This window comes from Streptomyces violens (assembly GCF_000717745.1).
Taxonomy (GTDB): Bacteria; Actinomycetota; Actinomycetes; order Streptomycetales; family Streptomycetaceae; genus Streptomyces; species Streptomyces violens.
Window position 1 is genome coordinate 56,188 of record NZ_JOBH01000003.1, and the last position, 115,059, is coordinate 171,246.

Sequence of the window (115,059 nt, forward strand, 5' to 3'; positions counted from 1 at the left end):
CGGCGGTTCCGTACGGTCACCTGGCCCGCGCTGCGCCCGGTGGCGCTGGCGATCAGCGCGCTCAACTTCATCTGGAACTTCAACTCCTTCGCGCTGGTCTTCGTGCTGACGGACGGCGGCCCCGGAGGGCGCACCCGGCTGCCGATGCTCTTCGCGTACGAGGAGGCGTTCCGGTACGGGCAGTTCGGCTACGCGGCGGCGATGGGGCTGGCCATGGTCGCGGTCGTCGCGATCCTGCTGGCCGTGTACCTGGCCGGCCGCCTGCGGACCGGGGAGGACGACCGATGACCGCCCGCCGCAGGCGTACCGCCGCCACCCGGACCGCCCAGTACCTGGCCCTCCTCTGCTACCTGCTCTTCCTCCTGGTGCCGTTCCTGTGGCTGGTGTCCACCGCCTTCAAACCCCCGCGCGAGCTGGGCAGCATCGACCCGACCTGGGTGCCGCACGACCCGACGCTCGCCAACTTCCGGGCCGCGTTCGACGAGCAGCCGCTGCTGGGCGCGGCCGCCAACAGCCTGCTCGCGGCGGCCGGGGCGGCGCTGCTGGCCGTCGTGGTGGCCACCCCGATGGCATACGTGCTCGCGCGCTTCCGTACGCGGCTGGCGCGGGCGGCGACCGGGTGGGTGGTGGTCAGCCAGGCGTTCCCCCTGGTGCTGGTGATCATCCCGCTGTTCCTGCTGCTGAAGGCCCTGCACCTGGTGGACTCGCTGGGCGGGCTCACCCTCGTGTACGTCGTCTGGTCGCTGCCGTTCGCGCTGTGGATGCTCACGGGGTACGTACGGGCCGTGCCGGCCGAGCTGGAGGAGGCGGCGGCCGTGGACGGCGCGGGACGGGTCCGCACGCTGGTCTCCGTGACCGCGCCGCTGCTCGTGCCCGGGATCGTCGCCACCGGGCTGTTCGCCTTCATCACCGCCTGGAACGAGTTCTTCTTCGCGCTCGTCCTGCTCAAGTCGCCGGAGAAACAGACGATGCCGGTCGTCCTCACGCACTTCCTCGGTGCGGAGGGGGCCGCCGACCTCGGCCCGCTCGCCGCCGCCGCGCTGCTCGCCACCGTGCCGAGCCTGCTCCTCTTCGCCGTCATCCAGCGCCGCATCACGGGCGGCATGCTGGCCGGGGCGGTGAAGAGCTGATGCCCGAGCCTGCCCGCACCGCGATGCCCGAGCCCGCCCGCACCGCGATCCCCGCGCCCGCCCGCGCGCCAATGCGCCGCCGTGCGTTCCTGGGCGCCGCGGCCGTCCCCGTACTCGCCGCCGTCCCTGTACTCGCCGGCTGCTCCGGCGGCTCCAGGGCGTCCGGCCCCCGCCGCCCCCTGCGCTTCCAGTCCCTGGCCTGGCAGGCGGAGTCCGTACGGGCCAACAAGGCGCTGGTCGCCGAGTGGAACCGGCAGCACCCCCGCAGCCCCGTCGAGTACGTACAGGGCGCCTGGCCCACCGTCCACGACCAGCTCGTGACCGCCTTCGAAGGCGGCGAGGCGCCGGACATCATCCACGACGCCTCCGACGACCTCGCGGACTTCGCGTACGGCGGCTACCTCGCCGATCTCACCGGTCTGCTGCCGGACCGGCTCGCCGCCGACATCCCGCGGCACAGCCTGGGGACCGGCACCTTCCAAGGGCGCCTCTACGGGGTGCCGTTCCTCCAGGAGCCGCGCGTACTGATCGCCAACCGGAAGCTGCTGCGCGCTGCCTCTGGAGTGCGCGTGCCCACACCGGAGCGCCCCTGGAGCTGGGCCGAGTTCCGGGCGGCTGCCAAGGCGCTGACCCGAGAGGCGCCGAGCGGCGACGGGCGCCAGTACGGCGTCGCCTGGCCCCTGAAGGAGCCGGTCTCCGCGACCCTGAACCTCGCGCTGTCCACCGGCGGCCGGCTCTTCCACCGCCGCGCCGACGGGCGTGCCGAGGTCCGCTTCGAGGCGGCCGACCAGGTCGTGCCGCGGACGGTCCACGACCAGGTGCACGCCGACGGCAGCGCGGCCCGCGCCACGCTCGGTATGGGCGGTTCGGACACGCTCCCCGGGTTCTTCGCCGGGCGGTACGCGATGGTGCCGCTCGGGTTCTCCTACCGGCAGCAGATCGTTCAACAAGCCCCCAAGGGCTTCGAGTGGACGGTGCTGCCGGCGCCCATGGGGAGCGCGCACGCCCAGGGCGTGAGCCCGCAGACGCTCTCGATCGCCGCCGACTGCCCGCGCAAAAAGGAGGCGATGGCGTTCCTCGCCTTCTTGCTGCGCCCGGAGAACATGGTGCGGCTGGCGCTCGGCGACTGGATGCTGCCCACGGGCACCACCGCGCTCCGCGATCACCGGCTCCAGCAACGCAAGTACGGCTGGGCCACGGGTACGGCGCTGGCCGGCACGCTGCGGGCCGCACCCGCGCAGACCGTACGCGGCTATCCGGAGTGGAAGGACAAGATCGCCACACCGGGGCTGCAGGAGTACTACAGCGGTGCGATCGGTCTCGAAGAGCTGCGCGGCCGGCTGGTCGACGACGGCAATCTCGTCCTCGCCCGCTATCAGCGCTGAGCGCCACCCGCCACCAGGCGCCCGCTACCAGCCTCGCCCGGCAACCGTGCGGAAAGGGCGTTTGTTGCCCCAGGTTGCCGGATTGTAACGGGAGTTGAGGCAACCGGAGTCAACTCAGGTGCTCAATTTGACCGGGTGTGACGGGATTTGCATTTTTGCAAGGTTGTTGCCTAGGTCACACCCGTGGGGGAGCCTTGAATTGGACGCGTCAATCAGTCAGGGTTTCGAGCCAGCCCGGCGCAGATTTTCTTGTGCGACCGGACTACAACGCAACGCTTTCCCCCCACACCACCAAACGAGGAGAACCCTCGCTATGGCTCACAAGCGTTCCAGCAAGAAGCGGCTGATCACCGGCATAACCGCCGTCGTCGCCGCGACCGGCATCGCGGCCGTCACCGCGGTCACCGCCGATGCCAGCCCCGCCGAGGGCAGGATCTACGGCGCGAGCGCCAAGTCCGCCGTCAGCGGCAGCTACATCGTCATGCTCAAGGACCAGGCCCGCGCGGCCGAGAACAAGGACCTCGCCGCGGAGTACGGCGGCAAGGTCAAGCGCTCCTACAGCGCGGCCATCGAAGGCTTCTCCGCCACCGGGCTGAGCGAGACCGAGGCCAAGCGGCTCGCCGCCGACCCGGCCGTCGACAAGGTCGTCCAGAACAAGAAGTTCTCCATCGACGCCACCCAGGACAACCCCCCGTCGTGGGGCCTGGACCGCATCGACCAGGAGGACACCGCGGGCGACAGCAAGTACAACTACCCGGACGCCGCCGGCGAGGGCGTCACCGCGTACGTCATCGACACCGGAGTCCGCGTCTCGCACAAGGACTTCGAGGGCCGCGCGACCTCCGGCTTCGACGCGGTCGACGGTGACGACAACGCCGACGACGGCAACGGCCACGGCACGCACGTCGCGGGCACCATCGCCGGTGCCGCGCACGGCGTCGCCAAGAAGGCCAAGATCGTGGCCGTCCGCGTGCTGGACGACCAGGGCTCCGGCACCACCGAGCAGGTCGTGGCCGGCATCGACTGGGTCACCAAGAACCACCAGGGCCCCTCGGTCGCCAACATGTCCCTCGGCGGCGGCGCGGACGAGGCGCTCGACGCGGCCGTGCAGAAGGCCATCGACGCCGGTGTCACCTTCGGCGTCGCGGCGGGCAACGAGTCCACCGACGCGGGCCAGGGCTCGCCGTCCCGCGTCAAGGACGCCATCACGGTGGCCGCCAGCGACAAGGACGACAAGCAGGCGGACTACTCCAACTTCGGGAGTGTCGTCGACATCTACGCCCCCGGTTCCGACATCACCTCGGACTGGAACGAGGGTGACGACGCCACCAACACGATCTCGGGCACCTCGATGGCCACCCCGCACGTCGTGGGCGCCGCCGCGGTCTACCTGGGCGGCCACCAGGACGCCAAGCCCGCGGACGTCGCCACGGCGCTGACCGAGGGCGCCACCCCGGACAAGATCTCCAACCCGGGTGAGGGCACGCCGAACAAGCTCCTGAAGGTCGTCGAGTAACAGCCCTCGACATCCGCCCGGTACCGGAACACCGGGCGCAGCTGCCGGCCGTCGCGCTCGCCCCCACGGGGCGCGGCGGCCGGCGGCGTCGAGCGGGAAAGGCGGAGTGCGTAGCATGGCGGGTGTGGCGCACACGGTGGGTATCAAGGATGTCGCACGCCAGGCCGGCGTCTCCATCGGCACGGTCTCCAATGTGATCAACCGTCCCGACATGGTCGCGAAGGAGACCCGCGAGCGGGTGCAGGCGGCCATCACCGCGCTGGGCTACGTCCGCAGCGAGTCGGCGCGCCAGCTGCGCGCGGGCCGCAGCCGGATCATCGCGCTGCTCGTGCTGGACATGGGCAACCCCTTCTTCGTGGACGTCGCGGCGGGCGCGGAGCGTGCCGCGCGCAAGGAAGGGCTGGGCGTGATGCTCTGCAACAGCGCGCAGAGCCCGGCCGAGGAGGCCGAGTACCTCTCCCTCTTCGCCGAACAGCAGGTGCGCGGCGTGCTCATCACGCCGGCCGACCTGACCGGCGGCACGCTCGCGCGCTTCCGGCCGCGCAACATCCCGCTCGTCTTCGTCGACCGCGTCCTCGGCAGCGCCGAGGGCTGCTCGGTCTCGGTGGACGACGTGGCCGGCGGCGCGCTGGCCGCCCGGCATCTCGTCGAGCAGGGCCACGAGGGGCTGGTCTACGTCAGCGGGCCGATGTTCCTGACCCAGTGCCAGGACCGGCGTACGGGGGCGCTCCAGGCGCTGCGTGAGAGCGGCCTGCCGGAGTCGGCACTGCGGCACATCGAGGCGGAGCGGATGGACGTCGCGGCGGGCCGGGACGCGGGCGCCCGGCTGCTGGGCATGTCGCCCCGGCCGACCGCGGTCTTCTGCGCCAACGACCTGCTCGCGCTCGGCGTCTTCCAGGCGCTCTACGGCGCCGGGCTGGCGGTCCCCGACGACATCGCCCTGGTCGGGTACGACGACATCGAGTTCGCCGCGGCCGCCGCCGTGCCGCTCACCTCCGTACGGCAGCCCGCCCGGCTCATGGGGCGGACGGCGGCCGAGATGCTGATCGAGGAGACCGGCGACCGGGCGGCGGACCACGAACACCGGCAGGTCGTGCTCGCGCCGGAGCTGGTGGTCCGCGCCTCCACGCTGGCCGCCCGCGGCTGACCGAGGAGGCGGGATGAGCACCGAAGCGTGGATCGTCGTGGTGGTCGCGGGGGTGCTCGTCCTGGCGACGGTCGTCCTCGCCGTCCGCCTCCTGGTGCGGCTGGTCCGTGCCCGTAGGCTCTTGCGCGACGCCGGCGTCCCCGTGCAGAACAAGGCGGTGTTCTGGGGCGCGATCCTCTACCTCGTCTCCCCGGTCGACCTGCTGCCGGACCCCGTGTACCTCGACGACATCGGCATCCTGCTGCTGGCGCTCCGCTCCCTGCACACCGCGGCGGCCTCCGCCGGGCTGCGTGCCCGCCGCGACTGACGCCCGGTCCGCACCCGGCCGCGGCAGCCCCGCCCGGCTGCCGCGGCCGGACCGCTCAGCGCACCGTGTCCGCGACCGGCACGCCGAAGTCCGGTGTGCCGTCCGCGTGCCAGCCCAGGCGCTGGATGCGGGTGTGCCGGTTGGGGTCGTTCAGCGGGTCGCCGGCGATGTCCTTGTACTGCCGCGCGTGGTAGACGAGGACGTCGGTACGGCCGTCCTCGGCGACCGTGAAGGAGTTGTGCCCCGGGCCGTACTGGCGGGTGGTCTCGTTGCTGGTGAAGACCGGTACGGGGGACTTGCTCCAGGAGGCCGGGTCCAGCAGGTCGGCGCGCGCGTCCGCGGTGAGCAGCCCCATGCAGTAGTTGCTGTCGGTGGCGCTGGCGGAGTACGTCATGAAGACCCGGCCGTTGCGGATGAGGACCGACGGCCCCTCGTTCACCTTGAAGCCGCGGGTCTCCCAGTCCAGCGTGGGTGAGGAGAGCCGCACCGGCGGGCCGCCGAGCGTCCAGGGGTTGGCCAGCGGGGCGATGTAGACGTTGGAGTTGTTGACGATGCCCGGCTCCTGCTGGGCCCAGATCAGGTACCGCCGGCCGCGGTGGGTGAAGGTGGAGGCGTCCAGCGAGAAGGTGTCCCAGGGGGTGGCGATCCGCCCCTTCTCTGTCCACGTCCCCTTGAAGGGGTCGGGGTGGGAGTTCTCCAGGACGTACATCCGGATCTTCCAGATGTCGTCGGAGTGGCCGGCCGCGAAGTAGAGGTACCAGCGGCCGTCGATGTGGTGGATCTCCGGCGCCCAGATATGGGCGGCCATCTCTCCGGTGGAGTGCTTGCGCCACAGCACGGCCTCGTGCACGTCGGTGAGGCCACGCAGCGTACGGGACCGGCGCAGCACGATGCGGTCGTACTCCGGGACGGTCGCGGTGAAGTAGTAGAAGCCGTCGGTGTGGCGGTGGATGTGCGGGTCGGCGTGCTGCCTGACCAGCGGGTTCGGGTACGTCGCCGCGGGGCGGTGGCGGCCGGCGGGCGCGGCGTGGGCCGCGGTGGCGGGCAGCCCGGCGGCCGCGGTCACGGCCAGCGTGCCCAGCAGCACGCCTCTGCGGCTCGGTTCGGTACGGGACATCGGTGCTCCTTCGTGGCGGGTGGGCGGGTCAGCCGGTCTTCTTGATCCGCAGGAACGTGACCGAGTGGGCCGGGAAGGTGTGCGTGAACTGGCGGCCGACGCCGCGCAGAGTCGACTGCCGGGGCGCGATCGGCTGCGCGTCGGCGGTGTTCTCCGCGTCCGGGGCGCCCTGGAGCGTGGTCAGCCGGGCGGTCGACGCGACCTTGGCGCCGAGGTCGATCCGGGTCCGGGCGGCCGCGTCCTGCGCGTTGACGACCTTCACGATCAGCTCGCCGGTCTTCTTGTCCTCGGTCACGACCTGGCGGAACGGCTCGGCCTTGGCGTCGTCGGTGAAGCCGCCCCACTTCTTGCCGTCGAGGTACAGCGTCACCTGCCGCCCGCGGACCTGGACCTTCAGGTCGTAGCTCCGGCCGGTCTCGATCTTCGTGCCGTCCTCGGTCCCGGCCATCGTCTGCTTGGCGCCGCCGGTGGTCTTCTCCACGGCCGAGCGGGTGTTGCCCCAGCCGCCGAGGTTCCACCAGTAGTGGTTCCCGGTGTCCTTGACACCGAAGGCGACCATGAAGCCCTCCTTGCCGGACTTCTTGGTGGCCTTCACGTGCAGGTCGTAGTTCTGCCAGCCGGGGTCGCCCGCGGTGACCAGGGTGTTCTCGGCCGCGGCGTCGGACTGCACGTACGCGCCGTCCTCGACCTGCCACGTGCCGCGCCCGGCGGCCTCGGTCCACTTGCCTTCGCCGCCGGAAAAGTCGTCGCTGAAGAGCGTCTTCCCGTCCGCGCCGGTGACCTTCACGTCGTCGTACGCGGCCGTGGTCGCCCAGGTGGAGAGGCCGACGGCGCCGGTGATGGGTGCGGTGGTGGCCGGGGTGCCGGAGGCGGTGCTCGGGACGACCCGGTCGCCGGCGTTGTTCATGAAGAGCTTCTGGACCTCGTAGCTCGTCGAGCCCCAGGACCGCTGCTCGTCGAACCAGATCATGTCGGGGCGCCACTGCACGGAGTCGGTGCGCGCGAGCAGCGGGGCGTACGAGGCGAGCTTGACCACGTCGGCGTTGCGTTCCAGGCCGGTCATGAACGCGGCTTCGGACAGTGCGTTGCGGAAGCGGTTGTCCTGGGAGGCGTACTCGCCGAGGAAGACCTTGGGGCCGTTGCGGTCGTAGGAGTCGTAGCGCGCGTTGTTCTCCAGGAACCACTGCGGGCTGTTGTAGTAGTGCTCGTCGACCATGTCGACCTTGGCGTCGCGGTTGAGCTGCCAGGCCCGGTCGAAGATGGTGCCGCTGTCATCGGGCCCGGAGTTGCTGATGACCGTGATGTCCGGGTACTTGGCCTCAATGGCGGCGCGGAACTCCTTGAAGCGGGCGAAGAACGCGTCGGGGAGGTTCTCCTCATTACCGACCGCGAGGTGGGTGAGGCCGAAGGGCTTCGGGTGGCCCATCTCGGCGCGTTTCTTGCCCCACTCGGACGTCACCGGGCCGTTGGCGAACTCGATCAGGTCCAGGGTGTCCTGGACGTGCCGCTTCAGCAGCGCGGGGTCGTCCGTCACCTTGTTCTCGCCGCACCCGGTGACCAGTGCGGGGACCACCGGCAGCGGCATCGCGCCGATGTCCTCGGCGAACTGGAAGTACTCGTAGTAGCCGAGGCCGTAGGACTGGTTGTAGCCCCAGAAGTTGGCGTTGGTGGCGCGCTGCTCGACGGGACCGATGGTGTCCTTCCACTGGTACGAGCGCCTGCGCTGGTAGCCGGACGCCTCGTCGTACCCCTCGTGGCTGCCGGTGTTGACCAGACAGCCGCCGGGGAACCGCACGAAGCCCGGGTCGAGCGCCGCGATCTTCTCGGCGAGATCCTTGCGCAGCCCGTTCTCGCGGCCCTTGTAGGTGTCGCGGGGGAAGAGGGAGATCATGTCGAGCGCGACGGGGGCGCCGGACGCGACGGTGAGCCGGCCGGTGGCGGAGGTGCGGGTGGCGGTGAAGGACGCCGTGTACTTCGTCCAGCCGCCCCGCGCGGTGACGCGGCGGGCCGCGGCGAGCTCGCCCGCGGAGTCCCGCAGGGTGAGGGTCAGGGGCGCGCCCGCCGCCTCGCCGGTGCGGGCCCAGACGGACAAGTCGTACCGCTCGCCCTTGCGTACCGCAATGCCGGTGCCGTAGCCGGAATTGGTGACGGAGGAACTGCCGCCCAGGGAGAGGTAGTTGCGGTTGCGTGCGTTCAGCCGGCCGTCATCGTTCACCACCTTCGCGGAGCCGGTCGTGTTCCACGAGGTCAGCGGCGTGTAGGAGGCGTTGTCGGCGCGGTCGTACTCGAAGGAGCGGTTCTGGACCTGCTCGGCGTACAGGCCGCCGTCCGCCGCGCGGTTGATGTCCTCGAAGAAGACGCCGTACATGGTGTCGTCGATGGCCGGGCCCTGGCGGGCGGGGTCGACGGTGAGGGTGTAGTCGGTGGGTTCCGCGGCCGCCGGGGGAGCGGCGAGGGCGGGTACCGCGAGGGCGAGGGTCAGCGCCCCGGTGAGGAGGGTGAGCCGACCGCGTCTTCGCGGCCGGGGCCGTGGCGCTGCGGGTGCGGACGAGGGTGCCGTGGTGGGCATGGTGCGCTCCTTGACGGGCTGTGCGAAGGAACGGACTGTTCGAGATATCGGACGTTGCTCGGGATATCGCCCAGTGAGGATTGCGTCAGAGCTGTCACTCCGTCAACACCCATGAGTGCGACCGGGAAATCCGTGCGGGGACCGTTGACACCGCTCCCTTCGTGGCATTACCTATCTCGCAGCATTTCGAACGTGTGACGAAATATCGAACGTGGCGAAGGGGCAGCTCCCGTGCGCATCACCGGAATCAGCACTCATGTCGTCGGGACGCCCTGGCGCAACCTGACCTACGTCCAGGTCCACACCGACGAGGGACTCACCGGCGTCGGCGAGACCCGCATGCTCGGCCACACCGACGCGCTCCTCGGCTACCTCCGCGAGGCGGAGGCCAACCACATCGTGGGCTCCGACCCGTTCGCCGTCGAGGACCTGGTGCGCCGCATGAAGTACGGCGACTACGGGCGGGCCGGCGAGATCGTGATGTCCGGCATCGCGTGCGTGGAGATGGCCTGCTGGGACATCAAGGGCAAGGCGCTGGGGGTGCCCGTCTGGCAGCTGCTGGGCGGCAAGGTCACCGACAAGGTCAAGGCGTACGCCAACGGCTGGTACACCACCGAGCGCACCCCGGAGGCGTACCACAAGGCCGCACAGGCGGTCGTCGAGCGCGGCTACCGGGCGCTGAAGATCGACCCGTTCGGCACCGGACACTTCGAGCTCGACCACGAGGAGACCGTGTACGCGGTCTCGCTGATCGAGGCGGTACGGGACGCGATCGGTCCCGAGCGGGAGCTGATGCTGGAGATGCACGGCCGGTTCAGCCCGGCCACCGCGGTCCGGCTCGCGCACGAGATGGCGCCCTTCAAGCCCGCGTGGCTGGAGGAGCCGGTACCGCCGGAGAACCTCAAGGCGCTCAGCAAGGTCGCCGCCAAGGTGGACATGCCCATCGCCACCGGCGAGCGCATCCACGACCGCATCGAGTTCCGCGAGCTGTTCGAGTCGCAGGCGGTGGACATCATCCAGCCCGACGTCGGCCACCTCGGCGGCATCCTGGAGACCCGCAAGCTCGCCGCCACCGCCGAGACCCACTACATGCTGGTCGCGCCGCACAACGTCGGCGGCTCGGTGCTCACCGCCGCCTCCCTCCAGGTCGCCGGCTGCACCCCCAACTTCAAGATCCTGGAGCACTTCAACGACTTCGCCGACGCGGAGATCAAGAAGGTCGTGAAGGGCGCCCCGCAGGTCGTCGACGGCTACTTCCAGCTCTCCGACGCGCCGGGCCTGGGCGTCGAGCTGGACACCGACGCGGCGGCCGAATTCCCGCAGCAGCAGGCCCGGTTCGACCTCTGGGCCGAGGGCTGGGAGCAGCGCAACCCCGCCGGGACGGGCCGGTGACCGGCCGCGCGCTCGTCCTGGACGCGCCGGGCTCGTACCACTTCGAAGAGGTCGGGCCCGGCGCGCCGGGCCCCGGCGAGGTCCGCGTACGGGTGCACGCGTCCGGTGTCTGCGGCAGCGACCGCGAGCTGTACCAGGGCACGCGCCCGGCCGGGTACGTGCGGTACCCGGTGATCCCCGGGCACGAGTGGTCCGGCACGGTCGAGGCGGTCGGCGACGGCGTACCGGCGGCCCTCGTCGGCCGGAAGACCGTCGGCGAGGGGTTCCGCAACTGCCAGGTGTGCGCCCGCTGCCACGCGGGCGAGACGACGCTCTGCACGGCCGGGTACGAGGAGACCGGGTTCACGCAGCCGGGCGCGATGGCCGACACGCTGGTGCTGCCCGCCCGGCTGCTGCACCCGCTCGCCGACGGCGCCGACCTCACGGCCGCCGCGCTCCTGGAGCCCGCCGCCTGCGTCGCGGCCGCCGCGCTGAAGGCGGAGGCGCGGCCGGGGGAGCGGGTGGCGGTGGTCGGCACGGGCACGCTCGGCATGATCGCCGTACAGTTCCTGGCCGCCGGATCGCCCGCCGAGCTGCTGGTGGTCGGCCTCGGCCGGGACCGGGAGAAGCTCGCGCACGACTTCGGGGCGTCCTCCTTCCGTACGGCGGACGAGCCGCTGCCGGACGACTTCGACGTCGTGATCGAGGCCGCGGGGTCGGCCGACGCGGCCCGCACCGCGGCCGGACTGCTCCGCCGCGGCGGCCGGCTGGTCCTCACCGGCCTCCCGGCCCCTGGCGCGGCGGGTCTGGACCCCACCGACCTGGTCGTCCGCCAGACCGAAGTACGGACCGTCTTCGGCGCCCCGCCCGCCGCCTGGGCGCACGCCGTACGCGCCTTCGACGCCGGGCTGCTGGACCTGCTGCCGCTGGTCACCCACCGCCTGCCGCTGGAGGGCTTCGCGGAGGCGATGGCGCCGGGCGCCGGGAAGGTACTGCTGCACCCGTAGACACCCCCGCTCCGCCCGGCCGCCGCGTGCTCCGCCCCACCATCCGAAGGGAACCCCACCCATGCCCACCCGCAGACGAGCCGCCGCACTGGCCGCCGTCCTCCTCATCGGCTCGCTCACCGCCTGCGGTCAGGAGGCCCGCGGCGGCAGCCGCTACAAGCCCGACACGGGCAAGGGCGGCACCATCGGCCTGGCGATGCCCACCAAGTCCTCCGAGCGGTGGATAGCCGACGGCAAGAACATGGCCGAGCAGTTCAGGAAGGCCGGGTACAAGACCGACCTCCAGTACGGCGACGACAAGGTCGAGAACCAGGTCGCGCAGATCGAGAACATGATCACCAAGGGCCACCGGCTGCTGGTGGTCGCGGCGATCAACGGCTCCGCGCTCACCGAGGTCCTCCAGCGCGCGAACGATGCCGGCATCCCCGTGATCTCGTACGACCGGCTCATCCTGGGCACGCCGCACGTCGACTACTACGCGTCCTTCGACAACGAGAAGGTCGGCCGCCTCCAAGGCCAGTACATACTCGACCAGTTGAAGCTCAAGAAGCCCGACAAGAACGCGGGTGAGTCCTACAGCATCGAACTGTTCGCGGGCTCGCCCAACGACAACAACACGAAGTACTTCTGGGGCGGGGCCATGAAGGTCCTCAAGCCCTACTTCGACTCCGGACAGCTCGTCGTGCGCAGCAAGCAGACGAAGATGAACCAGGCCACCACGCAGGACTGGAACGGCGGCATCGCGCAGAAGCGCATGGACGACCTCATCAGCAAGAGCTACGGCGACCAGAAGGTCGACGCGGTCCTCTCGCCGTACGACGGAATGTCCCTCGGCATCATCTCCGCGCTGAAGAGCGCCGGTTACCGGGGAAAGGACCTGCCGGTGGTCACCGGGCAGGACGCCGAGCTGGCCTCGGTGAAGTCCATCATCCGCGGCGAGCAGACCCAGACGGTGTTCAAGGACACCCGCAAGCTCGCCCAGCAGGCCGTCCAGATGGGCGACGCACTGCTCACCGGCAAGAAGCCGGAGGTCAACAACACCACCGACTACGACAACGGCAAGCGGGTCGTCCCGGCCTACCTCCTGAACCCCGTCTCCGTCGACAAGTCCAACACCGAGCTCCTCGTGGACGAGGGCTACTTCACGGCGGGACAGCTCAAGTGACGGGCCGCGACGACGCCCGCCCCGTGCTGGAGATGCGCGGCATCACCAAGACCTTCCCCGGGGTCAAAGCCCTCTCCGACGTGACCCTGACCGTGCGGGCCGGCGAGATCCACGCCATCTGCGGGGAGAACGGCGCGGGCAAGTCGACGCTGATGAAGGTACTCAGCGGGGTGCATCCGCACGGCAGCTACGAGGGCGAGATCCGCTTCGCGGGCGAGCCGGTGGCCTTCAAGGACATCAACGCCAGCGAGCGGCGCGGCATCGTCATCATCCACCAGGAGCTGGCGCTCATCCCCTTCCTGTCCATCGCGGAGAACATCTTCCTCGGCAACGAGCAGGGCCGGCGCGGCTTCATCGACTGGCCCACCACCCTCAGCGGCGCCGCGAAGCTGCTCAAGCGGGTCGGACTGCACGAGAACCCGCAGACCCCCGTCGCCGACATCGGCGTCGGCAAGCAGCAGCTCGTCGAGATCGCCAAGGCGCTGTCGAAGGAAGTGCGGCTGCTCATCCTCGACGAGCCGACCGCGGCCCTCAACGACGAGGACAGCGCCACCCTGCTGGCCCTCATCCGCGAGCTGCGCGACCAGGGCATCGCCTGCATCATCATCTCCCACAAGCTCAACGAGATCCGGGAGATCGCCGACGCGGTGACGATCCTGCGCGACGGCCGCACCATCGAGACGCTGACCGTACGGGAGCGCCCCGAAGACGCGGCGGAGCTGTCCGAGGACCGCATCATCCGCGGCATGGTCGGCCGCGACCTGGACCACCGCTTCCCCGACCGCACCGCGTACGAGGGCGCGGACGCCGGTGAGACCGCGCTGACCGTACGCGACTGGAGCGTGCGGCACCCGGTCGACCGGACCCGCAAGGTCGTCGACGGCGCGTCGCTGACCGTACGGCGCGGCGAGATCGTCGGCATCGCGGGCCTGATGGGCGCGGGCCGGACAGAACTCGCGATGTCCGTCTTCGGCCGCTCGTACGGGATCCACGACGGCGGGACGGTGGCGGTCGGCGGCCGCGAGGTGAACACCGCGACCGTGCCCGCCGCCATCGCCGCCGGGATCGCGTACGTCACCGAGGACCGCAAGCAGTACGGCCTGAACCTCATCGACACCATCCACCGCAACATCTCGCTGGCCTCGCTGCGCGGCATGACGCGCCGGGGCGCCGTGGACGAACACCACGAGCGGTCCGTCGCCGAGCGCTACCGCACCTCGATGAACATCAAGGCGCCCACGGTCTTCGAGCAGGTGGGCCGGCTCTCCGGCGGCAACCAGCAGAAGGTCGTGCTCAGCAAGTGGATCCACGCCGACCCCGAGGTGCTGATCCTCGACGAGCCGACCCGCGGCATCGACGTCGGCGCCAAGTACGAGATCTACACCGTCATCGACCGGCTCGCGGCACAGGGCAAGGCGGTGCTCTTCATCTCCTCCGAACTGCCCGAACTGCTCGGCATGTGCGACCGGATCTACACGATGGCCGAGGGCCGGCTGACCGGTGAGGTCGCCCGCGCTGACGCCACGCAGGAAGTCCTGATGCGCCAGATGACCATGAACAGAAGCTGAGGCCCGCGATGACGACCACGACCACCCCACCCAAGGACTCCGACGCCGCGGCGCCGTCCGCCGTCCGCTCGGCCGGCGCGCTGCTGGTGCAGAGCGTGCGGAACAACATGCGCCAGTACGGCATGCTCACCGCGCTGGCCTTCATCGTCGTGCTGTTCCAGATATGGACCGACGGCACGCTGCTGCTGCCGAACAACGTCTCCAACCTGATCCAGCAGAACAGCTACATCCTGATCCTGGCCATCGGCATGATGATCGTCATCATCGCGGGCCACATCGACCTCTCCGTCGGCTCACTGGTCGCCTTCGTCGGCGCCATGTCCGCGGTGATGATGGTCAAACAGGACGTGCCCTGGGTGCTGGCGCTGGTGCTTTCACTGCTGATCGGCGCGGTCGCGGGCGCCTGGCAGGGCTTCTTCATCGCCTACGTCGGCATCCCGTCCTTCATCGTCACCCTGGCCGGCATGCTGCTCTTCCGCGGCCTGACGCAGATCGTGCTCGCGGGCCAGTCCATCGCCCCGTTCCCCGAGGGCTTCCAGAACCTCGCCAAGGGCTTCATCCCGGAGATGGGCCCGTACACCCAGTACCACAACCCCACCCTGCTCCTCGGGCTCGCCGCCGTCGTCTTCCTGCTGCTGCGCGAGTGGCGCGACCGGCGCCGCCAGCTCGCCCTGGAGCTGGACGTGCTGCCCACCGGGCTGTGGGTCACCAAGTGCGTCGCGCTCACCGCGGCCGTCGTCGCCTTCACCCTGACCCTGGCGAGCTTCCACGGCGTACCGGTCGTGATGCTGGTGATGTGCGCGCTGCTGCTCGCCCTCGGATACGTCATGCGCAACGCCGTGATCGGCCGCCATGTGTACGCGCTGGGCGGCAACAAGGCCGCGGCGAAGCTGTCCGGCGTGAAGGACAAGCGCGTCACCTTCCTGGTGTTCGTGAACATGGGCGTCCTCGCGGCGCTCGCGGGCTGTGTGTACGCGGCGCGACTGAACGCGGGTACCACGCAGGCCGGCCTGAACTTCGAACTGGAGGCGATCGCCGCCTCGTTCATCGGCGGCGCCTCGATGAGCGGTGGCGTCGGCACGGTGATGGGCGCCGTGATCGGCGGCCTCGTCCTCGGCGTCCTCAACAACGGCATGTCGCTCGTCGGCATCGGTACCGACTACCAGCAGGTCATCAAGGGGCTGGTGCTGCTCGCGGCGGTCGGCTTCGACATCTACAACAAGCGCAAGGCCGGTTCCTGACCCGTGCGCTTCCGGACTTCCCGAGGAGAGAGCGATGACGACCAGCAGACGTACCGTGATCGGCGCGGCGGCCGCCGGGCTCGCGGCGACCGCCGTGGGCACCGGACAGGCCTTCGCCGCGGCGCCCGCCGCAGGCGGCGGCCGCCCGCACAAGGAACACTTCGGCACCCTCCCCGACGGCACCCGCGTCGACCGCTGGACGGTGGAGAGCGGCGGTACCCGGCTCGGTGTGCTGTCCTACGGCGGCATCGTCCAGACCCTGGAGATCCCCGACCGCCACGGCCGCCGGGCCAATGTGTCGCTCGGTTTCGGCGAACTCGCCCCGTACCTCACCGCGGGCACGTACTTCGGCGCCCTCATCGGCCGTTACGGCAACCGCATCGCGCGCGGCACCTTCACCCTCGACGGGCGGACGTACCGCCTGCCCGTCAACGACGGCCCGAACAGCCTGCACGGCGGCGACCAGGGCTTCGACAAGCGGGTGTGGGACGTCGAGCCGTACACCGGCGGCGACGGCAGCGGTCTCACCCTGCGGCGCGTCAGTCCGGACGGTGAGATGGGCTATCCCGGCACCCTGACCGTCCGCGTCGACTACGTCCTCGACCGCCGCGGCGACCTGCGCATCGCGTACGAGGCGACGACGGACAAGGCGACGGTCGTCAATCTCACCAACCACACCTACTTCAATCTGGCGGGCGAGGGGAACGGTGACGTCCTCGGCCACACCCTGCGGATCGCCGCGTCCCGCTACACCCCCGTCGACGACACCCTCATCCCGACCGGCGAACTGCCGAAGGTGGCCGGCACGCCCTTCGACTTCCGGCGGGCCAAGCCGATCGGCCAGGACATCCGCCAGGGCCATCAGCAGCTCGTCTTCGGCGGCGGCTACGACCACAACTTCGCACTGGACAAGGGCGTCACGGCCACCCCCGAGCACGCGGTGACCCTCGCCCACCCGGCGTCGGGCCGCGTCATGGACATCACCACCACCGAGCCGGGCGTGCAGTTCTACAGCGGCAACGGGCTGGACGGCACGCTGCGCGGCACCTCGGGCGCGCTCTACCGCCAGGCCGACGGACTCTGCCTGGAGACCCAGCACTTCCCCGACTCGCCCAACCGGCCCTCCTTCCCCGCCACGGTGCTGCGCCCGGGGCAGACCTACCGGACGACGACCGTGCACCACTTCGGGGTGCGCTGAGGGGTGCGCTGAGGGGGGCGCTGAGGGGGCCGGCCGTGGGGGAGAATGGGAGTTCGACCCGCGGCAGGAGAATGAACCCGATGCCCTCAGCCGACCTCCAGGCGGACTGCGCACAGTGCTTCGGCCTGTGCTGCGTGGCGCTGCCCTTCGCCGCGTCGAACGACTTCGCGGTGAACAAGGACGCCGGTACGCCCTGCACCAACCTCCAGGCGGATTTCCGCTGCGGCATCCACGCACAGCTCCGGGACAAGGGCTTCCGCGGCTGCACGGTCTTCGACTGCTTCGGCGCGGGGCAGAGGGTCTCGCAGGTGACGTTCGGGGGACGGGACTGGCGGCAACACCCGGACAGCGCGCGGCAGATGTTCGCGGTCTTCCCCGTGATGCGGCAGCTGCACGAGATGCTCGCGTACGTGACGGAGGCGCTGGACCGGCCCGAGTGCCGGCCGGCGCACGCCGGGCTCCGCCGCGCGTCCCAGGACCTGGAAAGCCTCACGCTCAGCCCCGCCGAAGTGCTGGCGGAGCTGGACACCGAGGCGGTACGGCAGGAGGTCAACGCGCTGCTCCAGCGCGCCGGAGAGCTCGTACGGAACGCCGTCCCCGGCAAGAAGAAGAATCACCGCGGCGCCGACCTCTTCGGCGCCCGGCTGAACAAAGCGAAGCTCCGGGGCGCATCCCTCCGGGGCGCGTGCCTGATCGCGGCCGACCTGTCGGGCGCCGACCTCCGCTCCGCCGACCTGATAGGCGCCGACCTCCGGGACGCGGACCTGAGCGGCGCCGACCTGACCGGCGCCGTCTTCCTCACCCAGGCGCAGCTCAACGCGGCCAGGGGCGACGCGCGGACCAGGCTGCCCGCGCCCCTCGTACACCCCGCCCACTGGCAGGCGTAGTCACCCAGGTCAGGCCGTCAGCGCCGGCGCCGGCCGCCGCAGCGTCTCCGCGTACCGCAGCGCCAGCAGCTGCGCCAGCTCCGGCGCCGGGCCCAGTACATCGGCGAGCAGATCGGCGCCCGCCTCCCGGGCCCCGGCCACGATGCGGTCCGGCAGCCGGCCCGGCGCGATGACGTACGGCGCGACGGCGATCCGCGCCACGCCTTCCGCCCGCAGTTCCCGTACGGCGTCCTCCGTACGGGGAAGGGATGCGGAGGCGAACGCAGGCCGCACGGCATACCAACCAGTGGTACGCCGCCACTCCCGCGCGATTTCAGCGATCACTGCGATCGCCTCCGGGTCTGAAGAGCCCGCCGAGGCCAGTACGACCCCGGTCGAGGCACGGTCGGCGGGGGAGAGCCCCGCCTCGGTGAGCCGCCGCTCCAGCGCGCCCACCAGCAGCGGCGCCGGACCGAGGACCTCCGCCTGCTGGACGTTCAGGCGGGGCAGCCGCGCGCAGGTCTCGCGCAGCACCGAAGGGATGTCGGTCTTGGCGTGGAAGGCACGGGTGAGCAGCAGCGGCTGCGCCACCACCTCCCGTACGCCGTCCGCGTGCAGCCGCTCCAGCACCTGCGGCACGCTCGGCGCGTTGAAGTCCAGGTAACCGACCTCGACGCGCAGTTCCGGGTGGAGCGCCCGGACCCGCTCGCACAGCGCGCCGACGGTCGCCGCGTGCCGCGGGTCCCGGCTGCCGTGCGCGACGACCAGCAGTGCCGGCCGCTCGCGCAGCCCGCACCGCCCGGCGGCCGAGGCGGTGCCGGTGGTGGGGGCGAGCAGATGGGGTCGCATGGCGGTTCCGTTCGGGAAGGTGTCAGCGGGCGTTGGGGAGCAGTCCGCGGCTGCGCAGCACGCGGCGCTCGATGGGGGCGAAGATCAGCAGCTCGATGCCGATGCCGACGATCAGGATGAGCAGGATCGCGGCGAGTACGAGGGACATGTCCGAGCCCACCCGGCCCTGGTCCAGCAGCTGGCCCAGGCCCGCGCCCAGGTCGGGCGAGGTGGCGATCAGCTCGGCGGCCATCAGCGAGCGCCAGGAGAACGCCCAGCCCTGCTTCAGGCCGGAGATGTAGCCGGGCAGCGCGGCGGGCAGCAGGACGTGCCGTACGCCCTTCATGCCGGTCGCGCCGATCGTGCGGCCCGCGCGCAGGAAGAGCGGCGGAATCTGGTCCACGCCCGAGATCAGGCCGTTGGCGATGGACGGCACCGCGCCCAGCAGCACGACCGCGTAGATCGTGGCGTCGGTGATACCGAACCAGATGATCGCGGCGGGCACCCAGGCCACCGACGGCAGCGACTGCAGACCGGAGAGGATCGGGCCGATCGCCGCGCGCACCGGGCGGACCCGGGCCACCAGCAGGCCCAGCGGCGTGCCGATGACGAGCGAGGCGGCGAAGCCGAGCGCGCCGCGCGAGACCGACTCCCACACGTAGCTGAGGAGCGTGCCCTCCAGCCACTTCTCCCGCAGCGAGCCCCAGACGTCCAGCGGGCTGGGCAGCTGGTAGTGCGCCTTGAGCTCGAAGTGGTAGGCGAGCTGCCACAGGGCCAGCACGATCAGGACGGCGACGACGGGCGGCACGACCTTGGAGAGCAGCGTGCGCAGCACGGGCGGGCGGCTGACGGCCTGCGTCTCCAGCGCGTCGAGCCCGGCCTCCAGCCCCGCGGTCTCGGCCCCGCGCGCGCCCGCCGCCTTGGCGTCGGCCGCGTTGCGGGTCTCGGTGGTGGTCTCAGTGCTGGCCATGGCGGCGGATCTCCCCACGGAGCTGTTCGGTGATCTCTACGGAGAGCTCGGCGACGGCGGCGTCCTCGATGCGGCGCGGCTGCGGAATGTCGACCTCCCACGTCCGGGCGATGCGCCCGGGCCGGGAGGACAGCAGGATGACGCGCTCCGCCAGCCGGACCGCCTCGCGGACGTTGTGCGTGACGAAGAGGACCGAGAGGTTGGTCGCTTCCCAGATGCGGGTCAGCTCGTCGTGCAGCACGTCACGGGTGATGGCGTCCAGCGCGGCGAACGGCTCGTCCATCAGCAGCAGTCCGCTGTCCTGGGCGAGCGCGCGGGCCATCGCGACCCGCTGCCGCATACCGCCGGACAGCTCGTGCACGCGCTTGCCGTACGCGCCCTTCAGCCGTACCAGCTCCAGCAGCCGTTCGGCCTCGTCGCGGCGGTCGGCGCGCGGCGTACCGCGCAGCTTCAGGGCCAGTTCGATGTTCTTGCCGGCGGTGAGCCAGGGGAAGAGCGCGTGCTCCTGGAACATCAGCGCCGGGCGGCTGCCGGGCACGTCGATGGTCCCCGCGGTCGGCTTGTCGAGCCCCGCGACGAGGTTGAGCAGCGTGGACTTGCCGCAGCCCGACGCGCCCAGGAGGCAGACGAATTCGCCCGGCGCGACATCGACCGTGATGTCGTCCAGTACGTGCTGCTGCGCGCCGGGGCGGCCGAAGGACTTCGAGACGTGGTCGATACGCGCCGCGTAGGGCGCCGGCTCGTCAATGCCGGCCGTGGCGGCCTGCTGGGTGAGGGTAGGGGTCGTCATCGGTGTCACCTCCTGGGGACCGTACGGATCGATCGGTTACTGCGCGCCGAGTCCGGCGGCGCCGACCGGGGGCCTGCCCTCGGCCTTGAGGACCTTGTTGAGCAGCCGGAGGTCGTAGATGCCGTGCAGGTCGGGCTTCTTGAGCAGCCCGGACGTGACCGCGTGCTGCGCCTCGTCCTTGAGGGTGGCGGCCAGCGGGTCGTCGGTGACCTCGACGTTGCGGAAGGCGGAGTTGAGCACCTTGTCGGGCAGCCGGGTGCCGGAGACCTTGGGATCGGCGAGCGAGGCGTTGACCGCCTGGGCGGCCTCGCCCGGGTGGCCCTTGATCCAGTCGTTGGTCTTCAGCGAGCCGCGCAGCACCGCCTCGACGGCCTTGGGGTGCTCCTTGAGGAACTGCTTGCGGACGATGATGTTCGTGATGACGAACTTCCCGTCCTTCCAGAGCTGCTTCTCGTCCAGCAGCGTGCGGCCGCCCTCGGCGACCAGCTTGGACGCGGTCGGCTCGGGCACCCACGCGCCGTCCACGCCGCCCTGCCGGAAGGTGTTCGGGATCTCCTTGTTGTCCTGCCGGAGGACCCCGACCTCGCCCTTACCGGTGTCCGGGTCGACCTCGTAACCCTTCTCGTGCAGGTAGTTCAGGAGCGCGACGTCCTGGGTGTTGCCGAGCTGCGGGGTGGCGATCCGCTTGCCCTTCAGGTCCTTGAGGGACTTGATCTTCTTGGGGTTCACGACCAGGGAGACACCGCCGGAGGCCGAGCCGCCGATGATCTTCAGGTTGTTGCCGTGCGACTGCACGTACCCGTTGATCGCGGGCGAAGGCCCGATCCAGCCGATGTCGATCGTCCCGGCGTTCAGCGCCTCGATCTCCGCGGGGCCCGCGTTGAAGATGTACGGCTTGACCTGCGTGCCGCCCAGCTCCTTCTGGATGAAGCCCTTCTGCCGGTCCACCATCGGCGTCGCGTGCGTGACGTTGCCGAAGTACCCGATCCGTACCGAGCCCAGGCCGTCCGTCTTCGGGCCCTTCGCGGCCACCGGCTTGGTGCTCTTCGGCGCCTTGGACCCGTAACCGCAGGCCCCCAGCGCCCCGATCAGCAGCGGGACGGTGGCGGCCGCCGCCAGCAGGCGGCGGGCGGTGGAGCGGGGGCGAGCGGCAGGCAGCACGGGAGGGGTTCCTCTCGGTGGGCCGGGGCGGTACGCGCCCCTTGGCTAGGGCGCGCCCGGCAGGTCAGGTGGTCTTCGGAAGGGCCTTGCGGGCAGGGCGGAGCGGAGCGGGGTCAGCGCACACATCGGCCGACTCCGCCCTGCCCGCTGCCGAGGGCTCCGCTGCCGATCCGGCCGCCCTCCTTCGCGAACGTCGAGAACGCCTCGCCCGCCATGACTAGAAGTCCCAGCCCTCGTCGTCGGCCTCGGTCTTCACCGGCTCCGGCGCGGCGAAGGACTCGCCGACCATGCCCGCGGTGAGCGTGGTGCCGTCGTTCGGGTCGATCAGGATGAACGAGCCGGTGCGCCGCGAGTCGGCGTAGGCGTCGACCGGCAGCGGCTCGGCGGTACGGATCTTGACGCGGCCGATGTCGTTGGCGACCAGCTGACCCGGGTGCGGGTGCAGCGACAGGTCGTCGAGGGTCAGCCGGGACGGGATGTCCTTGACGATCGCCTTGACCGTACGGGTGCCGTGCTTGAGCAGGACCCGGTGGCCGACGGTGAGCGCCTGGTCGGCGACGTGGCACACGGTCGCTTCGATGTCCTGGGTGGCCGTGGGCGCGTCGGGGGTCGGCACGATCAGGTCGCCGCGCGAGATGTCGATGTCGTCCTCCAGCAGGAGGGTGACCGACTGCGGGGTCCAGGCGACGTCGACCGGCTTGCCGAGCAGGTCGATCCCGGAGATCTTCGAGGTCTTGCCGGAGGGCAGGACGGTCACCGGGTCGCCGACGCGGAACGTGCCGGCCGCGATCTGGCCCGCGTAACCGCGGTAGTCGGGGAGCTCGGCGGTCTGCGGGCGGATCACGACCTGCACGGGCAGCCGGGCGTGGCAGTGCGCCAGGTCGTGGCTGACCGCGACGGTCTCCAGGTGCTCCAGGACCGTCGGGCCGCCGTACCAGTCCATGTTCGCGGACGCATCCACGACGTTGTCACCGGCGAGCGCGGAGATCGGGATCGCGGTGATCTCGGGGACGCCCAGCTCGCCGGCGTACGCGGTGAACTCCTCGGCGATCTTCGCGAAGACCGTCTCCTCGTAGTCGACGAGGTCCATCTTGTTGACGGCGAGGACGACATGCGGGACGCGCAGCAGCGCGGCGACCGCGGCGTGCCGACGGGTCTGCTCGACGACACCGTTACGGGCGTCGACCAGCACCACCGCCAGCTCGGCGGTCGAGGCGCCGGTGACCATGTTGCGGGTGTACTGCACATGGCCCGGGGTGTCGGCGAGGATGAACCGCCGCCGGGGCGTGGCGAAGTAGCGGTAGGCGACATCGATGGTGATGCCCTGCTCGCGCTCGGCGCGCAGCCCGTCGGTGAGCAGCGCCAGGTCGGGCGCTTCCTGACCGCGGTTGCGGGAGGCGTGCTCGACGGCCTCCAGCTGGTCGGTGAGGACCGACTTGGAGTCGTGCAGCAGCCGCCCCACCAGGGTCGACTTTCCGTCGTCGACGGAGCCGGCGGTGGCGAACCGCAGCAGGGTGGTGGCCGCGAGATCCTCGGTGGTGATCGTGCTCATGGTTAGAAGTACCCCTCGCGCTTGCGGTCTTCCATCGCGGCCTCGGACATCTTGTCGTCGGCCCGGGTCGCGCCCCGCTCGGTGAGTCGGGAGGCGGCGATCTCGGTGATCACGGCGTCCAGCGTCGTCGCGTCGGAGTCGACGGCGCCGGTGCAGGACATGTCGCCGACGGTGCGGTAGCGGACCTGGCGGGTCTCGACGGTCTCGTCGTCCTTGGGACCGCCCCACTCGCCGGCCGTCAGCCACATGCCGCTGCGCCGGAAGACCTCACGCTTGTGGGCGAAGTAGATCTGGGGCAGTTCGATGCCCTCGCGGGCGATGTACTGCCATACGTCCAACTCGGTCCAGTTGGACAGCGGGAACACGCGGACGTGCTCGCCGGGAGCGTGCCGGCCGTTGTAGAGCTGCCACAGCTCGGGGCGCTGACGGCGCGGGTCCCACTGCGAGAACTCGTCGCGCAGCGAGAACACCCGCTCCTTGGCCCGGGCCTTCTCCTCGTCGCGCCGCCCGCCGCCGAACACGGCGTCGAAGCGGTGCTGCTGGATGGCCTCGGTCAGCGGCACGGTCTGCAGCGGGTTACGGGTGCCGTCCGGGCGCTCCTTGAGGGCGCCGCGGTCGATGTACTCCTGTACGGACGCGACGTGCAGCCGCAGCCCGTGCTTCTCGACCGTACGGTCCCGGTACTCCAGGACCTCCGGGAAGTTGTGCCCCGTGTCCACGTGCAGCAGGGAGAACGGCACCGGCGCGGGCGCGAACGCCTTGAGCGCCAGGTGCAGCATGACGATGGAGTCCTTGCCGCCGGAGAAGAGGATCACCGGCCGCTCGAACTCGCCCGCCACCTCGCGGAAGATGTGCACCGCCTCCGACTCCAGCGCGTCCAGGTGGGACAGCGCGTACGGAGAGTCGTCGCCCTCCGGGGTCGGGCCGGTACCGGTGATGGCCGTTGCCGTCGTCATGCCAGTCCCCTTTCGGTGAGCAGCGCGTGCAGCGCCGCCGCGGACTCCTGCACGGTCTGGGTGTGCGACTCGATCCGCAGATCGGGCGACTCGGGGGCCTCGTACGGATCGTCGACGCCGGTCAGCCCGGAGATCTCGCCCGCCGCCTGCTTGGCGTACAGGCCCTTCACATCGCGCTCGGAGCACACCTCGACGGGCGTCGCCACGTGCACCTCCAGATACGCGGTGCCCTCGGTCTGGTGGCGCTTGCGCACCGCCTCCCGGCTGTCCGCGTACGGCGCGATCACCGGCACCAGCGCCTTGACGCCGTTGCTGGCCAGCAGCTCGGCGACGAAGCCGATGCGCTGGACGTTGGTGTGCCGGTCCTCCCGGCTGAAGCCGAGGCCCGCGGAGAGGAATTCCCGGATCTCGTCGCCGTCGAGCACCTCGACGCGGTGGCCCTCGCCGCGCAGCTTCCCGGCCAGTTCGTGCGCGATGGTCGTCTTGCCCGCGCTCGGCAGACCGGTCAGCCAGATCGTGGCGCCCGTCATGGATATCTCCTGAGTGTCCGTCATCGTGCTTGTCACTGCCGGTTATCCGTGCAGTCCGCACTCGGTCTTGTTGCTGCCGGCCCAGCGGCCGGCCCTGACGTCCTCGCCCTCCAGCACGCGCCGCGTGCAGGGGGCGCAGCCGACCGAGGCGTAGCCGTCCTGGAGCAGCGGGTTGGTGAGCACGCCGTGCTCGTTCACGTAGGCGTCCACGTCGGCCTGCGTCCACTTGGCGATCGGCGAGACCTTCACCTTCTGCCGCTTGGCGTCCCAGCCGACGACCGGGGTGTTCGCCCGGGTGGGCGACTCGTCCCGGCGCAGTCCGGTGGCCCACGCGTCGTACGAAGTCAGGCCCTCCTCAAGGGGCTTGACCTTGCGCAGTGCGCAGCACAGGTCGGGGTTGCGGTCGTGCAGCTTCGGTCCGTGCTCGGCGTCCTGCTCGGCGACTGTCTGACGCGGCGTCAGGGTGATGACGTTGACGTCCATCACCTCGGCGACCGCGTCCCGGGTACCGAGGGTCTCCGGGAAGTGGTAGCCGGTGTCCAGGAAGACCACGTCCACGCCGGGGAAGGCACGCGAGGCCAGGTGCGCGACGACCGCGTCCTCCATCGAGGAGGTGACGCAGAAGCGCGGACCGAAGGTCTCGGCGGCCCACTTGAGGATCTCCAGCGCCGAGGCGTCCTCCAGGTCGCGGCCCGCCTGCTCGGCGAGCGCCTGAAGGTCTTCGGCGCGTGCGGTCTGCTGGGCGTCGGTTGCGGTGGTCACTGCGTACCTCCGTCGTTGGCGGGGGAGTTGGCGGCGGTCCCCGGGGCCAGCAGGCCCAGGAACTTCAGCCGGAACCCACGGCTGCAGGACCGGCATTCCCAGGCTCCATGGCCCTCCTCGGAGGGCCGCAGGTCCTCGTCCCCGCAGTAGGGGCAGAAGAACGGCGCTGCTCGCTCACTCACCGTGCCTCCCGCTCAGCCTCGACGCGCTCTGTGGCGCTGGCTTCCTTCGTCACTGCTCGTTCCTTCGTCACTGCGCGGCTCCTCAGTCCAGCCAGCGCCGCGCGCCGAGGCTCGCTCACTTGAGAGCACCCTCTTCCGCACGGGCCGCCCACTGGGCGAACCGCTCGCCGTCGGTGCGCTCCGCCTCGAAGTTGCGCAGCACCCGCTCGACGTAGTCGGGGAGTTCATCGGCGGTGACCTTCAGGCCGCGGACCTTGCGGCCGAAGCCGGCCTCCAGGGCCAGCGCGCCGCCCAGGTGCACCTGGTAGCCCTCGACCTGGTTGCCGTCGTCGTCCAGGACCAGCTGGCCCTTGAGACCGATGTCCGCGACCTGGATACGGGCGCAGGCGTTCGGGCAGCCGTTGAGGTTGATGGTGACCGGCTCCTGGAAGTCCGGCATCCGGCGCTCCAGCTCGTCGATGAGGGACGCGCCGCGGCCCTTGGTCTCGACGATGGCCAGCTTGCAGAACTCGATGCCGGTGCAGGCCATCGTGCCGCGCCGGAAGGGCGACGCCTTGACCTGGAAGTCCAGCGCCTCCAGCCCGGCGACCAGCGAGTCGACCTGGTCCTCGGTCACGTCGAGGATGATCATCTTCTGCTCGACGGTGGTGTTCAGCCGGTCCGAGCCGTGCTCGGCGGCCAGCTCGGCGAGCTTGGTGAGGGTCTTGCCGTCGACGCGGCCGACGCGCGGCGCGAAGCCCACGTAGAAGCGGCCGTCCTGCTGCTGGTGGACGCCGATGTGGTCGCGCCACTTGGAGGAGGGCTCCTCGGGCGCGGGCCCGTCGACCAGCTTCCGCTTCAGGTACTCGTCCTCCAGCACCTGCCGGAACTTCTCGACGCCCCAGTCGGCGACCAGGAACTTCAGGCGGGCGCGGTTGCGCAGCCGGCGGTAGCCGTAGTCACGGAAGATGCCGACGACCCCGGCCCACACGTCCGCGACCTCGTCCAGCGGGACCCAGGTGCCCAGTCGCTGGGCGAGCTTCGGGTTGGTGGACAGACCGCCGCCGACCCAGAGGTCGAAGCCGGGGCCGTGCTCGGGGTGGTTGACGCCCACGAAGGCCACGTCGTTGATCTCGTGGACCACATCCTGGACAGGGGATCCCGAGATCGCGGTCTTGAACTTGCGCGGCAGGTTGGAGAACTCCTTGCTGCCGATGTAGCGCTCGTGGATCTCGTGCACGGCCGGGGTGCCGTCGATGATCTCGTCGGCGGCGATGCCGGCCACCGGGGAGCCGATGATCACACGCGGGCAGTCGCCGCACGCCTCGGTCGTGGACAGCCCGACGCTCTCGAGCTTCTCCCAGATGGCGGGGACGTCCTCGATGCGGATCCAGTGCAGCTGGATGTTCTGCCGGTCGGTGATGTCCGCGGTGCCGCGGGCGTACTGCTCGGAGACCTCGCCGATCGCGCGCAGCTGGGCGACGGTCAGCCGGCCGCCGTCCACGCGGACGCGCAGCATGAAGTACTTGTCGTCCAGCTCCTCCGGCTCCAGGACCGCGGTCTTGCCGCCGTCGATGCCGGGTTTGCGCTGGGTGTAGAGGCCCCACCAGCGCATCCGTCCGCGCAGGTCCTGGGGGTCGATCGAGTCGAAGCCGCGCTTGGAGTAGATCGTCTCAATGCGTGTCCGCACATTGAGACCGTCGTCGTCCTTCTTGAACTGCTCGTTGCCGTTGAGCGGAGTGAAGTGACCAACGGCCCACTGTCCCTCGCCGCGGTGGCGTCCGGCCTTGCGGCGGGTCGTGGCGGGGCGTTCCGGAGTGGCGGCCATGGTGATACGTCCTTCTCGGCGGCTGCAGTGAAATGTGGGCTGATGCGGTTTCAGGCCGGGTGCACCCACTGTGACCTGCGAAGACATGCCGGATCGCGACGCGTGGAAGCGCGCCTTGGCATGACTTGCCGGATCAGGGGTGGTCGCACGTCCGCGACGATGGGGACGGCGGGAAAGTCGGTGGAGCTGGGTGCTGTCAGGGGTTACCGGTCAGAGTCGCCGACCCCTGTGGGTACAGCGTCAGCGCGCCTGACAGATGGCGCTGGACACGCGCGCAAGGTCGACGTGGCGCCGACTCACCAAGGCAATTCCAGCTCGAGACATGACGGAAGCGTGTCACGACGGTCTTGGACCAGTCCACCATCGTCCAAAATGCGGACGAGTATGTCTTGAAGGGTGAGACATTGTGGCGCCGGTCACGTTCCGCTTGGTGTGACCGGCGCCCGTGGTGCGACTCAGGCGCCAGGCCAGGGGCCCGGCGCCGCCGCCTCGGGTTCCTCCGTCACGGTCGTGTCGTACACCCGGAACCCGCGGCGCTGGTAGTTGGCCATCGCATACTCGCCGTCCTTGCTGCAGGTGTGCACCCACACCCGCTTCGTCCGCTCGCACTCCGGCCGGCGATCGGCCAGGTCCCAGGCGCGCGCGATGCCGTACGAGAGCAGGTGGCCGCCGATCCGCCGGCCGCGGAACGCCGGTATCAGGCCGAAGTAGACGATCTCCACCGACGCGTCCGGCCGGGCCTGCAGCTCGATGAATCCAGCTGGCGTCCCCCGCTCGTACGCCACCCAGGTCTCCGTGCCGGGCTGCCCCAGGTGCTCCGCCCACTCCGCGTAGGTCCACGGCAGCCGGTCCGTCCAGGTCACGTCCCCGCCCACCGCCGTATAGAGGAACCGGCTGAACTCGGGCAGCGGCGTCCCGGACAGTACGACCCGGACCTCCTGCTCGGCGGGCGGCTCGGCGGCGGGCACGAGGTCCGCGGGGGAGGTCTGTTCCAGATACCAGGTGGTGACAGTCTCGGTCATGGCCGTCACCCAATCATGTGGAGTGCGCATCCGGCCCTCCGGTACCGGCTCGTGCCGCCACCACCGAAGGCGCCGTGGAGTGGGGGAGGAGGTCCGGCGCGCGGGGCGGGCGGCGGAGGTCGACGTGGACCTCGTCGGCGAAGCGGTACGGGCGGTGCGAGAGGACGCAGCCGAGTGTGCGGCGCAGCCGGGAGAGCTCCGCACGGACCGTCGCCGTGCGGCGGGCGTCGCCGAACAGATCGCGGGCCAGCTGCGCCGAGGTACGGCCCTCGGGGTGCACGGCCAGGGTGAACAGCAGCTCGGCGTGGCGCGGGCTCAGCTCGTGCGTCCAGCTGCCGGCCGGGCCGCCGACCGTCACCGTCCAGCCGGCCCGGCCGCTGAGGTCCAGCACCACCCGGCTCGGTGCGGGCCCCGGCGGCCCGTCCTCCCCGATCCGTACCAGCCAGCCGCCCGGCAGCGGCTCCAGCACGCAGGCGCCGTACCGCGGCAGCCACACCGGGCCGGCCTGCGGCGACCGGGGCAGCGCGAGCCGGGCGGGCGGCGCCGTGCCGGTGGCCGCGGCGGTCCAGCCGTCCCGGTCCACGGCCAGCGCCCGCCCGCCGAGCCGGGCGAGCAGCGGCGCGGCGCTCGTCCGCAGCCGGTCCAGCGCGGCCAGGTGCCGGGTGCGCTCCTCGCACTCGGCGAGCCGGGCGACCGCCGTGACCAGTGAGAGCGTGGTGGGGTGGAAGGAGTGCGCGGGGCCGCTGAGGTCCACCACGCCCAGCAGCCGCCCGTCGCGCGGGTCGTGCAGCGGCGCCCCGGCGCAGGTCCACTGGTGGTGGGTGCGGACGTAGTGCTCGGCGGAGTGCACCAGGACCGGGGCGCGGGTGACCAGCGCGGTACCGATGCCGTTCGTGCCGACCACGTCCTCGGTCCAGTCGGCGCCCGGTTCAAACCCGTGCCGGTCGGCCATCCGGCGCACCGGCGCCGCGCCGTCGCGCCACAGCACCCGGCCCTCGGGGTCGGTCACCACCAGGATCTGCTGCGCGGCGTCCGCGGCGGGCAGGAGGTGGGAGTGCAGTACGGGCAGCAGCCGCAGCAGCTGCGAGCGGGCTCGGCGCTCCTCGAGCTCGGCCAGGGACAGCGGCCGCGCGCGGCGGTCCCGGTCCGGGTCGAGGCCGGTGCCGATGACCCGCCGCCAGGATTCGCCGATCACGCTGCGGGGGCCGTCGGGCGGTTCGTCCCCCGCGAGGGTGGCCTCCCGTACGGAAGCCAGCCGACGGGCCGCTTCCCGGGAGTCCAGCGCCGCTGCCAGGACGGGGGTCTGGGTCCTGTCGTGGTGCCGTGTGCTCAACATCGCTCCGCTTGTGCTGTTTTGGGGTAACGCCGCGGCCCATCGTGCCGGGGCCGGGGCCCGGCGGAGTGCGGAATCGGCAGATCCATTGCAACGTCGTGCAACGGTTGCCGCTCCCGGTACGAGCGGAAAGGCTGAGCGCGAGCCGTTTCCGTACGCCGGGGACCGGGCCGTCGTACCGGCCCGTCCTCGCCAGGGCCGGCCACCCCCGTCGGAAGCGGTGCCGAGTCGGCGCGGCACCGCTTCCGCGCGGCGCCGGCTGCCGGCCCGGCCCCCTTGCGCGGCGCAACGTCATGGGCCGTCGCCGCCCCGCCGGATACGGTGGCGAGGTGCAGCCAGCGAACGAACCAGCCGAGCACCCCACGGGCCGTCTGCACAGGGCTCGCGTCCTGTACCGCCATGTATCGAAACGCCGCCTCGGGTGGCTGCTGCTCAAGGACACCGTGCACTCCTGCGTGGAGTACCGCGTCACCGGCCTCGCCGCCGAAGCCGCCTTCTTCTGCCTGCTCTCGCTGCCCCCGCTGTTCCTCGGACTCCTCGGGCTGCTGGGCTATCTGGAGCCGTGGATCGGCCACGACACCATCGACACCATCCGGGCGAACACCCTCACCGCGGCCGCGACCGTGCTGTCCGACAAGGGCGTCGACGAGATCGCCCGGCCGCTGCTGGACGACATCTTCCGCGGCGGCCGCCCCGACGTCATCTCGATCGGCTTCGCCATCGCCCTGTGGTCGGGCTCGCGCGCGCTGAACGTCTTCGTCGACACCATCACGATCATGTACGGCCTGGAGGGCAAGCGCGGCATCGTCGCCACCCGCCTGCTGGCGTTCTTCCTCTACCTCGTCGCCCTCGTGCTCGGCGCGGTCGCGCTGCCCCTGATGGTCGCGGGCCCGGACACGGTGGTGTATCTCCTGCCCGCCAGCGAGGACGCCGTCCGGGCGCTGTACTGGCCGGTCGTCCTGCTGGTCTCGGTCGCCTTCCTGACCACGCTGTACCACGTGTCCGTACCGGTCCGGTCGCCCTGGCGGGAGGACATCCCCGGCGCGGTGGTCGCGCTCGCGATGTGGCTGCTGGGCAGCCTGTTGCTGCGCGTCTACCTCGCCTCGACGGTCGAGGGCCCGACGATCTACGGCTCACTCGCCGCCCCCGTCGCGGTCCTCCTGTGGATCGGCGTCTCGGCCTTCGCGGTACTGGTCGGCGCGGCGGTCAACGCGGCCCTGGACCGCGTCTGGCCCTCCCTCGCCACGGCGGCCGGCCGCGCGGAACGCGAGAAACGCCGCCGCGCGGAGGCGGAACCGCTGCGCGAGGCGCGGGAGGAGGCGGAGGACGCGGACGAGCTGGACGACGGGCCGGGGCCGGAGAAGGAGTGACGGTGCGTCATGGCTGGTCGCGCAGTTCCCCGCGCCCCTGAAGGGGCGCGGGGCTGCGTTCAGATCAGATCCATCGCCGCCACCTCGTCCGGGCGGCCGTAGCTGACCGGACCCTGGAAGCGGTGCCGGGCGGTGGCGAACCACCACACCGTGGCGATGACCAGCACCACCGCGAGCGCGATCGGCGCGTAGTTGAACGAGCCGGGCGTGATGGGGGACGCCTGCGGCAGCATGAACAGCACGTTGCTGAACACGATCCAGACCACCGCGACCGCCGCGACGGGCTTGCCCCAGCGGCCCAGGTTCCACGGCCCCGGCTCGAAGGTGTCCAGCCGCAGCCGCAGGAAGATCGGCACGCCGTACGCGAGGAAGAGGCCGACGACATTGACGCTGACGATGGCGGTGAAGGCGGTGTGCGACCACCAGCCGGGGATCACCAGCACCAGTGAGCAGGCCGCGGCGAGCCAGACCGCCTTGACGGGCGTACGGGTGCGCGCGGAGACCGAGTGCCACCAGCGTGAGCCGGGCATCGCGCCGTCCCGCGAAAAGGCAAAGATCTGGCGGGTGTTGCTGGTCATATTGGCCAGCCCGCAGAAGAGCATCGCGCCGATCACGATCAGCAGCAGGAACTTGGCGGTGCCGGTGCCGAGCGCGTCGATGAGAATCTGTACGGGCGGTGCGTCAGCGCTCGCTTCCGCTGAGTAATCACGTATCGCGTAGACCAGCGCGAGCATCAGGATCAGACCGGCGACGGCGGAGTAGCCGATCGCCCGCATGATTCCCTTCGGCGCGTTGACGGTCGCGCCCACCGTTTCCTCCGACATATGGAAGCTGCCGTCGAATCCGGTGAAGGTCCAGCTGGTGACCAACAGGCCCAGCAGCGCGCCGTAAAGCCCGTTGGTGAAGCCGGTGTTGTTGGCGAAATGCGTCACGAACGAGGCCGGCTGGTGGTGTTCGGGCAGCACGGTCAGCGCCGTCACGATGACCACCATGCCGATCAGCAGCCACCACACCGAGATGCGGTTCAGGATCGCGACGAGGTGCACGGTGTAGGTGTTGGCCAGCGCCTGGACCAGCAGGATCGCCGCCGTGATGAGGACCGTGCGCTGCTCGGAGACCTGGTAGGACGGCCACTGCATCGCGAGGAACGCCTGGATGAAGGTGGCCGCCGCATAGCCGGTGGCGGCCGTACCGCCGACCTGGCCCACGAAATTCAGCCAGCCGGTGTACCAGGACCAGGCACCCTTGTGCCGCTTGGCGAGCTTGCCCGCGGAGAAATACAGCGCGCCGCTGGTGGGATAGGCGGAGGTGATTTCCGCCATCGAGGCGCCGATGAACAGTACGAGGATCGAAACGCCTATCCAGCCGAACACGAGAATGAGCGGCCCACCGGCATTCATCCCGAAGCCGAAGGACGAAAAGATGCCGGATATGATGTTGATGATCGTGAAGGATATCGCGAAATTGTCGAAGGCCCGGAAACGGCGGGTGAGTTTCCGGGGATATCCCATGGCGTGCAGGGTCGCGTCATCGTCCAGCGTGGGGGGCTGCTCCTCCCGCCGACGGGCGCGCACCCGGGCGAGAAATGCGGAATCGGACACGGACGAACCTTTCCGGGGACGGTCAGTGAGGTGTCGGTGTGATGTGGGGGGGGACCGCACTCACCCGGTGTCGGGGGAGTGCGGGACCGGGAGCCCGCAGCGCCTGCGGGCCCGGCTGAGCTGCTCGGCCGGGTCGCCGAAGCGGCTCCACGGCATGCGCGAGGCGTACGGGCCCATGGCCGCGAAGACCGCCCGTGCCTCGAACTCGTGGCGCGCCATGCACAGCGCGTGCGCCAGATACGCCAGGTCCAGCACGGGCGTGAAGCGGTAGCCGGCCACCTCCGGCAGCCAGTACTGGTAGATCCGCAGCGCGACCTGCCGCCACTGCGGCTGCTCCCACGTGCGGTCGGCGAGCGGCGCGCCCGGGTCGTACTCCTCGACCACGGCCACCAGCGGCAGCAGCCGCAGCGCCGAGGAGGCCGGGGCGCGTTGCGCGAGGAAGGCGGCGACGTCCCAGGCGGCGCCCGCCGACCCGCCGTGCCGCGCGAAGAAGCACGCCAGGAAGCGGTGGTGGGCCTCGCGGTGCCAGGGGTCCAGCCGCAGGATGTGCGAGAACAGCGACCAGGGGCCGGGCGGCGCGGTGATGAGGCCCTCCGGCGCCGGGTCGAGATGGCGCTGGAAACGGGCCAGCGAGAGCTTCGCGGCCCATGGCGTCGGGTCCCGCGGCGCGAGCTCCGCCGCCCGGTCGCAGGCGGCCAGCGCGATCCGGCCCAGCGTGGTGGCGTGCCGGTCGTCCGCGTCGGCGGCGCGGGCGGCGCGCAGCGCCGCGACCCGCGCCCACAGCAGCGCGGCCTCGGTGCCCGGCTCCTCGGCGAGCCAGCGCTCGGTCAGATCCGAATCGGCCGCCTCGGAGGCCAGTACCAGAGAACGGTGCGCCCGTACCCCGAAATTGTCGCGGCTCTCCTTCAGCACCTCCCGGGCGCTGAAGTAACGTCCCGCCCGCACATCCATGCAGGCGCTCGCCAGCCGCCGGTCATCGGCCGCCGGATGCCATACGTACTGCCCTTCGAACAGGCCAGCGGCCATGCTGCGTGCCGTTCCTTCCCCCGTAATCGACGCTGGCGCCACACCTTACTCAGGTGTCCCAGGGGTCGAAAATAGGCACTCAAGCAACTAATTTTCGGTGGCCGGTTATCGATGGTTGTCGACGGTTGTTGTCGACAGGTTTTCAGTAAGAGGATCCGGAAAATCGTTCGCGGCTCTGTGCGCGGCCGTTCTAGGCTCTGCACGTACGAGATCGCCGACGAGCGATCCGGCAACGACCGACGAACGAGGAGGTGTGGACCGATGGCTGTCACTGCGCTGGGCGCTGCCCGCATCCGGAAGAACATCCATCCCACCTCCGTGGTTCCCGGCTGACCTCAACTCTCCTTCGGCGCGCCCGAGTTGCGTGCCCACCGCCGGGACCACCCGCTTCGAAGGGTCATCCCGTTGTCCGACCTCACGTCCGACATCAACTCCGGCATCACCGCTGCGCACCCCCTCGCCCCCTACGGCTGGGACGCGGACCACGCGCAGGAGTTCACCCCGTACGCCGAGCAAGGTCTGCTGCCCGGCCGCCTGGTCCGCATCGACCGCGGCCGGGTGGACGCCGTCGTGCCCGGCGACGACGGCGTCCGTACCGTGCTCGCGAGCACCGCGCTCGTGGCGACCGGCGACCCGCTCAAGGTGCCGTGCACCGGCGACTGGGCCGCGATCGATCCCGGCAGCGGGCCGGACGCCGTCGTCCGCGCGCTGCTCCCGCGCCGCACCGCACTGGTGCGGTCCGCCTCCTCCAAGCGCTCCGAAGGCCAGATCCTGGCCGCCAACGTCGACCACGCGATCGTCGCCGTCTCCCTCGCCGAGCCGCTCGACCTCGGACGCGTCGAACGCTTCGTGTCCCTGGCGTGGGAGAGCGGCGCCACTCCCGTCGTGGCGCTGACCAAGGCGGACCTGGTGCCGGACGCGGCGGGCCTCGCCCACCTCGTCGCCGACACCGAGACCGTCGCGCCCGGTGTGCCGGTACTGGCGGTGAGCGCGGCGACCGGCGCCGGCCTGGACGTCCTCGCGGCGGTACTGGCCGGCGGCACCTCCGTCCTGCTCGGCCGGTCCGGCGCGGGCAAGTCCACCCTGGCCAACGCGGTGATCGGCGCCGACGTCCAGGACGTGCACGCCGTACGCGACCGGGACGGCAAGGGGCGGCACACCACGACCACCCGCGACCTGCTGGTGCTGCCCGGCGGCGGGGTGCTGATCGACACCCCCGGGCTGCGCGGCGTCGGCATGTGGGACGCCGAGGAGGGCCTCGCGCGGACCTTCACCGACGTCGAGGAGCTGGCCGCGCGGTGCCGGTTCCACGACTGCGCGCACACCGCCGAGCCGGGGTGTGCGGTACTGGCGGCCGTGGACGCGGGCGATCTGCCGCAGCGCCGCCTGGACAGCTACCGCAAGCTGCTCCGCGAGAACGAGCGCATCGTCGCCAAGACCGACGCCCGGCTCCGCGCCGAGCTGCGCCGGGACTGGAAACAGAAGCAGGCGCTCGGGCGGCACATGGGGGAGCGGCAGCGGGGGCAGCGGCGGTAGCACCGAGGGTTCGGGCCGTTCGTGTGCGGGCGGCCCGAACGCCATGTCCGATTTCCGCCGGAAGCGGCTGCCGCGATCCCGCACACTGGACGGTGTGAAGGACGAAAGCAGCAGGTACGAGGCGGTGGCGAGCCGGGACGCGCGCTTCGACGGAGAATTCTTCTTCGCCGTGGTGACGACCGGCATCTACTGCCGCCCGAGCTGCCCCGCTGTCACCCCGAAGCGGGCCAACGTGCGGTTCTTCCCGTCCGCTGCCGCCGCCCAGGGCGCCGGCTTCCGGGCCTGCCGCCGCTGCCGCCCGGACGCCGTCCCCGGCTCGGCCGACTGGAACGTCCGCGCCGACCTGGTGGGCCGCGCGATGCGCTTCATCGGCGACGGCGTCGTCGACCGCGAGGGCGTCGCGGGGCTCGCCGCGCGGCTCGGCTACAGCGCCCGCCAGGTGCAGCGCCAGCTCACCGCCGAGCTGGGCGCCGGGCCGGTCGCGCTGGCCCGCGCCCGCCGCGCGCACACCGCGCGCATCCTGCTCCGGACCACCGGCCTGCCGGTCACGGAGCTGGCATTCGCCGCGGGATTTGCCAGTGTGCGGCAGTTCAACGCGACGATGCGGGAGATCTACGGGAGCACCCCCAGCGAGCTGCGCGCCGCGGCACGCGGACGCACCGCGCGCGGGGAGCACGGCAGCCCCGGCGGTATCCCGCTGCGGCTCGCCTTCCGGGGCCCGTACGCCGCCCGGGAGATCTTCGACGACCTTCAGGCGGCGGCGGTGCCGGGCATCGAGGAGGTCATCGGTGTCCCCGGGGCGCGTACGTACCGCCGCACCCTGCGCCTCACCTACGGCACCGCCGTCGCCGAGGTCGGCGAACGGCCCGGCGGGCCCGGCGGACCGGCCCGCTCCGGCTGGCTCGACTGCCGGCTGCACCTCACCGACCTGCGCGACCTGCCCACCGCGAGCCAGCGACTGCGCCGCCTGTTCGACCTGGACGCCGATCCGTACGCGGTCGCCGCCCGGCTCTCGGCCGACCCGCTGCTCCGGCCGCTGGTCACGGCCCGCCCCGGGCTGCGCTCGCCGGGCGCGGCCGATCCGGCGGAACAGGCGGTACGGACCGTGCTCGGCGGGCCACCGGAGCGCGCCGCCGCCCTTGTACGGGCGTACGGCAAGCCGCTGGACACCCCGGACGGCACGCTCACCCACCTCTTCCCGACGCCGGAGGAGCTGGCCGGGGCGGATGTCGGGGAGAGCGTACGGGCGCTGTGCGCGGCGCTCGCCAACGGCACGGTGGACCTCGCGGCGGGCGCGGACCGGGACGCCGCCGAACGCGCCCTCGCCGCGCTCCCGGGCGTCGACCCCGCCGCGGCGGCGGTCATCAGAAGGCGCGCGCTGGGCGACCCCGATGTGGGCCCGCCCGACGCCGCCCCGGAGGCGGAGCGCCGGCGCCCGTGGCGTTCGTACGCCTACCACCACCTCCGGCACGCGGGCCTCCACGCCGGTCCCGCGCACGAACCCGAAGACCACGACCCGAAGGACAGCATCGACCATGCCGCTCTACACGCTGCTTGACAGCCCGCTCGGCCGGCTGACCCTGGTGGGCGAGCCGTCGGCCGACGCCCCCGGCGGCACGGTACTGACCGCGCTCTCCCTGCCCGACCAGAAGGGCGGCGTCGTACCGGAGGCCGGCTGGACCCGTGAACCGGCCGCCTTCGCCGAGGCGGAGCGGCAGTTGAAGGAGTACTTCGCGGGCGAGCGCCGCGACTTCGCGCTGACCCTGGCCACCCGCGGCACCGCCTTCCGCGAGCGCGTCTGGACGGCGCTGGACGCCATCCCGTACGGCGAGACCGCCAGTTACGGGGAGATCGCCCGCCGCATCGGAGCCACACGGCCCGCCGTACGGGCCGTCGGCACCGCGATCGGCGCGAATCCGCTGCTGATTCTGCGCCCCTGCCACCGCGTCATCGGAGCCGACGGTTCGCTCACCGGATACGCCGGTGGCCTGGACCGCAAGCGCACCCTGCTGTCCCTGGAGGGCGTCGACGCGGCCCGGTGACGCGTCGCGGAGCACTCTTTTGTGCACTGTCTCGCGGCCACGCAGCCATGGACAATACGGTCCATGAGTCAGCAGGGGGACACACGCGGACACGAGGACCACTGGTGGCGCGAGCTGTACGAAGCGGGCGACGGCAAGCCGGGCGACGCGGGGCCCTCGACCGCGCCGGACTCGCTGGACGACCGCGTCGACTCGGTCCTGCGCACGCTGGACGCGGCGGAGGCGGCTGACGCCCCTGAGGCGGTCGGCGCGCCTGAAGAGCCCATAGAGCCCGAAGAGCCCAAGGCGGCCGACGCGTTCGAAGCGGCCGACGCGGCAGGCACGGCCGGCGAGGCCGAGCCGCCCGTCCCCGTAGTGGAGTTCGTCGGGGACCGGCCGCCCACGTACGCGGCCGAGCCGGTCGCGCTGCCCGCCGCCGACCCGGCCGACCTCGCCGGGCTCGTCCCGGACACCGAGCTGGACGGCGCGCAGTACGGCACGCTCACGCTGCGCGCCGCCTCCGTACGGGGCGACTCCGCCCGGTACCGCGGCGACCCGCGCCGCGACGCCCTGCTCACCGCCCGCTTCGGGGCCGGGCGGCAGACCCTGATCCTGATCGCCGTCGCCTCCGGTGCGTACGCCTCGCCCGAGGGGCACCGCGCGGCGCGGGACGCCTGCCAGTGGATCGGCGCCGCCGTCGGCCGCTCCGCCGCGCGGCTGGCCGACGACATCCGTACCGGCCGCCGCGAAGCCCTCAGGTCCGGGCTGCAGCGGCTCACCGACCGCGGTTACGGCCGGCTGCGGGCCCGCGCCGCCGAGCTGGGGCTGGACCCGCGCGAGTACACCGCCTCGCTGCGCTGCCTGCTGCTGCCCGCCGACCCGGCGTGCCGCACCCGTGTCTTCTTCGGCCTCGGCGGGGGCGGCCTCTTCCGGCTCCGGGACGGCGTCTGGCAGGAGCTGGAGCCGCCGCGGCACCTCGGCGTCACCGGGCCACCGGGGGACGCCCGCGATGCCGCTTCCGATGCCGCTTCCGAAGCTGCTCCCGAACCCGTAGGCGAACCGTTCCGCTTCCGCGCCTCCGTGGCCCGCTCCGGCGACACCCTGCTGCTGTGCAGTACGGGGCTGGCCGAGCCGCTGCGCGAGGCGCCCGATTTCGCCGCGCGGCTGGCCGGTCGGTGGGCCGAGACCGACCCGCCGGGCCTGGCCGCCTTCCTGGCCGACGCCCAGCTCCGCGTCAAGGGCCACGCGAAGGACCGCACGGCCGCGGCCGTGTGGGACAGCTGAGCGCCGGGCCCGCAGCACGCCGTACGCCTTCCGGGGCCGCCCCGGGAATGAGTGGTAGAACCGAACCGATGCCGCAAAGGCGGGCAAATCATCTCCCCGCGAGCGGCGCGAGCCACTGATCCCCACCCGAAGGGCGTGCGCGCGATGGCGAAGCAGACCGTGGCCGAGCAGTTCGTCGACATCCTGGCGCGCGCCGGGGTCAAGCGGCTGTACGGAGTCGTCGGCGACAGCCTGAACCCCGTCGTCGACGCCATCCGCCGCACCTCGGCGGTCGACTGGGTCCAGGTCCGGCACGAGGAGGTCGCGGCGTTCGCGGCCGGCGCCGAGGCCCAGATCACCGGCCGGCTCGCCGCCTGCGCCGGCTCCTGCGGCCCGGGCAACCTCCACCTCATCAACGGCCTGTTCGACGCCCACCGTTCGATGGCCCCCGTACTGGCCCTCGCCTCGCACATCCCCTCCAGCGAGATCGGCACGAGCTTCTTCCAGGAGACCCACCCCGACCAGCTCTTCCAGGAGTGCAGCCATTACTGCGAGCTGATCTCCAACACCCGGCAGATGCCGCGCGTCCTGCAGACCGCGATCCAGCACGCGGTGGGCCGCAGCGGCGTCTCCGTCGTCGCGCTGCCCGGCGACATCGCGGGCGAGGACGCGCCCGAACGCGCCGAGGAACACGCGTTGGTCACCTCGCGGCCGTCCGTACGCCCCGGCGACGCCGAGATCGCGCAGCTCGCCCGCATGATCGACCAGGCCGGCAAGGTCACGCTCTTCTGCGGCAGCGGTACGGCGGGCGCCCACGCCGAGGTCATGGAGCTGGCCGAAAAGATCAAGTCGCCCGTCGGCCACGCGCTGCGCGGCAAGGAGTGGATCCAGTACGACAATAAGTTCGATGTTGGGATGAGCGGTCTGCTCGGGTACGGCGCTGCCTATGAGGCCACGCACGAGTGCGATCTGCTGATCCTGCTCGGCACGGACTTCCCGTACAACGCGTTCCTCCCGAAGGACGTGCCGATCGTGCAGGTCGACGTGCGCGCCGAGCACCTCGGTCGCCGCTCCACGCTGGACCTGGCCGTCTGGGGCGACGTACGGGAGACGCTGCGCTGCCTGACCCCGCTGGTCCAGGAGAAGAAGAACCGCCGCTTCCTGGACCGGATGCTGAAGAAGCACGCCGACGCGCTGGAGGGCGTGGTCAAGGCGTACACCCGCAAGGTGGACCGGCACGTGCCGGTCCACCCCGAGTACGTGGCCTCCGTGCTGGACGAGGAGGCATCGGACGACGCGGTCTTCACCGTGGACACCGGGATGTGCAACGTCTGGGCGGCGCGTTACCTCACGCCCAACGGGCGCCGCCGCGTCATCGGTTCGTTCACCCACGGGTCGATGGCCAACGCGCTGCCGCAGGCCATCGGCGCGCAGCTGACCGACCGCCGGCGGCAGGTCGTCTCGATGTCCGGCGACGGCGGCTTCTCCATGCTGATGGGCGACTTCCTCACCCTGGTCCAGCACAACCTGCCGGTGAAGGTCGTGTTGTTCAACAATTCCTCACTCGGGATGGTCGAGCTGGAGATGCTGGTGGCGGGCCTGCCCTCGTACGGCACCGGCAATCAGAACCCCGACTTCGCGGCCATCGCCCGGGCGGCGGGCGCGTACGGCGTCCGCGTGGAGAAGCCCAAGCACCTGCGGGGCGCGCTGCGGGACGCCTTCAAGCACAACGGTCCCGCGCTCGTCGACGTCGTCACCGACCCGAACGCGCTGTCCATCCCACCGAAGATCAGCGCTGACATGGTGACCGGCTTCGCGCTCTCGGCGGGCAAGATCGTGCTGGACGGCGGCGTGGGCCGGATGGTGCAGATGGCCCGGTCCAACCTCCGCAACATCCCACGCTTCTGAGCCGTTACCGTCCAGACGGGCACATGCCCCGCACCTGTGCCTGTCCGCGGCAGGAGGAGTCAGGAGCTTCCGAGCTGCGCCGCTGTGCCGCGGCGGCACGGACGCGGGCGTAGCCGCACCGGGCCACTCGGCGGACCCCGCGCCGCGATCTCTTCCGGGACGCGGTGCACCGGGTGCGGCAGCGGGCCGGTCGACAGCGAGGGCGAATTCGTCCTACGGACGGCCGTGCCGCGCTCCCGTTTCCGCCCTTGTCATGACAGCCGGACAGGACCTTGGTCGGGACCAGCCGGGCATCTCGTGGCATATGCGGAAGCAGGGGGCGAAGCTTGGGCCGTATCCCGATGGGCATGCATCGATCTGAGGTCGTTCGACAGATCGGGGATGAAGATCGGGGACACCGGAGCGCTCGGGGCGGGGAGGATGAAGCATCAGCCTGTACGGGGCGAGCAACTGCACGGACGGACCGACGGGCCGGTCACCGGCCCCCTCGGCAGCCGTGGCGGAACATGGAGGGAAGGGCAGCGGCCGAGGGCCGTCCGGCACCGGCTGCGCCGCGCCGACCTCACGGCGGTGGCGAGGGTCCGCAGGGACCTGCGCCGGCAGCTGGCCCACTGGGGGGATACCGGCAGGTCGGACATCGCGGAGCTGCTCATCAGCGAGCTGGTCACCAACGCACTGGTGCACACCGACCGGGGCGCCGTGGTGACCGTGACGGTGACCGACCGCCTGCGGGTGGAAGTACGGGACTTCGTGTCCCGGCGGCCGCAGCCCCGCAGACCGACCACCGAAGGCACTTCGGGGAGAGGACTGATGCTGGTGCGCTCACTCGCGGACGCCTGGGGCATACGGATGCACGGCGTCGGCAAGTGCGTGTGGTTCGAACTGGGCGGCACGGCGGCGTGAGTCCCGGTGCTCCGCTCGGCGAACGTGCGGCGGGCCGCCCTTCAAGGGGCGGCCCGCCGCTCTGTTGTCACGTTCCGCTCGGCGCGTTGAGCTCGCTCAGCCGAACTGCCGCTCGATCTCGGCGAGTTTCTCCTCCAGGGAGTCCAGCCGCGGGATCGTCTGCGTGTCGTCCTCGGCGGTGAGGTCCACGGTCCGCGTGCCCTGCCCATCGGCGCGGCCGGTCACGGCCTTCAGCGTCGGGCGCGACCGCCGCCGGTCGCCCGGAGCGGGCTCCGCCTCGATACCCGGGCTCCCGGCCGGAGGCGGCGCCTCGACCGCCTGGGCCTCGATCGCCGGCGTTTCGGCCTGCTGTGCCACCGGCCGTCCGGCTGTCACGGCCGGCAGCTGACGGGCGTGGCGCCCCCACCGGTGCTGCCGGTTCAGCGCCTTCACCCGGGCCCGGTCGAGCTTGCCCTGCTCGCGCCGGCGCCGCCGCGCCTCCTCCTTCTCGCGGCGGTCCTCGCGTACCTCGTCGACCGCTTCGTCCAGGCTCCGTACGCCCTCCAGCAGCATCAGTGACCAGGCGGCGAACGTCTCGCGCGGGGCACGCAGCCAGCGCACCATCCGGATCTGCGGCAGCGGCCGCGGTACCAGGCCCTGTTCGCGCAGCGCCGCCCGGCGGGTCTGCTTCAGCGCCCGGTCGAAGAGGACCGCGGCGGAGAGCGACATGCCCGCGAAGAACTGCGGCGCGCCCGCGTGGTCCAGGCCGCGCGGCGCGTGCACCCAGTTGAACCACGCGGCCGCGCCCGCGAACGTCCACACCAGCATCCGGGAGCCGAGCGCCGCGTCACCGTGGCTGGCCTCGCGCACGGCCAGTACGGAGCAGAACATCGCGGCGCCGTCCAGGCCGAACGGCACCAGGTACTCCCAGCCCCCGGAGAGGTTGAGGTTCTGCCGGCCGAAGCCGACCAGGCCGTGGAAGGAGAGCGCGGCCGCCACCGCGGCGCAGCAGAAGAGCAGCAGGTAGGACGCCGAGCCGTAGATGGCCTCCTTGCGGCGGCGGCGTTCCTCGCTGCGCTCCCAGGAGTCGTCGGCCGCCTTGTCCGCGCTCTGCTTGCCGCGCAGGACCACCGCCACGGCTGCCGTCACGCCGATGAGCAGCAGGGCTCCCGGGACGAGCCAGTCCAGCGATATGTCCGTCATTCTCATCTGGGACCCCTTGCATCGCGGTACGCGTTTCGCGCGACATCCTGGCGGAGTCGGCCGGTACGGCAGGGGTTTTCGGGGCAAGAGGACGCCAAGGAGGCGCCCCGGGCCGCCGAGAGGGCCGAACTGTTCGTACAGCCTTAGGGGCGGCGGCAGTTGAGTTCGATTGTCGCCACTCGATCGGGTGGCTGGGGAGTAGTCCGCTGTGGCGGGGGAGCGGAGCGCTCGGGTCAGGCGCTCGCGGTCAGCCGCGCGACCCGGTCCGCGTCGCAGGTGCGCGGGCAGGTGACGCAGGTGTCCTCCGGGCGCACCGTGTAGAACATGCAGCAGCTCGCGCGGTCCCGCGTCGGGAGCTGCTCGCCGGCCGGGCCGGTCAGCTCGCGGAAGCCCGCGCCGCCGACGTACGGCGCCGTCGAGCCCGGCAGCAGCCGCGCCACCTCGGCCACGGCGCGCGGCTCCTCGCCGAGCAGATGGCCGAGGTACCACAGCCCCTCGACGATCTCGTCCGTCGCCATGCCCCACAGGGCGCGCGGGCCGCGCCGCACGCGGGGCCGGAAGCCGTCCAGTACCGGCCCGAGGTGCTCGGCGACCGCGGCCCGCACCTCGGCGCGCAGCGCCTCCTCGTCGGCCACGACCACGGCGCCCGGCAGCCCGGCCGCCGGGTCGTCGGGCAGGCACGCGAAGGAGGTGATGCGTACGGCCGCGTGGCCCAGCTCGCGCGGGAAGAAGACGGCGCCGGCGGGCAGCCGGGGCACCCGGCGGTGCAGGAACCACGGCATGGTGATCAGCAGGCAGGCCGGCCAGGCGTACCGGTGCAGGCCGAAGCTCGCGACCACGTCCGGGCGGGCGCGCTTCCCGTAGTTCTTGATCACCTGCGCGTCGTCCCAGGCCAGGAAGGCGTCCAGGGCCTCGCCGCCGGCCGCCAGCTCCGCCGCGCTCGTCCACTCCTCGCCCGTCGGGGCCGCGTCCTGCGGCCCGAGCTCGGTCACCCGCAGGCCCGGGAACACCTCGGTGAGCCGGGCATAGGCGCCGGTCACGGGGGAAGGGGACGGCGGGGCGGCGAGGACGGAAGCATTCATGCGGGGACCACCGAATCGCGTCGTTGGCAGGTAAGGCTTACCTTAGCGGAACTCTCCGAGGTTTGAACTGCGGCAGGGGCCGCCTATGGTGCACAAGGACATCAGGAGGTACCCCATGGAGCAGCGCGCAGCGGAAGAGCCGCCGCGGATACGCGCCCGCGTGCCCGCGCAGGGGCGCCCCGAGGCGGTACGCGGACGGCACCCGGCCGACGGCGACGGTGCCGTCACCCACGCCGTCGCGGCCCCGCCCGCAGCGTCCCCCGCCGCCTCCGCCGCGCCCTCCGTACGCAAGCCGCAGCGGCACTCCGTACGCGCGCAGGTCCTGGCCGCGCTCCGCGACGCGCTGCTCTCCGGCGAGCTGGCCCCCGGCGCCGTCTACTCGGCGCCCGCACTCGCCGACAGCTTCGGCGTGTCGCCGACGCCGGTCCGCGAGGCGATGCAGCAGCTCGCCGTCGAGGGCGCGATCGAGGTGGTCCCCAACCGCGGCTTCCGGGTCGCCGAGCGCACCCCCCGCGACCTCGCCGAGCTGGCCGAGGTACGGGCCATGCTGGAGGTACCGGCCGTCCTGCGGCTGGCCCGCACGCTGCCCCCCGAACGCTGGGAGGAGCTGCGCCCACTGGCCGCCGCGACCGTCACGGCCGCCGGCCACGGCGACTGCGTGGCGTACGCCGAGGCGGACCGCGCCTTCCACCGCGCGCTCCTCGCCCTGACCGGCAACCGCCAGCTGACCCTCGTCGCCGAGGACGTACAGCGCCGCACGTCCTGGCCGTGCGCCGCCACCCGAGTCGGCGTCGCCGACCTCCTGGCCGACGCCTCGGACCACATGGCCCTCCTCGACGCCCTCCAGACCCAGGACCTCCCCCTCACAGAACGCATAGCCCGCGACCACCTCACGGGGAACCGCTTCCTGCACTGAGGAACCCATCACCGGGCATCACCCGACTGGCGGCCCCTGTATTGCCGTGCTCTGCTGGGAGGAGCACCATTCCTCCCGGCTCAGGCGGCCGCTATGAACAACTCCTCACCACCGGACCCGCACGTGTGGCGGCGTCAGCAGGCACCGCCGCCCAGGCCCCGCCGCCGAGGAAGGGCGCGGCTGCTCTCCGTACTCGCCGCTCCGGCCGCGTTCGTCGTGTTCGCCGGCATCAGCGGCTGCGGCGAGAGCGGTGGCCGGATGGATGCCGACCAGGATCCGGCGGCGACCGAGCCCGGGCCGGCGGTCTCCGAACCGCCGGCGGAGGACTCCGAGGAACCCACCGACGCGCCCGCTTCCTCCGAGCAGCGGCGGAGCACCGCGCACGCCTCCGTGGCGCGCATCATCGACGGCGACACGCTGGAGGTCTTCGGAGGGGGCGGCCTCCTCCCGGACGGCGCCCAGGCCACCGTCCGCCTGCTGGAGATCGACGCCCCCGAGGTCGGCACCTGCCACGCCGGCGAAGCGACCGACCGCCTCTCGGACCTGCTGCCGCTGGGCTCCGACGTACGCATCGAACGCGACGAGGAGCTGAAGGACCGCTACGGCCGTTATCTGCTGTACGTGTGGAACGACGGAGGGCAGTTCGTCAACGAGACGATGGTCTCCGGCGGGGACGCCAAGGCGACCCTCTTCCCGCCCAACGACAAGCACTGGCCGACGATCTCCCGGGCGGCCGACGAGGCCGAGCAGCTGGAGGCGGGGCTGTGGGCCGGTTGTGACGACACGTCACCTGCTCCGGATCCCGCGGACACGCCGACGGACGAACCCACCGACGTGCCCACCGATGTGCCCACAGACGTACCCACCGACGCCCCCGAAACCGAGCCGTCGCAGGACGCCCCGTCCGAAGACACTCCGTCTCCGGAAGCGCCGGCAGGTGGGGCCGATGTCGACTGTTCCGATCTGTCGGGGCCCACCTCCGTGGGGCCGGATGATCCTTATCGGCTGGACCGGGACGGTGACGGCATCGGGTGTGACGTCGAGTGAGGCTCCGTTACGCCGCCGTCGGCAGGTGGTCCGCCAGCCACGTAGGTACGCCGTCCATGAGGCGGAAGAGGCGGGCGGCCTCGGCGCGGAGGCGGGCCGCGTCCTCCTCCGGGGCGGCGTCGGCGAGGGCGGCGAGGGCCGGGGCCGTGCCGATGAGGTAGCCCAGTTCCTCGCGGAGGCGGAGGGATTCGGCGAAGCCGTGCCGGGCCTCGGCCAACTCGCCGTCGCGCAGGGCGAGTCCGGCGAGGTGGCGCCAGGTGAAGGAGAGCAGGAGCGGGTCGTCGTGGGCGGTCGCGGCGGCGTGTGCGCGACGGTAGGCGGCCCGCGCGGACTGCGGGCTGTCGGCGATGTGCTCGGCCATCAGGCCGCGCCGGAAGTCCAGCAGCGCGCGCCCCTCGGCGGCCGGCGGCAGCAGCGCCGCGGCGCGGCCGAGCGCCGCCCGGGCCTCGTCGGCGCGGTCGCGTACGCCCAGCACCGTGGCGGCGTAGGCGAGATGACCGCGCTCGCAGGCCGCCTCGCCGCGCTCGTCGTCGGTGGTCGCGCGGGCCTCGGCGTACCGCAGCGCGTCCTCCGCCTCGGCCCAGCCCGCGCAGGTGAACATGGAGCGCTCCACGAGGAGCGCCGCGCGGCGGAGCGCGGCGGCGGGGTGGGCCGCGGCGTGTGGTTCGAGCAGTGCGGCCGCGTCCTCCCAGCAGCCGCGGGACCGGAGCCGCCAGACCGCCCGGTCCAGTGGGCCGTCCCCGTCCTTGTCCCCGTCCGCGGCCGGACCGGCGGTCCTGGCCGCCGGCAGTCCCGTCACCGGTGCTCCCGGCACCGGCAGTCGTTCGACAGATCCTTCGGACCCATCGGTTTCGGCAGATTCCGGCATGGCGGTGTCCGCCACATTGCCCTCCCCGAGCGCACCTTTGAGCTGGACTGGAAGCAGTGGGCGAATCTCAGCACGAATTTCGGCGTGGGGCCAAGGGGCTGGGTGAATGATTTCACAATCTCCGGCGGGCCGTGTACGGCGCGGAGTTGAGCCGCTAGGGAAGCGGATCACGGCTGTCCGGCGGGGTGCGCGCACGGGGTGATCGGCCGTCGACGGCCCTGACCTGGCGCTTCGATCGCCGTTGCGGCGGCGCGCGAAAGCCGCTCGAACGAGTGATCCGGAGTCACGCGGTCGGCCCCGCGCCGTGCGCCCTTCGCCGCCCGCCCCATGATCCCGTCGCCCGGTCCCGGTGCAGGAGGCGGTGGTGGACGCGTGGCGGAGTGCGGACCACCGGAACGAGGGGGTACGGAGAGCGCGCCGGCGGGGCGGAGATCATCCCTGGCGCCGACCGGGCGGCCTCATTCCCAGGGGATGTTCCGCCACGGGCTGGCCGGATCGGTGGTGAGGATGCGGTGCGCGGTGGCCATGTCCTCGTACCAGTGGCCGAACTCCTCCTCGTCGAACTGGAGGCAGCGGCCGAGGATGAAGCCGGCGGAGAAGTCCTCCCAGGAGCGGTACGCGCTCCGGCTCGCCGCGCCGGCGCGCAGTACGGCCTGCTCCGCCTCCGCCAGGGTGCAGTAGCGCGCGCCGAGCCCCCAGCGGGCCATGCCCGAGGCGCGCCCGTAGTCCCATGCCTCGACGGACCGGACGAACTTGCCCTCGGGCAGTACGCCGTCCGCGCGGAACCGCGCCTCGTACCGCGCGATCCGCCCGATGAGCCGCTGCACGCCCGCGACCTGCGACGCGACCTCCGCCTCGCCGGGCGGTTCGGTCTTCGTCACGCCGTCCGGGGTGAGCTTGACCTCGGCGCCCTTCTCGGCGTTGTGCCGCAGTACCCGCTCGGCCACCCCGCGCCAGTGGTCCACGCTCACGGCGCCCGCGAAGTCCAGCGCGAGCGAGCGCCGCACGGCGAGCGCGAACTCCCATACCTCGCTGACCATGTCGGCGGCGGTCAGCCGCTCCTGGGCCTGCTGCCACGTCGCGCGGTCGGTGACGTTCCAGAACTCGGCGAGCTGCTTCTTCTCGGGGTAGTAGCCCCGGCCGTGGTGGGCCATGGCGTTCCACGGCTGCCCGTTCTTGACGAACAGCAGCGCCCCGCAGGCGAGTCCGTGCGCCACCGGGCCGTGCAGCGGCCCGCCCACATGCAGGGCGCGCAGCCTGATCCCCTCCTCCGACGAGGAGGCGGCGGCCGCGGCCGCGGCGTGCCGCTGCCACACCGCCCGGTGCCCGGGGGAGGTCGGGAAGTACGCCTCGCAGGGACTGCCGGGGTTGACGGCCAGCCACGGCGGGTCGTGCGGTTCCCAGTTGCGTGCGTACCAGTCCAGCGAGCCGGACCAGAAGACCGGGTCCTCGACGGGCGCGGGCAGCATGCCGATCGTGAAGGCGGCCAGGCAGGGCGTCCCGGTCCGCTGGTCCCAGTACGGCTGGAAGCGCACCGTGCCCGGGTGTGCGTCGGCCGCCGCCCGGGAGTCGGCGATGTAGAGCTCGGTGCGGGCCAGTACGTCGAAGTACGCGGGCCAGTCGCCGCGGGTCTTCGCGTCGTACAGCTGCTGCTCGACCTCGCTCGGCGCCTGCCAGGCCGGGGCCGCCGGGGCTGCCGGAGTCGCCGGTTCCGCAGGGTCCGCCGGGTCCGGCTCGGCGGCCGCCTCCGGCCCGTTCGTCATCGCCATGGGAAAACCTTATCGAGCGGTGATCACGGGCCGCGCGGGGCCCGGCGAGCGCGGCTCACGTCATCCGCAGGGCCTCACGTCATCCGCAGCGCCAGGAAGAAGTCCAGCTTGTCCTCCAGGCGGGACAGGTCGCGGCCGGTGAGCTGCTCGATGCGGCCGACGCGGTACCGGAGGGTGTTGACGTGCAGGTGCAGCCGGCCGGCGCAGCGGGTCCAGGAGCCGTCGCTGTCGAGGAACGCCTCCAGGGTGGGGATCAGCTCGGCGCGGTGCCGGCGGTCGTAGTCCCGGAGCGGGTCCAGCAGCCGGGCCGTGAAGGCGCGGCGCACGTCGTCCGGTACGAAGGGGAGCAGCAGGACGTGCGAGGCCAGCTCCTCGTGGCCGGCGGCGCACACCGGGCCGGGCCGGGCCGCCGCGACCCGGCGGGCGTGCCGGGCCTCCTCCAGCGCGCCGCGCAGCCCCTCTGCCGAATGGACGGCGGCGCTGACGCCGATGGTGAGCCGGCCGTCGTCGGACAGCCCGCGGGCCAGCGGCTCCTGGACCGACCGGAGCAGCGACTCCGCGTGCAGGCCCTCGGCCTTGGTGTCCGCGTCGTCCTCGTGCAGCGCGGGCAGTGGTACGAGCGCGACCGCCTCGTCCCCCGTGTGCGCCACGGCGATGCGGTCCGCCGGGTCGGGGCCCGCGCTGCCGGGGTCGACCAGGATCTCTTCGAGGAGGGTCTGCGCGACCGGGCCGCCGGGCAGGTCCCCGCCCTCCCACTCGACGCGCGCGACCACGACCTGCCAGTGCGGCGCCGTGCCCAGGCCCGGCAGCAGCACGGGCGCGGCGACCCGCAGCCGGGCGGCGATCTCGGCGGGCGGGGCGCCGGTCTGGACGAGCTCCAGCACCTCCTGGGCGAGCCGGCGGCGCACCGTACGGGCCGCGTCGCGCCGGTCCCGCTCCACGGCGATCAGCTGTGTGACGCCCTGCAGCAGGTCCAGCCGCTCCGCCGGCCAGTCCCCGGCGTCCGCCTCGACGGCCAGCAGCCAGTCCGAGAGCACGGTCTCGCGCAGGTCGCGGCCGCCGCTGCGGATGGGGAAGAGGGAGTACGTGCTGTTGCCGAGCAGGACGCGGTGCGGGCTGCGCCGCCCGCTGCGCGCCGCCGCCAGGTGCTCGCCCGCCAGCCGGGCACCGACCGCCGTGTCCCCGGCCGGCGTGGCGTCGCCGCCCGGCGCGGCGCCCGCGATCCGCCGTCCGGTGGGGGAGAGGACCCAGGCGTTCAGGTCGAGGTCGGAGCCGAGGAGGTCCAGTACGACCTCGGGGCCGCCGCCCGCCGGGCCCGACGTCATCAGCCGGCGGTGCCGGTCGACGACGGCGGCCAGGTCGCCGGCCCGCTCGCCGGAGACCTGCCGTACGACGTACTCGGTGATCGAGGCGAAGGAGACCGACTCGGTGACGGAGAAGAGCGGCAGGCGGTGGTGCGCGCAGGCCGCGATCAGGTCGTCGGGGACGGGGCCCAGCTCCGCCGTGCCGGCCGCGAGACCGGCCACCCCGGCCTGGGCCAGGATGCGTACGAAGGACTCGGAGTCCGCCGGCTCGCGCCGCCAGGCGAGCCCGGAGAGCACGAGCTCGCCCCCCGAGAGATAGCGGCTGGGGTCGCGGAGGTCGGTGGTCATCACGCCCCGGACCGTCCGGTCCAGCTCGTCCTCGCCCCCGAGCAGCCGCAGGCCCAGGGAGTCGGTGTCCAGGAGTGCGCGGAGCCGCATGACGTCGTCGCCCGCCGATCTTTCTGTCTGGTGTTGCCGGTGGAATACCGCGAGGTTGCCGTGCCCCGCTTTTCGTTCGAATCTACAAGACGGCCGGCCTGGCCAGCCAACCGCTTCATGGTTTCGGTGACTGCACCGGGTGCGCGCCTGGCACGTGTACTGGGTCACATCGCGTAACTGAAACATGAACGACCGATGAACGACTTCGGAGAAGAGAGCCACGCATGGACTTCCTTCGCCCCGCCAGCTGGGAGGAGGCGCTCGCCGCGAAGGCCGAGCACCCCACCGCTGTGCCGATTGCGGGCGGCACGGACGTGATGGTCGAGATCAACTTCGACCACCGCCGCCCCGAGTACCTGATGGATCTGAACCGCATCGGTGATCTGCGGGAGTGGGAGACCGGAGCGGACACGGTACGGCTCGGCGCCTCCGTCCCGTACACCCAGATCATGGAGAACCTGCGCGCCGAGCTGCCGGGCCTGGCGCTCGCCTCGCACACCGTCGCCTCCCCGCAGATCCGCAACCGCGGCGGCGTCGGCGGCAACCTCGGCACGGCGTCCCCCGCCGGCGACGCGCACCCCGCGCTGCTCGCCTCCGGTGGCGAGGTCGAGGTCGAGTCGGCGGCCCGCGGCGTTCGCATGATCCCCATTGACGAGTTCTACCTCGGCGTGAAGCGCAACGCCATGGAGCAGGACGAGCTGATCCGCGCCGTCCACCTGCCGAAGGCCACCGGGCCGCAGCAGTTCTCCAAGGTCGGCACGCGCAACGCCATGGTGATCGCGGTGTGCGCGTTCGGCATCGCGCTGCACCCGGAGACGAAGACCGTACGGACCGGCATCGGCTCGGCCGCGCCCACCCCGGTACGCGCCAAGGAGGCGGAGGCCTTCCTCGCCGCGGCGCTGGAGGAGGGCGGTCACTGGGAGTCCGGCGCGCCGGTCGCGCCGTCCGTGGCGAAGCAGTTCGCCCAGCTGGCGAGCGGCGCCTGCAACCCGATCGACGATGTGCGCGGCAGCGCGAAGTACCGCCGGCACGCGGTCGGCATCATGGCCCGCCGCACGCTCGGCTGGGTCTGGGAGTCCTACCGCGGCGACGGCCGCACAGCACAAGGAGGCGCACAGTGCGCGTGAAGTTCACCGTCAACGGCCGCGAACAGACGGCCGACGACGTCTGGGAAGGCGAGAGCCTGCTGTACGTGCTGCGCGAGCGGATGGGCCTGCCGGGTTCGAAGAACGCCTGCGAGCAGGGCGAGTGCGGCTCCTGCACGGTCCGGCTGGACGGGGTGCCGGTGTGCTCCTGTCTGGTCGCGGCCGGCCAGGTCGAGGGCCGCGAGGTCGTCACCGTCGAGGGGCTGGCCGACTTCGCCCGGCAGCGTGCGGAGCACGGCGGCTGCGGCGCGGGGGTCTGCGGCGGCAAGGGCACGACGCTGGACGAGGCGAAGGGCTGGGCCGCCAAGCCCACCGGTACGGGCGACAGCCAGGCCGGTGAGCAGGGCACCTCCCCGCATACCGCTCTCTCGCCCATCCAGCAGGCGTTCATCGACGCGGGCGCCGTCCAGTGCGGCTTCTGCACGCCCGGCCTGCTGGTCGCCGCGGACGAGCTGCTGGAGCGCAACAACCAGCCCTCCGACGCCGACATCCGCGAGGCCCTGTCGGGCAACCTGTGCCGCTGCACGGGCTACGAGAAGATCCTCGACGCGGTCCGCCTCGCGGCTGCCCGCGGCGAGTCCGAAACCGCAGGAACGGGGGCCTGACAATGGCCGGAGTCACCCGGACACCCACCAACCTCACCCAGGGCAGCAAGACCCCGGCCGGCATCGGCGCCTCCACGCTGCGGCCCGACGGCACGCTCAAGGTGACCGGCGAGTTCGCGTACTCGTCGGACATGTGGCACGAGGACATGCTGTGGGGCTTCACGCTGCGCAGCACCGTCGCGCACGCCGAGATCCGCTCCATCGACACCTCCGAGGCGCTCGCCCAGGCCGGTGTCTACGCGGTCCTCACCTACGACGACCTGCCGACCGCGGTGAAGAACTACGGCCTGGAGATCCAGGACACCCCGGTACTGGCCAACGGCCGGGTGCGGCACCACGGCGAGCCGGTGGCGCTGGTCGCCGCCGACCACCCGGAGACCGCCCGCCGGGCCGCCGCCAAGATCAAGATCGACTACGCGGAGCTGCCGGTCGTCACCGACGAGGCCAGCGCCACCGCCGAGGACGCGCCGCTGCTCCACCCGGGGCGCAAGGACCACCACGCGGGCCACGTACCGCACCCGAACATCGTCCACCGCCAGCCGATCATCCGCGGCAACGCCGACGAGGCCGCCAAGCGCGCGGACGTGATCGTCACCGGCGAGTACGACTTCGGCATGCAGGACCAGGCGTTCCTCGGCCCGGAGTCCGGCCTCGCGGTGCCGGCCGAGGACGGCGGCGTCGACCTGTACGTCGCGACCCAGTGGCTCCACTCGGACCTGCGGCAGATCGCGCCGGTGCTGGGCCTGCCGCCGGAGAAGGTCCGGATGACGCTCTCCGGCGTCGGCGGCGCCTTCGGCGGCCGCGAGGACCTGTCGATGCAGATCCACGGCTGCCTGCTGGCGCTCCGCACCGGCAAGCCCGTCAAGATCGTCTACAACCGGTTCGAGTCCTTCTTCGGCCACGTCCACCGGCACTCGGCCAAGCTCTGGTACGAGCACGGCGCCACCAAGGACGGCAAGCTCACCCACCTGAAGTGCCGCATCGTGCTGGACGGCGGCGCGTACGCCTCCGCCTCCCCGGCCGTGGTCGGCAACGCCTCCTCGCTCGCCGTCGGCCCGTACGTCGTCGACGACGTGGACATCGAGGCCATCGCGCTCTACACGAACAACCCGCCCTGCGGCGCGATGCGCGGCTTCGGCGCGGTCCAGGCGTGCTTCGCGTACGAGGCGCAGATGGACAAGCTGGCCAAGGCGCTCGACATGGACCCCGTCGAGCTGCGCCAGCGCAACGCCATGGAGCAGGGCACGCTGCTGCCGACCGGGCAGGTCGTCGACTCGCCCGCGCCGGTCGCCGAGCTGCTGCGCCGCGTAAAGGCCATGCCGCTGCCGCCGGAGAACCAGTGGGAGACCACCGAGGGCGCCGACGTCCGCGCGCTGCCCGGCGGTCTGTCCAACACCACCCACGGTGAGGGCGTCGTCCGTGGCATCGGCTACGCCGTCGGCATCAAGAACGTCGGCTTCTCCGAGGGCTTCGACGACTACTCCACCGCGCGCGTCCGCATGGAGGTCATCAACGGCGAGCCGGTCGCGACCGTGCACACCGCGATGGCCGAGGTCGGCCAGGGCGGCGTCACCGTCCACGCGCAGATCGCCCGTACCGAGCTGGGCGTCCAGCAGGTCACCATCCAGCCGGCGGACACCCAGGTCGGCTCGGCAGGCTCCACCTCCGCCTCCCGGCAGACCTATGTCACCGGCGGCGCGGTGAAGAACAGCTGCGAGGCGGTGCGCGAGCAGGTCCTGCAGAAGGGCCGGCTCAAGTTCGGTACGTACCACCCGGCGTGGGCCACGGCCGAGCTGCTCCTGGAGGGCGGCAAGGTCGTCACCGACGGCGGCGAGGTGCTCGCCGACATCGTGGACGTGCTCGGCGAGGAGTCGGTCGAGGTCGAGCTGGAGTGGCGGCACCGCCCCACCGAGGCGTTCGACCTGGAGACCGGCCAGGGCAACGGCCACGTGCAGTACTCCTTCGCGGCGCACCGCGCGGTCGTCGAGGTCGACACCGAGCTCGGCCTGGTCAAGGTCATCGAGCTGGCCTGCGCGCAGGACGTCGGCAAGGCGCTCAACCCGCTGTCCGTCGTCGGCCAGATCCAGGGTGGCACCACCCAGGGCCTGGGCGTGGCGGTCATGGAGGAGATCGTCGTCGACCCCAAGACCGCGAAGGTACGCAACCCCTCCTTCACCGACTACCTGATCCCCACGATTCTCGACACGCCGACCATCCCGGTCGATGTGCTCGAACTCGCCGATGAGCACGCGCCTTACGGGCTGCGTGGCATCGGTGAGGCGCCGACCCTGTCGTCGACCCCGGCAGTCCTCTCCGCAATCCGGGCGGCGACAGGTCTGGCACTCACGAAGACGCCGGTGCGACCGGAACACCTCACCGGCACGTGAGAACCCTCCGGGCGGTGCGGACTTTTGGGGTGTCCTGTCCGTCCTCCTGCGGTTCGTACCGCCCGGAGTTTCCCCCACGTCAGCCCGGGCTCCTAGGATCCGTCCTCGGCGCCGCATCTGGCTGAAAAACGTTCGTCTCGGGCCGTCCCCCGGGTCGTGCGGCCCGCTCCATCCCAAATCTCACATTTCCCCCCTCTTGTGAGTGCCCCTATGAACCTTGGGAGATAGGCACCATGACCCAGCCCACCATTGAGCCCACGACCACGGCGGAGGACGCCGGCGCGGGTACGCGCCAGCCCGCCGGCCGGTCGTGGCTCGACCGGTACTTCCACATATCCGAACGCGGCTCGACCCTCGGCCGGGAGCTGCGCGGCGGCATCACCACCTTCATGGCGATGGCGTACATCCTTCTGCTCAACCCCGTCCTGCTCAGCGGCAAGGACGCGGTGGGCGGCACGCTCGCACCGGGTGCCGTCATCACGGCGACCGCCTTCGCGGCGGCGCTGGCCACGCTGCTCATGGGCATCGTCGGCAAGGTACCGCTGGCCCTCGCCGCCGGACTGAGCGTCTCCGGTGTGCTCGGCACCCAGGTGATCAGCGACATGTCCTGGCCGCAGGCCATGGGCATGTGTGTGATCTACGGCGTGGTGATCATGCTGCTGGTGATCAGCGGCCTCCGCGAGAAGATCATGAACGCGATCCCGCTCGGCCTCAAGCACGCCATCACCATCGGCATCGGGCTCTTCGTCACCATGATCGGCCTGGTCAAGGCCGGATTCGTCGGCATCGGCAACGCCTCGGCGCCGGTCACCCTCGGCGTCCACGGCCACCTCTCCGGCTGGCCCGTCCTGGCCTTCTGCATCACCCTCGTGGTCATCTTCATGCTGCTGGCCCGCAACATCCCCGGCGCGATCCTGATCGGCATCGCCGTCGGCACCGTCTTCTCGCTGATCGTCACCGCGATCTTCGGGCTGGGCGACAAGCAGTGGGGCCTGGCCACGCCCGCGCTCCCGGACACCCTGGTCTCCAGCCCGGACTTCAGCCTGTTCGGCAAGATCGAGTTCGGCGGCTTCGCGGAGCTCGGCGCCACCACCGTGGCGATGGTCGTCTTCACCCTGGTCCTGGCCGGCTTCTTCGACGCCATGGCCACGATCATCGCCGTCGGCCAGGAGGCCAAGCTCGCCGACCACCTCGGCCGGATGCCGGGCCTGAACAAGGCGCTGCTCATCGACGGCGCGGGCGGCGCGATCGGCGGCGTCTCCGGCGCCTCCGGCCAGACCGTCTTCATCGAGTCCGCCAGCGGCGTCGGCGAGGGTGCCCGTACGGGCCTGTCGGCCACCGTCACCGGCCTGCTCTTCGGCCTGGCGCTGCTCTTCACCCCACTGGCCGAGATCGTGCCCGCCCAGGTCGCGTCCGCCGCGCTGGTCGTCATCGGCTCGATGATGATGCAGAACGCACGGCACGTGGACTGGAAGGACCGTTCCGTGGCCATCCCGGTCTTCCTGACCGTGGTGATCATGCCGTTCACCTACTCGATCGTGAACGGCGTGGCCGTGGGCGTCATCTCGTACTGCGCGATCAAGCTCGCGCAGGGCAAGTGGCGCGAGCCGGGTCCGCTGATGTGGATTCTCGCGCTGGTGTTCATCGCCAACTTCGCCTTCAACGACATCGGGTAGGCGAGACCCGCCCGCGCCGGGCACCGTGCCCGGGCGGAGGCTCGCATCGGCCCTCCGCGCAATCGCAGACAAGGAGCTGGACATGCTGGACATCGCCGAAGAGCTGAACCGGTGGGTCGAGCAGGGACGCGACTTCGCCGTGGCCACCGTGGTGGGCGTCGGCGGCAGCGCGCCCCGGCAACCGGGCGCCGCCCTCGCCGTCGACCGCGACGGCACGGCGATCGGGTCCGTCTCCGGCGGTTGCGTGGAGGGCGCGGTCTACGAGCTGTGCCAACAGGCTCTGGAGACCGGCGAGCCGGTCCTGGAGCAGTTCGGATACAGCGACGAGGACGCCTTCGCCGTCGGCCTGACCTGCGGCGGCATCATCGACATCCTCGTCACCCCGGTACGCACGAGTGCCCCGGAGCCATCGGAGGGGCCGGACGACCCCCCGGCCCCGGTGGACAGCACCTCCGGGACGCTCGTCGCGGCGGTGGCCGCCGCCGTCACCCCTGAGGCGGCGGCCCTCGCGCGCATCGTCTCCGGCCCGGCCGAACTCCTCGGCCGCGCCCTCCTCGTCCGCGCCGACGGCAGCCACACCGGCAGCCTCGGCGGCCACCCCGCACTCGACCGCACCGCGGTCGAGGAGGCCCGCGCGCTGCTGGACGCGGGCCGCACCACCACCGTCGAGATCGGCGCGGACGGCAGCCAGTGCGGCGTCCCGCTGACCCTCCTCGTCGAATCGTCCGTACCGCCCCCGCGGATGCTCGTCTTCGGCGCCATCGACTTCGCCGCGGCCCTGGTCAGGGCCGGTAAGTTCCTCGGCTACCACGTCACCGTCTGCGACGCCCGCCCCGTCTTCGCGACCAGGGCCCGCTTCTCCGACGCCGACGAGATCGTCATCGACTGGCCCCACCGCTACCTGGACTCCCAGGAGCTGGATCCCCGCACGGTCCTCTGCGTCCTCACCCACGACGCCAAGTTCGACGTGCCCCTCCTCGAACGCGCCCTCAAGCTCCCCGTCGCGTACGTGGGCGCCATGGGCTCCCGCCGTACCCACCTGGACCGCCTGCGCCGCCTCCGCGAGGCAGGCCTGACCGACCTCGAACTCAACCGTCTCCGCTCCCCGATCGGCCTCGACCTCGGCGCCCGCACCCCCGAGGAGACGGCCCTCTCCATCGCCGCCGAGATCGTCGCCACCCGCCGCGGCGGCACCGGCGTCCCCCTCACCGGCGCCCATACCCCGATCCATCACGACACATCGGTCACGACACGCCGTATCGGATCGGTTGCCTGAGGGCAGCAATACCGCTCCCGTAAGGCGAAGGCTAAGATCGGCTGCCGGCCGTCCGCGCCATACGTGGGCGGCTGTCGCCATGTCCGAGAACGAAGGAACACCGCACGATGAACTCGCCGGACAGACCGCTCACCCCGATCTACGACCAGCTCATCAACGAGCACGGTGACGTCGCCACCGAGGCGCGCGAGTACGCCAAGAAGACCGAGCGGGAGGCCACCGAAGTCCTCGACTTCCGCATGCCGGCCCCGCCGGCGCAGCAGTCGGCGCAGTAGTTCCTCAAGGCGTCCCCGGCACCCGCAACGCCAGGAGCGCCACGTCGTCCTCGTTGGCCGCGTACAGGGCGCGGCTGATGAGCTGGTCGCAGAATTCGTCCAGGGAGCGGTCGGCGAGGGCGGCGGCGAAGCTGGCGAGTTGGTCGAGGCCCTCGCTCAGCGGCAGGCCGCGGGCCTCGATCAGGCCGTCGGTGTAGAGGACGACCGTGCTGCGCGGCGGGAGGGCCTGCCGGAAGTCGGTGCGTGCGGGGGAGAGCTCGGTACCGAGTACCAGGTCGGCGGCGCCCTGCTCCAGGAAGCACACCCGGCCGTCGTCGTGCACCAGCAGTGGCGGCGGGTGTCCGGCGTTGGTCCAGCGGAGCTGCCAGTCGCCGGCCTGTGCCCGTTCGACCTGGGCCAGGATCATGGTGGCGAGCTGCACGTCGCTGATGTGGACGAGGGCCCGGTCCAGCCGGTCGACGGTGACGGACGGGGCCTCGGTGTGCTCCCAGGCGAAGGCCCGCAGCATGTTGCGTACCTGCGCCATGCAGGCCGCCGCCTGCAGGTCGTGGCCGACCACGTCCCCGATGACCAGCGCCGTCGTGCGGTCCGGCAGCCGGAAGGCGTCGTACCAGTCGCCACCGACCCGGGAGGCGTGCGGCGCCGGGTGGTAACGCACCGTCATCTCCAGGCCCTCGATACGGGGGAGTGGCGGCAGCAGATGGCGCTGCATCGTCTCGGCGACCCGCCGCTGCCGCTCGTACAGCTGCGCGTTGTCCACGGCGAGCCCGGCCCGGCGGGCGATGTCGTCGACCAGCGCCAGTTCCGCCGCGTCGAAGGGCGTCTCCTGTTCCGTACGGACCAGGGTCAGCGCGCCCAGCACCTTGCCGGGCCCGCGGAGCGGCGCGATCACCGCGGACCGCATGCCGATCGCCTGGAACATCTCGCGCTGCTGGACGGCGACGCCGGAGTCCGGCGGTCCCGCGTAGTCGTCCGGCGAGACGATCCGCGGCGCCGCCCCGCGCAGCACGCTGGACAGCGGCATCCGCGACGTCTCCAGCACCGGCGGCATCGGGCCGGCCAGCTCGTCCACCCGTACGTGCTGCCCGTTCACGTGGTGCACGACGGCCACCCGCCGCAGCGAGTTCTGCTCCTCCAGCAGATCGACCACCGCCCAGTCCGCCAACCGGGGGACCACCAGCCGTACGAGCCGCTTCAGCGACTCGTCGAGGTCGAGTGTGGAGGTGAGCACGGCGGTGGTCTCGGCGACCATCGTCAGCCGGTCGGCGAGGTCGGTCAGCGCCTCCAGGTTCGCCGGCGGCGTCGGCGTGTACACCTCCTCCGGCGGCCGCTCGAAGAAGACCACGACCGCACCGTCCGGCACGCCGTCCACCTCGTACGGCACGGACAGCCCGCCCACGCAGATCAGCTCGCCGTCCCCGCGCGCGAACCACTGACAGCCGTCCAGGGACACGGTCCGACCGGACAGGAACGCCTGGAGGAGCACGCAGTTCGGCCGCGGCAGCCGTGATCCGTCGGGATTGCGGTGCAGCAGCTCGTGCGGGTCGGCGCCGAGCATGTCGCGGGCCGGGCGCCCCAGCAGCTCCTCGGCCTTGTCGTTGACGTGCGAGATCCGCCCGTAGCCGTCCTGGATGTACACCCCGGCCGCCAGCCCGGCCGGCAGGACCGGCTCCGGCTCGCTTCCGGTCGCGGGAACCGCCACGCCCGGCCCTCCTCACTGACGCCACCTGCACCGACGACCTCCTCCAGCGTCTCGCAGGATCGCGGGCGCGGCTCGCCGGAAGCGGGGGCGGAAGAAGGCGTGGCTACGGCAGCAGGCCCGCCCGGCGCGCCGCGACCACGGCCTGCAGCCGGGTGTGGACGCCCAGCTTGCGCATGGCGGAGCGCAGGTAGCCCTTGACCGTCTCCGGGCGCAGCCCCAGCCGCTCGGCGACCGCCACGTTCGTCGCGCCCGAGGCCACGCAGGAGAGCACGTCCACCTCGCGCGGCGAGAGTGCGACGGCGGGGTCCCGGCGGGCCCCGCCCGAGGCGGCCGCGAGCCGCCCGCAGGCCGCCAGCATCTCCTGCCGCAGCAGCGGATCGCCGACCCGCTGCGCCAGGGTGCGCAGCGCGCTGTGCGCCTCCCTGACCTCCTCCCACATCACCGGATCGGCGGCGGTCGGCTGCCGGGCGACCGACAGCAGCCGCTCCGCCTCGTCCTGCACCACCAGCGCCTGCTCCAGCTCCCTGGCCGCCTCCAGCGCGGCGGACAGCGGCCGGTCGCCGAGCTGCAGCGGCTGCCGCAGCGCCCCGTACAGCACGCCGCGCACCCGCCGCCGCACCACGACGGGTACCGCCAGTACGGACTTCAGCCCCTCGGCGGCCACCGCCGCGTCGTACTCGTGGCTGATCACCGCGGAGGAGTGGTAATCGGTCACCGCGAAGGGCCGGGAGCGGGCCGCCGTCTTGCCGCCCAGACCATTGCCCGAGTGGACGGACAGCCCGCGCAGCGCGGTGGTGGCCGCGCCGGTCAGCTCGGTGATGCGGAAGCGGCCCGTACTGGAGAGCAGCCCGCCGAACGCCACGGGCAGCCCGCTCGCCCTGCGCAGCCGCAGCAGCGCCGCCCTGACGTCCGCCGACCCGCTCAGCTCTGGCTCGTTCAGCACGCGCTAACCTCCGCTTCCCCCCATTCGGGGGTGGTGAGACCTGCGTCACTGATTACACGATGGCCGGAAGCCGCGGGGCAATGAGGAGGAGGGCGACGGGGTTGACCGACGGCGAGTCGGTCGAGGATACGGAAGCGGCACTGTCCGGACCGCCCACCAGAGCCGCACCGGCCGAATGCTGTGAAATGTTGCGAATACAGGAGAGAGTGCAATGCGGACACCGATGACCGTCGCGGACTTCCTCGACCGGGCAGAGCTCGGCTTCGCCGCAAGCCCCGGCGTGATCGACGAGCCGAACCAGCCCGCCCCGCCGGTGCCCGAGTCCACGTACGGCCGGCTCGCCGAGCGCGTACGCGCCTGGCAGGCGGGCTTCGACGCACTGGGCATCGGTGAGGGCGAACGCGTGGCGGTCGCCAGTCACAACTCCGCCCGCCTCCTTGAACTCCTCTTCGCCGTCCCGATGAGCGGCCGCATCTGCGTGCCGATCAACTTCCGCCTCAAGCCGGAAGAGGTCGACTACCTGGTGCAGCAGAGCGGCGCCTCGGTCCTCCTCCTCGACCCGGAACTGGAAGAGACCCTCTCCGGCATCAAGGCCCGCCACCGCTTCATCCTCGGCGACCAGACCGAGAACGAACTCATGCGCTTCGGCGTCGAGCCGCGCCCGTGGTCGAACCCGGACGAGGACGCCACCGCCACCATCAACTACACCTCCGGCACCACCGCCCGCCCCAAGGGCGTCCAGCTCACCCACCGCAACATCTGGGTCAACGGCCTGACCTTCGGCCTCCACACCCGCGCCTGGGAACGCGACGTCTACATGCACACGCTCCCGATGTTCCACTGCAACGGCTGGGGCATGCCGTATGTCATGGCCGGCCTGGGCGTCAAGCAGGTGGTGCTCCGCAAGGTGGACGGCACCGAAATCCTGCGCCGCGTCGACGAACACGGCGTCACCCTCATGTGCGGCGCCCCCGCCGTCTGGAACGCGGTACTCGACGCGGCCGCCACCTGGGAGGGCGAAATCCCCGGCCGTGACCGCGTCCGCGTCGTCTGCGCCGGCGCCCCGCCTCCCAGCAAGACCATCCAGCGCATGAGCGACGAACTGGGCTGGGAGTTCACCCAGATCTACGGCCTGACGGAGACCTCCCCCCTCCTCACCTTCAACCGCCTCCAGCCCGCCGACGACGCCCTCCCCGCCGAGGAACGCGCCCGCAAACTCTCCCGCGCCGGCATCCCCGCACTCGGCGTCAAACTCGGCATCTCCCACTCCGGCGAGGTCCTGGCCCGCTCCAACACCGTCCTCGACGGCTACTGGGAAAAGCCCGAGGAGACCGAAGCGGCCCTGGGCGACGGCTGGTTCCACACCGGCGACGGCGGCACCATCGACGAGACCGACGGCCACCTCACCATCTCCGACCGCAAGAAGGACGTCATCATCACCGGCGGCGAGAACGTCTCCTCGATCGAGGTCGAGGACACCATCTTCAGCCACCCGGCCGTCGCCGAGGTGGCCGTCATCGGCGTCCCCCACGAGAAGTGGGGCGAGACCATCAAGGCCCTCGTCGTCCTCACCGAAGGCGCCACGGCCACGGAAGCCGACATCATCACCCACTGCAAGCAGCACATGGCCGGCTACAAGGCCCCCACCACGGTCGAATTCCGCGACGCCATCCCCCGCACGGCCACCGGCAAGATCCAGAAGTTCAAGCTCAGGGAGCCTTACTGGTCGGGGCGGGACCGGCAGGTCAACTGACTTCGGCCGCTGCAGCGTCAGTCGTTGGGGAGCAGGGTTCCGAGGGGGCCGAGGTCGAGATTGAGGTCCTCGGGCCGGATCCCGTGCTGCTCGCAGAGCTCGGTCATCCGCTGGTCGAGCATCATGAGGGTGGTGCCGATCTCTTCGATCTGCCCGTCGTGCAGGTCGCCCTGCTCGACGCGGCGGATCGCCTGACGCTCCATGAGCTGCCGCAGCAGCTCCACCACCGTCAGGACGAGGGTGACCAGGTCCTTCCCCAGCCGGTCGCGGTCCACGTCGAGTCGTGCGCTGGTCATAGGGGCCCTCCGTCCGGCCACGGGGCAGGTACGCGTTCGCTGACCGAGGAAAGGAGCGCGTGCAGCGAGACCCGTACCAACGGCACGTCCGCAATGGCGATGACCAGGTCACCGCTCACCACAACACCGGTGGCCAGGACGCGGTCCAGCAGGTCGACGAGCGGAACGCCGATCGGTCCGGACAGCGGCCCGGGGGTGTCCCAGGGCACCGGTTCTCTCGTCATCGTTCACACCTCGCTGACGAACGAATAGGGGACCCACGGGCCGGAGATCTCGATGGACGCTCCGGTCCGGCCGCGCAACGCCCGGGTCAGCTCGGCGAATTCGTGCGAGCGTTGTTCGGCCACGAGGTAGGTGGCGTTGAGCACCTGGCTGCCTTGCGTGTCCGACGGCCGGTGGCTGTGGGGGCGCAGCCTGCGCGCGGCGGTGGCGAGTTTCGCCAGCGCGGCATCCACCTCCTCCGCGATCCGCAGACCCTGCTCGTGGTGCTGCTCGCGCCGCAGCTGGAGGCCGCGCTTGCGCTCCAGGTAGGCGAGGCCGGCGCCCGGTGCCGGCCGACCGCGGTCCGCGGCCGCAGCGGGCCGGTGCGCACCGGCGGGCGGCGAGGCCGGGGGGCTGTAGACCTTCACGCCCCACTCGGCATGGTGCGCGATGCGCTTCAGTACGGCGTGGAAGCGGTCCGCCTCGGCCTCCAGCGCCTGTCGGGCTCTTGCGTCGCTGAGGTACAGGGTGGCCAGGGGAAGGGGGACGGCGGGGCCGTGCGCCGCGGACGCGGACACGACCTCGTTGTGGGAACGGGCGCACCGTTCGAGGTCCTGCGGGTCCGAGAGGCGCTGCTGCCAGGCATCGTCGGTGAAGTCGTGCGCAGGGACGCTCTGCACGACACCGACCAGTGAGCCGAGCGGCAGGAGGCGCACGGGCTCCCCGGCGGTCATCCCGTCCAGATCCGCGACGACGGCCGGGTCCAGGGTGCGGGCGACGGCGAAGACGTAGGTGGCCCGGTCCGCCGGACCAGAGGCGCGTTGCGTCATGTGCGTGATGTCTCCTCGGTCTGTTCCGTCCCTTCCTCCAGAGACGCCAGCCGGTCGCGAAGCTCGCGGTTCTCGTCCTGGAGGGCGTTGCGGGCTGCCCGGGAGCTGAGCGCGGGGTCGGTCTCCCACCAGTCGATACCGGCCTTCTTCGCGGTGTCGACCGAGGCGACGAACAGCCGCAGCCGGATGGTCAGGAGCTCGATGTCGAGGAGATCGATCTTGATGTCTCCGGCGATGACGATCCCCTTGTCGAGCACCCGCTCGAGGATGTCGGCGAGTGTGGCGTTCGGCGGCCCCGGGACGGGGGCGGAGCCGGTACGGAAATCGACGTCACTCACTTGGGCGCCTCACCCCTTCGACGCGTCGGCGGCTCGTCCTCGTCCTCCCACTCCTCCTCGTCGCCTTCCTCGTCGCCCTCTTCCTCTTCCTCGTCCTCGTACTCGTCCTCGGCGTCCTCGCCGTCGCCCTCCCTGCCTTCGTCCTCGTCCGCCGCCTCCTCGTGGTCGTCGTGGCCCTCCTCGTCCTGCGACTCGGCTTCTTCCTCCGCCACCGCGTCTTCGTGCGACACGACGACTTCGCCGTCGCGGATCTCGCCGCGCCATGCTTCTTCGGGCTCTTCGTCGGTGAGGGTGACGTACCGCTGGAAGTGCTTGAAGTCCAGTCGCACACGACGGCCCTGCGCCCGCCAGAGATTGCCCGTCTTCTCGAAGAAGCCGGCCGGGTAGTACTCGAGGACCAGGACGATGCGCGTCAGCGTCGGCCCCAGCTCGTGGAAGCTCACCGCCCCGCGTGTGGTGCCCTTGGCGCCTTCGGAGGTCCAGACGATGCGGTCATCGGGGATCTGCTCCAGCACGGTGGCCTTGAAGCTGCGGGCGGACGGCCCGACCTTGACCTTCCAGTCGCTGGCCGCCTCATCGCTCTTCGAGACGTTCTGGACACCCTTGGTGAAGCTGCTGAACTTGTCGTACTGCGTCCAGTGGTCGTAAGCGGTACGCAACGGCACGCCCACATCGAGGACTTCGATGATGTTCATGAACTTGCCGCCGCTGGAGCCGCCCTTCCCCTTGCCGCCCCCGAACGTCTCCTTCGCCTTCCCGACGATGGTGTCCTTGACGCCCTTGGCCTTCTCGGCAGCGACCGCCTTCAGCGGGGATTCGCCCTTGAACAGGCGGGACCCGATGGCGGGCAGTGTGCCGCCGTTCTCGGCCGCGTCGGACAGCTGGTCCGTGAGGCCGGTGAGCCTGTCGCTCGCCTTGTCGGCGAGTTGGCCCGCCTGGGCGCTGAGGTAGTTCGTCAGCTCCTCACGCAGCCGGCTGAACCCTGATTCCCCGGACTGTTCCTCTTCCGTCCTGTTCATGACGCGCTACCTCCGCCGAGCTGCGGGACTGGCCGGCTTCTTGGCAACGCGCCTCGAGGACGCCGCCTTCTTTCCCGGTGCCTTCTTCTTCGCCGCGGACTGACGCGCCCCCGTCGTCTTCTTCGCCGCTGTCTTCTTCGCGCCCGTCTTCTTCGCGGACGTCTTCTTCCCGGTCGTCTTCTTGGCCGGTTCCTCCGCCTCTTCCTCGCCCTCTTCTGCCTCGTCGGGCGAACTCAGCCGTGCCGTACGGTCGCTGAGGGCGTCGGCCAGTGACGTCATGCCTCGGTCCGCGGCGGCTGTGACCGCCTTGCGGCCGGCGTCGAGCACCTCACCCCGCAACTGCTCCTGAAGTTGGGCGACTTGAGGTACCTCTCCGAGCCTGCGCAGTCCCTCGGCGGCGAGCTCACGTGGCCGGAGGCCGAACCGCCTCCCCGCCAGGTACGTCGCAGCCGTGAGAGCCAGTCGGCCCTTCTTCGTCCGGCCCAGTACGTAGCCGCCGATCACCGCGGCCGCCAGTGTCACCTTGGTCTGTTCGTCCATGAGGAGTCGCATTCGCGTTGTTCGGCAAGTGGTGGGGAGGGGAGGACGCGTACAACCGGTCGAGCAGCATTTCCTCCTGCCGCTCGAATTCGTCGAGACCGATGTGTCCGTCTTCGAGCTCTTGATTGAGCGCGGCGAGCTGGGCGCGCAGTACGGCCGGGTCGTGAATTTCGTTCTCGGCCGCGTCACGGAGCTTCTCCGCCACCCAGACCACTCCGTGGACCGGAGCCAGCGGAAGCGTGAGCAGACCGGTGATCAGACCCATGTCACGTCACCGCGGTCGGCGCGGGGATCTGGCCGGCGACGAAGCTGTAGCACGGCAGTGGTCCCGCCAGCCGGAGTTCGGCGCGTTCGTGGTGCGTGAAGGCGAGCTGCCGGGCTGTCGCGGTGAAATGTTCGACGTCGTCCCGGTCGACGAGGAAGGACGCATTGACGGCGCACCCTTGGACTTCCGGCCCCGCGGCCACCGCGTGTGCCAGCGAGGTGAGCTCACGCACCACGTGCGTGCCGGCTTCGGCCGCGCGGCGGGAGAGAGCGGTGGCCACGGCCTCACCGAGCCGCAGGTCGGCTGCGTACCCGGGACGGTGGCGGGCGTCTTCCCGCAGCTGCCGGATCGCCGGGTCCTCGCGGACCAGGGCAGCCAGCGCATTCTGGGCCGCCACGGCCTTCAGGTTGAACTCGACCCTGCCGGCCAGCTGCTCGAGCGTCGCGAGGTGCCTTGTCCCCGCCTCGGCCAGCTGCTCGCGCAGTGCCTGCTCATCCGTGGCGACGACGCCGAAGCGCATGGGAAGTACCGGCCCGTCCTCGGAGAGCGCGAGCAGGAGTTCCTGGTGCGCGAGCAGGTCGCGGCGCCGTGCGCGCAGCTGGGGAGGGGCATCGCTGACAACCGCGGCGATGGCACCCTCGCGCAGGATCCGCGGTGCGGCCGGGGGGCCGCCCACCCCCCGCGCGTTCGCCGGCAGCCGCTGCCCCGACCGGATCACGGCATAGACGTACAGCCCGTGGTCTGCCACAGCTCAGGCCTCCGCTCGTCGACGCTTGGTGGCCGAGCTGCGGGCCGGGGCACGCCGTCGGGGCTGCTCCTGCTCCTCGGCCTCCTCTTCGGTGTCCTCGTCGTCGCTGCCACCGACCGCCTTGCGCACCGTGTCCCCCACGCTCTCGGCGGCTCTTTTCACCTTGCGTTTGCCGACGGACTTGGCCACGCCGCCGCCGAGCAGCTCGGGAATGGTGGTACTGCCCGAGTCGCGCTCCAGGTCCAGGCGGTTGCACGCCTCGGCGAACCGCAGATAGGTGTCGACACTGGCCACGACTATGCGCGCGTCGATCTTCAGGATCTCGATGCCGACCAGGGAGACCCGGACGAATACGTCGATCACCATGCCCCGGTCGAGGATGAGCTCCAGTACGTCGTACAGAGTGCCGGCGCGAGGCCTGCACACGACCTCGTCGGAGTAGGTGGTTGTTGTCATGGTCATCGCAACGTCCTCTCACCTGGTCGGAGCAGCACGGATCACTCGTCCGCGGAACCCCTTCGGTAACGGCGGACCCTTCGGTACTCCAGCAGCTCACCGTCGCGGTCCAGCTGCACTTCGTAAGACGCGAGGAGGCTGGTCGTGTCCGGGATCCGCGCGACCTCGAGGGCGTCCACGACGACGCACCAGCCCTCCTCGGTACGCCGGACAGCGGACGCCCCCTCCGGGGGATGGCCGATCAGCGCCTCCAGCCGCGTGCACGCGAGCTCGGCGGCCTTCTCGGGCCCCCGCACCGCTGAGGCACGCCGAGTGGCTGTTCCGGTGGAAGTCCGGTTCGGGGCGCGACGTTGTTCTGCCATGGGACCGAGTCTTGCGGCTGCTGACCGGGGCGCATCCCGGGCGCGTCCATTCGGAATCCACCTCGACCGCAAGGCCTGATCCGGCCGGGGAGCCACGTCGGAGGGCTTGTGGCCATAAACCACCGTGCTTCCGCATATGGGGTCGGTCATCGGTTAATTGACAATCCATCCCGGGTAGCCCCGCCTCCGTCACGCCCCGCCACGGACACCAGGAGCACCCCGATGGGTCGGAAACCCCTGCCGGAAGTCCCTCACCTGCTGGGCCACCGGCCCCCGTTGGACGGGCTCAGAGGCGTCGCCGTGCTGCTCGTGCTGCTGGGGCACTTTCAGTTGACGGAGTGGGGGTTCGTCGGGGTCGATGTCTTCTTCGCGCTGTCGGGGTTCCTCATCACCACGCTGCTCTACGAGGAGTGGGAGCGCAGCGGGCGGATCGGGCTGCCGCGTTTCTACCGGCGCCGGGCCCGTCGTCTGCTGCCGGCACTGCTGCTCCTGCTGACGGCGTACTCCGTGGCCAAGGTGTGGTTCGGGCTCCTCGGCAGCGATTGGTCGCTGCGGCACCAGCTCTTGACCACGCTGTTCTTCGCCAACAACTGGGTGGCGACGGCAGGACACATCGGGGGTCTCGCGGTCCTCGGTGTCACCTGGTCGCTCGCGCAGGAGGAGCAGTTCTATCTGCTCTGGCCGCTCGCGCTCTGGGGGCTGCTGCGGCTCCGGGCGCGGCCGGCCGTGCTGCTGGCCCTGGTCGTGGGGGCGATCGCCCTGCTCATACTGGCGGTGCCCCGTACGCCGCCCGGGGAGTGGGCCGCAGCGGCGAACCATGGATACTTCAGCCCCTTCACGCGGGTGGCGGAACTGCTGGTGGGATGCGCCGCGGCGCTGGCGTGGCGGCTGCGGCCCAGGCCCCTGCACGGCGTTGCCCAGCTCCCCTTGCTGATCGCGGCCGGCTTCATGGCCCTGGGGATCGGCTATCTCGTCCCGGAGATGAAGCTTCCCGGGCTTGCCGGGCTCGCCGCTCTGGCCATACTCACCGTGCTCGCGGTCCCGAAGGGCATCCTGGCGCGGCTGCTCTCCTTACGCCCGCTGCGGTACACCGGCCGGATCAGTTACGGCCTGTACCTCTACCACATGCCCGTCGCCGAGGTGATCCGCGAGCTGCTGCCCCACCTTCCCCGGCCGGTGTACATCCTCACCTCCGCGAGCCTCGCCTTCGCCGTGTCCGCCGCCTCCTGGCACCTGCTGGAGGTCCGCTTCCTGAAGCCTCGCCCGCCGCACCCCGCGCTGTCGCCGCCCCTGCCCGTCCCGCCTCCCGCATCCGTCCTGGGGCCGCGCCGGTCGAGCCGGTCCGTCCGTACCGTGGTCGCCGATACCGAAGCCCCGCGTGCCGGCATCCGACCGCTCCCCGAGGAGGTGACCGCCCGCCGGATCCTCAGCCGGGGCCAGTCGGCCGTCCTCGGCGCGCTGCTCACCCTTCCCGTGCTGATCTGCGCCTTTCAGCTCGCCACCGGCAGTGGCCCGTCCCTGCTCGACTGGGCGCGCTGGACCGTCCTCGCCATCCTGCTGATCGACGTGGTCGCGGTCGCCGGCCAGTCGGTGCTGGTGCTGGCTGCCTGGCGGGCGCCGGTGCTGCGAGGGAGGGACCTCGATCCGTACGGGGTTCCCGACGAGGTCCTGCCGCGCTACACGGTCCTGGTGCCACTGCACCAGGAACACCGGATTCTGCCCGACCTCGTCCAGTACCTCTCCGCACTGGACTACCCCACCGACCGCCTGCAGATCCTCCTGCTCATCGAGAACGACGACCACCTGACCCTGGCGGCTCTGGAAAAGCTCACCCTCGGCCCGCAATTCCGGGCGCTGGTGTTCACACCGAGTCTTCCGCGTACCAAACCGAAGGCGTGCAACATCGGTCTGCGGCACGCCACCGGTGACCTGTGCGTCGTGTACGACGCGGAGGACCGGCCCGCGCCCGACCAACTGCGCCTGGCCTCCGCCGCGTTCCGCCGGCTGCCGGACGACATCGTCTGCGTTCAGGCCGAGCTGCAGTTCTGGAACCCCTGGACCAACTGGCTCACCGAGTGCTTCGCCGCGGAGTACGCCCTGCGTTACTCGCTGGTGCTGCACGGACTGGACCGCTTGCGGCTGCCCGTCCCGCTCGGCGGCACCTCCAACCACTTCCGTACGACCGCCCTGTGCGACCTCGGCGCCTGGGACCCGTACAACGTGACCGAGGACGCCGACCTGGGCATGCGGCTGGCCCGCCGCGGATTGGGCACACGCATGCTCACCTCGGTGACGTACGAGGAAGCCAACAGCGAGGTGGGCAACTGGATCCGGCAGCGCAGCCGTTGGATCAAGGGCCACATCCAGACCTGGCTCGTGCACAACCGCAACCCCCTGCGGACCTGGCGCGAGCTGGGCACCCGGGGCTTCCTCACCCTGCACTTCATGCTCGGGCTCGGCCCACTGGTACAACTGCTCAACCCGGTCCTGTGGCTGCTGACGCTGTATCACTTTCTTGCGGACACCCACACCGGTACGGCGCTGCTCCCTCCTCCCGCGCGCGAAATGGCGCTGCCGGTCATGCTGTTCGTCAACTTGATGCTGGTCGGTCACTTCGCGGCGGCCTGCGCGGCCCGCCGACTGCACCGGTCCATACCGACGATGCTGAGCCTGCCCCTGAACTGGGTGCTGATGTCGCTGGCCGCGTACAAGGCGCTCGGCCAGCTGATCCGGCCCAGCCGCCGCCACTTCTGGGAACTCACCCGGCACGGCCTCACCCCACAACCGGCCGAGCCGGGAGTACGTGCCCTGGCCGATCCGGTGGTACCGCCGGCAACGCCTCCGGACGACAAGCCCCATCTGAGCACCGCGTGAATGGCCTCTGGCTGCGACGGGCGGGGAGGCGCCTCTGTCTGCGACGGCCGGCGTGGCGCCTCGCGGTCGCCCTGGCCATCGCCCTCCCCACTGTCCTCGCGGGCTGCGCCTCCACTCCCGCTCCCACCCCCACTCCCCATGCCGCTCACGACCGGGCCCCGCGCCTCCACGTCCAGGGCAACCAACTCGCCGACCAACACGGCCGCACCGTCGTCCTGCGCGGAGTGAACCGGATCGGTGGCGAGTACGCGTGCACAAAGCTCGGCAGGCTCTGGGACGGGCCCATGGACCAGGCATCGGTCACCGCCATGCGTCGCTGGGGCATCAACGCCGTCCGTATCCCGCTCAACTCGGCCTGCTGGAACGGTGCTTCGTACGTTGACGACACCGTCTCCGGCCCGGCGTATCGGCGAGCGGTCCGCGCCTATGTGGAGCTCCTCGACCGCAACGGCCTCACTCCGATCCTCGACCTGCACTGGACCGACGGGCACTACACCGGACGCGACACCCAATGCACGCAACTCGAGGCGGTGTGCCTCAAACCGATGCCGGACGCCGCCGGCGCGGTGCCCTTCTGGCGCTCGGTGGCGGGAACCTTCAAAACCAACCGAGCCGTGGTCTTCGACCTGTTCAACGAGCCCTACCCGGACCGGGCCCTGGCCGACCCGGCTGCCGGCTGGCGCTGCTGGCGCGACGGCGGCGCGGCCTGCGCCCCGGGCATCCCCGGCTACCGGGCCGCCGGGATGCAGACCCTCCTCGACGCCGTCCGTTCCACGGGCGCCGCCAATGTCGTCCTCGCCGGCGGTATCGCCTACGCCAACGACCTCGGCGAATGGCTGCGCTACGCCCCCAAGGACCGCCGGGACAACCTGGCCGCGTCCTGGCATGCCTACGACTTCTCCCTCTGCCGCACGACCGCCTGCTGGGACAGTGACATCGCTCCTGTCGCATCGAAAGCCCCGGTCGTGGTGACCGAAATCGGCCAACGAGGCTGCCGTGACACCTTCCTCCGCCCCATGCTGCGCCATCTCGCCACCCGCGCGGCGGGCTACCTCGCCTGGGCCTGGTCCACCTCCGGCACCTGCTCCTCCACCCCCTCCCTCATCACCGACTACAACGGAACCCCCACCTCGTACGGCCTCGGCCTCAAACAACACCTGACCGACCTCACCACGCCATCGACGGGAGCAGTCCGGACGCGTCACGGTGACTCCGGGTTGGATCGCTCGAATGGGGGGCAGGTGAAGCTACTCAGTGTTCGCGCTTGAGAGGGTGAAGACATGACGACGCTTTCGGTCCATACCGCCGAGGAGCACACGCTCGTCCCCGGGGCGCCCCGGGTGGGGGCCGGTGACGGGGAGCTGCCATGGGTCGAGAACGCCGCCAAGGTCGCTCCCAAGGACGCGAAGGCGCTGACGAAGCTGTTCTTCGAGCGGCTGGCGGTGCTGGATGAGGGCACCCACGAATATCAGTACGCCCGCAACACCGTTATCGAGATGAACCTCGCGTTGGTGCGCTTCGCCGCTTCCCGGTTCCGTAACCGTGGTGGTGATCCGGGGCAGATGGAAGACATCGTGCAGGTGGGCACGATCGGTCTGATCAAGGCGATCGACCGTTTCGATCTCTCTCGCGAGGTCGAGTTTCCGACTTTCGCCGTTCCTTACATCATCGGTGAGATCAAGCGGTTCTTCCGGGACAGCACATGGGCTGTCCATGTGCCGCGGCGTTTGCAGGAACTGCGTGTCGAGCTGGCTCAGGCCAAGGAGCGCCTCGCTGCCGAGCTGGACCGGGAGCCCACGGTGGCGGAGCTCGCCGGCCATCTGAAGATCAGCGAGGAAGAGGTCATAGAGGGCATCGTCGCGAGCAACGGTTACACCACCAGCTCGCTGGACGCCCCCAACGACGGCGGCGAGGCCGACGGCGACAGCCGCTCCATCGCGGATGCCGTCGGCGCGGCGGACCCGGCGATGGAGCTGGTGGAGGACCTGCACGCGTTGGCACCGCTCCTGAACGAGCTGGGGGAGCGCGATCGCCGGATCGTCGAGATGCGCTTCGTACGGGAGATGACGCAGTCCCAGATCGGCGCGGAGCTGGGTGTCTCGCAGATGCATGTCTCCCGACTGCTGACCCGCATCCTCGAACGTCTCCGCAAGGGCATGCTCGCCGAGTCGTAAGGCCTGAGCCCACGGTCTTCTTGGAATTCACCCGAGAACTCTCGTGAGAACTCACACCAGAACTCTCGCGTGCACAGGACGTTCGCGCCGAGGCAAAACCGCAGTGACAACCTTACCGTTCGCCTCTTCGGTGACAGCTGTGGTCCTCGCCAGACCGCGCACCAGTCCCCAGCCGAACCCGCCGCCTTCTCCGGAGAAATCAGGCTCGCGAAGCCGGGGCGGGAGAGTACTCGAATCCCGAACGGTGACGACGATGCTGTCCGAGTCGGCCGACAACCTCAGCGAGCAGGAGCGGCCGCCGGAATGCCGCACGGCATTCGTGACAAGTTCAGAAACGACCAGCTCAACTGCGTCAGCCGCGTCCTGCAGCAAAGGCGGGCTCAGTCCCCGGAGAAAGGCGACCGTAAGGTCCCGAGCTTTCGCCACCGCTTCCGGACAGCAGTCCAACCTGACATGAAACGCCGCAGGTGCAGGGAGGGGAAGCGGCACCGTAGCGCTGCTCATGGGCTCACCTCGTTTCGCGTCGTCCATATGCCTTCCGGCCGGGGAGCGTGCCCCATAACCAAGCGGCTAACCACAAAAGTGCGCAGGCTCTCCCGACGTCGCATCGAGCAGCCACTGGTGAAACGGGGCGCGGCCTTGATCCAGGTCCACATGTTGGTCATGACCTGTGACCCTGCATCCGATGAAAAGATGGCCGGCCGGGGTGTGCGCGCGAAGGTGACCGCCGCCGCGCACTCACCCCGGCCGTACGTCTTCCTAGTACCCCGGTAACGTTCCGTCACGCCATCGAACACCAAGGCGCAAAAAGGGATTGCTCCGGTCGGAGACGACCAGCAAAACCGTGTCGGCAATTCACAGAAGGTGGAGACCCGAGTGATGAGGAGGACGCGTGCGATTCGCGCTGGACGCACTGTTCGCTGACGTGCCCGCGGAGCAGGTCGAGGAAGCTCGGGACTTCTACAGGTCGAGGGCGGCAGGCCGTGGCCCCAGCACGCTGGAGGAGCTGAAGGAGGCACGAGCGAGGAGGTCTGCTCCTCCTGCCGCCGATCCGCCTGCCATCGAAGAGACGGTCGAAGCCGCGGGAGCGCGCGTCCCTGTCAGGATCTTCCTGCCTGTCGACGGTCCGCCGCGGGGCGTCTACCTGGACATACACGGCGGCGGGTTCTACATGGATTCCGCAGCGCGAGGGGACAGACGCAACCGCGAGCTCGCAGACGCCCTGCACCTCGCCGTTGTCAGTGTCGACTACCGGCTGGCGCCTGAGCACCCCTGGCCGGCGGCACCCGACGACTGCGAAGCGGCGGCGCTCTGGCTCGTCGAAGAAGCCGGGGCCCGCTTCGGGACGTCCCGACTCGCAATCGGCGGAAGCTCCGCGGGAGCCACACTCGCCCTGGCTACCCTGCTCCGGCTGAGAGACAGAGGTGCCGTTGGCCGACTCACCGGCGCTGCACTCCAATTCGGTACCTACGACCTGAGCGCACAAACCCCGGCCGGTCGCCGCATCGCGGACGAATACTTCATCCAGGCGTACGCCGGCCATGTGGAAGACCGCACTGTTCCCGATATCTCCCCCCTCTACGGCGACCTTCGTGGGCTTCCCCCAACGCTGCTGGTCGTCGGCAGCGAAGACGTGTTGCTGGAAGACAACCTGGCGCTGGCAGGCCGGTTGTCAGCGGCCGGCAATGACGTCGAGGTCCGGGTCTACCCCGAGTCACCTCACGGCTTCACCGGCCACCCCACCGCAATGGCCAGGACGGCGCTCAGCGGCGTCGACTCCTGGCTGCACGACCGCCTCACGCAACCGTAGAGCGCAGGGGCCGTGGCCGAGCCGATCTTTCTCGCGCGCCGGGGTAGGCGAGCCGAAGATCCCCGGGGCATGCTTGGCGCGATCGTGCCGAAGGCGTACATCGTGCCGGCGTCGGGTAACGCGAGGAGGACCACCGATGAGCGCAACGGAGAAGTCCACGGAGAACGTCACCACGCCGGACGGCCGTCCGCTGTCCTACGAGAGCGGGGAGCGCGAGCGTCCGCTGCTGGACCGCACCATCGGGGCCGATCTGGAGCTGGCCATCGAGCGGTTCGGGGACCGTGAGGTGATGGTCGACGTGGCGGGTGGGCGGCGGTGGACGTACGAGCAGTTCGGGCGGGCCGTCGACGAGGTCGCGCGCGGGCTGCTCGCCAAGGGCGTCGCGAAGGGCGACCGGGTGGGGATCTGGGCGCCCAACTGCCCCGAGTGGACACTGATCCAGTACGCCACGGCCCGCATCGGCGCCGTCATGGTCAACATCAACCCGGCCTACCGGGTGCATGAGCTGGCGTATGTGCTGAATCAGTCGGGCGTGGAAGTGCTGGTCGCCGCGGTCTCGCACAAGACAAGTGATTACCGGCGGATGGTGGGGGAGGTGCGCGCGGACGTCGAACGGCTGCGGGAGGTCGTGTACATCGCGGACCCCAGCTGGGAGGAGCTGCTGGCTGCCGGTACGGCGGTCTCGGCCGCCCGGGTCGCGGAGATCGCGGCGACCCTCACCCCCGACGACCCGATCAACATCCAGTACACCTCCGGCACGACCGGCTTCCCCAAGGGCGCCACCCTCTCGCACCGCAACATCCTCAACAACGGCTACTGGGTGGGCGAGACGGTCGGCTACACCGAGCGGGACCGAGTCTGTCTGCCGGTGCCCTTCTACCACTGTTTCGGCATGGTCATGGGGAACCTCGCGATCACCTCGCACGGCGCCTGTGCGGTGATCCCCGCGCCCGCCTTCGACCCGGCCGCCACGCTGCGTGCCGTGCAGCAGGAGCGCTGTACGTCCCTTTACGGCGTGCCGACGATGTTCATCGCCGAGCTGAACCTGCCCGACTTCGCCTCGTACGACCTGAGCTCGCTGCGTACCGGGATCATGGCGGGCTCGCCCTGTCCGGTGGAGGTCATGAAGCGGGTGGTCGCCGAGATGCACATGGCCGAGGTCTCCATCTGTTACGGCATGACCGAGACCTCGCCGGTCTCCACCCAGACCCGCCGCGACGACGACCTGGAGCACCGCACGGAGACGGTGGGCCGGGTGCTGCCGCACGTCGAGGTGAAGGTCGTCGACCCGGCGACCGGCGACACGGTGCCGCGCGGCGAGCCGGGCGAGCTGTGCACCCGCGCGTACAGCGTGATGCTCGGCTACTGGGAGGAGCCGGAGCGCACGGCGGAGGTCATCGACGCGGACGGCTGGATGCACACCGGCGACCTGGCCGTGATGAACGACGACGGGTATCTGCGGATCGTCGGCCGGATCAAGGACATGATCATCCGGGGTGGCGAGAACGTCTATCCGCGGGAGATCGAGGAGTTCCTGTACGGGCACCCGAAGATCGCGGACGTGCAGGTGGTCGGCGTGCCGGACGAGAAGTACGGCGAGGAGATCGCCGCCTGCGTCATCCTCAGGGACCCGGCCGACACGCTCACCCAGCAGGAGCTGGCCGACTACTGCCGCGACCGCCTCGCGCACTACAAGGTGCCGCGCCACCTCGACATCCTGGAGTCCTTCCCGATGACGGTCAGCGGCAAGGTCCGCAAGATCGAGCTGCGCGACCGGCTGGCGGGGGAGCTGTCTGGCGGATCAGCCGGCCAGGCGTAGGAACGTCCACGGGTCGTGTGCGTTGAGCACCGTGATCCCTTCTTCGCGCGCGGCCGCGGCCAGCCGCCGCTGATTGGCGATCCGCAGCTCCGCGTCCACCTGGGCGTCGAGCTGGATGACGTCCAGCAGCGGGTGGGAGGACGGGGCCTCCGGGGCGATCTCCCGGTGGTAGAAGTAGGCGTCCCCGGCGTGCAGCAGCCACCGGTCCCTGTCGCGTACGGCGATCCCGGCGTGCCCCGCGCTGTGCCCGCCCAGTGGTACGAGGAGGAAGTCGCCGCCGAGGCCCGCCAGTTCGCGTACGCCCGCGAAGCCCGCCCAGGTGTCGCCGCCGTCCCCCTCGTATGTCTCCCAGTGCGGGCCGTGCGCCCAGTGGGCGGGGCGGTAGCGGCGGCTGGGGGCTTCCGCCGCGGCGGCCGTCAGCTCCTCGGCCCGCACATGGACCCGCGCGGCGGGGAAGTCGGGCAGCCCGCCGGTGTGGTCCACGTCCAGATGGGTGACGGCGATGTGCCGGACGTCCTCGGCCCGGAACCCGAGCCGTTCGACCTGCCGTACGGCCGGTTCGGCGGGGTCGAGGCCGGGCGACGCCAGTTCCCGCCACACCGGGTCCAGGGTGTCCTGCGGGCGGCGCACGTCCTCCGTGCCCAGCCCGCTCTCGACCAGCACCAGCCCGTCCGTGTCCGTCTCGACGAGCAGGCAGTGGCAGACGACGGGCAGCGGCCGCGGCCCGTCGTAGGTCGCCTCGATGGTCGTCATCGAGCCGCAGTTGAGGTGGTGGACCTTCATGCCGCCCCTCCGGTGGTGACCGTCGCCAGCCGTGCTTCGATGTGCGCGCCGACCTGGCCGGCGACGGCGTGCAGGACGCCGACGTCCCGGCGTACCTGGGCGAGCAGCAGGGCTCCCTGTACGGAGGAGAGCGCGAGGTCGGCCAGTTCGGCGGCCGTTTCCTCGGGCGCTCCCCAGCTCTTGAGCTGTTCGCGCAGCCCCGCCAGCCAGCCCTCGTACGTCGCCGCGCAGGCGTCGTTGATCGGCCCCGTTTCGCCCGCCTGCTCCAGCGCGACGGTGGCTACCGGGCAGCCGTCCCGGTAGCCGGAGGCGGCCAGCCCGTCGGCCAGCACGCCGCCGAGCGCGGTCACCGCGGCGCGCGGCCCGTCCGCGGCGGCCACCGCCACAGCCAGCCGCTCACCCAGGTCGCTCCCGGCCAGTGCCATCGCCTCGGCCGCCAACTGCTCCTTGCCGCCCGGGAAGTGGAAGTACAGCGATCCCTTCGGCGCGCCGCTGGCGGCGAGGATCTGGTTGAGCCCGGTGGCTCCGTACCCCTGACGCTGAAACAGCTCGGCGGCCGTGCGCAGGATCCGTACGCGTGTCTCTTGTCCCCCTGAACGTGTCATGGCGGGGACTCTAGACCGACTGGTCTACATAATTCAATTGGTTGGTCTGCAGGGTCCAAGATCCTCAAGGGCGGTCCAGCCTGAGGCGCTGCGCGCGCGGCAGGCCGGCGATGACCAGGTCGTAGGAGTCCTCGATCAGGGCGCGGATCAGGTCGTCGGGGAGGGTGCCGGTCAGGGTGACGGTGTTCCAGTGGCGCTTGTTGAGGTGGTAGCCGGGGACGATTTCGGGGTGGGCGGCGCGCAGGCGTACGGCCTCCTCGGGGTCGCACTTGAGGCTGACGGTGAGGGGGTCGGCGGCGTCGAGCGAGGAGAGGGCGAAGATCTTTCCGCCCACCTTGTAAACCGCCATGTCGGGGGCGCTGGGAAAGGGGAACTCCTCGACCGAGCCGTTGAATTCCAGACAGAAAGCGCGCAGGGCGTGGTGATCGAACATGTGGTCATTATGTGGTGCCGAGCTCTTGACCTGACTTCTCGTCATATGGCTGATTGATAGGCCCCTTGACGAGGTGATGGAGGAAAGCTCTGTGCTCACGCTCGAAGGCAAGACCGCGATCATCACGGGTGCGGCCCGCGGCCAGGGAGAGGCCGAGGCCCGGCTCTTCGCCCGGCTCGGCGGGCGGGTGGTCCTGGCCGACGTGCTGGACGAGCCCGGGAAGCGGGTCGCCGACGAGATCGGCGAGGCGGCGCGCTACGTCCATCTCGATGTCACGGAGGAGACGGGCTGGCAGGCGGTCGTGGAGACCGCGGTCTCGGCCTTCGGTGGCGTGGACGTACTGATCAACAATGCGGGCGTCTTCCGCTCGATGCCGCTGGCCGATGAGTCCGTGGAGAACTTCGAGCGGACGCTGCGGATCAACCTTGTCGGGCCGTTTCTGGGCATCAAGGCGGTGCAGGGCGTGATGGCGCGGGCCGGTGGCGGCTCCATCGTCAACATTTCTTCGGTGGGCGGGCTTACCGGCATACCCCGGACGGGTGGCTACGGTGCCTCCAAGTGGGGGCTGCGCGGGCTGACGAAGATCGCCGCGCTGGAGCTGGGGCAGTACGGCATCCGGGTCAACTCCGTGCACCCGGGCGTCATCGACACCCCGATGGTCGCCGAGGTCGCGGCCATGCCGGAGTCCGGCGCCCACCCGGGCGTCGCGCTGGGCCGCATCGGGCTGCCCAACGATGTGGCGGGCCTGGTGGCCTTCCTCGCCTCGGACGCCTCCGCCTACCTGACCGGCGCCGAGATCGCCGTGGACGGCGGCTCGTCGGCGGGCCCCATGCCGCCGGCTGCCGCGCAGGGCGTGGCTGCTGCGCAGGGCGAGGCCGCCGCTGTGGGATAAGTCTCGCCCGCCGTTCCGTGCGGGGCGAAGGGGGCGTGACGTGACAGAACGGGCGCACGGTGCCGGCCGGTTGATGGCTGGTTCCGTGCGCCCTTCTTGCTGTTGCGCTACTCCGTTCTTGCCGTTGCGGTACTCCGTAGACTGTTCGGGGAGATGAACGGTGACGACGATGTGCCGTTCGGTTGACGGAACAGGCGCGGGGTCGCGTCGCGACGGAAGGGCGGGAAGGGTGAGCGCTCCCGAAGGCTCGATCCGGGACATGCTGGCGGCGAACCTGAAGCGCGCCCGCGCGCGTCGGGGACTCTCGCTCTCCGAGCTGTCCCGGCGCTCCAGGATCGGCAAGGCGACGCTGTCGCAGTTGGAATCCGGTACCGGAAACCCCACCATCGAGACGGTGTTCAGCCTCTCGCGCGCGCTGGAGGTGCCGATCTCCGGGCTGCTGGACACCCGCCCGGACGACAGCCCGACCGTGGTGCGCGCAGCGGACGTCGAGGTGCTCAGCGGCGACGCGGTGGACCTGCGGCCGCTGCGCCGCTTCGAGCTGGGCGAGGGCGGCTTCGAGGTGTACGACCAGCAAGTACGCGAGGGCGCGCGGCAGAACTCGCTCGGCCACGTCGGCACCGAGCACACGATCGTGCAGGCCGGGCGGCTGGCCGTGGACGTGGACGGCGAGCACATCGAGCTCGGCCCCGGGGACTACGTCGGCTTCGACGCCTCGCGGCCGCACGCCTATACGGCGCTGGGCGGCCCGGTTCGCTCGGTGCTGCTCCTCCAGTACGGGGCGGGCGTGCGGCCGGCGGACGGCGACACGCACCCGGTGCTGGGCCCGCACGCCTGAGAAGCGCCACACATGTAATCGGGTGCCCGACTGGCGTCTGACTGCCCGTCAGGACAAATCCGTGTTACCTCCATTGACCTCGCGAGCGCCCCCTCCTAGCCTCGCAGCGTTCGGTAAAGCGAACGAAGGGGTGGCCCATGCGGACGATGTACGGAACGCGGGTCGTGGTTCTCGGTGCCGGGATCGTCGGCGCGGCCTGCGCGCGCGAACTGGCCCTGGCCGGCGGCTTCCAGGTGACCGTCGTGGACCGGGGCGGCGCCGCCGAGGCGACCACCGCACACGGCGAGGGCAACGTCCTCGTCTCCGACAAGGGCCCGGGGCCCGAGCTGCGGCTGGCCCAGCTGTCGCGCCGCCTCTGGCCCGAGGCGCTGGCCGCGATCGCCGACGGACCGGCCGGCAGCGCCCGCGCCGTACGCGCCGTCGAATGGGACCCCAAGGGCGGCATCGTCGTCGCCACGACGGAAGCGGGTGCGGACGGACTCCACCGGTTCGCCGCCGACCAGCGCGCGGCGGGCGTACGGGCCGAGCCCTTGGACGCCGCCGCGCTCGCCGCCGCCGAGCCGCACGTCACCCGCGACCACACCGCTGCCCTGCACTATCCCGAGGATGCCCAGGTGCAGCCCGCCGCCGCGGCCGCCGCGCTGCTCGGTGACGCCCTCGCACACGGCACCACGCTGCGCACCGGCTGCGAGGTCCTCGGCGCCCGCACCCGAGGCGGCCGCCTCACCGCCGTCCGTACCACCGAAGGCGACCTGGCCGCCGACCTCTTCATCAACGCGGCAGGCCCCTGGTCCGGTCGGCTCGCCGCCCGCCTCGGCGCACCCGTCGACGTCCGCCCCCGCCGCGGCGACATCCTCGTCACCGCTCCGCTGCCGCCCACCGTCTTCCACAAGGTCTACGACGCCGACTACGTGGGCGCGGTCGGCAGCAGCGCCGAGGATCTGCAGACCTCGGCCGTCGTGGAGTCCACCCGCGGCGGCAGCGTGCTGCTCGGCTCCTCCCGCCGCCGCACCGGCTTCGACGACCGGCTGCGCCCCGAGGTGCTCTCCGCGATCGCGGCGAAGGCGCTGCGGCTCTTCCCGGGCCTCGCGGGCGTCCCCGTGATGCGCGCGTACGGCGGCTTCCGCCCGTACGTACCCGACCATCTCCCGGTCATCGGCGCCGACCCGCGGCTGCCGGGCCTGTGGCACGCGACCGGTCACGAGGGCGCCGGCATCGGCCTCTCGATCGGCACCGCCCGCCTGCTGCGCGACCTGGTGCACGGCACCGAACCGGAGATCGACCCCGCCCCGTTCCGGGTGGACCGCCCCGCCGTACTGGGCGCACCGGCCCCGAGTGAGGAGAGCGTATGAGCCCCCGACTGATCCGTGCCGCGGCCGACGCCACCGGGCGACGGCCCGACCGGCCGCTGCACCTCACCGTGGACGGCGAGCCGGTCACCGGCATCGCGGGCCAGAGCATCGCCGGAGTACTGCTCGCGGCCGGCCGCACCTCCTGGCGCACGGCACGCTCGGGCGCCCCGCGCGGGGTCTTCTGCGGCATCGGCGTGTGCTTCGACTGCGTACTGACCGTGAACGGCGCGCCGGACGTACGGGCCTGCCGGCGCCGGGCGGTGGACGGGGACGTGGTGATCACTCAGAGCCGGGCGGACGGATCGACCGACGGCGCTGCGGGGGGAGGGCGCATGACGTTGCGTCAGGTCGTCGTGGTCGGCGCCGGTCCCGCCGGCCTCGCCGCTGCCGCCTCCACGCTGGCCGCCGGGGCCGCCGTCACCCTCCTCGACGCGGCCGAGCGGCCCGGAGGCCAGTACCACCGCATGCTGCCCGAGGAGTACGGCGCCGCCCGGCCCGGCCGGCTGCACCACGGGTGGGCCGCGTTCGAGCGCCTGCGCCACCGCGTCCTCGGCCATCCGCGCTGCACCTGGCTGGCGGAGACCGCCGTCTGGGCGCTGGAACGGCCGGAACCCGGGTGTCCAGGGCCGCCCCTCGTCCACACCCTGACCGGCCCCGCCGACGGCACGGACCGGCCGCGCCGCACCCTCGCCCCCGACGCGCTGGTCCTCGCCCCCGGCGCCCACGACCGGGTACTCCCGTTCCCCGGCTGGGAGCTGCCCGGGGTGTACGCGGCAGGCGCGGCGCAGGCGCTCGCCAAGGGGGAGCGGCTGGCCATCGGCGACGACGTGCTGCTCGCGGGCAGCGGACCGTTCCTGCTCCCCGTCGCCGCCGCGCTGCTGGAGGCGGGCGCCGGGGTACGGGCGGTCCTGGAGGCGAACCCGCCCGCGACCGTCGCCCGCGGCTGGGCACGCCGCCCCTGGGAACTGGCGGAGCAGCCCGGCAAGGCCGCCGAACTCGCCGAGTACACCGCCCTGTTGGCCCGCCACCGGGTCCCGTACCGGATGGGCAGGACCGTCATCGAGGCGCGCGGGAAGGGCCGCGTCGAAGAGGCGGTCACCGCGCGGCTGCGGCCCGACTGGTCGGTGGTCCCGGGAAGCGAGGTGACCGTCGCCGTGGACGCGCTCTGCGTCAGCCACGCCTTCAGCCCGCAGCTTGAGCTCCCGATGGCCGCGGGCTGCGCGCTGCTGCGGTCCCCGACGGGTGAGTTCGTGGCCGTCGACGGCGACCAGCTGACGAGCTGCCCGGGCGTGTACGCGGCCGGGGAGATCACCGGCATCGCGGGCGCGCCCGCCGCCCGTACCGAAGGCGCGCTCGCGGGCTGGCTCGCGGGCGGCGGCGACCCCGCGGCGCCCGCGCTGCGCCGGGTCCGCCGCAACCGCGACCGGGGCCGCGCCTTCGCCGCCCGACTGGCCGCCGCCCATCCCGTCGGCTCCGCCTGGCCCGGCTGGCTGCGCCCGGAGACCGTGATCTGCCGCTGCGAGGAGACCGATTACGGGGCGCTCTGCCGGACCGCCACCGAGGAGGCCGGCGCCGCGCCGCGCGTCACCAAGCTCGCCACCCGCGCGGGCCTCGGCCCCTGCCAGGCCCGGATCTGCGGACCCACGGTCGCCGAGCTCACGGCCCGGCTGGGCGGTTCCCCGCCGGGCCGGCCGGCGGACGGCCTGCCCGTCGCCGCGCCGCACCGCCGCCCCCTCGCCCAGCCCATCCGCCTGGGTGAGCTGGCCAGTACCCCCGACCACCCCGACCCCTCGGAACCCGACACGAAGGAGAGCACCGCATGAGCAGCACCGCCTCCCACCGCCCCGCAGGCCTCGGCGGCGTGGTCGTCGCCACCGCGCTCCCGTACCTCGAGGATCCCGCGGCGCCCGCCGGGCTCGCCGTCGACCTGGACCGTTACGCCGAGCACTGCCGCTGGCTGGTGGCCAACGGCTGCGACGGCGTCGGCCCGAACGGCTCGCTGGGGGAGTACTCCTCGCTCACCGACGAGGAGCGCCGCGCGGTCGCCCGTACCGCGATCGAGGCGGTCGGCGACGACGGCACCGTGATCGTCGGCGTGCACGGCGTCGGCAGCCACCAGGCCCGGCACTGGGCCGAGGTGGCCGCCGAGGACGGCGCCGACGGCGTGCTCTGTCTGCCGCCGACCATGTACCGCGCCAACCCCGGCGAGGTGCTCGCCCACTTCGAGGCGGTGGCCTCCGTCGGCCTCCCCGTCATGGTTTACAACAACCCCATCGACACCAAGGTCGATCTCACCCCGCAACTCCTCGGCGAGATCGCACAGATCGACAACGTCGTGGCGGTCAAGGAGTTCTCCGGCGACGTCCGCCGCGTACTGGAGATCAAGGAGCAGGCGCCGGGGCTCGACATCATCAGCGGCGCGGACGATGTGGTCCTGGAGAGCCTGCTGATGGGCGCCGTCGGCTGGTTCGCCGGCTTCCCGAACGTCTTCCCCGCCGAGTCCGCGAAGCTGTACGCGCTGGCCAGGGCCGGGCGCCTGGAGGAGGCACGCGCGCTGTACGAGCCGCTGGTCGCCGCCTTCCGCTGGGACTCCCGCACCGAATTCGTGCAGGCCATCAAGGCGGGCATGGAGCAGGTCGGCCGGTACGGCGGTCCCTGCCGCCCGCCGCGCGGCCCCCTCGTCCCCGAGCACCGCGAGCAGGTCCGCGCCGACATGGCCCGCGCCATCACCGCCCTCGAAAAGCTGGCGGCCGCCTGATGAGGTCGGTACGCACCCTCAGCGCCGTCGACTCGCACACCGAGGGCATGCCCACCCGGGTGGTGACCGGCGGGGTGGGCCCGATACCGGGTGCCACCATGGCCGACCGCCGCCGGTACGCCGTCGAACACCTCGACGGGCTCCGCCGGTTCCTCGTCGACGAGCCGCGCGGCCACCCCGCCATGAGCGGCGCCCTGCTGCAGCCGCCCACCCGCCCCGACGCCGACTGGGGCGTCCTGTACATCGAGGTCAGCGGCTTTCTGCCGATGTGCGGGCACGGCACGATCGGCGTCGCCACCGTCCTCGTCGAGACCGGCATGGTCCCGGTCACCGAGCCGGAGACCGTCGTCCGGCTGGACACTCCGGCCGGGCTGGTCGAGGCGCGGGTGAGCGTACGGGACGGCGTCGCGGAGCGCGTCACCCTGCGCAACGTGGACGCCTTCGCGCTCGAACAGGACGCCAAGGTCGAGGTCCCCGGGCTGGGTGAGGTCCGCTACGACATGGCGTACGGCGGCAACTTCTACGCGATCGTGGAACTGGAGCGGCTGGGGCTCCCGTTCGACCGGGCACGCAAGGACGAGATCCTGGCGGCGGGCCTTTCGATCATGAAGGCCGTCAACGAGCAGAACCGCCCGGAGCACCCCGTCGACCCGCTCATCTCCGGCTGCAAGCACGTACAGTTCCTCGCTCCCGGGTCCGACGCCCGGCACTCGCGCAACGCCATGGCCATCCACCCGGGCTGGTTCGACCGCTCGCCGTGCGGCACGGGCACTTCGGCACGGATGGCCCAGCTCCACGCCCGCGGCGAACTCCCGCTCCACGCCGACTTCATCAACGAGTCGTTCATCGGCACCCGGTTCACCGGGCGGCTCGTCGGCACCACCGAAGTCGGCGGGCTGCCCGCCGTCGTACCGGAGTTCTCCGGCCGCGCCTGGATCACCGCCACCGCCAACTACCTGCTGGATCCCAGAGATCCCTTCCCAGAAGGCTTCGTCCTGTGAGCGTCGCGAGAGAGATCTTCCGCCGCAAGCCCGTGGACTCCTCCGAGGAGGAGTCCGCCGGCGGGCTGCGCCGCACGATGGGCCTGTGGCAGCTGGTCGCGCTGAGCCTGGGCGGCCTGGTGGGCGCGGGCGTCTTCTCGCTGGCCGGGGTGGTCGCGCACGAGGACGCCGGGCCCGGCGTGATGCTCTCCTTCCTGATCGCGATCATCGCCAGCAGCGCGGCGGCGCTCTGTTACGCCGAGTTCGCGGGCACCATCCCGAAGGCGGGCTCCGCGTACACCTACTCCTACGCGGCGCTCGGCGAGGTCGTCGGCTGGGCCATCGGCTGGGACCTGCTGCTGGAGTACACCGCGATCGTCGCCGTGGTGGCCATCGCGGTCTCCGGTTACTTCTCGTACGTCCTGGAGGGCATCGGCATCGACCTGCCGGCCTGGATGCTCGGTGCGCCCGGCACCGGCGCCGGACACCGGGTCGATCTGCTCGCCGCGCTGCTCTGCCTGCTGCTCGCGTTCGTGCTCTCGCGCGGTACGAAGGAGTCGGCGCGCTTCGAGACGATCCTGGTCGTGGTCAAGCTGGGCATCGTGGCGCTGGTGGTGATCGCCGGGGCCTTCCACATCTCGGCGGGCAACTACAGCCCTTTTCTGCCGTACGGTCTCGGCGGCGCGTTCACCGGCGCCGCGACCACCTTCTTCGCGGTCTACGGGTACGACGCGATGAGCGCGGCCGCGGAGGAGAGCGCCGAGGCGAAGAAGGTGCTGCCGAAGGCCATCGTGATCTCCCTCGGCATCGCCGCGGTCGTCTACCTGCTGGTGTGCGTCGTGCTGCTGGGCATGCAGGACTACCGCCGGATCGACGTGGACAGCCCGTTCTCCAGCGCGCTGGCCTCGGTCGGCCTCGGCGGGCTCGGCATGGTCGTCGCCGTCGGTGCCATCATCGGCATCACCACCTCGGCCTTCGCCAACATGCTGGCGGTGTCCCGGGTCTGGTACTCGATGAGCCGGGACGGGCTGCTGCCGCGCTACTTCGCCCGCAATCACCCGAAGCGGCAGGTGCCGACCCGGGTGATCTGGCCGGTCGGCATCGGCTCGGCGGTCATCGCCGGCTTCCTGCCCATCCGGGAGGCCGCGGACCTCACCAACATCGGCATCCTGATGGCGTTCATCGTCGTCGCGGTGGCGGTCGTGGTCATGCGGCGCACCCGCCCCGACCTGCCGCGTGCCTTCCGTACACCGCTGGTCCCGCTGGTACCGGCCATCGGCGTCGCCTTCTCCGTCTGGCTGATCAGCAACCTCGACCCGGTGACCTGGCTGCGGTTCGCCGGGTGGATGGCGCTGGGCATGGTCGTGTACGCGCTGTTCGGCTACCGGAACTCGCAGGAGAACCCGGACCGCGCCGAGCGGAGTCAGGACCGGGAACGGGTCACGGACCCTTCCTGATCAGCTCGTCCGCCGGGTCGTTCACCGGCTGCGGGGTGCCCGTGAGGTCCATGACGAAGAGCGGGACGTGCAGCGCGTCGGCGCGGGTCCGGGCGTCGTTCGCGTAACCGGCCAGCGAGAAGAACACCGCGAGCGCGGAGTCGTTGAGGCCGTTCAGCCAGACCGTCTCGATCTCGCGGAGCCGGGTCGGGCGGGTGGTCGGGTCGACCTGCGCCACCAGCCCGCGGCCCCGTACGTCCACCCCCGATGAGCTGCGCTCGGGGGCGCGGACGACCTCGGTGAAGCCCAGCCACTTCAGGTACTGGACGGCGGCGGTGACGCAGTCCCGCGCGGTGCGGATCGTCACCGGGCGGAAGGCGGGGCGCAGCGTGGCCGGGCGCGCGGGGGAGCGGTGTCCCGCACGGCCGAGTGGGCTGATCTCCGGGGCCGGCGGTCCCGGGGCCGGTATCACCGGCACCCGGACGACCGTGCCGCACGCGCATGCCGACTCCGGCGTCGGCCACTCGTCCAGCCGCCCGCAGGACTCGCAGCGCACCTCGACCCAGGAGCTCTGCCACGTGCGGTGCTGGATCTCGACGGGCACCCCGCCGCGCAGCACCGGCATCGTCAGCGGCGCCCCGCACGCACACGGGAAGGTGGGCGGGGTGAAGGCGTTCTCGCGGCGGCACGTAGGGCAGCGCACCGGCACGCTGTCGGCCATGTTCGGCTCCTGGCGGGTCGTTCGGCTCATCGCCGTCCATGGTCTCCCGGAATGCGCCGTTCGTGGGGCGAATCGCGGGGAGAGACGGGAGGGAAGGCGGGAGGAGACACGAGCACAGGGCCCGGCTCGTCCGTGACCGTACGGACGAGCCGGGCCCTGCGGGTGGTTCCCGCCCGGTGACACGGGTTACAGGCGCGACAGGACACGCGCCACCGGACGGAGTCTTGAAGAGGGATGGGGTGAAGAAGGTGTGCTCCGCGGTGCGGGGGAGAGGACGCGCCCTTCCCTATGAGACGCGCCCGTACCACCGCACTGGTTTCTCCCACCGCGCCGCGGAGCCCACCGTCGGCCGGCGGCCGAAGCCGCCGGCCGGTCCGTACCGCCCGGCCACCCCTCAACGGGCCGGACGGTACGGACGCGCAAGGGTGCTGACCTCCCGTCAGTCCTCACGCAGCCTTTCGAGGACCGGTACTCAGTCCTCGCGCAGCTCGCGGACCTTGGCCTCGACGCGCTTGCCGTAGTCCGGGTCGGCGGCGTGGAAGTGCGCGAGGTTCTTCTCGATGACGTCGTCGCGGGAGACCTGCGAGAGGCCGCCGGCGATGTTCGCCACGAGACGCTTCTTCTCGTCCTCCGACATCAGTCGGTAGAGCTCACCGGCCTGGAAGAAGTCGTCGTCCTTGGTGTGCTGCGGGGCCTCGTGGGTGCCGGTGTGGCCGGTGACGGCGAACGGCGCGGACAGCGCGTCGTTCGTCTGGACCGGGCCGTCGTAGCTGTTCGGCTCGTAGTTCTTCGCCTGCCGGCCCTGGGCGTTGGCGGCCATCAGACCGTCCCGGCCGTAGTTGTTCGCCACCGTCGCCTTGGGGGCGTTGACCGGGAGCTGGGTGTGGTTGACGCCCAGACGGTAGCGCTGCGCGTCGGCGTAGGCGAAGAGCCGGCCCTGCAGCATCTTGTCGGGGGACGGGCCGATGCCGGGCACGAAGTTGTTCGGCGAGAAGGCGGCCTGCTCGACCTCGGCGAAGACGTTGTCCGGGTTGCGGTCCAGGACCATCCGGCCGACGCGCTGCAGCGGGTAGTCCTTGTGCGGCCACACCTTGGTCAGGTCGAACGGGTTGAAGCGGTAGTCCGCCGCCTCGGCCGCCGGCATGATCTGCACGTACAGCGTCCAGGACGGGTACACACCGCGCTCGATGGACTGCAGCAGGTCCGTCTGATGCGAGTTGGCGTCCTTGCCGGCCAGCTCGGCGCCCTGGTCGGCGTCCAGGCAGCGGATGCCCTGGTTGGTCTTGAAGTGGTACTTGACGAAGAACTGCTCGCCCTCGGCGTTGGTCCACTGGTAGGTGTGCGAACCGTAGCCGTTCATGTGGCGGTAGGAGGCCGGGATGCCCCGGTCGCCCATCAGCCAGGTGACCTGGTGGGTGGCCTCGGGGGCGTGCGCCCAGAAGTCCCAGACGTTGTCCGGCTCCTGCTTGCCCGTGAAGGGGTCGCGCTTCTGCGAGTGGATGAAGTCGGGGAACTTGATCGGGTCCTTGATGAAGAACACCGGGGTGTTGTTGCCGACGAGGTCGTAGTTGCCCTCTTCGGTGTAGAACTTGACCGCGAAGCCGCGCGGGTCACGCGCCGCGTCCGGGCCGCCGAGGCTGTCGGCGACGGTCGAGAAGCGGATGAAGAGCTCGGTCCGCTTGCCGACGGTGTTCAGGAAGTCGGCGCGGGTGAAGCCGGTGACGTCGTCGGTCACCTCGAAGTAGCCGTACGCGCCGGAACCGCGGGCGTGCACCACACGCTCCGGGATGCGCTCCCGGTTGAAGCGGGCGAGCTTCTCGATCAGGTGCTGGTCCTGCAGGACGATCGGGCCACCGATGCCGGCGGTGGCGGAGTTCTGGTTGTCGGCGACGGGGGCGCCCGACTCCGTGGTGAGTGTGCGCGCCGTCAGCGAGGGCTTCGTCATGGTGACCTTCCGTACGAAGAGCGCGGAAGCCGACTTCCGCATGTTGGAGCGTATGGAGGGCTCCAACCAAACGTCAACAGTTTGTTGAAAACTTGCTCGTGTCCTTCTACCACCGCAACGAGCGGCCGGAAAAGGGTCCCGGCGGCGGCACCTGGGCGCGACAGGACAGGTGTCGGCGCCGCCGCCGGAAGTCTGTGTGTGCTGTTATGCGTCGGGCCTGGCCAGCACGTCCACCAGGACCGGGCGCCGCGTGGAGACGGCCTCCTTGCGGGCCCACTCCAGCGCCGAGCGCAGCCCTTCCTGAGCCGTGACCCGGCAGCCGGAGCAGTCGTACGCCTCGGCCAGGCGCACGGCGTCCGGGCCGCGCTCGTCCCGGCCGAGCAGTAACTGCACGTACGGCACCGAGCACTCCGCCGCGACCGCCAACTCCTCGGCCAGCGGCGGGAGTCCGGGCCCCGTGCCGAGACCGACCAGTACGGCGTCCGGCGCGGCAGCGGCCAGCGCGAGTTGGGCACCGAGCGCCGCGGGGACCGCCCAGCCCGGCGGCCCGCCGCGGCCGCCGAGCAGCAGCCGCCGTGGCCCGCCGACCGGGAGCAGCGCGCCGCCCCACTCGCCGTACACCTCCTCCGTGAGGACGAAGCAGGCGTCCGTGCCGAAGACCGCATCGAGCTCCGCGTGGACCCGGCCGGCCGGGACCGGAGCGCCGCCCGGGGCGGGCGCCCGGACCGCGGCCCCTGCGGGCCTGGTCCAGGAGGCGCACTCCCGCTCCGTACCGGACGCCGCGTCGTGCAGCGCCTTCAGGAAGAGCCGCGCATCCGCGACGATTCCCAGGCCGGCCGTGCCGTACCCGCAGATCGCCGACGGTTCGGCGTCCACCTGAATCACCGTGGGCACCCCCGAGAGGAGCCCGGCGGCCCGCCCGGTGCCGACCGCCAGCACGCAGTCCGCCGCACCGAGGGCCTGGTCCCCGGGAGGGCGCCCGACGGTACCGGCGTACAGCTCAGCACCGTCCCCCGCGCAGCCGCGGCCGCCAGGGGTGTCGGCGAACGGCACCCGCAGCCGGCCGGCCAGCGCGCGGAGCGCGGCACCGGCGTCGGCCGCGGTCACTCCGCCGCCCGCCAGCAGCAGCGGCCGGCGCGCTGCCAGCAGCAGCTCCAGCGCGGCCGCGACCTGCGCCGGATGCGGTGCGCCGCTCCGTACGGGCAGTGGCGCGTCGACCGCCGGATCGTATGCGATCTCCGCCCCGGTGTCGGCGGGCAGTTCCACCAGCACCGGTCCGGGTCGGCCCTCCCGGGCCGTACGGAACGCCTCGCGCAGCGCCCACGGCAGGCGGGCGGCGGAGGCGGCCGGTAAGACCTGCTTGGTCACCGCACGTACCGGCTCACCGGGCCCCGCGGCGAGGCAGACCAGCGGTACGCCGTCGGCGTGTGCGGCGTGCAGCCCGGGGACCAGCCCCGGCCCTGATGCCGCGCCCGCGACGACCACCCCGGTGCGCCCGCTCGCGCGGGCCCAGCCGTCGGCCATGTGCGCCGCGGACTGCGCGTGGCGTGCGGTCGGGAGAGCGGTGCCGACGGCCGCGAGCGCCGCGTGCAGCGGGCCGCCGGGCGCGTCCGGGCAGCCGAAGGCGGTGTCGCCGCCCTCGTCCCGGACGATCCGTGCGGCCGCCGCTTCAGCGGTCATCCTCGGCATCGGTCGCTCCCCCCCGGCCCGTCCGTCAGTCGTCCGGGCTCAGTGCCGGCCGGCGGCGCGCAGCGGGGCGGGCAGCCACTCGAAGGCACCGGCGCTGGGGCGGTCGCCGGGCTTGTACTCCAGGCCCACCCAGCCGTCGTAACCGGCCTTCTTCAGGCGGTTGATCAGGTCGGTGAAGTCCAGGTGGCCGGTGCCGGGCGCGCCGCGTCCGGGGTTGTCGGCGATCTGCACGTGCCCGGTCTTCTCGGTGCAGGACTCGATGACCTCGTTGAGGTCCTCGCCGTTCATGGCCAGGTGGTACAGGTCCATCAGGAACTTGGCGTTGCCGAGCCCGGTGGCCGCGTTGACCTTGTCGACGATCTCGATGGCCTTGGGGGCGGAGACGATCGGGCAGAGCGGCGACTCGGGCTGGTTCAGCGCCTCGATCAGCAGCGTCGCGCCGATGGAGTCGGCGGCGCGGGCGGCGTAGGTGAGGTTGGCGAGGGCCACCTCGTCCTGGAGGGCCGGGTCGACGCCCTCGATGCGGTTGCCGTACAGCGCGTTCAGCGCCGTGCAGCCCATCGTGCGGGCGAACTCCACCGCGACCGGTACGTTGGCGCGGAACTTCTCGGATTCCTCGCCGGGCAGGGAGAGGGCGCCGCGGTCGGGGCCCGGCAGCTGCCCGGCGTAGAAGTTCAGGCCGACGAGCTGGGTGCCGGCGTCGTTCAGCGCGTCCCGCAGCGCGTCCAGCTCGGACTGCTCGGGCACCGGCGCGTCGACCCACGGCCACCACAGCTCGACCGCGGTGAAGCCGGCGGCGGCCGCGGCGGCGGGGCGCTCCAGCAGCGGGAGCTCGGTGAAGAGGATCGACAGATTGACGTCGAAGCGCGTGTCGGTGAAGCCCATGCTGCGTAAGCGCCTTCCGTATTGCGAAACTTTCTTTCTGCGTATTGGAAGAGTGCCCGCGGGGTAGGAGGGCTGTCAAGGGGTCCCGTGCGGTCGATTCTGGTGGCCGGGCCGACGTCGGCAGTAGGTTGACGGTGTGCGATTGAGAGTGGAGTTCACGACGGAACCGTTCGACCTGGACGAGGCACCGGACCACGCGGTGGTGGCCCGTGAGGTCGTCACGGGCGGCGAGCTGGACGCGGTCGACGTCGGCCCGTTCGGCAATACCGCCGAGGGGGACGCGGAGCGGGTGCTCACCGCGGTGGACGCGCTGCTGCGGCAATCCCTGGCGGCCGGCGCCACCCGCGTCTCGCTCCAGGTCAACGTGATACCGGACGGCCGGGACGGCCAGGACGCCAAGGAGGCCGAGCGGTGACCGAGCCTGCCGACCACCCGTTCGTCCAAGCGGTGAAGCCGCTGGTGGACGCGATGGGCGGGGAGATGGTCGCGCCCGATCTGGCGCAGGGGGACGACGTCGTACTGACCTGGGAGGGCGAGGACCGGGTGGCCGTACGGCTGCCGCATCTCTCCGACTCCCTGGATCACCTGCTGGCGGACCTGGAGCGCCGGCACGGCCGCCCGCTCGCCGAGCTGGACCGCAGGACCAAACAGTCGGTCGTGCGCATCCTGGAGACCCGCGGCGCCTTCTCCGTACGGCATGGCGTGGAGACGGTCGCGAGCGCGCTCGGCGTCAGTAGATTCACCGTCTACAACTACCTGAACAGGGAGAACGGGGCCAAGGCCGGGCGCTGACCGGCTCCCGTCCCTTACCTCGCGGCAAACCGCCACAAGCCGTCGTTCCGGGTTTCCGGAGCGGCGGCTTTCGTGTTGCCGAGTTTTCAACAAAGTGTTGACGTGGTGTTGTCCGCAGACTTAGCTATGCCCAGCCCGTCCAACGCACAGCACGACGCAGCCACGGAGGCTTCCCGTGTCTTCGAGTACGACTCCGGGGCTCACCCGGTTCAATGCCGCCGATGTCAGCGAGGCCCAGGCCGCGCTGCACGAGGTGTGTGCCAGCGAGGCGTGGGGGAGCAAGATCCTCGCGCAGCGCCCGTACGCCGACACCGAGGCCCTCTTCGCCGCCAGCGACGCAGCCATGGCCGAGCTGACGGCGGACGACCTGGCCGAGGCGATGGCGGGGCACCCGCCGATCGGCCGCCCCAAGCCGGGCGACCCCACCTCCTCCCGCGAGCAGCGCGGGATGGCGGGGGCCTCCGACGAGCTCAAGGCCGAGATGCTCGAACTGAACCTGGCCTACCAGGAGCGCTTCGGGCACGTCTTCCTCATCTGCGCCACCGGCCTGACCGCCGAGCAGATGAGGGACGCGGTCCGTAACCGGATCGACAACGCGCCGGAACACGAACGAGAGATCGTGCGTGGGGAGCTCGTCAAGATCAACCGCATCCGCCTGACCCGCCTCGCAGAAGGAGACGCAGCATGAGCAGCGACACGGCTGCCGATCAGACGTCGGTGTCCACGCACATCCTGGACACCAGCGTCGGCCGCCCCGCAGAGGGCGTGGCCCTCACGCTCTCGGTGCGCTCCGGCAGCGACGGGGCATGGACCGCGCACGGCGCGTCCAAGACGGACGCGGACGGGCGCTGCAAGGACCTGCCGGCCCTGCCGGCGGGCACCACGCACGTACGTCTCGACTTCGAGACGGAGGCGTACTTCCTTGCGGGCCAGCACAGTTCGATAAAGCAAGCCGAGGAACAGCAGGACGCCCCCGCGCTACGGGACAGCGGAGCCTTCTTCCCGGAGGTGGCAATCACCTTTGCCGTCAAGCCGGGCGAGCACTACCACGTACCGCTGCTGCTCAACCCGTTCGGCTACTCCGTATACCGAGGGAGCTAGCACCGACATGCCCACGATTCTCGGCCAGAACCAGTACGGCAAGGCGGAAAACCGGGTCGTAAAGATCACCCGGGACGGCGACACGCACCACATCAAGGACCTCAACGTCTCCGTCGCCCTCTCCGGCGACCTGGAGGAGGTCCACCTCTCCGGCTCCAACGCCAACTGCCTGCCCACGGACACGACGAAGAACACCTGCTTCGCGTTCGCCAAGGAATACGGCATCGAGTCCGCCGAGCAGTACGGCATCCACCTCGCCCGGCACTTCGTCGACAGCCAGCCGTCCATCCACCGGGCGCGCATCCGCATCGAGGAGTACACCTGGGAGCGCATCGCCGGCTCCGACGCCAACTCCAAGTTCATCGGCGCCGACGAGGTCAAGCACTCCTTCGTCCGCAAGGGCCAGGAGACCCGCCTCGCGCAGATCACGTACGACGGCGAGAAGTTCGAGATCCTCTCGGGCCTCAAGGACCTGACCGTGATGAACTCCACGAACTCCGAGTTCTGGGGCTACATCAAGGACAAGTACACGACGCTGCAGGAGGACTACGACCGTATCCTCGCCACCTCGCTGTCCACCTGGTGGCGGCACAACTGGACGTCCGACGAACAGCGGATGCCCAGCTGGGAGCGGTCCTACGACCAGGTCAAGAAGCACATCCTCAACGCCTTCGTCGAGACCTACTCGCTCTCCCTGCAGCAGACCCTGTACCAAATGGGTTCGCGGGTCATCAACAACCGCAGCGAGATAGACGAGATCCGCTTCTCGGCGCCGAACAAGCACCACTTCCGCCAGGACCTCTCGCCCTTCGGCCTCGACAACGAGGCCAAGGACGGAGCCGTCTACTACGCGGCGGACCGCCCGTACGGGCTCATCGAGGCCACCATCCTGCGCGACGGTGTCGACGCGCGCATCCCGGTGGACATGACCAACCTCTGACGGCTCTCCCACGCCGCGAAAGTGCCTCGTATCCCCCTCCCGTTCTCCCGCACGGCGGGAGGGGGCCGCGAATCCTGAGGGGAACGACCCATGGCACAGCAATCGCACGTTGAGCACCACCCCGAAACCGACGTCCACCCGGTGGACGAGAAGCTGGGTCCCAAGCGGCTCGTCCCCGCCGCCCTCCAGCACATCGCCGCCATGTACGCCGGCGTGGTCACCCCTCCGCTCATCATCGGCCAGGCCGCCCACCTGGACTCGGCCGGCCAGACCCGGCTGATCGCCGCGAGCCTCCTCATCGCCGGGCTCGCCACCCTTCTGCAGACCCTGGGGATACGGAAGTTCGCCGGTAACCGGCTGCCGTTCGTGAACGCCGCCTCCTCGGCGGGCATCACGCCCATGCTCGCCATCGCGGAGATCACCTCCAAAGGGCACCAACTGCCCGCGATCTACGGCGCGGTCATGGTCGCCGGCGTCTTCTGCCTCGCCGTCGGCCCCTTCTTCGGCAAGCTGCTGAGGTTCTTCCCGCCGCTGGTCACCGGCGTCGTGATCACCCTCATCGGGGTGACGCTGATGCCCGTACCGGTCGGCTGGGCGCAGGGCGGCGACGCCAACGCCGCCGACCACGGCGACATGAAGTACCTGGCACTGGCCGGCTTCACGCTCGTCGTCATCCTGCTCATCCAGCGCTTCTTTCAGGGCTTCATCAAGCAGATCGCCCTCCTCCTCGGCCTGGTCATCGGCACCCTCGCCGCGATCCCCTTCGGTCTGGCGGACTTCTCCTCGATCCGCGAGGCGCCCATCGCCGCGCTGCCCACCCCCTTCGCCTTCGGTCCGCCCGAGTTCCAGCCCGCCGCGATCCTCTCGCTGTGCATCGTCATGCTCGTCCTGATGACCGAGTCCTCGGCCGGGATGCTGGCACTCGGCGAGATCTGCGACCGCGAGTGCACCGGCAGGACCATCACCCGTGGTCTGCGCACGGACGGCATCGCGACGCTCATCGGACCGATCTTCGGCGGCTTCCCCACCAGCGCCTTCGCGCAGAACGTCGGCGTCGTCTCGCTCACGAAGGTACGCAGCCGCTACGTCGTCGCCGTCGCGGGCGGCGCCCTCATCGTGCTCGGCGCCTTCCCCGTGCTCGGCGCGGTCGTCTCGCTGGTCCCGATGCCCGTGCTCGGCGGCGCCGGCATCGTCCTCTTCGGCTCCATCGCGGTCAGCGGCATCCGCACGCTCTCCGAAGCGGGCCTGGACGACAGCTCCAACATCATCCTCGTGGCCGTCTCGCTGGGCGCCGGCATCATCCCGCTCGCCGCGCCGACGTTCTACGCGGACTTCCCGGCCTGGGCACAGACCGTCCTCGGCTCCGGCATCAGCGCCGGCGCGCTGGTCGCGGTCCTGCTCAACCTGTTCTTCCACCATCTCGGCACCCGGAGCACCCCACCGGCGGCAGTCCTGTCAGCTGCGTCGTCCGGCTCCGGCACTCAAATTCCCTAGGGTCCTGCCGTGCCCAGTCAGCGACAGAGTGAAGGAAGACCCCATGGCAGCACCGGCAACCCCTGACAGCGCGGTCGCGCGCATCATCATCGAGAACTGCGCGATCGCGACCGTCGACGCGGACGACACCGAGTACGCGAGCGGACACGTCGTCATCGCCGGCAACCGGATCGAGTCGGTGGGCGCGGGACCCGCGCCCGAGGGCCTGGAAGGTGTCGTACGCCGTATCGACGGCACCGGCCACCTGCTCACCCCCGGCCTGGTCAACACGCACCACCACTTCTACCAGTGGATCACCCGCGGCCTCGCGACCGACCACAACCTCTTCAACTGGCTGGTCGCGCTCTACCCCACCTGGGCCCGCATCGACGAGCCGATGGCGGCGGCGGCCGCGCAGGGTTCGCTGGCGATGATGGCCCGCGGCGGTGTCACCACCGCCATGGACCACCACTACGTCTACCCGCGCGGCTCCGGCGACCTCTCGGGCGCCATCATCAAGGCCGCGTCCGACATGGGCGTACGCTTCACCCTCGCCCGCGGTTCGATGGACCGCGGCGAGTCGGACGGCGGGCTGCCGCCGGACTTCGCGGTGGAGTCCCTGGAGGGCGCGCTCGCGGCCACCGAGGAGACCATCGACCGGCACCACGACGCCTCCTTCGACGCGATGACGCAGATCGCCGTCGCGCCGTGCTCGCCGTTCTCGGTCACCACCGACCTCCTCAAGCAGGGCGCCGAACTGGCCCGCCGCAAGGGAGTACGCCTCCACACCCACGGCAGCGAGACCGTGGAGGAGGAGAAGTTCTGCCACGAGCTGTTCGGCATGGGCCCGACGGACTACTTCGAGTCCACCGGCTGGCTCGGTGAGGACGTGTGGATGGCGCACTGCGTCCACATGAACGACTCGGACATCGCGGCGTTCGCCCGTACCCGTACGGGCGTCGCGCACTGCCCGTCGTCCAACGCGCGCCTCGCGGCCGGCATCGCCCGGGTACCGGACATGCTCGCGGCCGGCGTCCCGGTCGGCCTCGGCGTGGACGGCACCGCCTCCAACGAGTCCGGCGAGCTGCACACCGAACTGCGCAACGCGCTGCTCATCAACCGCCTCGGCCCGCACCGCGAGGCCGCCCTGAATGCCCGTCAGGCGCTGCGCCTGGGCACGTACGGCGGCGCAGAGGTGCTCGGCCGGGCCGGCCAGATCGGCTCGGTGGAGGCCGGCAAGCTCGCCGACCTGGTGCTGTGGAAGCTGGACGGCCTCGGCCACTCCACCATCGCCGACCCGGTCACCGCGCTGGTCTTCGGCGCGGCGGCCCCGGTGACCCTCTCGCTGGTCAACGGCGCGCCGGTGGTCGAGGACAACCGCCTCGTCACCGTCGACGAGGACGCCATCGCACGTACCGCGCGCGCCGAGTCCCAGCGGCTCGCCCGCATCGCCGCCGAGGGCTGACCCTCAGCGGTACGCACCTCCCGTACGGCCGACCAGTAAAGGCCGGCCCGTACGGCACACCTCAAGACTCGGCCGGGGGGGACGGCCCCCGGCTGAGCTTGTGGATCCGAGCGGGATCCACAAGCGCCGTGCCCCGGGGACGCGGGCAAGAACCCGCGTCCCCGGGCCGGTACCTCACCCGCTCTCCGCGTCACCACGCACCACCCCTCCACGCGCGCCATAAGCGCACAGCAGCACCCGCAACCGCACTCGCACCCGCACGGCATCACATGGCAGTCCCTCCGTGACAGGCTCGTGCCACCGGCCCGGTGGCACAGAAATCGAAGGAGGCCCGCAGTGGCCGCAACACCCGGGCAGCAAGTGGAGGGGGACCGGAAGCATCCGGTCGACGAGACCCTTCCGCCTTTCAAAATGTTCACCAGCGGCCTGCAGCACGTGGCCGCGATGTACGCGGGCGTGGTGGCCCCGCCGATGATCGTCGGGCCGGCCTGCGGGCTGAGCGCGACCGAGACGGCATTCCTGATGGGCGCCAGCCTCTTCACCGCTGGCATCGCCACCCTGCTGCAGACCCTCGGCTTCTGGAAGATCGGCGCGAAGCTGCCGTTCGTCAACGGCGTCTCGTTCGCGGGCGTCACCCCGATGGTCGCCATCGGCAAAGCGCAGAGCCCCGAGAACGCGCTGCCGATCATCTTCGGCGCGGTGATCGTCGCCGGTGTACTGGGCTTCGTCCTCGCCCCGTACTTCTCCAAGCTGGTCCGCTTCTTCCCGCCGGTCGTCACCGGCACCGTGATCACCCTGATCGGCGTCTCGCTCCTCCCGGTGGCCTTCAACTGGTCCCAGGGCGGCAACGCGGCGGCGCCGGACTACGGTTCGCTGACCAACATCGGTATGGCGGCGCTGACGTTCGTGATCGTGCTGGTACTCCGGCGCACCTTGCGCGGCTTCCTCCAGCAGATCTCCATCCTCCTGGGCCTGATCGCCGGCACGCTCATCGCGATACCGGTCGGCATCACCGACTTCAGTGTGATCACCAAGGCCGACATCGTCGGCTTCCCGACGCCCTTCCACTTCGGCGCCCCGCAGTTCGACATCGCCGCGATCATCTCGATGTGCATCGTGATGCTGGTCTGCATGACCGAGTCGACCGCCGACATGCTGGCGCTCGGGAAGATCGTCGGCCGGCCCGCCGATGAGCGCACCATCGAGGGCGGCCTGCGCGCCGACACCCTCGGCACCGCGATCAGCCCGCTCTTCAACGGCTTCGCGTGCAGCGCGTTCGCGCAGAACATCGGCCTGGTCGCGATGACCAAGGTACGCAGCCGCTTCGTCGTGGCGGCCGGCGGTCTGATCCTGATCGTCCTCGGCCTCTGCCCGATCGCCGCGTCCGTCATCTCGCTCGTACCGCTGCCGGTACTGGGCGGCGCGGGCATCGTGCTCTTCGGTTCGGTCGCCGCCAGCGGCATCCAGACGCTGTCGACGGCGGCGCTGGAGAAGGGGGAGAACGCGCTGATCGTCGCGGCGGCCGTCGGCATCGGCCTGATACCGATCGCGGCGCCCGAGTTCTACCACAATTTCCCCAAGGATCTGCTGGTCGTCCTGGACTCCGGCATCTCCACGGGCTGTCTCGTCGCCATCGTCCTCAACCTGCTCTTCAACCACCTTCGCGCAGGCCGTGAAGGTGAACAGCAGGGGACGGAAGGGCATCTGGAGGAAGGAATTCCGGCGCAGAGGTCGGCAGAAGGGTCTTCCGCTGCCGGGGTGCACTGACGTAACGTCGTGCCGCCCAGCGCATGACGGAAGTTACTTTCCAGTCTTGAGGCCGGTCCTGCCGTGGCCGCTCCGTACCGTACGGAGCCCAGGGCGGGGCCGGCCGCATCCCGTTACGAGACGGAAGAAGCGCCACCCATGAGTTCTGCCCGCGTCCCGTCCGACGCCCCCGCACCACCCGCGGCCGACGCCGCCGCCGTTCACCCCGTCGACGAGGTGCTGCCCGCGGGCCGCATGCTCGTCGCGAGCCTGCAGCATGTCGCCTCGATGTACGCCGGTGCCGTCTCCGTACCGCTCGTGGTCGCGGTCGCGGCGAAGATGTCCGCCGCCGACACCGCGGTCCTCATGGGCGGCAGCCTCCTCATGGCCGGCATCGCCACCCTCCTCCAGACCCTCGGCATCGGCAACTTCATCGGTTCCAAGCTGCCGTTCGTCAACGGCGTCTCCTTCGCGGGCGTCGGCGTGATGCTGACGATCCTCACCACTCAGGGCGGCGTAAAGGCAGGCATGCCCGTCGTCTTCGGCGCCATCATCGTCTCCAGCCTCTTCGGCTTCCTGGTGAGCTCCTACTTCTCCCGCCTGGTGCGCTTCTTCCCGCCGGTCGTCACCGGCTCGGTCATCCTCCTCATCGGCGTCTCACTGATCCCCGTCGCGTACGACTGGATCGTGGACGGCTCGTCGACCGGCACCCCGCACCCCGAGAACATCGCCCTGGCCGCCGCCACGATCCTGGTGATGCTGCTCCTCCAGCGCTTCACCCGCGGCTTCCTGAAGCAGATCAGCATGCTCTTCGCGATGCTCTTCGGCACGCTGCTCGCGATCCCGATGGGCCTCGCCGACTTCTCCAAGCTCGACGACGCGGCCCTGTTCGGCATCCCGACCCCACTCCACTTCGGCGCGCCCCAGTTCTCCGTCCCCGCGATCATCTCCATGTGCGTCGTCATGCTGGTGATCCTCACGGAATCGACCGCCGACATGATCGCCCTGGGCAAGATCGTCGACAAGGAAGTCGACGAGAAGACCATCGCCCGCGGCCTGCGCGCCGACAGCCTCGGCTCCGCGCTCAGCCCGCTCTTCAACGCCTTCCACGCCAGCGCGTTCGCGCAGAACATCGGCCTGGTCGTGATCTCCAACGTCCGCAGCCGCTTCGTCGTCGCCCTGAGCGGCGGCCTCCTCGTCCTGATCGGCCTCAGCCCGGCCGCCGCCGCCCTGATCTCGGTCGTCCCCATGCCGGTACTGGCCGCCGTCAGCCTCTTCCTCTTCGGCTCCATCGCCGTCAGCGGCATCCAGACCCTGCTCCAGGCCGACCTGCACCGCGGCGACAACGCCCTGATCGTCGTCATCACCCTGGGCGCGGGCCTCGCCCCGGCTCTCTCGGACGGCTTCTACAACGCCTTCCCCTCCTGGGCCCAGATCGTCCTCGGCTCCGGCATCTCCACCGGCTGCCTCCTGGCCGTCACCCTGAACCTGGTCTTCAACCACCTGGGCAAGCGAGCCGGCACGCCAACGGAGGAGCCCGCACCGGCACACTGACCCGCACCGACGGGCACCGGATCACCGGCGGGCAGGGACGCGTGGGGTGTCCCGGCCCGCCGGCTTGCCATTGCCTTCTTCCGAATGCCGCCCAAGCTGCATCGCCCCATACGGACGACCCGACGTGGTCTCGGGCAATACAGTGATCATTCGACATGGTCATTGCCAAAGTGGCTGAGAACAGAGGGGGTTGGAGCAGATGGCCCACGCGGACGACATGCTGCGGGTAGAGGTGACAGGTGCGGATCCCAGCCACGCGGAGCGGGAGGCACGGGAGCTGCGTGACCTGCTGCGGCAGCTGGACGGCGTGGACGCTCGCTTCGCCCATGCCGCCGGGGCCGGGCAGGCCACGGACGGCGCGAAGGGACCGTTGCTCAGCCCAGAGGTAGTGCTCCTCGTCGCGGGAGGCGCTCTCGGCGTAGTGCGGACGGCCATCAAGGGATGGGTGGAGGTCCGCAAGAGCCGAGGGGCCCGGATCGAGCACCCCGACGGTACGGTGCTGGAACTGCGGGGTGGTGTCTCCGGCCGCGAGCTCAAGAAACTCCGCGATCAGGACCGCCCCGACGGAGACGCGTCGCGTGGAGAGGCCCGGTGAGCCGGAATCACGCTCTGCTCATCGGTACTGCCCTGTACGAGGACGAGACCTACCCCGCGTTACCCTCCGTCCGCGCTGACGTTCACTTCCTGAGCCAGGTACTCGAACTACCGGCCGTCGGACGTTACGAAAAGTGCGAGCGGGTCGAGGACTCGACCAAGACTGTTGTCCGGCAGGAAGTCGAGAGGTTTCTGAACGACCGGGAACCGGACGAACTGGTCGTCGTCTACCTCAGCGGCCACGGTGCGTACGACCAGGAGGACGGTCAGCTCTACTTCGTCGCCGCGGACACACGAGCGGACCGGTTGCCGCAGACGGGCGTTTCCGCCGCGTATCTCACGGAGCAGCTGGAGGCATGTGCGGCACGCCGGAAGGTACTGGTCCTGGACTGCTGCTTCAGTGGCCGGGCGGTACAGGGCTTCCGGAGCAAGGGCCCGACCGAGGAACGCGCGGTGCCCGTCATCGAGGCCAGCGGTGTTTATGTCCTTACCGCTTCTCAGCAGTGGGAGGCGGCTTACACCGCGGCGGTTGATCAGCCGTCCCAGTTCACCAAGGCGATGGTGGACGGCCTTCACTCGGGGCGCGCGGACACCGACAGCGACGGCATGGTGTCGGCGGACGACCTCTTCCGGTATGTCAGCCGCGCGATGAAAGACGCTCCCGACGGCAGGCGCCAGACACCGACCAAGTCCAGTCTGCATGTGACAGGAGATGTGTATCTCGCACGCTCCGCTGTCGGGAAGCAGGTGCCGAGGCTCGAACCGCTGCCCACCACTGGCCCCGCGTCGGCGGACAGTCCTGGCGTGGCGCCCCTGCCGCCGGCCAAGGAAGCCGCGACGGAGCACGACGACACGGCGTTCGACGCCGCCGACTGGGAGCGGCTCCTCACGTACTACCTGAACTGCCTGCACTACGAAGCCAGCAATGACGACATGCTGGCCCTGAACGGTGCTGACCCGCCCCGCGCGCTGTGGCCCGCCGGTAAGGAAGTACTGCTGTCGGGGGAGACGACCTCCGTGCCCGCGCCGCAGCCCATTGCGGAACTCGCCGAGCAGGCACGCAAGGACGGAGCCGATCTCTGGTACGGCTACCCGACGGTTGTCGTCTTCGAGGGGCGTCAGCAGAAATGCGCCCCACTGGTGATGCAGCAGATCGAGGTCACCCAGGACGAACGGGGCTGTGACACTGTCGTGCCCAGTGGCCCGGTCGTGCCACACCCGGCACTGGTACTGGAACGGCTCGGCAGGGACGAGGGGCTGGACCTCTTGTCGGGTTTCCAGCCGGGGTGGCGGCCCGGTTTCCGGGACGACATGATGCGTGAACTCCGTGCTCTGCTCCAGCAACTGAACCTGTCGGACACCGAACACCTCGACCCCGGTGCACTGGGGAGCGGGGACTCGTTGCGGTCCGCTCACGAGGGAGCGCGCAACCTTGCCCTTGTGTATGCCGTACGCGCGGATTCGCCCGCTGCGCGGCGGCTCGCCAAGGACTACGCCACGATGCGCAGCCAGATCGGCGGATTCGCGGGCACTGCCTTGGGCGCTCTCGCCGAAGGAAGCCAACCGGATGACGATGCCGAGCGGGACGTACAGATCGTGTCGCCGCTACCGCTGAATGAAGGCCAGGAAGCCGTCATCAGAGCGGCACTGACTCGTCGGCTCACAGTGGCCACGGGCCCGCCCGGCACCGGCAAGACACAGCTCATCGTCAATACGGTGGCCACGGCGAGGGCGGCCGGGAAGACCGTCCTGGTCGCATCGACCAACAACAAGGCGGTCGACGAGGTCTGGGAGCGATGCGAAGAGCTCATGCCGGGGCTGGTCGTACGCACCGGCAGTCCCTCGGGCGAGCGCAACAATATCGAGGCCGAGCTGTCCAGCCTGCAGCAGCTCGCTCGCAGCGCTCCGCCGGTCGGGTCATCCGCTATGCAGCGTGGGGAGGTGCGCAACCGGCAGCGGGCACGGGACGACGAGCGGCGGAGCCTTGCGGCGGTGGCACGGCGTGAGCGGACACTGGCCGATCTCGGTCGAAGGCGTCATGCCTACGCCGATCGGCAGAAGTGCGATGTGCCGGCGCTGGTCGGAGGGCTGGGGGACGACGAGCAGCTCGCCCGTTGGCAGCGTACGGCGCGCAGGGCAGCACGGGCATGGCTCTTCGGAGCGCTGCGACGCAGGCGCGCGCTGCGCAAGCTGGGCCCGTTGCCCGTAGAAGCCCAGGACAAGGACGGCTTCGCGCGCCTCGTTGCCTTCGTGCAGGATCAGACCGACTGGCTGCGGCTCACGCGCGAGGCCGAAGCCGAACCGGACGACGGCCAGTTGCTTGCCGGACTACGTGCTGCCGATCAGTCTGCGCAGGAAGCAGCGGTCGGACTTCTCCAGGCCTTGGTGCCGGAGCAGGCTGCAGCCGGGCGGGGGCTCATCGCGGACCGGATCGAGGCGGTACTGCAGCGGTCGCCGCGTGAATGGGCGACGCTCGACCGCGTGCTGCCCTACGTACCGGGGTGGGCCGTCACCACGAGGTCCGTCAGGCCGCGTTTCAGGGATCGTGCCGGACTCTTCGACCTGGTGATCGTGGACGAGGCGACGCAGTGCTCCACGATGGACGTGCTGCCGCTGTTGTTCCGCGCCCGTCAAGCGCTCGTGATCGGGGACCCGATGCAGTTGCCTCCGATCACGCGGATGCAGCCGCAGCAGGAGGCGCAGGCACGCAAGGCGGCGGGGGTGAGGGCCAGCTGGCTGGACGAGCACCGTCTGGAGCATCGTCAGTACTCCTCGTTCCACGCGGCGGCGCACGCCGCAGGCCGGCCGCTGCTGCTGGACGAGCACTTCCGGTGCCATCCCGACATCGTCGGGGTCTCGAACCAGCATTGCTACGGGGGACGCCTGACGGTGCTCACCGATCCGGAGGGGCTGCAGAGCCTTGACGGGATTGAGGCCGTCCGCTGGCGTCATGTGAGCGGTGTCGCTATGCGCGGGCGGAACGGCTCCTGGATCAACAGCGAGGAGGCGGACCAGGTCCGCAAATCGGTCGAGTGGCTGCTGAAGAACTTGCCGGGTGAGTCGACCATTGGCGTCGTCACTCCCTTCCGGGCTCAGAAGGAACTGATCACGGGACTCCTGGCGGACGAGCCGCGCGTTCGCGTGGGCACAGTGCACACCTTCCAGGGGGGCCAGCAGAACGTCATGCTCTTGTCCCTTGTCGCCGGTGAGCAGATGGCGCCTCGATCGGTGAACTGGCTGTGCCGCGAGGTGAATCTGTGGAATGTGGCCATCACCCGCGCCCGCTCACATTTGATCGTGTTCGGCGATCAGGGCTTCTGGACGGAGCGCAGTGGAATGCCTCGTGCCCTGCTCGCGGCTGCGTCGGGTGAGCCCTCACTGCCGTACGGGGCCGTGGAACAGGATGAGGAACGGGTGCTGGTGACGGACCGGCTCCAGGAACTCCTCGCAGAGGCTGCGCCAGATGCCCTGCTCGACCGCGAAGGAACGGCGGACGGTTATCCGTTCGACCTCGCGGTGCGACGGAACGACGACCGGTTCAACCTCCGCCTGGACCACGGGTGGTCCGCCGGTGACGGCCACGACCCGGCACGTCACCTGCGGCTGCAGCTGCTCCGGACGGCTTTGCTGCCGTCCGGAGTCAGGGTGCCCGCTTGGCATGTCTGGGACGGCCGAGCGGCGGAGCCGGCGGCCAGGCCGAAGGCATGACCCGACAGGGCGGGAGGCCCCGGGCGCGACAGACAGTGGCCGCGCCCGGGGACGGACCTGGTCAGTCCAGGAGTTCGTACGCCGGGAGGGTGAGGAAGGCGGCGTAGTTGGTGTCGAGGGAGACCTGGAGGAGGAGGTCGTGGGCCTGCTGCCACTTGCCGGTGGTGAAGGCTTCCTCGCCCACCTCCTTGCGGATGGCGGCCAGTTCCTCGTCGGCGATGCGGCGGACCAGGTCGGCGGTGACCTTTTCGCCCTCGTGGCCGGGCTCCTCGAAGACGACGCCCGCGTCGACCCACTGCCAGATCTGGGAGCGGGAGATCTCCGCGGTGGCCGCGTCCTCCATCAGGCCGAAGATGGCGACGGCGCCGAGGCCGCGCAGCCAGGCCTCGATGTAGCGGGTGCCGACCTGGACCGCGTCGACCAGGCCCTGGTAGGTGGGCTTGGCGTCGAGGGAGTCGATGGCGATCAGGTCGGCGGCGGAGACGGAGACGTCCTCGCGGAGGCGCTCCTTCTGGTTCGGCGCCTCGCCGAGGACCGCGTCGAAGGAGGCGCGGGCGATCGGGACCAGGTCGGGGTGGGCGACCCAGGAGCCGTCGAAGCCGTCGCCGGCCTCGCGGTCCTTGTCGTTCTTGACCTTGGCGAGCGCCTTCTCGTTGGCCTCGGGGTCCCGGCGGTTCGGAATGAAGGCCGCCATGCCGCCGATCGCGTGCGCGCCGCGCTTGTGGCACGTACGGACGAGGAGTTCGGTGTACGCGCGCATGAACGGGGCCGTCATCGTGACCGCGTTGCGGTCCGGGAGGACGAACTTGGCGCCGCCGTCACGGAAGTTCTTCACGATCGAGAAGAGGTAGTCCCAGCGGCCGGCGTTCAGGCCGGAGGCGTGGTCGCGGAGCTCGTAGAGGATCTCCTCCATCTCGTACGCCGCGGTGATCGTCTCGATGAGGACCGTGGCGCGGATGGTGCCCTGCGGCACGCCGACGTAGTCCTGCGCGAAGACGAAGATCTCGTTCCAGAGGCGGGCCTCCAGGTGCGACTCCGTCTTGGGCAGGTAGAAGTACGGGCCCTTGCCAAGGTCGAGGAGACGCTTTGCGTTGTGGAAGAAGTAGAGGCCGAAGTCGACGAGGGCACCGGGCACGGGCTTACCGTCGAGCTGGAGGTGGCGCTCGTCGAGGTGCCAGCCGCGGGGGCGCATCACGACGGTCGCGAGCTCCTCGGCGGGCTTGAGCGCGTACGACTTGCCGCTGCGCTCGTCGGTGAAGTCGATCCGGCGCTCGTACGCGTCGATCAGGTTGAGCTGGCCGAGGACGACGTTCTCCCAGGTGGGAGCGGAGGCGTCCTCGAAGTCGGCGAGCCAGACCTTCGCGCCCGAGTTGAGCGCGTTGATGGTCATCTTCCGGTCGGTGGGACCGGTGATCTCCACCCGGCGGTCGTTGAGGGCCGCGGGGGCCTCGGCGACCTTCCAGGAGTCGTCCGCGCGGATGTGCGCGGTCTCGGGAAGGAAGTCCAGGGTGCTGGTGCGGGCGATCTCCGCGCGGCGCTCGTCGCGGCGGGCGAGGAGTTCGTCGCGGCGGGGGGTGAACCGGCGGTGCAGCTCAGCCACAAAGGCCAGGGCGGCCTCGGTGAGGACCTCGCCCTGACGCGCAGGGACCTTGTCGGGGCCGACTTCGACGATGGCCAGCGGGGACGGCGCTGGTGCGGACATGGGCTGTCACTCCATTCAGCAGCGGTGCCTTGACGGCCGCCGGGGCGCCCTGGCGGCACTGGGTGCCGAGGGCTCCGAGATACGGTCGCGGGCGCCGTCTGGGGTTCAGGGCGCTTCTGACCAGTGGAGAGTAGTTTCCTTATGGCGGAAGTTCAATGGTTTGTTGACGTCGAGATTCTTTTGATCGACAGATGAGGTGATCGAATGGCGCTGAGTGCCATCGTGGTCACGCTCCATTACCGTCCGGGCCCCCGTCCAGCGGTGCCGAGCCGGGGCAGGTCGGCCGGTGTGTCGATGTCGTACGGCTCGGCCACGTCCGCGCACTCGACGAGCGTGAGGGCGTCCGCGTGCGCCGCGAGATAGTCCCGTGCGCCCCGGTCGCCCGTCGCGCCCGCCGCGACCGCGGCCCAGCGTTCCGCGCCGAAAAGGACCGGGTGCCCGCGCCGCCCCTCGTACACCGCCGCCGCCAGATCCGCGCCCGCCTCGTACGCCGCCACCAGCCGGGCCACCGCCGCGGACCCGATGCCCGGCTGGTCGACGAGGGAGACCAGTACGGCGCCCGCGCCCGTACCGGCCAGCGAGGCGAGACCCGCCCGGAGCGAGCTGCCCATGCCCTGCGCCCAGTCCGGGTTCTCGGTGACCGCGTACCCGGACAGCTCGGCCCGCGCGCGTACCGTGTCCGCCGCCGCGCCCAGCACGATGTGCACCGGGCCGCAGCCGCCCTCCCGCAGCACCCGCGCGGCGTTCTCGACCAGCGGCCGGCCGCGGAAGTCCAGCAGCGCCTTGGGGCGCCCGCCCAGCCGCCGCCCGCCGCCGGCCGCGAGCAGCAGGCCGGCGACGGGGGGCCGCCCGGCCTCCGTGGGCGGGGTGGCCGGGGGAGTGGTGGGGTGCGCGTCCGCGCCGGAGGCCGTCATGGGGCCGGTCATGGGGTCGGTCATGGGGCCTGCTTACCGCATCACGGCGCATCGCAGCACATACCGTCGTACGTACCGGACAGTGCGCCCGGCGCACCACGGGCGCGGGCCGGAAGTCAAACGACATCCGGAGCGACGGCGATTCTGCGACAGATTTGTCCGCGGGCACGAGGCGAACGGCGCCGGTCACGGTCGTGACGCTCCCGGCCGCGGGGGCGCCGGACCCGGGTGGAGCGCCGGACGGGCCGGTCGGGCGTCATGTGCCGGCTGGTGAAGGGTCCAACTGAATTTCGCTCTCCGTATGGCGCGAATAGCGCACCGTGGCGTTAACTGATCCGCGGCTTCCCGATGGAGCGGGGCCGGGTGAGGGGGCGATGAGGTGCGGTGCGAACCAACGGCCGTGGAGGGTGCCGTCGTTGTGGAGCAGTGGCAGAGGCAGAGGGCGAGGCAGGAGACCGGGGTCGAGGACGACCCGCGGGTCGAAGCGCTGCGCGTGGCCGTCGCCAGGCTCCGCCGCGAGCTGGCCGGTTACCCGGCGGAGCTGCCCGACCGGGGCGTCGCCGAGGAGGAACTGGCCGCGCTGGACGCCATGGTGAGCGGCGGCACGCCGGAAGTGCCGCGGCTGCGCCGCTCCCTGCTGCTGATCGCGGGAGCGGTGGGCTCGGTCAGCGCGCTGTCGCCGACGCTCACCGAGGTACGCAAGGTCATCGACCTCTTCGGTGACATGCCGCGCGGCTGATTCCACAGCAGGACGAGTCCGTCAGACGTACGAGGCGGGGCGCGGGGGAATTAGCCCCGCGCCCCGCCTCGTATCTCTGCGACGCCCCGTGCTCCGCTACGCGGCCACTGGCTCCGCTACGCCGGGTTCTGGTTCGCCAGCGCCACCGACAGCTCGCGGGCGACCTCCTGGAGGACCGGCACGATCTTGTCCGTGGCGGCCTCGGTGACCCGGCCGGTCGGGCCGGAGATCGAGATGGCCGCGGCGGTCGGGGAGTCCGGGACCGGCACGGCGATGCAGCGCACGCCGATCTCCTGCTCGTTGTCGTCCACCGCGAAGCCCTGCCGGCCGACCTCTTCGAGGGCCGCCAGGAAGGCGTCCGGCTCGGTGATCGTCTTCTCGGTCGCGGCCGGCATGCCCGTACGGCCCAGCAGCGCGCGGACCTCCTCCGGCGGGTGGCCCGCCAGCAGCGCCTTGCCCACGCCCGTGGTGTGCGGCAGCACCCGCCGGCCGACCTCGGTGAACATGCGCACCGCGTGCCGGGACGGCACCTGCGCCACGTACACGATCTCGTCGCCGTCCAGCAGCGCCATGTTCGCCGTCTCGCCGGTCTCCTCGACCAGCCGGGCGAGGTAGGGGCGGGCCCAGGTGCCCAGCAGCCGCGCGGCGCTCTCGCCGAGGCGGATCAGGCGGGGGCCGAGCGCGTACCGGCGGTTGGGCTGCTGGCGTACGTAACCGCAGGCCACGAGCGTGCGCATCAAGCGGTGGATGGTCGGCAGCGGCAGTCCGCTGCTGGCCGACAGCTCGCTGAGACCCACTTCGCCGCCGGCATCTGCCATCCGTTCGAGCAGGTCGAAGGCGCGCTCGAGAGACTGGACGCCGCCGCTCGCGGCTGCGGGCTTGGCTGCGTCGGAAGTGCTGGCGCTGGACGACGGCACGTCGCGTTCCTTTCGGATCAGGTGGTGTCGGGCCCGGCGCGTGCAGAGGGGAATTCCGCGTCCGACCGGAGCAGCCTACCGGTCCCATCCTGTCGACACACTGTCTATCGCACAGTCGTTCCCGCCGGTCAGCCCCCGTTTGGCGGTGAACACGAGGGACGACCAGGGTCGACCGGGGTTACTCGCGAGAATCCCTTGACGGCCCTAGTGGGCAAAGCTACGTTCTGCAACGCGAAAGCTACTGCCCATTCTGTGGAATCCTCCAATTCACCGAAGCGCCGGGCCGCCCCCCTCGGAGCCCCCGCTGCCGGGCCCGTGTCCACCCCGGGCCGCCCCGTCGCGCTTCCCGGCCGAAGCCTCCGGCTTCCTGGAGCGTCATGCGCATTCTCGTCATGAATCCGAACACCACGGCCTCCATGACCGCATCGATCCGCGCCACCGCCACCGCCGTGGCGGCCCCCGGCACCGAGATCATCGCCACCGAACCGCTCTGGGGCCCGGAGTCGATCGAGGGTCACTTCGAGGGGTACCTCAGTGCCGCGGCCGTACTGGACCGGCTCACCACCCTCGACACCCCCTTCGACGCCCTGGTCATGGCCGGGTTCGGCGAGCCGGGCCGGGAGGGTGCCCAGGAGCTCCTGGACGTACCCGTCCTGGACATCACCGAGAGCGCCGCCCAGATGGCGATGATGCTCGGCCACTCCTACGGCGTCGTCACCACCCTCGACCGTGCCGTGCCGCAGATCAGTGACCGGCTGCTGACCGCGGGCCTGCTGCAGCGCTGCGCCGGCATCCGCGGCACCGGCCTCGGCGTGCTGGAGCTGGAGGAGGACGCGCGGCGGACCGAGCGGATCATCGTCGAGACGGCCCGCGAACTCGTCCGCGAGGGCGCCGAGGTGATCTGCCTGGGCTGCGGCGGGATGGCCGGGCTGCAGGAGAAGGTCGCGGCCGAGCTGGGCGTGCCGGTCGTCGACGGCGTCGCGGCGGCCGTGAAGTTCGCCGAGGCCGTGGTCGGCCTGGGGCTCACCACGAGTACGGTACGCAGCTTCGCCGCACCGCGCCCCAAGCGGATCGGCGGCTGGCCGATCAGCGGCCAGGCGTCGCAGCAGGCATCGCAGCGGTGACGCGAATTTTTCCGCGGAGACGTCAGGCATCTGACGTCTGATGACCGCCGCCGGAGGCTCCTGAAGGGTCTTGACGGGCCGCCGCCCGAAGTGAAGACTCTTCAACAGAAAGTTGAATTTCGCAGTGCGGAAATCCGCACTCGCGCCGAGCAAGAAGAAAGGGGACCGGGTGTCCGACGTACAGCTGGTGCTCCGCTCCACGCGGGTCATCACTCCGGAGGGGACGCGCGCGGCGTCCGTCACGGTCAGGGACGGCAGGATCGTCGAGGTACTGCCGCACGACGCCGAGCCCCCCGCCGGGGCGCGGGTCGAGGACTTCGGCGACGACGTCCTCCTCCCCGGGCTCGTCGACACCCACGTCCACGTCAACGACCCGGGCCGGACGGAGTGGGAGGGCTTCTGGACCGCCACCCGCGCGGCCGCGGCCGGCGGCATCACCACCCTCGTGGACATGCCGCTCAACAGCCTCCCGCCGACCACCACGGCCGAGAACCTCGACATCAAGCGTGACGTCGCCCGGTCCAAGGCGCACATCGACGTGGGCTTCTGGGGCGGTGCCATCCCGGGCAACGTCAAGGACCTGCGGCCGCTGTACGACGCCGGCGTCTTCGGCTTCAAGTGCTTCCTGTCGCCCTCCGGCGTGGACGAGTTCCCGCAGCTCGACCAGGAGCAACTGGCCGCGGCGCTGGGCGAGATCGCCGGCTTCGACGGCCTGCTCATCGTGCACGCGGAGGACCCGGGCCACCTGGAGAGCGCGCCGCCCGTCAGCGGCCCCAAGTACGCCGACTTCCTGGCCTCCCGCCCGCGCGTCTCCGAGAACGACGCGATCGCCGGCCTGATCACCCTGGCGAAGCGCCTCGACGCCCGCGTCCACGTCCTCCACCTCTCCTCCTCCGACGCACTGCCGCTGATCGCGGCAGCGAAGGCGGAGGGCGTCAAGCTCACGGTCGAGACCTGCCCGCACTTCCTCACGCTCACCGCCGAGGAGATCCCGGACGGCGCGACGGAGTTCAAGTGCTGCCCGCCGATCCGCGAGTCCGCGAACCAGGACGCGCTGTGGCAGGGCCTGGCCGACGGCACGATCGACTGCATCGTCTCCGACCACTCGCCCTCCACCACCGACCTGAAGACCCCGGACTTCGGCAACGCCTGGGGCGGCATCTCCTCCCTCCAGCTCGGCCTCCCCGCGATCTGGACGGCGGCCCGCGCCCGCGGCCACTCCCTGGAGGACGTGGTCCGCTGGATGGCGGCGGCCCCCGCCGCCCTGGTCGGCCTCGACCGGAAGGGCGCCATCGCCCCGGGCCGCGACGCCGACTTCGCGGTCCTCGCCCCGGACGAGACCTTCACGGTCGACCCGGCAGCCCTCCAGCACCGCAACAAGATCACGGCGTACGCGGGCAAGACCCTGCACGGCGTGGTCCGCTCCACCTGGCTCCGCGGCCAGAAGATCAACGACGCGGGCAACCTGAGCGAGCCGGTCGGCGAGCTGCTCGTACGGGACTGACGTACGGGACTGACGTAGGGACTGACGCACGGGGCGCGGCGGGCCACTGGCTCTGCCGCGCCCCGCCCTTATGCCAGCGTCTCCCAGAACATCAGCTCGTACGCCTGCAGATGCCGGCCGTACCGGTGGGCCAGTGGGAGGTCCAGCGTGCTGGAGTCCAGGCCGTGTTGGAGGGCTGTCAGGGTGCGGTCGGTCAGTTGTGGGGGTGGGGTGGCGAAGAAGTCGAAGAAGGCGCAGGCCTCGTCGGTGAAGCCGTAGCGGTGGCGCATGGCCTGGCCGACGGCGCGGCAGTAGTCGCCCCAGGCGGCGAAGTTGGCGGCGAGGGCCAGTACGGCATCGGCGGGCTCGGCGCCGAGGGCGAGCCAGGCCGCGTACGCCGGGTATGCCTGGCAGCCCGGTCGCGGTTCGTACGCCGCGGTCTCCTTCTCCGTCAGGCCGCAGGCCGCGGCGAGGGTGCGGACGTGCTCGAGCGCGATGCCCTCGCCGTCGGCGAGGAAGGTGAAGAACGCCGCGAGCGGTGGCTCGGCGGCGGCCCGGCCGGCGAGGTGGCGGAAGCTGCGCCGGTCCGAGGCGATGATGTGGTGCTGCTCCAGGGCGAGCGCGGCGAAGACCTCGCGCGGCGCCTCACCTGCGGCGATGGCCGGTACGAGGGGATTGGCGTCGGCTGCGGGGGTCAGCTCCCGCACGGCGGAGTCGAGGACATCGATCGCGGAACGGGCCATGGGCGGCCTCCTCGGCGGGCAACGGCGGGGCGGTGCCCCGCGTGGTCCCCTCCAGTGTGGCGACACAGCGGCTGCTCGGGGCCTTAATCATTGCGTTACGTATCCGTAGGTGTGGTGTCACAGTGACCGGTGAGGCTAGTGAAGCCGACGCCCGCCCCCCACATGACGGACGTCGGTGACCACATATTCCGGTCCTCCCCCACAATCCGATCAGGATGGGACCACACAGATGCGCAATCCGCTGGAATCCCCTTCCCGCGCCGGTGCCTGCTGCGCCGGCCCGCGTGCGTCCCGCCGAAGAACCGGCCACTCCGGCTGACAGCTCACCCCTGTACGGGCCCGGAGCCGCCCACGTCGCGGCCCGGCCCGGTTCTTCGCGCGCCCTCACGCAAGGAAGGAACCCCCACGGTGCTGATATCGCACCCAGAGAATCAAGCCCAACTACCTCCCAATTCCCGTTCTGCGACAGTGAGTTCGCCGCCGCCCAAGGAAGGGGCCGGGCGGGTCCTCGCCGTCGGTATGCCGGGGCCCCGGCTCGACCGGCTCACGCACACGCTCCGTGCCACGGGTCATGACGTACGGCAGGTCACGCCCGGGCTGGTGAGCACGCAGGTCCGGCAGGCCACGCCGGACGCAGTGGTCGCCCTGAACGACGGCCGGGACGGGCGGGAGGTGATTCGCGAGGTCCGGGCCGCGCCCGCCGGACGCGCGCTGCCGCTTGTCATGGTCACCTCCGGACCCGGCTCCGCCGAGGTCGCCGACCTGCTGCGGCACGGCGCCGACGACTGCGTCCCCGACGCCTCCGACCCGGTCGAACTCGCCGCCCGTATCGAGGCGAAGCTGCACCGCGTCCCCGTACCGGTCGAGCAGCTGCTGCTGGATCCGCGTACCGGGCTCTACTCCCACCGGCACTTCCTGGACGAGCTGGAGCGGGAGTTCCAGCGGCCGGGAACGGGGCGCCGCTCCGGCGTTCAAGGTGTCATGGCCATGGTCGCCGTAGCCGAAATGGGCGCGCTGGAGCACCGGTTGGGCCCGCGCGTCCGGCGTGAGGTCGCCGAGCGGCTGGCCGGCGTCGCCGAACGGCTCGGCAGCACCTGCGACCGCTTCGGCTGGGACGACGACGGGCACCTGCTGATGCTGCTGCCCGGCATCGACGAGGAGACCGCCCGGCGCGGCCTGGAGAAGTTCGCGCACGCGGTCGCCTCCACCCGCTTCGTCGTCGCCGACGAGAACGTCCGGCTCACCCCGGCCACCGGCCTCGTCCCGCTCGCCGACTGCACCGGGCCCGCGCAGGCCGTCGAGAAGGCGCTCGCGGCGGTCGCGCAGTCCACCAGCCACCGCGACCTGCGCCCGGTGGCGTACGCGCCCTGGATGCGCGCCTCGCACCGCGGCCGCAACCCCTTCGGCGCAGCGCTCCGCGCCCGCCTGACGTCCCTCTCCTCGCTGGTCGTGCTGCCCCTCGGGGTGGGCCTGCCGTTCGTGGTCTACCAGCAGGCGTACGGCTGGGGCTGGGACGTGGGCTCGGTGATGTACTGGGTCGTCGTGGCCGGACTGCTCATCTCGGCCGCGCTGATCGTCATCGAGTGCCTGTTCTCGCTGGACGCGCCGCGCCGTCCGGAAGGGCCCGCGCAGCCGTACCCGCCCGCCAGCGCGATCATCGCCGCGTACCTCCCGAACGAGGCGGCGACCATCGTCGACACCGTGGAGTCCTTTCTCCGCCTGGACTACCCGAACGACTTCGAGGTCGTACTCGCGTACAACACACCGCATCCGCTGCCCATCGAGGACACGCTCCGCGAGATGGCGGCGCGCGATCCGCGGCTGGTCCTGATGCCGGTCGCGGGCAGTACCTCCAAGGCGCAGAACGTCAACGCGGCGGTGACCCGGGTGCGCGGTGAGATCGTCGGGATCTTCGACGCGGACCACCACCCGGCCCCGGGCGCCTTCCAGCACGCCTGGCACTGGCTCTCGCACGGCTACGACGTGGTCCAGGGGCACTGTGTGGTGCGGAACGGTGACAGTTCGTGGGTCGCCAGGCTCGTCGCCGTGGAGTTCGAGGCGATCTACGCCGTCAGTCATCCGGGGCGCACCCGGCTCTACGGCTTCGGCGTCTTCGGCGGCTCCAACGGCTTCTGGCGCACGGACCTGCTCGCCCGCACCCGTATGCACGGCTCGATGCTCACCGAGGACATCGACTCCACGATGCGCGCGCTCGGAGAGGGCGCGCGGTTCACCGTCGACCGCACCCTCATCTCCCGCGAGCTGTCCCCGACCATGCTCAAGCCGCTGTGGAACCAGCGCTCGCGATGGGCCCAGGGCTGGCTCCAGGTCTCGCTCAAACACCTGTGGCGCAGCCTGCGTTCACCGAACTTCACACCCCGTCAGAAGGCCGGGCTGCTCGTCCTGTTGGGCTGGCGCGAGGTGCAGCCCTGGCTGACGCTCCAGATGTGGCCCATCCTGATGTACTCGGTGTGGAAGGCCGGCGGCCCGGACAAGCTGGACTGGACCGTGCCGGTCTGCCTGCTCGCGATGGTCTTCACACTGTCGGCGGGCCTCGTGCAGGCGGCCTTCGCCTGGCGGCTCGCCGTGCCCGAACTGCGCCGCCGCCGCGGCTGGTTCTGGAGCTACGCACTCCTTTCGACGTTCTTCTACACGCACTTCAAGAACACGCTCGCGCGGCAGGCGTGCATGAAGGAGGCGCTGGGGGACCGGCGTTGGCGGGTCACCCCGCGCGCGGCGGCCCCGGCAGCGGTGGCGGCGGGGGAGCGCCCATGACGGCGACGCCCCTGTCCGGCGCGCGCAGCGAGGAGTCGGCGGCTGTCCGCAACAAGGCGGAGGAAATCCAGGGCTTCCGCGGTATCGCCGCGCTGAGCACGGTGATCTTCCACGTCTGGCAGCAGTACCACGTGTACGACGCGGCCGGCTCGCACCCGCCCGTGGACAGCCCCTACCTCGCCGCACTGCTCTCCCTCGAAGTCATCGACTTCTTCTTCGTGGTCTCCGCGTACCTGCTCACGCTCTCGTACGCGCGCGCCGCCATCGACGGCGGTTCGACCCGCCCGGGGCGGCTGTTCCTGTTCCGGCGGGCGGTACGCATCGTGCCGCTGTACTTCATCGCGGTACTGGTCGTCTGGTCGATCCGCAACCCCGAACTGGGCGGCAACTGGCAGGACTTGGTGGAGCACCTCACCTTCACCCACGTCTTCGACCAGCGGCAGATCTTCTACACGCTCGGGCCCGCCTGGTCGCTGTCGCTGGAAGTGGTGTTCTACCTCGCGCTCGTCGCACTGGGGCCGCTGGCCGTGCGCGCCTGCCGCCCGCTGCGCCGCCGCGGCGCGCGCGTCGCCGTGTGTGCCGCGGGCTGCCTGCTGCTGTTCGTACTGCCGGTGGTGTGGGTCGCCGTCGCCCGCTACGGGTACGGCGTGCCGCACACCGACTGGACGGTGTACTTCGGCCCGCAGGCCCGCTTCAGCGGCTTCGCGGCCGGCATGGGCCTGGCCGTGCTCGTGGTCGCCCTCCGCGGGCGGGGACGGCTGCCG

The 115,059-nt window shown here is 71.2% G+C and carries 102 protein-coding genes and 1 pseudogene (2 of these 103 cut by a window edge); 57 read left to right on the plus strand and 46 right to left on the minus strand.

The features are described 5' to 3' along the window. The 6 genes from IF04_RS0106845 to IF04_RS0106870 all read left to right on the plus strand — a co-directional run. Positions 1–288 carry the final stretch of a carbohydrate ABC transporter permease gene (locus IF04_RS0106845; protein ID WP_030252427.1) on the plus strand. Its footprint begins 642 nt before the window's first position, so only the last 288 of its 930 coding nucleotides appear in the window; its start codon lies beyond the left edge, outside the window; its stop codon occupies positions 286–288. Beyond that, a complete protein-coding gene (locus IF04_RS0106850; RefSeq protein ID WP_030252429.1) occupies positions 285–1,130 on the plus strand; it encodes a carbohydrate ABC transporter permease in 846 nt (281 codons plus the stop codon). The genes IF04_RS0106845 and IF04_RS0106850 overlap by 4 nt, the downstream gene beginning before the upstream one ends. Positions 1,131–1,201: 71 nt before the next feature. Next, positions 1,202–2,515, plus strand: coding sequence for an ABC transporter substrate-binding protein (locus tag IF04_RS0106855; protein ID WP_030252431.1), 1,314 nt, complete (start codon positions 1,202–1,204; stop codon positions 2,513–2,515). Between the two features lie 313 nt (positions 2,516–2,828). After that, a complete protein-coding gene (locus tag IF04_RS0106860; protein ID WP_030252433.1) occupies positions 2,829–4,031 on the plus strand; it encodes a S8 family peptidase in 1,203 nt (400 codons plus the stop codon). 124 nt (positions 4,032–4,155) lie between these two features. After that, positions 4,156–5,178, plus strand: a complete 1,023-nt coding sequence (locus IF04_RS0106865; RefSeq protein WP_363260075.1) for a LacI family DNA-binding transcriptional regulator — start codon at positions 4,156–4,158, stop codon at positions 5,176–5,178. Between the two features lie 13 nt (positions 5,179–5,191). Then, entirely contained in the window at positions 5,192–5,485 is a 294-nt protein-coding gene (locus IF04_RS0106870) for a YkvA family protein (RefSeq protein WP_030252437.1), read from the plus strand. Between the two features lie 55 nt (positions 5,486–5,540). On the opposite strand, the gene IF04_RS0106875 is transcribed toward IF04_RS0106870, so the two are convergent. Beyond that, positions 5,541–6,602 carry a glycoside hydrolase family 43 protein gene (locus IF04_RS0106875; RefSeq protein ID WP_030252439.1) on the minus strand — a complete coding sequence of 354 codons (1,062 nt, stop codon included), beginning with the start codon at positions 6,600–6,602 and terminating at the stop codon, positions 5,541–5,543. 28 nt (positions 6,603–6,630) lie between these two features. Continuing rightward, positions 6,631–9,171: an alpha-L-arabinofuranosidase C-terminal domain-containing protein gene (locus IF04_RS0106880; RefSeq protein ID WP_051830807.1), complete on the minus strand. Its 2,541-nt coding sequence runs from the start codon at positions 9,169–9,171 to the stop codon at positions 6,631–6,633. 231 nt (positions 9,172–9,402) lie between these two features. Here IF04_RS0106880 and IF04_RS0106885 point away from each other — a divergent pair, with 231 nt between their 5' ends. The 7 genes from IF04_RS0106885 to IF04_RS0106915 all read left to right on the plus strand — a co-directional run bounded on the left by IF04_RS0106885 (position 9,403) and on the right by IF04_RS0106915 (position 17,608). Then, positions 9,403–10,563: a mandelate racemase/muconate lactonizing enzyme family protein gene (locus IF04_RS0106885; RefSeq protein ID WP_030252444.1), complete on the plus strand. Its 1,161-nt coding sequence runs from the start codon at positions 9,403–9,405 to the stop codon at positions 10,561–10,563. Continuing rightward, a complete protein-coding gene (locus tag IF04_RS0106890) occupies positions 10,560–11,549 on the plus strand; it encodes a zinc-dependent alcohol dehydrogenase (protein ID WP_030252446.1) in 990 nt (329 codons plus the stop codon). The genes IF04_RS0106885 and IF04_RS0106890 overlap by 4 nt, the downstream gene beginning before the upstream one ends. A 61-nt stretch (positions 11,550–11,610) precedes the next feature. After that, entirely contained in the window at positions 11,611–12,714 is a 1,104-nt protein-coding gene (gene chvE / locus IF04_RS0106895; protein ID WP_030252449.1) for a multiple monosaccharide ABC transporter substrate-binding protein, read from the plus strand. A 32-nt stretch (positions 12,715–12,746) separates the two neighbouring features. Beyond that, a complete protein-coding gene (gene mmsA / locus IF04_RS0106900; RefSeq protein WP_037958678.1) occupies positions 12,747–14,282 on the plus strand; it encodes a multiple monosaccharide ABC transporter ATP-binding protein in 1,536 nt (511 codons plus the stop codon). Between the two features lie 8 nt (positions 14,283–14,290). After that, positions 14,291–15,523 carry a multiple monosaccharide ABC transporter permease gene (mmsB, locus tag IF04_RS0106905; RefSeq protein ID WP_030252453.1) on the plus strand — a complete coding sequence of 411 codons (1,233 nt, stop codon included), beginning with the start codon at positions 14,291–14,293 and terminating at the stop codon, positions 15,521–15,523. 34 nt (positions 15,524–15,557) lie between these two features. Next, a complete protein-coding gene (locus IF04_RS0106910) occupies positions 15,558–16,721 on the plus strand; it encodes an aldose epimerase family protein (protein ID WP_030252455.1) in 1,164 nt (387 codons plus the stop codon). An 80-nt stretch (positions 16,722–16,801) separates the two neighbouring features. Continuing rightward, positions 16,802–17,608 (plus strand): pentapeptide repeat-containing protein, encoded by an 807-nt coding sequence (locus IF04_RS0106915; protein WP_425428370.1) that lies wholly within the window; start codon positions 16,802–16,804, stop codon positions 17,606–17,608. Between the two features lie 9 nt (positions 17,609–17,617). On the opposite strand, the gene IF04_RS0106920 is transcribed toward IF04_RS0106915, so the two are convergent. The 13 genes from IF04_RS0106920 to IF04_RS0106980 form a co-directional block, all read right to left on the minus strand. Continuing rightward, complete coding sequence (locus tag IF04_RS0106920; RefSeq protein ID WP_030252460.1) at positions 17,618–18,376, minus strand: sirohydrochlorin chelatase; 759 nt, start codon at positions 18,374–18,376, stop codon at positions 17,618–17,620. A gap of 82 nt (positions 18,377–18,458) precedes the next feature. Next, positions 18,459–19,385: an ABC transporter permease gene (locus tag IF04_RS0106925; RefSeq protein ID WP_030252463.1), complete on the minus strand. Its 927-nt coding sequence runs from the start codon at positions 19,383–19,385 to the stop codon at positions 18,459–18,461. Beyond that, a complete protein-coding gene (locus IF04_RS0106930) occupies positions 19,372–20,175 on the minus strand; it encodes an ABC transporter ATP-binding protein (RefSeq protein ID WP_030252465.1) in 804 nt (267 codons plus the stop codon). The genes IF04_RS0106925 and IF04_RS0106930 overlap by 14 nt, the downstream gene beginning before the upstream one ends. 36 nt (positions 20,176–20,211) lie before the next feature. Beyond that, on the minus strand, positions 20,212–21,333 hold the full coding sequence (locus tag IF04_RS0106935) for an aliphatic sulfonate ABC transporter substrate-binding protein (protein WP_030252467.1): 1,122 nt from the start codon (positions 21,331–21,333) through the stop codon (positions 20,212–20,214). 220 nt (positions 21,334–21,553) lie between these two features. Then, positions 21,554–22,888 carry a sulfate adenylyltransferase subunit 1 gene (locus IF04_RS0106945; RefSeq protein WP_030252472.1) on the minus strand — a complete coding sequence of 445 codons (1,335 nt, stop codon included), beginning with the start codon at positions 22,886–22,888 and terminating at the stop codon, positions 21,554–21,556. Between the two features lie 2 nt (positions 22,889–22,890). Continuing rightward, positions 22,891–23,844 carry a sulfate adenylyltransferase subunit CysD gene (gene cysD / locus IF04_RS0106950; protein WP_051830809.1) on the minus strand — a complete coding sequence of 318 codons (954 nt, stop codon included), beginning with the start codon at positions 23,842–23,844 and terminating at the stop codon, positions 22,891–22,893. Beyond that, on the minus strand, positions 23,841–24,374 hold the full coding sequence (gene cysC, locus IF04_RS0106955; protein ID WP_037800793.1) for an adenylyl-sulfate kinase: 534 nt from the start codon (positions 24,372–24,374) through the stop codon (positions 23,841–23,843). Before cysC ends, cysD begins: the two co-directional genes overlap by 4 nt. Positions 24,375–24,416: 42 nt before the next feature. After that, positions 24,417–25,136, minus strand: a complete 720-nt coding sequence (locus IF04_RS0106960; RefSeq protein ID WP_030252480.1) for a phosphoadenylyl-sulfate reductase — start codon at positions 25,134–25,136, stop codon at positions 24,417–24,419. Beyond that, positions 25,133–25,318: an eL43 family ribosomal protein gene (locus tag IF04_RS0106965; protein ID WP_030252482.1), complete on the minus strand. Its 186-nt coding sequence runs from the start codon at positions 25,316–25,318 to the stop codon at positions 25,133–25,135. Before IF04_RS0106965 ends, IF04_RS0106960 begins: the two co-directional genes overlap by 4 nt. A gap of 115 nt (positions 25,319–25,433) precedes the next feature. Next, complete coding sequence (locus IF04_RS0106970; RefSeq protein WP_030252483.1) at positions 25,434–27,125, minus strand: nitrite/sulfite reductase; 1,692 nt, start codon at positions 27,123–27,125, stop codon at positions 25,434–25,436. A gap of 240 nt (positions 27,126–27,365) precedes the next feature. After that, positions 27,366–27,449, minus strand: a complete 84-nt coding sequence (locus tag IF04_RS40330; protein ID WP_351598321.1) for a putative leader peptide — start codon at positions 27,447–27,449, stop codon at positions 27,366–27,368. A gap of 131 nt (positions 27,450–27,580) precedes the next feature. Continuing rightward, positions 27,581–28,147, minus strand: coding sequence for a GNAT family N-acetyltransferase (locus IF04_RS0106975; protein ID WP_030252484.1), 567 nt, complete (start codon positions 28,145–28,147; stop codon positions 27,581–27,583). Between the two features lie 13 nt (positions 28,148–28,160). Next, entirely contained in the window at positions 28,161–29,483 is a 1,323-nt protein-coding gene (locus IF04_RS0106980; RefSeq protein WP_030252485.1) for a GAF domain-containing protein, read from the minus strand. 326 nt (positions 29,484–29,809) lie between these two features. Between IF04_RS0106980 and IF04_RS0106985 the strand changes: the two genes are divergently transcribed. Then, a complete protein-coding gene (locus IF04_RS0106985; protein WP_211259773.1) occupies positions 29,810–30,850 on the plus strand; it encodes a YihY/virulence factor BrkB family protein in 1,041 nt (346 codons plus the stop codon). A 59-nt stretch (positions 30,851–30,909) separates the two neighbouring features. On the opposite strand, the gene IF04_RS0106990 is transcribed toward IF04_RS0106985, so the two are convergent. Both IF04_RS0106990 and IF04_RS0106995 read right to left on the minus strand, forming a co-directional pair. Then, a complete protein-coding gene (locus IF04_RS0106990; protein WP_030252489.1) occupies positions 30,910–32,361 on the minus strand; it encodes an amino acid permease in 1,452 nt (483 codons plus the stop codon). Positions 32,362–32,511: 150 nt separating this feature from the next. Then, positions 32,512–33,477: a hypothetical protein gene (locus tag IF04_RS0106995; RefSeq protein WP_030252491.1), complete on the minus strand. Its 966-nt coding sequence runs from the start codon at positions 33,475–33,477 to the stop codon at positions 32,512–32,514. A gap of 405 nt (positions 33,478–33,882) precedes the next feature. Here IF04_RS0106995 and rsgA point away from each other — a divergent pair, with 405 nt between their 5' ends. The 6 genes from rsgA (at position 33,883) to IF04_RS0107025 (ending at position 41,108) form a co-directional block, all read left to right on the plus strand. After that, positions 33,883–35,013, plus strand: a complete 1,131-nt coding sequence (rsgA, locus tag IF04_RS0107000; protein ID WP_245654310.1) for a ribosome small subunit-dependent GTPase A — start codon at positions 33,883–33,885, stop codon at positions 35,011–35,013. A 43-nt stretch (positions 35,014–35,056) separates the two neighbouring features. Then, positions 35,057–36,571: a bifunctional transcriptional activator/DNA repair enzyme AdaA gene (locus IF04_RS0107005; protein ID WP_106975556.1), complete on the plus strand. Its 1,515-nt coding sequence runs from the start codon at positions 35,057–35,059 to the stop codon at positions 36,569–36,571. Further along, positions 36,549–37,055 carry a methylated-DNA--[protein]-cysteine S-methyltransferase gene (locus tag IF04_RS0107010; protein ID WP_030252495.1) on the plus strand — a complete coding sequence of 169 codons (507 nt, stop codon included), beginning with the start codon at positions 36,549–36,551 and terminating at the stop codon, positions 37,053–37,055. The genes IF04_RS0107005 and IF04_RS0107010 overlap by 23 nt, the downstream gene beginning before the upstream one ends. Positions 37,056–37,118: 63 nt before the next feature. Next, positions 37,119–38,318 carry a protein phosphatase 2C domain-containing protein gene (locus IF04_RS0107015; RefSeq protein ID WP_030252496.1) on the plus strand — a complete coding sequence of 400 codons (1,200 nt, stop codon included), beginning with the start codon at positions 37,119–37,121 and terminating at the stop codon, positions 38,316–38,318. A 144-nt stretch (positions 38,319–38,462) separates the two neighbouring features. Next, positions 38,463–40,205 (plus strand): pyruvate dehydrogenase, encoded by a 1,743-nt coding sequence (locus tag IF04_RS0107020; protein WP_030252497.1) that lies wholly within the window; start codon positions 38,463–38,465, stop codon positions 40,203–40,205. Positions 40,206–40,625: 420 nt separating this feature from the next. Further along, positions 40,626–41,108, plus strand: a complete 483-nt coding sequence (locus tag IF04_RS0107025; RefSeq protein ID WP_078599935.1) for an ATP-binding protein — start codon at positions 40,626–40,628, stop codon at positions 41,106–41,108. 96 nt (positions 41,109–41,204) lie between these two features. Here IF04_RS0107025 and IF04_RS0107030 read toward each other — a convergent pair whose 3' ends face one another. Together IF04_RS0107030 and IF04_RS0107035 are read right to left on the minus strand one after the other, a co-directional pair. Further along, complete coding sequence (locus IF04_RS0107030) at positions 41,205–42,296, minus strand: DUF2637 domain-containing protein (protein WP_030252499.1); 1,092 nt, start codon at positions 42,294–42,296, stop codon at positions 41,205–41,207. A 227-nt stretch (positions 42,297–42,523) separates the two neighbouring features. Continuing rightward, entirely contained in the window at positions 42,524–43,372 is an 849-nt protein-coding gene (locus IF04_RS0107035) for a (2Fe-2S)-binding protein (protein WP_030252500.1), read from the minus strand. Between the two features lie 115 nt (positions 43,373–43,487). On the opposite strand from IF04_RS0107035, the gene IF04_RS0107040 reads away from it, so the two are divergent. Continuing rightward, positions 43,488–44,288 carry a GntR family transcriptional regulator gene (locus tag IF04_RS0107040; protein WP_030252501.1) on the plus strand — a complete coding sequence of 267 codons (801 nt, stop codon included), beginning with the start codon at positions 43,488–43,490 and terminating at the stop codon, positions 44,286–44,288. A gap of 93 nt (positions 44,289–44,381) precedes the next feature. After that, on the plus strand, positions 44,382–45,335 hold the full coding sequence (locus IF04_RS0107045) for a thermonuclease family protein (protein ID WP_245654311.1): 954 nt from the start codon (positions 44,382–44,384) through the stop codon (positions 45,333–45,335). A 7-nt stretch (positions 45,336–45,342) separates the two neighbouring features. Here IF04_RS0107045 and IF04_RS0107050 read toward each other — a convergent pair whose 3' ends face one another. The 3 genes from IF04_RS0107050 to IF04_RS0107060 all read right to left on the minus strand — a co-directional run bounded on the left by IF04_RS0107050 (position 45,343) and on the right by IF04_RS0107060 (position 49,714). Beyond that, on the minus strand, positions 45,343–46,134 hold the full coding sequence (locus IF04_RS0107050) for a hypothetical protein (protein ID WP_245654312.1): 792 nt from the start codon (positions 46,132–46,134) through the stop codon (positions 45,343–45,345). A gap of 527 nt (positions 46,135–46,661) precedes the next feature. Beyond that, positions 46,662–47,966, minus strand: coding sequence for a DUF1266 domain-containing protein (locus IF04_RS0107055; RefSeq protein WP_051830893.1), 1,305 nt, complete (start codon positions 47,964–47,966; stop codon positions 46,662–46,664). An 80-nt stretch (positions 47,967–48,046) separates the two neighbouring features. After that, on the minus strand, positions 48,047–49,714 hold the full coding sequence (locus IF04_RS0107060; protein WP_030252511.1) for a PucR family transcriptional regulator: 1,668 nt from the start codon (positions 49,712–49,714) through the stop codon (positions 48,047–48,049). 224 nt (positions 49,715–49,938) lie between these two features. Between IF04_RS0107060 and IF04_RS0107065 the strand changes: the two genes are divergently transcribed. The 6 genes from IF04_RS0107065 (at position 49,939) to IF04_RS39020 (ending at position 57,078) form a co-directional block, all read left to right on the plus strand. Beyond that, a complete protein-coding gene (locus IF04_RS0107065) occupies positions 49,939–50,841 on the plus strand; it encodes an FAD binding domain-containing protein (protein ID WP_030252514.1) in 903 nt (300 codons plus the stop codon). Beyond that, entirely contained in the window at positions 50,832–51,464 is a 633-nt protein-coding gene (locus tag IF04_RS0107070) for a (2Fe-2S)-binding protein (RefSeq protein WP_030252516.1), read from the plus strand. The genes IF04_RS0107065 and IF04_RS0107070 overlap by 10 nt, the downstream gene beginning before the upstream one ends. Before the next feature lie 2 nt (positions 51,465–51,466). Then, positions 51,467–53,851 (plus strand): xanthine dehydrogenase family protein molybdopterin-binding subunit, encoded by a 2,385-nt coding sequence (locus IF04_RS0107075; protein WP_030252518.1) that lies wholly within the window; start codon positions 51,467–51,469, stop codon positions 53,849–53,851. 233 nt (positions 53,852–54,084) lie between these two features. Next, entirely contained in the window at positions 54,085–55,527 is a 1,443-nt protein-coding gene (locus tag IF04_RS0107080) for an NCS2 family permease (protein WP_030252520.1), read from the plus strand. Positions 55,528–55,609: 82 nt separating this feature from the next. After that, on the plus strand, positions 55,610–56,803 hold the full coding sequence (locus IF04_RS0107085; RefSeq protein WP_030252523.1) for an XdhC family protein: 1,194 nt from the start codon (positions 55,610–55,612) through the stop codon (positions 56,801–56,803). Positions 56,804–56,910: 107 nt separating this feature from the next. Continuing rightward, complete coding sequence (locus tag IF04_RS39020) at positions 56,911–57,078, plus strand: hypothetical protein (protein WP_169746115.1); 168 nt, start codon at positions 56,911–56,913, stop codon at positions 57,076–57,078. A 4-nt stretch (positions 57,079–57,082) separates the two neighbouring features. On the opposite strand, the gene IF04_RS0107095 is transcribed toward IF04_RS39020, so the two are convergent. After that, entirely contained in the window at positions 57,083–58,780 is a 1,698-nt protein-coding gene (locus tag IF04_RS0107095; protein ID WP_030252525.1) for a SpoIIE family protein phosphatase, read from the minus strand. A 103-nt stretch (positions 58,781–58,883) separates the two neighbouring features. Then, positions 58,884–59,720 carry a LuxR C-terminal-related transcriptional regulator gene (locus IF04_RS0107100; protein WP_030252527.1) on the minus strand — a complete coding sequence of 279 codons (837 nt, stop codon included), beginning with the start codon at positions 59,718–59,720 and terminating at the stop codon, positions 58,884–58,886. 214 nt (positions 59,721–59,934) lie between these two features. On the opposite strand from IF04_RS0107100, the gene IF04_RS0107105 reads away from it, so the two are divergent. Beyond that, positions 59,935–61,476 (plus strand): AMP-binding protein, encoded by a 1,542-nt coding sequence (locus IF04_RS0107105; protein ID WP_030252530.1) that lies wholly within the window; start codon positions 59,935–59,937, stop codon positions 61,474–61,476. A 17-nt stretch (positions 61,477–61,493) separates the two neighbouring features. On the opposite strand, the gene IF04_RS0107110 is transcribed toward IF04_RS0107105, so the two are convergent. From IF04_RS0107110 to IF04_RS0107150, 10 genes and pseudogenes are all read right to left on the minus strand, one after another. After that, complete coding sequence (locus IF04_RS0107110; RefSeq protein ID WP_030252532.1) at positions 61,494–61,772, minus strand: gas vesicle protein K; 279 nt, start codon at positions 61,770–61,772, stop codon at positions 61,494–61,496. Then, the gene (locus IF04_RS0107115) at positions 61,769–61,996 is read right to left on the minus strand and encodes a gas vesicle protein (RefSeq protein ID WP_030252534.1); all 228 of its coding nucleotides are present in this window, start codon (positions 61,994–61,996) and stop codon (positions 61,769–61,771) included. Before IF04_RS0107115 ends, IF04_RS0107110 begins: the two co-directional genes overlap by 4 nt. Positions 61,997–61,999: 3 nt before the next feature. After that, positions 62,000–62,803 carry a GvpL/GvpF family gas vesicle protein gene (locus tag IF04_RS0107120; RefSeq protein ID WP_030252536.1) on the minus strand — a complete coding sequence of 268 codons (804 nt, stop codon included), beginning with the start codon at positions 62,801–62,803 and terminating at the stop codon, positions 62,000–62,002. Beyond that, on the minus strand, positions 62,800–63,141 hold the full coding sequence (locus IF04_RS0107125) for a gas vesicle protein (RefSeq protein WP_030252539.1): 342 nt from the start codon (positions 63,139–63,141) through the stop codon (positions 62,800–62,802). Before IF04_RS0107125 ends, IF04_RS0107120 begins: the two co-directional genes overlap by 4 nt. Then, complete coding sequence (locus IF04_RS0107130; protein ID WP_030252542.1) at positions 63,138–64,160, minus strand: SRPBCC family protein; 1,023 nt, start codon at positions 64,158–64,160, stop codon at positions 63,138–63,140. The genes IF04_RS0107125 and IF04_RS0107130 overlap by 4 nt, the downstream gene beginning before the upstream one ends. A 6-nt stretch (positions 64,161–64,166) precedes the next feature. Further along, positions 64,167–64,700 (minus strand): hypothetical protein, encoded by a 534-nt coding sequence (locus IF04_RS35555; protein WP_211259780.1) that lies wholly within the window; start codon positions 64,698–64,700, stop codon positions 64,167–64,169. A gap of 43 nt (positions 64,701–64,743) precedes the next feature. Beyond that, positions 64,744–64,965 (minus strand): annotated as a pseudogene (locus tag IF04_RS37155) (gas vesicle protein GvpG); the annotation flags it as partial. A gap of 1 nt (position 64,966) precedes the next feature. Beyond that, positions 64,967–65,713, minus strand: coding sequence for a GvpL/GvpF family gas vesicle protein (locus tag IF04_RS0107140; protein WP_030252544.1), 747 nt, complete (start codon positions 65,711–65,713; stop codon positions 64,967–64,969). Positions 65,714–65,716: 3 nt separating this feature from the next. Continuing rightward, positions 65,717–66,169, minus strand: a complete 453-nt coding sequence (locus IF04_RS0107145) for a gas vesicle structural protein GvpA (RefSeq protein ID WP_030252546.1) — start codon at positions 66,167–66,169, stop codon at positions 65,717–65,719. Positions 66,170–66,210: 41 nt separating this feature from the next. Next, positions 66,211–66,531, minus strand: coding sequence for a gas vesicle protein GvpO (locus IF04_RS0107150; RefSeq protein WP_030252549.1), 321 nt, complete (start codon positions 66,529–66,531; stop codon positions 66,211–66,213). A 222-nt stretch (positions 66,532–66,753) separates the two neighbouring features. Here IF04_RS0107150 and IF04_RS36910 point away from each other — a divergent pair, with 222 nt between their 5' ends. The 3 genes from IF04_RS36910 to IF04_RS0107165 are packed head-to-tail and all read left to right on the plus strand — an operon-like array spanning position 66,754 to position 71,579. Further along, complete coding sequence (locus tag IF04_RS36910) at positions 66,754–69,405, plus strand: acyltransferase family protein (RefSeq protein ID WP_063829444.1); 2,652 nt, start codon at positions 66,754–66,756, stop codon at positions 69,403–69,405. Beyond that, the gene (locus IF04_RS0107160; protein ID WP_078599937.1) at positions 69,402–70,673 is read left to right on the plus strand and encodes a glycoside hydrolase family 5 protein; all 1,272 of its coding nucleotides are present in this window, start codon (positions 69,402–69,404) and stop codon (positions 70,671–70,673) included. Before IF04_RS36910 ends, IF04_RS0107160 begins: the two co-directional genes overlap by 4 nt. A 12-nt stretch (positions 70,674–70,685) precedes the next feature. Next, entirely contained in the window at positions 70,686–71,579 is an 894-nt protein-coding gene (locus IF04_RS0107165) for an RNA polymerase sigma factor SigF (protein ID WP_030252555.1), read from the plus strand. A 51-nt stretch (positions 71,580–71,630) separates the two neighbouring features. Here the strand turns inward: IF04_RS0107165 and IF04_RS37160 are convergent, their stop codons facing one another. Beyond that, positions 71,631–72,110: an ATP-binding protein gene (locus IF04_RS37160; RefSeq protein WP_342668119.1), complete on the minus strand. Its 480-nt coding sequence runs from the start codon at positions 72,108–72,110 to the stop codon at positions 71,631–71,633. A 361-nt stretch (positions 72,111–72,471) separates the two neighbouring features. On the opposite strand from IF04_RS37160, the gene IF04_RS0107170 reads away from it, so the two are divergent. Next, positions 72,472–73,389: an alpha/beta hydrolase gene (locus IF04_RS0107170; RefSeq protein WP_030252558.1), complete on the plus strand. Its 918-nt coding sequence runs from the start codon at positions 72,472–72,474 to the stop codon at positions 73,387–73,389. Between the two features lie 136 nt (positions 73,390–73,525). Beyond that, complete coding sequence (locus IF04_RS0107175; protein ID WP_030252560.1) at positions 73,526–75,208, plus strand: AMP-binding protein; 1,683 nt, start codon at positions 73,526–73,528, stop codon at positions 75,206–75,208. Here IF04_RS0107175 and IF04_RS0107180 read toward each other — a convergent pair. The 3 genes from IF04_RS0107180 to IF04_RS0107190 form a co-directional block, all read right to left on the minus strand. Next, positions 75,191–75,991, minus strand: a complete 801-nt coding sequence (locus tag IF04_RS0107180) for an MBL fold metallo-hydrolase (RefSeq protein ID WP_030252562.1) — start codon at positions 75,989–75,991, stop codon at positions 75,191–75,193. The two genes, IF04_RS0107175 and IF04_RS0107180, sit on opposite strands and share 18 nt — an antisense overlap. Beyond that, a complete protein-coding gene (locus tag IF04_RS40085; RefSeq protein WP_030252564.1) occupies positions 75,988–76,596 on the minus strand; it encodes a TetR/AcrR family transcriptional regulator in 609 nt (202 codons plus the stop codon). The genes IF04_RS0107180 and IF04_RS40085 overlap by 4 nt, the downstream gene beginning before the upstream one ends. Before the next feature lie 64 nt (positions 76,597–76,660). After that, positions 76,661–77,029, minus strand: coding sequence for an MmcQ/YjbR family DNA-binding protein (locus IF04_RS0107190; protein WP_030252567.1), 369 nt, complete (start codon positions 77,027–77,029; stop codon positions 76,661–76,663). A gap of 91 nt (positions 77,030–77,120) precedes the next feature. On the opposite strand from IF04_RS0107190, the gene IF04_RS0107195 reads away from it, so the two are divergent. The 7 genes from IF04_RS0107195 (at position 77,121) to IF04_RS0107225 (ending at position 85,306) form a co-directional block, all read left to right on the plus strand. Beyond that, positions 77,121–77,921, plus strand: coding sequence for a glucose 1-dehydrogenase (locus IF04_RS0107195; RefSeq protein ID WP_169746116.1), 801 nt, complete (start codon positions 77,121–77,123; stop codon positions 77,919–77,921). A 229-nt stretch (positions 77,922–78,150) separates the two neighbouring features. Then, positions 78,151–78,759, plus strand: a complete 609-nt coding sequence (locus tag IF04_RS0107200) for a helix-turn-helix domain-containing protein (RefSeq protein WP_030252572.1) — start codon at positions 78,151–78,153, stop codon at positions 78,757–78,759. Between the two features lie 146 nt (positions 78,760–78,905). Continuing rightward, a complete protein-coding gene (locus tag IF04_RS0107205; RefSeq protein ID WP_030252574.1) occupies positions 78,906–80,111 on the plus strand; it encodes an NAD(P)/FAD-dependent oxidoreductase in 1,206 nt (401 codons plus the stop codon). Beyond that, on the plus strand, positions 80,108–81,934 hold the full coding sequence (locus IF04_RS0107210; protein WP_078599941.1) for a 2Fe-2S iron-sulfur cluster-binding protein: 1,827 nt from the start codon (positions 80,108–80,110) through the stop codon (positions 81,932–81,934). Before IF04_RS0107205 ends, IF04_RS0107210 begins: the two co-directional genes overlap by 4 nt. Next, positions 81,931–82,869, plus strand: a complete 939-nt coding sequence (locus IF04_RS0107215) for a dihydrodipicolinate synthase family protein (RefSeq protein WP_030252579.1) — start codon at positions 81,931–81,933, stop codon at positions 82,867–82,869. The genes IF04_RS0107210 and IF04_RS0107215 overlap by 4 nt, the downstream gene beginning before the upstream one ends. Further along, positions 82,869–83,870, plus strand: coding sequence for a proline racemase family protein (locus tag IF04_RS0107220; RefSeq protein WP_030252580.1), 1,002 nt, complete (start codon positions 82,869–82,871; stop codon positions 83,868–83,870). Before IF04_RS0107215 ends, IF04_RS0107220 begins: the two co-directional genes overlap by 1 nt. 77 nt (positions 83,871–83,947) lie before the next feature. Beyond that, a complete protein-coding gene (locus tag IF04_RS0107225) occupies positions 83,948–85,306 on the plus strand; it encodes an amino acid permease (RefSeq protein ID WP_245654334.1) in 1,359 nt (452 codons plus the stop codon). Here IF04_RS0107225 and IF04_RS0107230 read toward each other — a convergent pair. The 4 genes from IF04_RS0107230 to IF04_RS0107245 form a co-directional block, all read right to left on the minus strand. Further along, positions 85,290–86,006 (minus strand): hypothetical protein, encoded by a 717-nt coding sequence (locus IF04_RS0107230; RefSeq protein WP_030252582.1) that lies wholly within the window; start codon positions 86,004–86,006, stop codon positions 85,290–85,292. The genes IF04_RS0107225 and IF04_RS0107230 overlap by 17 nt on opposite strands. Positions 86,007–86,478: 472 nt before the next feature. Further along, entirely contained in the window at positions 86,479–87,951 is a 1,473-nt protein-coding gene (locus IF04_RS0107235; RefSeq protein WP_030252583.1) for a catalase, read from the minus strand. Positions 87,952–88,155: 204 nt separating this feature from the next. Then, positions 88,156–89,640 (minus strand): thiamine pyrophosphate-binding protein, encoded by a 1,485-nt coding sequence (locus tag IF04_RS0107240; RefSeq protein ID WP_030252585.1) that lies wholly within the window; start codon positions 89,638–89,640, stop codon positions 88,156–88,158. A 39-nt stretch (positions 89,641–89,679) separates the two neighbouring features. Then, positions 89,680–90,525: a TIM barrel protein gene (locus IF04_RS0107245; RefSeq protein WP_030252587.1), complete on the minus strand. Its 846-nt coding sequence runs from the start codon at positions 90,523–90,525 to the stop codon at positions 89,680–89,682. 136 nt (positions 90,526–90,661) lie between these two features. Here IF04_RS0107245 and IF04_RS0107250 point away from each other — a divergent pair, with 136 nt between their 5' ends. The 11 genes from IF04_RS0107250 (at position 90,662) to IF04_RS0107300 (ending at position 103,898) form a co-directional block, all read left to right on the plus strand. Then, positions 90,662–90,940, plus strand: a complete 279-nt coding sequence (locus IF04_RS0107250) for a hypothetical protein (protein WP_078599943.1) — start codon at positions 90,662–90,664, stop codon at positions 90,938–90,940. Beyond that, positions 90,937–91,317 carry a helix-turn-helix domain-containing protein gene (locus IF04_RS0107255; RefSeq protein ID WP_030252592.1) on the plus strand — a complete coding sequence of 127 codons (381 nt, stop codon included), beginning with the start codon at positions 90,937–90,939 and terminating at the stop codon, positions 91,315–91,317. The genes IF04_RS0107250 and IF04_RS0107255 overlap by 4 nt, the downstream gene beginning before the upstream one ends. Positions 91,318–91,492: 175 nt before the next feature. Beyond that, positions 91,493–92,005, plus strand: coding sequence for a 2-oxo-4-hydroxy-4-carboxy-5-ureidoimidazoline decarboxylase (uraD, locus tag IF04_RS0107260; protein WP_030252595.1), 513 nt, complete (start codon positions 91,493–91,495; stop codon positions 92,003–92,005). Then, positions 92,002–92,418 carry a hydroxyisourate hydrolase gene (gene uraH / locus IF04_RS0107265; protein WP_030252597.1) on the plus strand — a complete coding sequence of 139 codons (417 nt, stop codon included), beginning with the start codon at positions 92,002–92,004 and terminating at the stop codon, positions 92,416–92,418. Before uraD ends, uraH begins: the two co-directional genes overlap by 4 nt. A 7-nt stretch (positions 92,419–92,425) precedes the next feature. Further along, on the plus strand, positions 92,426–93,358 hold the full coding sequence (gene pucL / locus IF04_RS0107270) for a factor-independent urate hydroxylase (protein WP_030252599.1): 933 nt from the start codon (positions 92,426–92,428) through the stop codon (positions 93,356–93,358). Between the two features lie 90 nt (positions 93,359–93,448). Continuing rightward, complete coding sequence (locus IF04_RS0107275) at positions 93,449–94,852, plus strand: nucleobase:cation symporter-2 family protein (protein WP_030252601.1); 1,404 nt, start codon at positions 93,449–93,451, stop codon at positions 94,850–94,852. A gap of 43 nt (positions 94,853–94,895) precedes the next feature. Further along, positions 94,896–96,296 (plus strand): 8-oxoguanine deaminase, encoded by a 1,401-nt coding sequence (locus IF04_RS0107280; protein ID WP_030252603.1) that lies wholly within the window; start codon positions 94,896–94,898, stop codon positions 96,294–96,296. 336 nt (positions 96,297–96,632) lie between these two features. After that, complete coding sequence (locus IF04_RS0107285; RefSeq protein ID WP_037958602.1) at positions 96,633–98,063, plus strand: nucleobase:cation symporter-2 family protein; 1,431 nt, start codon at positions 96,633–96,635, stop codon at positions 98,061–98,063. A gap of 138 nt (positions 98,064–98,201) precedes the next feature. After that, positions 98,202–99,596, plus strand: coding sequence for a nucleobase:cation symporter-2 family protein (locus IF04_RS0107290; protein WP_051830821.1), 1,395 nt, complete (start codon positions 98,202–98,204; stop codon positions 99,594–99,596). 199 nt (positions 99,597–99,795) lie between these two features. Continuing rightward, on the plus strand, positions 99,796–100,191 hold the full coding sequence (locus IF04_RS39025; protein ID WP_169746117.1) for an effector-associated constant component EACC1: 396 nt from the start codon (positions 99,796–99,798) through the stop codon (positions 100,189–100,191). Further along, complete coding sequence (locus tag IF04_RS0107300; RefSeq protein WP_030252612.1) at positions 100,188–103,898, plus strand: caspase, EACC1-associated type; 3,711 nt, start codon at positions 100,188–100,190, stop codon at positions 103,896–103,898. The genes IF04_RS39025 and IF04_RS0107300 overlap by 4 nt, the downstream gene beginning before the upstream one ends. A 61-nt stretch (positions 103,899–103,959) precedes the next feature. Here IF04_RS0107300 and aceB read toward each other — a convergent pair whose 3' ends face one another. Continuing rightward, positions 103,960–105,600, minus strand: a complete 1,641-nt coding sequence (gene aceB / locus IF04_RS0107305) for a malate synthase A (RefSeq protein ID WP_030252614.1) — start codon at positions 105,598–105,600, stop codon at positions 103,960–103,962. Between the two features lie 236 nt (positions 105,601–105,836). Then, positions 105,837–106,430: a nucleotidyltransferase family protein gene (locus tag IF04_RS0107310; RefSeq protein WP_030252617.1), complete on the minus strand. Its 594-nt coding sequence runs from the start codon at positions 106,428–106,430 to the stop codon at positions 105,837–105,839. A gap of 502 nt (positions 106,431–106,932) precedes the next feature. Between IF04_RS0107310 and IF04_RS0107315 the strand changes: the two genes are divergently transcribed. Beyond that, positions 106,933–107,253 carry a DUF5955 family protein gene (locus IF04_RS0107315; protein WP_106975566.1) on the plus strand — a complete coding sequence of 107 codons (321 nt, stop codon included), beginning with the start codon at positions 106,933–106,935 and terminating at the stop codon, positions 107,251–107,253. Positions 107,254–107,369: 116 nt separating this feature from the next. Here the strand turns inward: IF04_RS0107315 and IF04_RS0107320 are convergent, their stop codons facing one another. Beyond that, positions 107,370–108,170, minus strand: coding sequence for an IclR family transcriptional regulator (locus IF04_RS0107320; protein ID WP_030252623.1), 801 nt, complete (start codon positions 108,168–108,170; stop codon positions 107,370–107,372). Between the two features lie 377 nt (positions 108,171–108,547). On the opposite strand from IF04_RS0107320, the gene IF04_RS0107325 reads away from it, so the two are divergent. Both IF04_RS0107325 and allB read left to right on the plus strand, forming a co-directional pair. Beyond that, positions 108,548–109,294, plus strand: a complete 747-nt coding sequence (locus IF04_RS0107325; RefSeq protein WP_030252625.1) for an aspartate/glutamate racemase family protein — start codon at positions 108,548–108,550, stop codon at positions 109,292–109,294. A 169-nt stretch (positions 109,295–109,463) separates the two neighbouring features. Then, a complete protein-coding gene (gene allB / locus IF04_RS0107330; protein WP_030252627.1) occupies positions 109,464–110,798 on the plus strand; it encodes an allantoinase AllB in 1,335 nt (444 codons plus the stop codon). A 68-nt stretch (positions 110,799–110,866) separates the two neighbouring features. Here the strand turns inward: allB and IF04_RS0107335 are convergent, their stop codons facing one another. Continuing rightward, the gene (locus IF04_RS0107335; RefSeq protein WP_030252629.1) at positions 110,867–111,520 is read right to left on the minus strand and encodes a thiaminase II/PqqC family protein; all 654 of its coding nucleotides are present in this window, start codon (positions 111,518–111,520) and stop codon (positions 110,867–110,869) included. A 468-nt stretch (positions 111,521–111,988) separates the two neighbouring features. Between IF04_RS0107335 and IF04_RS0107340 the strand changes: the two genes are divergently transcribed. Both IF04_RS0107340 and IF04_RS0107345 read left to right on the plus strand, forming a co-directional pair. Further along, complete coding sequence (locus IF04_RS0107340; RefSeq protein WP_037958605.1) at positions 111,989–114,295, plus strand: glycosyltransferase; 2,307 nt, start codon at positions 111,989–111,991, stop codon at positions 114,293–114,295. Then, positions 114,292–115,059, plus strand: the 5' portion of a protein-coding gene (locus IF04_RS0107345; protein ID WP_051830897.1) for an acyltransferase family protein. It continues 447 nt past the right edge of the window; the window shows 768 of its 1,215 coding nt (coding positions 1–768); it begins with the start codon at positions 114,292–114,294; the stop codon falls past the right edge of the window. Before IF04_RS0107340 ends, IF04_RS0107345 begins: the two co-directional genes overlap by 4 nt.

Coding starts and splice junctions, on each gene's coding strand:
- IF04_RS0106850 (WP_030252429.1), top strand. CDS start 285: ATGACCGCCCGCCGCAGGCGTACCGCCGCCACCCGGACCGCCCAGTAC.
- IF04_RS0106855 (WP_030252431.1), top strand. CDS start 1,202: ATGCGCCGCCGTGCGTTCCTGGGCGCCGCGGCCGTCCCCGTACTCGCC.
- IF04_RS0106860 (WP_030252433.1), top strand. CDS start 2,829: ATGGCTCACAAGCGTTCCAGCAAGAAGCGGCTGATCACCGGCATAACC.
- IF04_RS0106870 (WP_030252437.1), top strand. CDS start 5,192: ATGAGCACCGAAGCGTGGATCGTCGTGGTGGTCGCGGGGGTGCTCGTC.
- IF04_RS0106875 (WP_030252439.1), bottom strand. CDS start 6,602: ATGTCCCGTACCGAACCGAGCCGCAGAGGCGTGCTGCTGGGCACGCTG.
- IF04_RS0106880 (WP_051830807.1), bottom strand. CDS start 9,171: ATGCCCACCACGGCACCCTCGTCCGCACCCGCAGCGCCACGGCCCCGG.
- chvE (WP_030252449.1), top strand. CDS start 11,611: ATGCCCACCCGCAGACGAGCCGCCGCACTGGCCGCCGTCCTCCTCATC.
- mmsA (WP_037958678.1), top strand. CDS start 12,747: ATGCGCGGCATCACCAAGACCTTCCCCGGGGTCAAAGCCCTCTCCGAC.
- mmsB (WP_030252453.1), top strand. CDS start 14,291: ATGACGACCACGACCACCCCACCCAAGGACTCCGACGCCGCGGCGCCG.
- IF04_RS0106910 (WP_030252455.1), top strand. CDS start 15,558: ATGACGACCAGCAGACGTACCGTGATCGGCGCGGCGGCCGCCGGGCTC.
- IF04_RS0106915 (WP_425428370.1), top strand. CDS start 16,802: ATGCCCTCAGCCGACCTCCAGGCGGACTGCGCACAGTGCTTCGGCCTG.
- IF04_RS0106925 (WP_030252463.1), bottom strand. CDS start 19,385: ATGGCCAGCACTGAGACCACCACCGAGACCCGCAACGCGGCCGACGCC.
- IF04_RS0106930 (WP_030252465.1), bottom strand. CDS start 20,175: ATGACGACCCCTACCCTCACCCAGCAGGCCGCCACGGCCGGCATTGAC.
- IF04_RS0106945 (WP_030252472.1), bottom strand. CDS start 22,888: ATGAGCACGATCACCACCGAGGATCTCGCGGCCACCACCCTGCTGCGG.
- cysD (WP_051830809.1), bottom strand. CDS start 23,844: ATGACGACGGCAACGGCCATCACCGGTACCGGCCCGACCCCGGAGGGC.
- cysC (WP_037800793.1), bottom strand. CDS start 24,374: ATGACGGGCGCCACGATCTGGCTGACCGGTCTGCCGAGCGCGGGCAAG.
- IF04_RS0106970 (WP_030252483.1), bottom strand. CDS start 27,125: ATGGCCGCCACTCCGGAACGCCCCGCCACGACCCGCCGCAAGGCCGGA.
- IF04_RS40330 (WP_351598321.1), bottom strand. CDS start 27,449: ATGTCTCGAGCTGGAATTGCCTTGGTGAGTCGGCGCCACGTCGACCTT.
- IF04_RS0106975 (WP_030252484.1), bottom strand. CDS start 28,147: ATGACCGAGACTGTCACCACCTGGTATCTGGAACAGACCTCCCCCGCG.
- IF04_RS0106980 (WP_030252485.1), bottom strand. CDS start 29,483: ATGTTGAGCACACGGCACCACGACAGGACCCAGACCCCCGTCCTGGCA.
- IF04_RS0106990 (WP_030252489.1), bottom strand. CDS start 32,361: ATGGGATATCCCCGGAAACTCACCCGCCGTTTCCGGGCCTTCGACAAT.
- IF04_RS0106995 (WP_030252491.1), bottom strand. CDS start 33,477: ATGGCCGCTGGCCTGTTCGAAGGGCAGTACGTATGGCATCCGGCGGCC.
- IF04_RS0107005 (WP_106975556.1), top strand. CDS start 35,057: ATGTCCGATTTCCGCCGGAAGCGGCTGCCGCGATCCCGCACACTGGAC.
- IF04_RS0107010 (WP_030252495.1), top strand. CDS start 36,549: ATGCCGCTCTACACGCTGCTTGACAGCCCGCTCGGCCGGCTGACCCTG.
- IF04_RS0107015 (WP_030252496.1), top strand. CDS start 37,119: ATGAGTCAGCAGGGGGACACACGCGGACACGAGGACCACTGGTGGCGC.
- IF04_RS0107020 (WP_030252497.1), top strand. CDS start 38,463: ATGGCGAAGCAGACCGTGGCCGAGCAGTTCGTCGACATCCTGGCGCGC.
- IF04_RS0107025 (WP_078599935.1), top strand. CDS start 40,626: ATGAAGCATCAGCCTGTACGGGGCGAGCAACTGCACGGACGGACCGAC.
- IF04_RS0107030 (WP_030252499.1), bottom strand. CDS start 42,296: ATGAGAATGACGGACATATCGCTGGACTGGCTCGTCCCGGGAGCCCTG.
- IF04_RS0107035 (WP_030252500.1), bottom strand. CDS start 43,372: ATGAATGCTTCCGTCCTCGCCGCCCCGCCGTCCCCTTCCCCCGTGACC.
- IF04_RS0107040 (WP_030252501.1), top strand. CDS start 43,488: ATGGAGCAGCGCGCAGCGGAAGAGCCGCCGCGGATACGCGCCCGCGTG.
- IF04_RS0107045 (WP_245654311.1), top strand. CDS start 44,382: ATGAACAACTCCTCACCACCGGACCCGCACGTGTGGCGGCGTCAGCAG.
- IF04_RS0107055 (WP_051830893.1), bottom strand. CDS start 47,966: ATGACGAACGGGCCGGAGGCGGCCGCCGAGCCGGACCCGGCGGACCCT.
- IF04_RS0107060 (WP_030252511.1), bottom strand. CDS start 49,714: ATGCGGCTCCGCGCACTCCTGGACACCGACTCCCTGGGCCTGCGGCTG.
- IF04_RS0107065 (WP_030252514.1), top strand. CDS start 49,939: ATGGACTTCCTTCGCCCCGCCAGCTGGGAGGAGGCGCTCGCCGCGAAG.
- IF04_RS0107075 (WP_030252518.1), top strand. CDS start 51,467: ATGGCCGGAGTCACCCGGACACCCACCAACCTCACCCAGGGCAGCAAG.
- IF04_RS0107080 (WP_030252520.1), top strand. CDS start 54,085: ATGACCCAGCCCACCATTGAGCCCACGACCACGGCGGAGGACGCCGGC.
- IF04_RS0107085 (WP_030252523.1), top strand. CDS start 55,610: ATGCTGGACATCGCCGAAGAGCTGAACCGGTGGGTCGAGCAGGGACGC.
- IF04_RS39020 (WP_169746115.1), top strand. CDS start 56,911: ATGAACTCGCCGGACAGACCGCTCACCCCGATCTACGACCAGCTCATC.
- IF04_RS0107105 (WP_030252530.1), top strand. CDS start 59,935: ATGCGGACACCGATGACCGTCGCGGACTTCCTCGACCGGGCAGAGCTC.
- IF04_RS0107110 (WP_030252532.1), bottom strand. CDS start 61,772: ATGACCAGCGCACGACTCGACGTGGACCGCGACCGGCTGGGGAAGGAC.
- IF04_RS0107115 (WP_030252534.1), bottom strand. CDS start 61,996: ATGACGAGAGAACCGGTGCCCTGGGACACCCCCGGGCCGCTGTCCGGA.
- IF04_RS0107120 (WP_030252536.1), bottom strand. CDS start 62,803: ATGACGCAACGCGCCTCTGGTCCGGCGGACCGGGCCACCTACGTCTTC.
- IF04_RS0107130 (WP_030252542.1), bottom strand. CDS start 64,160: ATGAACAGGACGGAAGAGGAACAGTCCGGGGAATCAGGGTTCAGCCGG.
- IF04_RS35555 (WP_211259780.1), bottom strand. CDS start 64,700: ATGGACGAACAGACCAAGGTGACACTGGCGGCCGCGGTGATCGGCGGC.
- IF04_RS0107145 (WP_030252546.1), bottom strand. CDS start 66,169: ATGACAACAACCACCTACTCCGACGAGGTCGTGTGCAGGCCTCGCGCC.
- IF04_RS0107150 (WP_030252549.1), bottom strand. CDS start 66,531: ATGGCAGAACAACGTCGCGCCCCGAACCGGACTTCCACCGGAACAGCC.
- IF04_RS36910 (WP_063829444.1), top strand. CDS start 66,754: ATGGGTCGGAAACCCCTGCCGGAAGTCCCTCACCTGCTGGGCCACCGG.
- IF04_RS0107165 (WP_030252555.1), top strand. CDS start 70,686: ATGACGACGCTTTCGGTCCATACCGCCGAGGAGCACACGCTCGTCCCC.
- IF04_RS37160 (WP_342668119.1), bottom strand. CDS start 72,110: ATGGACGACGCGAAACGAGGTGAGCCCATGAGCAGCGCTACGGTGCCG.
- IF04_RS0107175 (WP_030252560.1), top strand. CDS start 73,526: ATGAGCGCAACGGAGAAGTCCACGGAGAACGTCACCACGCCGGACGGC.
- IF04_RS0107180 (WP_030252562.1), bottom strand. CDS start 75,991: ATGAAGGTCCACCACCTCAACTGCGGCTCGATGACGACCATCGAGGCG.
- IF04_RS40085 (WP_030252564.1), bottom strand. CDS start 76,596: ATGACACGTTCAGGGGGACAAGAGACACGCGTACGGATCCTGCGCACG.
- IF04_RS0107190 (WP_030252567.1), bottom strand. CDS start 77,029: ATGTTCGATCACCACGCCCTGCGCGCTTTCTGTCTGGAATTCAACGGC.
- IF04_RS0107205 (WP_030252574.1), top strand. CDS start 78,906: ATGTACGGAACGCGGGTCGTGGTTCTCGGTGCCGGGATCGTCGGCGCG.
- IF04_RS0107210 (WP_078599941.1), top strand. CDS start 80,108: ATGAGCCCCCGACTGATCCGTGCCGCGGCCGACGCCACCGGGCGACGG.
- IF04_RS0107215 (WP_030252579.1), top strand. CDS start 81,931: ATGAGCAGCACCGCCTCCCACCGCCCCGCAGGCCTCGGCGGCGTGGTC.
- IF04_RS0107220 (WP_030252580.1), top strand. CDS start 82,869: ATGAGGTCGGTACGCACCCTCAGCGCCGTCGACTCGCACACCGAGGGC.
- IF04_RS0107225 (WP_245654334.1), top strand. CDS start 83,948: ATGGGCCTGTGGCAGCTGGTCGCGCTGAGCCTGGGCGGCCTGGTGGGC.
- IF04_RS0107230 (WP_030252582.1), bottom strand. CDS start 86,006: ATGGCCGACAGCGTGCCGGTGCGCTGCCCTACGTGCCGCCGCGAGAAC.
- IF04_RS0107235 (WP_030252583.1), bottom strand. CDS start 87,951: ATGACGAAGCCCTCGCTGACGGCGCGCACACTCACCACGGAGTCGGGC.
- IF04_RS0107240 (WP_030252585.1), bottom strand. CDS start 89,640: ATGCCGAGGATGACCGCTGAAGCGGCGGCCGCACGGATCGTCCGGGAC.
- IF04_RS0107245 (WP_030252587.1), bottom strand. CDS start 90,525: ATGGGCTTCACCGACACGCGCTTCGACGTCAATCTGTCGATCCTCTTC.
- uraH (WP_030252597.1), top strand. CDS start 92,002: ATGAGCAGCGACACGGCTGCCGATCAGACGTCGGTGTCCACGCACATC.
- pucL (WP_030252599.1), top strand. CDS start 92,426: ATGCCCACGATTCTCGGCCAGAACCAGTACGGCAAGGCGGAAAACCGG.
- IF04_RS0107275 (WP_030252601.1), top strand. CDS start 93,449: ATGGCACAGCAATCGCACGTTGAGCACCACCCCGAAACCGACGTCCAC.
- IF04_RS0107280 (WP_030252603.1), top strand. CDS start 94,896: ATGGCAGCACCGGCAACCCCTGACAGCGCGGTCGCGCGCATCATCATC.
- IF04_RS0107290 (WP_051830821.1), top strand. CDS start 98,202: ATGAGTTCTGCCCGCGTCCCGTCCGACGCCCCCGCACCACCCGCGGCC.
- IF04_RS39025 (WP_169746117.1), top strand. CDS start 99,796: ATGGCCCACGCGGACGACATGCTGCGGGTAGAGGTGACAGGTGCGGAT.
- aceB (WP_030252614.1), bottom strand. CDS start 105,600: ATGTCCGCACCAGCGCCGTCCCCGCTGGCCATCGTCGAAGTCGGCCCC.
- IF04_RS0107325 (WP_030252625.1), top strand. CDS start 108,548: ATGCGCATTCTCGTCATGAATCCGAACACCACGGCCTCCATGACCGCA.
- IF04_RS0107335 (WP_030252629.1), bottom strand. CDS start 111,520: ATGGCCCGTTCCGCGATCGATGTCCTCGACTCCGCCGTGCGGGAGCTG.